At 67.8% G+C, this 115,343-nt stretch carries 103 protein-coding genes and 1 riboswitch (2 of these 104 only partly in view); of the genes, 54 read left to right on the top strand and 49 right to left on the bottom strand.

From position 1 onward, the window contains the following. Both CFB39_RS06650 and CFB39_RS06645 read left to right on the top strand, forming a co-directional pair. Positions 1–386: the end of a LysR substrate-binding domain-containing protein gene (locus tag CFB39_RS06650; RefSeq protein WP_085040476.1), read on the top strand. Its footprint begins 463 nt before the window's first position; only the last 386 of its 849 coding nucleotides appear in the window; its start codon lies beyond the left edge, outside the window; its stop codon occupies positions 384–386. 161 nt (positions 387–547) lie between these two features. Then, a complete protein-coding gene (locus CFB39_RS06645) occupies positions 548–832 on the top strand; it encodes a DUF4148 domain-containing protein (RefSeq protein WP_089472507.1) in 285 nt (94 codons plus the stop codon). Positions 833–866: 34 nt separating this feature from the next. Here CFB39_RS06645 and CFB39_RS06640 read toward each other — a convergent pair whose 3' ends face one another. Further along, positions 867–1,784: a 3-hydroxyacyl-CoA dehydrogenase NAD-binding domain-containing protein gene (locus tag CFB39_RS06640; protein ID WP_089472506.1), complete on the bottom strand. Its 918-nt coding sequence runs from the start codon at positions 1,782–1,784 to the stop codon at positions 867–869. Between the two features lie 247 nt (positions 1,785–2,031). Here CFB39_RS06640 and CFB39_RS06635 point away from each other — a divergent pair, with 247 nt between their 5' ends. After that, positions 2,032–2,472, top strand: a complete 441-nt coding sequence (locus tag CFB39_RS06635; protein WP_089430871.1) for an Hsp20/alpha crystallin family protein — start codon at positions 2,032–2,034, stop codon at positions 2,470–2,472. A 16-nt stretch (positions 2,473–2,488) separates the two neighbouring features. After that, a complete protein-coding gene (locus CFB39_RS06630; protein WP_089472505.1) occupies positions 2,489–2,899 on the top strand; it encodes an Hsp20/alpha crystallin family protein in 411 nt (136 codons plus the stop codon). 87 nt (positions 2,900–2,986) lie between these two features. On the opposite strand, the gene CFB39_RS06625 is transcribed toward CFB39_RS06630, so the two are convergent. After that, positions 2,987–3,322, bottom strand: coding sequence for a zf-TFIIB domain-containing protein (locus CFB39_RS06625; RefSeq protein WP_089472504.1), 336 nt, complete (start codon positions 3,320–3,322; stop codon positions 2,987–2,989). Positions 3,323–3,415: 93 nt separating this feature from the next. Next, entirely contained in the window at positions 3,416–4,171 is a 756-nt protein-coding gene (locus CFB39_RS06620; protein ID WP_089472503.1) for a TerC family protein, read from the bottom strand. A gap of 109 nt (positions 4,172–4,280) precedes the next feature. On the opposite strand from CFB39_RS06620, the gene CFB39_RS06615 reads away from it, so the two are divergent. Together CFB39_RS06615 and CFB39_RS06610 are read left to right on the top strand one after the other, a co-directional pair. Then, the gene (locus CFB39_RS06615; RefSeq protein WP_089472502.1) at positions 4,281–5,174 is read left to right on the top strand and encodes a LysR family transcriptional regulator; all 894 of its coding nucleotides are present in this window, start codon (positions 4,281–4,283) and stop codon (positions 5,172–5,174) included. A 115-nt stretch (positions 5,175–5,289) separates the two neighbouring features. Continuing rightward, complete coding sequence (locus CFB39_RS06610; RefSeq protein ID WP_089473234.1) at positions 5,290–6,402, top strand: DUF2242 domain-containing protein; 1,113 nt, start codon at positions 5,290–5,292, stop codon at positions 6,400–6,402. Between the two features lie 365 nt (positions 6,403–6,767). Here the strand turns inward: CFB39_RS06610 and CFB39_RS06605 are convergent, their stop codons facing one another. Further along, the gene (locus CFB39_RS06605) at positions 6,768–7,688 is read right to left on the bottom strand and encodes a pyridoxal-phosphate dependent enzyme (protein WP_089472501.1); all 921 of its coding nucleotides are present in this window, start codon (positions 7,686–7,688) and stop codon (positions 6,768–6,770) included. Positions 7,689–7,849: 161 nt separating this feature from the next. Here CFB39_RS06605 and CFB39_RS06600 point away from each other — a divergent pair, with 161 nt between their 5' ends. Beyond that, on the top strand, positions 7,850–8,770 hold the full coding sequence (locus CFB39_RS06600) for a LysR family transcriptional regulator (RefSeq protein ID WP_089472500.1): 921 nt from the start codon (positions 7,850–7,852) through the stop codon (positions 8,768–8,770). A gap of 740 nt (positions 8,771–9,510) precedes the next feature. After that, positions 9,511–10,716, top strand: coding sequence for an MFS transporter (locus tag CFB39_RS06595; RefSeq protein WP_089472499.1), 1,206 nt, complete (start codon positions 9,511–9,513; stop codon positions 10,714–10,716). A 121-nt stretch (positions 10,717–10,837) separates the two neighbouring features. Here the strand turns inward: CFB39_RS06595 and CFB39_RS39230 are convergent, their stop codons facing one another. Next, positions 10,838–11,188, bottom strand: a complete 351-nt coding sequence (locus CFB39_RS39230) for a hypothetical protein (protein WP_144030236.1) — start codon at positions 11,186–11,188, stop codon at positions 10,838–10,840. Positions 11,189–11,309: 121 nt separating this feature from the next. Here CFB39_RS39230 and CFB39_RS06590 point away from each other — a divergent pair, with 121 nt between their 5' ends. The 4 genes from CFB39_RS06590 (at position 11,310) to CFB39_RS06575 (ending at position 15,881) form a co-directional block, all read left to right on the top strand. Beyond that, a complete protein-coding gene (locus tag CFB39_RS06590; protein ID WP_373452675.1) occupies positions 11,310–11,795 on the top strand; it encodes a spore coat U domain-containing protein in 486 nt (161 codons plus the stop codon). A 15-nt stretch (positions 11,796–11,810) separates the two neighbouring features. Next, a complete protein-coding gene (locus tag CFB39_RS06585) occupies positions 11,811–12,530 on the top strand; it encodes a molecular chaperone (RefSeq protein ID WP_089472498.1) in 720 nt (239 codons plus the stop codon). A 109-nt stretch (positions 12,531–12,639) separates the two neighbouring features. Then, complete coding sequence (locus CFB39_RS06580; protein ID WP_373452720.1) at positions 12,640–14,922, top strand: fimbria/pilus outer membrane usher protein; 2,283 nt, start codon at positions 12,640–12,642, stop codon at positions 14,920–14,922. Continuing rightward, positions 14,919–15,881: a spore coat U domain-containing protein gene (locus CFB39_RS06575; protein WP_089472496.1), complete on the top strand. Its 963-nt coding sequence runs from the start codon at positions 14,919–14,921 to the stop codon at positions 15,879–15,881. Before CFB39_RS06580 ends, CFB39_RS06575 begins: the two co-directional genes overlap by 4 nt. Before the next feature lie 31 nt (positions 15,882–15,912). Here CFB39_RS06575 and CFB39_RS06570 read toward each other — a convergent pair whose 3' ends face one another. The 4 genes from CFB39_RS06570 to CFB39_RS06555 form a co-directional block, all read right to left on the bottom strand. Further along, a complete protein-coding gene (locus CFB39_RS06570) occupies positions 15,913–16,200 on the bottom strand; it encodes a hypothetical protein (RefSeq protein ID WP_089472495.1) in 288 nt (95 codons plus the stop codon). A gap of 104 nt (positions 16,201–16,304) precedes the next feature. Then, complete coding sequence (locus CFB39_RS06565; RefSeq protein ID WP_089445302.1) at positions 16,305–17,327, bottom strand: histone deacetylase family protein; 1,023 nt, start codon at positions 17,325–17,327, stop codon at positions 16,305–16,307. Positions 17,328–17,368: 41 nt separating this feature from the next. Continuing rightward, complete coding sequence (locus CFB39_RS06560; protein ID WP_089472494.1) at positions 17,369–18,640, bottom strand: Zn-dependent hydrolase; 1,272 nt, start codon at positions 18,638–18,640, stop codon at positions 17,369–17,371. 31 nt (positions 18,641–18,671) lie between these two features. Beyond that, complete coding sequence (locus CFB39_RS06555; RefSeq protein ID WP_089424965.1) at positions 18,672–19,982, bottom strand: MFS transporter; 1,311 nt, start codon at positions 19,980–19,982, stop codon at positions 18,672–18,674. 188 nt (positions 19,983–20,170) lie between these two features. Here CFB39_RS06555 and CFB39_RS06550 point away from each other — a divergent pair, with 188 nt between their 5' ends. Further along, complete coding sequence (locus tag CFB39_RS06550; RefSeq protein ID WP_069256256.1) at positions 20,171–21,127, top strand: LysR family transcriptional regulator; 957 nt, start codon at positions 20,171–20,173, stop codon at positions 21,125–21,127. 37 nt (positions 21,128–21,164) lie between these two features. On the opposite strand, the gene CFB39_RS06545 is transcribed toward CFB39_RS06550, so the two are convergent. Beyond that, complete coding sequence (locus CFB39_RS06545; protein WP_089472493.1) at positions 21,165–22,091, bottom strand: LysR family transcriptional regulator; 927 nt, start codon at positions 22,089–22,091, stop codon at positions 21,165–21,167. A gap of 95 nt (positions 22,092–22,186) precedes the next feature. Between CFB39_RS06545 and CFB39_RS06540 the strand changes: the two genes are divergently transcribed. From CFB39_RS06540 to CFB39_RS06530, 3 genes are all read left to right on the top strand, one after another. Further along, positions 22,187–23,653 (top strand): amidohydrolase, encoded by a 1,467-nt coding sequence (locus tag CFB39_RS06540; protein WP_256991362.1) that lies wholly within the window; start codon positions 22,187–22,189, stop codon positions 23,651–23,653. A 90-nt stretch (positions 23,654–23,743) separates the two neighbouring features. Then, complete coding sequence (locus CFB39_RS06535) at positions 23,744–25,159, top strand: cytosine permease (protein ID WP_089472491.1); 1,416 nt, start codon at positions 23,744–23,746, stop codon at positions 25,157–25,159. 64 nt (positions 25,160–25,223) lie between these two features. Then, entirely contained in the window at positions 25,224–26,366 is a 1,143-nt protein-coding gene (locus CFB39_RS06530; RefSeq protein WP_089472490.1) for a porin, read from the top strand. A gap of 76 nt (positions 26,367–26,442) precedes the next feature. Here CFB39_RS06530 and CFB39_RS06525 read toward each other — a convergent pair whose 3' ends face one another. The 4 genes from CFB39_RS06525 to speB form a co-directional block, all read right to left on the bottom strand. Further along, on the bottom strand, positions 26,443–27,513 hold the full coding sequence (locus tag CFB39_RS06525) for a porin (protein WP_089472489.1): 1,071 nt from the start codon (positions 27,511–27,513) through the stop codon (positions 26,443–26,445). A gap of 160 nt (positions 27,514–27,673) precedes the next feature. Continuing rightward, positions 27,674–29,104 carry a cytosine permease gene (locus tag CFB39_RS06520; RefSeq protein WP_089424963.1) on the bottom strand — a complete coding sequence of 477 codons (1,431 nt, stop codon included), beginning with the start codon at positions 29,102–29,104 and terminating at the stop codon, positions 27,674–27,676. A 303-nt stretch (positions 29,105–29,407) separates the two neighbouring features. Beyond that, positions 29,408–30,085: an SOS response-associated peptidase family protein gene (locus CFB39_RS06510; RefSeq protein ID WP_089472488.1), complete on the bottom strand. Its 678-nt coding sequence runs from the start codon at positions 30,083–30,085 to the stop codon at positions 29,408–29,410. Between the two features lie 94 nt (positions 30,086–30,179). Further along, positions 30,180–31,136, bottom strand: a complete 957-nt coding sequence (gene speB, locus CFB39_RS06505; protein ID WP_089472487.1) for an agmatinase — start codon at positions 31,134–31,136, stop codon at positions 30,180–30,182. Between the two features lie 127 nt (positions 31,137–31,263). Between speB and CFB39_RS06500 the strand changes: the two genes are divergently transcribed. Continuing rightward, positions 31,264–32,181 (top strand): LysR family transcriptional regulator, encoded by a 918-nt coding sequence (locus tag CFB39_RS06500; protein ID WP_089472486.1) that lies wholly within the window; start codon positions 31,264–31,266, stop codon positions 32,179–32,181. A 24-nt stretch (positions 32,182–32,205) separates the two neighbouring features. Here the strand turns inward: CFB39_RS06500 and CFB39_RS06495 are convergent, their stop codons facing one another. Together CFB39_RS06495 and CFB39_RS06490 are read right to left on the bottom strand one after the other, a co-directional pair. Further along, positions 32,206–32,835, bottom strand: a complete 630-nt coding sequence (locus tag CFB39_RS06495; RefSeq protein ID WP_089472485.1) for an NAD(P)H-binding protein — start codon at positions 32,833–32,835, stop codon at positions 32,206–32,208. A gap of 126 nt (positions 32,836–32,961) precedes the next feature. Continuing rightward, the gene (locus tag CFB39_RS06490; RefSeq protein ID WP_089472484.1) at positions 32,962–33,984 is read right to left on the bottom strand and encodes an AraC family transcriptional regulator; all 1,023 of its coding nucleotides are present in this window, start codon (positions 33,982–33,984) and stop codon (positions 32,962–32,964) included. Between the two features lie 246 nt (positions 33,985–34,230). Between CFB39_RS06490 and CFB39_RS06485 the strand changes: the two genes are divergently transcribed. Continuing rightward, positions 34,231–35,181 carry an alpha/beta fold hydrolase gene (locus CFB39_RS06485; RefSeq protein ID WP_089431378.1) on the top strand — a complete coding sequence of 317 codons (951 nt, stop codon included), beginning with the start codon at positions 34,231–34,233 and terminating at the stop codon, positions 35,179–35,181. Positions 35,182–35,199: 18 nt separating this feature from the next. On the opposite strand, the gene CFB39_RS06480 is transcribed toward CFB39_RS06485, so the two are convergent. The 4 genes from CFB39_RS06480 to CFB39_RS06465 all read right to left on the bottom strand — a co-directional run bounded on the left by CFB39_RS06480 (position 35,200) and on the right by CFB39_RS06465 (position 39,876). After that, complete coding sequence (locus CFB39_RS06480; protein WP_226273644.1) at positions 35,200–36,264, bottom strand: porin; 1,065 nt, start codon at positions 36,262–36,264, stop codon at positions 35,200–35,202. A 238-nt stretch (positions 36,265–36,502) separates the two neighbouring features. Then, on the bottom strand, positions 36,503–37,954 hold the full coding sequence (locus CFB39_RS06475) for an aldehyde dehydrogenase family protein (RefSeq protein WP_069353680.1): 1,452 nt from the start codon (positions 37,952–37,954) through the stop codon (positions 36,503–36,505). Between the two features lie 29 nt (positions 37,955–37,983). Continuing rightward, complete coding sequence (locus CFB39_RS06470; protein WP_089430853.1) at positions 37,984–38,778, bottom strand: class II aldolase/adducin family protein; 795 nt, start codon at positions 38,776–38,778, stop codon at positions 37,984–37,986. Positions 38,779–38,919: 141 nt separating this feature from the next. Continuing rightward, positions 38,920–39,876 carry a LysR family transcriptional regulator gene (locus CFB39_RS06465; RefSeq protein WP_241025879.1) on the bottom strand — a complete coding sequence of 319 codons (957 nt, stop codon included), beginning with the start codon at positions 39,874–39,876 and terminating at the stop codon, positions 38,920–38,922. Between the two features lie 211 nt (positions 39,877–40,087). On the opposite strand from CFB39_RS06465, the gene CFB39_RS06460 reads away from it, so the two are divergent. Beyond that, positions 40,088–41,758: a GMC family oxidoreductase gene (locus CFB39_RS06460; RefSeq protein WP_089424955.1), complete on the top strand. Its 1,671-nt coding sequence runs from the start codon at positions 40,088–40,090 to the stop codon at positions 41,756–41,758. Positions 41,759–41,825: 67 nt separating this feature from the next. Then, positions 41,826–42,773, top strand: a complete 948-nt coding sequence (locus CFB39_RS06455) for an MBL fold metallo-hydrolase (protein WP_089430852.1) — start codon at positions 41,826–41,828, stop codon at positions 42,771–42,773. Positions 42,774–42,819: 46 nt separating this feature from the next. On the opposite strand, the gene CFB39_RS06450 is transcribed toward CFB39_RS06455, so the two are convergent. The 8 genes from CFB39_RS06450 to CFB39_RS06415 all read right to left on the bottom strand — a co-directional run bounded on the left by CFB39_RS06450 (position 42,820) and on the right by CFB39_RS06415 (position 49,169). After that, entirely contained in the window at positions 42,820–43,383 is a 564-nt protein-coding gene (locus tag CFB39_RS06450) for a DUF924 family protein (protein WP_089424953.1), read from the bottom strand. Positions 43,384–43,466: 83 nt separating this feature from the next. After that, positions 43,467–43,736 carry a hypothetical protein gene (locus CFB39_RS06445; RefSeq protein WP_089430850.1) on the bottom strand — a complete coding sequence of 90 codons (270 nt, stop codon included), beginning with the start codon at positions 43,734–43,736 and terminating at the stop codon, positions 43,467–43,469. An 11-nt stretch (positions 43,737–43,747) separates the two neighbouring features. Further along, positions 43,748–45,124 carry an aldehyde dehydrogenase family protein gene (locus CFB39_RS06440; RefSeq protein ID WP_089472483.1) on the bottom strand — a complete coding sequence of 459 codons (1,377 nt, stop codon included), beginning with the start codon at positions 45,122–45,124 and terminating at the stop codon, positions 43,748–43,750. 60 nt (positions 45,125–45,184) lie between these two features. Next, complete coding sequence (locus CFB39_RS06435) at positions 45,185–45,502, bottom strand: nuclear transport factor 2 family protein (RefSeq protein WP_069353673.1); 318 nt, start codon at positions 45,500–45,502, stop codon at positions 45,185–45,187. 99 nt (positions 45,503–45,601) lie between these two features. Then, entirely contained in the window at positions 45,602–46,375 is a 774-nt protein-coding gene (locus tag CFB39_RS06430; protein ID WP_089425877.1) for an SDR family oxidoreductase, read from the bottom strand. Between the two features lie 94 nt (positions 46,376–46,469). Next, the gene (locus CFB39_RS06425) at positions 46,470–47,369 is read right to left on the bottom strand and encodes an SDR family oxidoreductase (protein ID WP_069353672.1); all 900 of its coding nucleotides are present in this window, start codon (positions 47,367–47,369) and stop codon (positions 46,470–46,472) included. Positions 47,370–47,421: 52 nt separating this feature from the next. After that, entirely contained in the window at positions 47,422–48,159 is a 738-nt protein-coding gene (locus CFB39_RS06420; RefSeq protein WP_089424951.1) for an SDR family oxidoreductase, read from the bottom strand. 158 nt (positions 48,160–48,317) lie between these two features. Further along, on the bottom strand, positions 48,318–49,169 hold the full coding sequence (locus CFB39_RS06415; protein ID WP_089472482.1) for an oxidoreductase: 852 nt from the start codon (positions 49,167–49,169) through the stop codon (positions 48,318–48,320). Between the two features lie 388 nt (positions 49,170–49,557). On the opposite strand from CFB39_RS06415, the gene CFB39_RS06410 reads away from it, so the two are divergent. Further along, positions 49,558–50,919 carry a helix-turn-helix domain-containing protein gene (locus CFB39_RS06410; RefSeq protein ID WP_089472481.1) on the top strand — a complete coding sequence of 454 codons (1,362 nt, stop codon included), beginning with the start codon at positions 49,558–49,560 and terminating at the stop codon, positions 50,917–50,919. 130 nt (positions 50,920–51,049) lie between these two features. Here the strand turns inward: CFB39_RS06410 and lpdA are convergent, their stop codons facing one another. The 5 genes from lpdA to CFB39_RS06385 all read right to left on the bottom strand — a co-directional run bounded on the left by lpdA (position 51,050) and on the right by CFB39_RS06385 (position 57,506). Continuing rightward, positions 51,050–52,441 (bottom strand): dihydrolipoyl dehydrogenase, encoded by a 1,392-nt coding sequence (gene lpdA / locus CFB39_RS06405; protein ID WP_089424949.1) that lies wholly within the window; start codon positions 52,439–52,441, stop codon positions 51,050–51,052. A 7-nt stretch (positions 52,442–52,448) separates the two neighbouring features. After that, positions 52,449–53,777, bottom strand: a complete 1,329-nt coding sequence (locus tag CFB39_RS06400; protein ID WP_089472480.1) for a dihydrolipoamide acetyltransferase family protein — start codon at positions 53,775–53,777, stop codon at positions 52,449–52,451. Between the two features lies 1 nt (position 53,778). Next, the gene (locus CFB39_RS06395) at positions 53,779–54,819 is read right to left on the bottom strand and encodes an alpha-ketoacid dehydrogenase subunit beta (RefSeq protein ID WP_089472479.1); all 1,041 of its coding nucleotides are present in this window, start codon (positions 54,817–54,819) and stop codon (positions 53,779–53,781) included. 2 nt (positions 54,820–54,821) lie between these two features. Beyond that, on the bottom strand, positions 54,822–56,054 hold the full coding sequence (locus tag CFB39_RS06390) for a 3-methyl-2-oxobutanoate dehydrogenase (2-methylpropanoyl-transferring) subunit alpha (protein ID WP_089472478.1): 1,233 nt from the start codon (positions 56,052–56,054) through the stop codon (positions 54,822–54,824). A gap of 483 nt (positions 56,055–56,537) precedes the next feature. After that, a complete protein-coding gene (locus tag CFB39_RS06385; RefSeq protein ID WP_256991360.1) occupies positions 56,538–57,506 on the bottom strand; it encodes an alcohol dehydrogenase catalytic domain-containing protein in 969 nt (322 codons plus the stop codon). Between the two features lie 147 nt (positions 57,507–57,653). Between CFB39_RS06385 and CFB39_RS06380 the strand changes: the two genes are divergently transcribed. After that, on the top strand, positions 57,654–58,628 hold the full coding sequence (locus tag CFB39_RS06380; protein ID WP_089472477.1) for a LysR family transcriptional regulator: 975 nt from the start codon (positions 57,654–57,656) through the stop codon (positions 58,626–58,628). After that, positions 58,625–58,840: a DinB family protein gene (locus tag CFB39_RS06375; protein WP_089472476.1), complete on the top strand. Its 216-nt coding sequence runs from the start codon at positions 58,625–58,627 to the stop codon at positions 58,838–58,840. Before CFB39_RS06380 ends, CFB39_RS06375 begins: the two co-directional genes overlap by 4 nt. 98 nt (positions 58,841–58,938) lie before the next feature. On the opposite strand, the gene CFB39_RS06370 is transcribed toward CFB39_RS06375, so the two are convergent. Next, complete coding sequence (locus CFB39_RS06370) at positions 58,939–59,649, bottom strand: response regulator (protein ID WP_197523792.1); 711 nt, start codon at positions 59,647–59,649, stop codon at positions 58,939–58,941. A gap of 372 nt (positions 59,650–60,021) precedes the next feature. Between CFB39_RS06370 and CFB39_RS06365 the strand changes: the two genes are divergently transcribed. From CFB39_RS06365 to CFB39_RS06335, 7 genes are read left to right on the top strand one after another with little or no spacing between them, the layout of a single operon-like run. Next, entirely contained in the window at positions 60,022–60,660 is a 639-nt protein-coding gene (locus tag CFB39_RS06365) for an energy transducer TonB (RefSeq protein ID WP_089472475.1), read from the top strand. Positions 60,661–60,716: 56 nt separating this feature from the next. Continuing rightward, complete coding sequence (locus CFB39_RS06360; RefSeq protein WP_089472474.1) at positions 60,717–61,505, top strand: MotA/TolQ/ExbB proton channel family protein; 789 nt, start codon at positions 60,717–60,719, stop codon at positions 61,503–61,505. 3 nt (positions 61,506–61,508) lie between these two features. After that, the gene (locus tag CFB39_RS06355) at positions 61,509–61,940 is read left to right on the top strand and encodes a biopolymer transporter ExbD (RefSeq protein WP_089472473.1); all 432 of its coding nucleotides are present in this window, start codon (positions 61,509–61,511) and stop codon (positions 61,938–61,940) included. Positions 61,941–61,968: 28 nt separating this feature from the next. After that, entirely contained in the window at positions 61,969–62,397 is a 429-nt protein-coding gene (locus tag CFB39_RS06350) for a biopolymer transporter ExbD (protein WP_089472472.1), read from the top strand. 24 nt (positions 62,398–62,421) lie between these two features. Beyond that, the gene (locus tag CFB39_RS06345) at positions 62,422–63,783 is read left to right on the top strand and encodes an MFS transporter (protein WP_089472471.1); all 1,362 of its coding nucleotides are present in this window, start codon (positions 62,422–62,424) and stop codon (positions 63,781–63,783) included. Next, positions 63,776–64,825, top strand: a complete 1,050-nt coding sequence (locus CFB39_RS06340; RefSeq protein ID WP_089472470.1) for a dipeptide epimerase — start codon at positions 63,776–63,778, stop codon at positions 64,823–64,825. Before CFB39_RS06345 ends, CFB39_RS06340 begins: the two co-directional genes overlap by 8 nt. A 36-nt stretch (positions 64,826–64,861) precedes the next feature. After that, positions 64,862–66,496 (top strand): serine hydrolase, encoded by a 1,635-nt coding sequence (locus CFB39_RS06335; RefSeq protein ID WP_179257646.1) that lies wholly within the window; start codon positions 64,862–64,864, stop codon positions 66,494–66,496. A 33-nt stretch (positions 66,497–66,529) separates the two neighbouring features. Here CFB39_RS06335 and CFB39_RS06330 read toward each other — a convergent pair whose 3' ends face one another. Together CFB39_RS06330 and CFB39_RS06325 are read right to left on the bottom strand one after the other, a co-directional pair. Continuing rightward, a complete protein-coding gene (locus tag CFB39_RS06330; RefSeq protein ID WP_089472468.1) occupies positions 66,530–67,996 on the bottom strand; it encodes a M81 family metallopeptidase in 1,467 nt (488 codons plus the stop codon). A 127-nt stretch (positions 67,997–68,123) separates the two neighbouring features. Next, a complete protein-coding gene (locus CFB39_RS06325; protein ID WP_089472467.1) occupies positions 68,124–69,116 on the bottom strand; it encodes an ATP-binding protein in 993 nt (330 codons plus the stop codon). Between the two features lie 243 nt (positions 69,117–69,359). Between CFB39_RS06325 and CFB39_RS06320 the strand changes: the two genes are divergently transcribed. From CFB39_RS06320 to CFB39_RS06270, 9 genes are all read left to right on the top strand, one after another. Next, a complete protein-coding gene (locus CFB39_RS06320; RefSeq protein ID WP_256991358.1) occupies positions 69,360–71,759 on the top strand; it encodes a TonB-dependent receptor in 2,400 nt (799 codons plus the stop codon). Positions 71,760–71,777: 18 nt separating this feature from the next. After that, positions 71,778–73,421, top strand: coding sequence for a serine hydrolase (locus CFB39_RS06315; protein ID WP_089472465.1), 1,644 nt, complete (start codon positions 71,778–71,780; stop codon positions 73,419–73,421). 771 nt (positions 73,422–74,192) lie between these two features. Beyond that, positions 74,193–75,218, top strand: a complete 1,026-nt coding sequence (locus CFB39_RS06300; RefSeq protein ID WP_089472463.1) for a substrate-binding domain-containing protein — start codon at positions 74,193–74,195, stop codon at positions 75,216–75,218. Positions 75,219–75,285: 67 nt separating this feature from the next. Beyond that, positions 75,286–76,314 (top strand): ABC transporter substrate-binding protein, encoded by a 1,029-nt coding sequence (locus tag CFB39_RS06295; protein WP_089472462.1) that lies wholly within the window; start codon positions 75,286–75,288, stop codon positions 76,312–76,314. 16 nt (positions 76,315–76,330) lie between these two features. Beyond that, the gene (locus CFB39_RS06290; protein ID WP_089424930.1) at positions 76,331–77,155 is read left to right on the top strand and encodes an ABC transporter permease; all 825 of its coding nucleotides are present in this window, start codon (positions 76,331–76,333) and stop codon (positions 77,153–77,155) included. 10 nt (positions 77,156–77,165) lie between these two features. After that, positions 77,166–78,074: an ABC transporter permease gene (locus tag CFB39_RS06285; protein ID WP_089472461.1), complete on the top strand. Its 909-nt coding sequence runs from the start codon at positions 77,166–77,168 to the stop codon at positions 78,072–78,074. A gap of 13 nt (positions 78,075–78,087) precedes the next feature. Next, positions 78,088–79,119 (top strand): ABC transporter ATP-binding protein, encoded by a 1,032-nt coding sequence (locus CFB39_RS06280; protein ID WP_089472460.1) that lies wholly within the window; start codon positions 78,088–78,090, stop codon positions 79,117–79,119. A gap of 84 nt (positions 79,120–79,203) precedes the next feature. Then, positions 79,204–80,028, top strand: a complete 825-nt coding sequence (locus tag CFB39_RS06275; protein ID WP_089472459.1) for a phosphodiesterase — start codon at positions 79,204–79,206, stop codon at positions 80,026–80,028. 192 nt (positions 80,029–80,220) lie between these two features. Beyond that, a complete protein-coding gene (locus CFB39_RS06270; protein ID WP_011351504.1) occupies positions 80,221–81,420 on the top strand; it encodes an MFS transporter in 1,200 nt (399 codons plus the stop codon). A 21-nt stretch (positions 81,421–81,441) separates the two neighbouring features. On the opposite strand, the gene CFB39_RS06265 is transcribed toward CFB39_RS06270, so the two are convergent. After that, the gene (locus CFB39_RS06265; RefSeq protein WP_089472458.1) at positions 81,442–82,650 is read right to left on the bottom strand and encodes an EamA family transporter; all 1,209 of its coding nucleotides are present in this window, start codon (positions 82,648–82,650) and stop codon (positions 81,442–81,444) included. Positions 82,651–83,164: 514 nt separating this feature from the next. Between CFB39_RS06265 and CFB39_RS06255 the strand changes: the two genes are divergently transcribed. After that, complete coding sequence (locus tag CFB39_RS06255) at positions 83,165–83,512, top strand: type II toxin-antitoxin system RelE/ParE family toxin (protein ID WP_089472457.1); 348 nt, start codon at positions 83,165–83,167, stop codon at positions 83,510–83,512. Continuing rightward, positions 83,509–83,790 (top strand): helix-turn-helix domain-containing protein, encoded by a 282-nt coding sequence (locus CFB39_RS06250; protein ID WP_089439637.1) that lies wholly within the window; start codon positions 83,509–83,511, stop codon positions 83,788–83,790. Before CFB39_RS06255 ends, CFB39_RS06250 begins: the two co-directional genes overlap by 4 nt. A 70-nt stretch (positions 83,791–83,860) precedes the next feature. On the opposite strand, the gene CFB39_RS06245 is transcribed toward CFB39_RS06250, so the two are convergent. The 3 genes from CFB39_RS06245 to CFB39_RS06235 form a co-directional block, all read right to left on the bottom strand. Then, a complete protein-coding gene (locus tag CFB39_RS06245; RefSeq protein WP_089472456.1) occupies positions 83,861–84,649 on the bottom strand; it encodes a molybdopterin-dependent oxidoreductase in 789 nt (262 codons plus the stop codon). Positions 84,650–84,678: 29 nt separating this feature from the next. Then, the gene (locus tag CFB39_RS06240; protein WP_089430823.1) at positions 84,679–85,311 is read right to left on the bottom strand and encodes a cytochrome b/b6 domain-containing protein; all 633 of its coding nucleotides are present in this window, start codon (positions 85,309–85,311) and stop codon (positions 84,679–84,681) included. Between the two features lie 88 nt (positions 85,312–85,399). Next, on the bottom strand, positions 85,400–85,675 hold the full coding sequence (locus CFB39_RS06235) for a pentapeptide MXKDX repeat protein (RefSeq protein ID WP_011351498.1): 276 nt from the start codon (positions 85,673–85,675) through the stop codon (positions 85,400–85,402). A gap of 272 nt (positions 85,676–85,947) precedes the next feature. Then, a riboswitch (TPP riboswitch) is annotated at positions 85,948–86,064 on the top strand. A 124-nt stretch (positions 86,065–86,188) separates the two neighbouring features. Here CFB39_RS06235 and thiC point away from each other — a divergent pair. The 5 genes from thiC (at position 86,189) to CFB39_RS06210 (ending at position 91,861) form a co-directional block, all read left to right on the top strand. Beyond that, positions 86,189–88,120: a phosphomethylpyrimidine synthase ThiC gene (gene thiC / locus CFB39_RS06230; protein WP_048024440.1), complete on the top strand. Its 1,932-nt coding sequence runs from the start codon at positions 86,189–86,191 to the stop codon at positions 88,118–88,120. Between the two features lie 239 nt (positions 88,121–88,359). Next, positions 88,360–88,572 carry a glycine zipper 2TM domain-containing protein gene (locus CFB39_RS06225; protein ID WP_069247576.1) on the top strand — a complete coding sequence of 71 codons (213 nt, stop codon included), beginning with the start codon at positions 88,360–88,362 and terminating at the stop codon, positions 88,570–88,572. A gap of 218 nt (positions 88,573–88,790) precedes the next feature. Continuing rightward, a complete protein-coding gene (locus tag CFB39_RS06220) occupies positions 88,791–89,045 on the top strand; it encodes a hypothetical protein (RefSeq protein ID WP_089439634.1) in 255 nt (84 codons plus the stop codon). A 152-nt stretch (positions 89,046–89,197) separates the two neighbouring features. Further along, the gene (locus tag CFB39_RS06215) at positions 89,198–90,124 is read left to right on the top strand and encodes a DMT family transporter (protein ID WP_089472455.1); all 927 of its coding nucleotides are present in this window, start codon (positions 89,198–89,200) and stop codon (positions 90,122–90,124) included. Between the two features lie 456 nt (positions 90,125–90,580). Beyond that, positions 90,581–91,861: an EAL domain-containing protein gene (locus tag CFB39_RS06210; protein ID WP_089473232.1), complete on the top strand. Its 1,281-nt coding sequence runs from the start codon at positions 90,581–90,583 to the stop codon at positions 91,859–91,861. Positions 91,862–91,919: 58 nt separating this feature from the next. On the opposite strand, the gene arfB is transcribed toward CFB39_RS06210, so the two are convergent. The 4 genes from arfB to recC are packed head-to-tail and all read right to left on the bottom strand — an operon-like array spanning position 91,920 to position 101,681. Beyond that, positions 91,920–92,324, bottom strand: coding sequence for an alternative ribosome rescue aminoacyl-tRNA hydrolase ArfB (gene arfB / locus CFB39_RS06205; protein WP_011351491.1), 405 nt, complete (start codon positions 92,322–92,324; stop codon positions 91,920–91,922). Then, positions 92,321–94,633, bottom strand: a complete 2,313-nt coding sequence (locus CFB39_RS06200) for an AAA family ATPase (protein ID WP_089473231.1) — start codon at positions 94,631–94,633, stop codon at positions 92,321–92,323. The genes arfB and CFB39_RS06200 overlap by 4 nt, the downstream gene beginning before the upstream one ends. Before the next feature lie 2 nt (positions 94,634–94,635). Beyond that, positions 94,636–98,346 (bottom strand): exodeoxyribonuclease V subunit beta, encoded by a 3,711-nt coding sequence (recB, locus tag CFB39_RS06195; protein ID WP_089472454.1) that lies wholly within the window; start codon positions 98,344–98,346, stop codon positions 94,636–94,638. Beyond that, positions 98,343–101,681 carry an exodeoxyribonuclease V subunit gamma gene (gene recC, locus CFB39_RS06190; RefSeq protein WP_089472453.1) on the bottom strand — a complete coding sequence of 1,113 codons (3,339 nt, stop codon included), beginning with the start codon at positions 101,679–101,681 and terminating at the stop codon, positions 98,343–98,345. Before recC ends, recB begins: the two co-directional genes overlap by 4 nt. A gap of 182 nt (positions 101,682–101,863) precedes the next feature. On the opposite strand from recC, the gene CFB39_RS06185 reads away from it, so the two are divergent. Further along, positions 101,864–104,155 carry an FUSC family membrane protein gene (locus CFB39_RS06185; RefSeq protein ID WP_089455901.1) on the top strand — a complete coding sequence of 764 codons (2,292 nt, stop codon included), beginning with the start codon at positions 101,864–101,866 and terminating at the stop codon, positions 104,153–104,155. Between the two features lie 290 nt (positions 104,156–104,445). After that, a complete protein-coding gene (locus tag CFB39_RS06180; protein WP_089472452.1) occupies positions 104,446–105,813 on the top strand; it encodes an amino acid permease in 1,368 nt (455 codons plus the stop codon). 148 nt (positions 105,814–105,961) lie between these two features. Here CFB39_RS06180 and CFB39_RS06175 read toward each other — a convergent pair whose 3' ends face one another. Further along, a complete protein-coding gene (locus tag CFB39_RS06175) occupies positions 105,962–106,123 on the bottom strand; it encodes a hypothetical protein (RefSeq protein WP_006476417.1) in 162 nt (53 codons plus the stop codon). Positions 106,124–106,365: 242 nt separating this feature from the next. Here CFB39_RS06175 and CFB39_RS06170 point away from each other — a divergent pair, with 242 nt between their 5' ends. Genes CFB39_RS06170 through CFB39_RS06160 form a run of 3 tightly spaced genes read left to right on the top strand, consistent with a single transcriptional unit; the run spans position 106,366 to position 109,853 of the window. Next, entirely contained in the window at positions 106,366–107,409 is a 1,044-nt protein-coding gene (locus CFB39_RS06170) for a Fe(3+) ABC transporter substrate-binding protein (protein ID WP_089424913.1), read from the top strand. Continuing rightward, positions 107,399–109,075, top strand: coding sequence for an iron ABC transporter permease (locus CFB39_RS06165; protein ID WP_089472451.1), 1,677 nt, complete (start codon positions 107,399–107,401; stop codon positions 109,073–109,075). Before CFB39_RS06170 ends, CFB39_RS06165 begins: the two co-directional genes overlap by 11 nt. A 4-nt stretch (positions 109,076–109,079) precedes the next feature. Further along, positions 109,080–109,853, top strand: coding sequence for an ABC transporter ATP-binding protein (locus CFB39_RS06160; RefSeq protein ID WP_089472450.1), 774 nt, complete (start codon positions 109,080–109,082; stop codon positions 109,851–109,853). A 68-nt stretch (positions 109,854–109,921) separates the two neighbouring features. Here CFB39_RS06160 and CFB39_RS06155 read toward each other — a convergent pair whose 3' ends face one another. The 4 genes from CFB39_RS06155 to CFB39_RS06140 form a co-directional block, all read right to left on the bottom strand. Continuing rightward, positions 109,922–110,392, bottom strand: coding sequence for an Lrp/AsnC family transcriptional regulator (locus CFB39_RS06155; RefSeq protein WP_011351482.1), 471 nt, complete (start codon positions 110,390–110,392; stop codon positions 109,922–109,924). A gap of 253 nt (positions 110,393–110,645) precedes the next feature. Further along, positions 110,646–111,287, bottom strand: a complete 642-nt coding sequence (locus CFB39_RS06150; protein WP_089472449.1) for an NAD(P)-dependent oxidoreductase — start codon at positions 111,285–111,287, stop codon at positions 110,646–110,648. A gap of 129 nt (positions 111,288–111,416) precedes the next feature. After that, positions 111,417–111,872 (bottom strand): Rrf2 family transcriptional regulator, encoded by a 456-nt coding sequence (locus CFB39_RS06145; protein WP_089472448.1) that lies wholly within the window; start codon positions 111,870–111,872, stop codon positions 111,417–111,419. A gap of 90 nt (positions 111,873–111,962) precedes the next feature. Beyond that, the gene (locus tag CFB39_RS06140) at positions 111,963–112,391 is read right to left on the bottom strand and encodes a hypothetical protein (protein ID WP_089472447.1); all 429 of its coding nucleotides are present in this window, start codon (positions 112,389–112,391) and stop codon (positions 111,963–111,965) included. Positions 112,392–112,584: 193 nt separating this feature from the next. Here CFB39_RS06140 and CFB39_RS06135 point away from each other — a divergent pair, with 193 nt between their 5' ends. From CFB39_RS06135 to CFB39_RS06125, 3 genes are all read left to right on the top strand, one after another. Next, positions 112,585–112,920: a hypothetical protein gene (locus CFB39_RS06135; RefSeq protein ID WP_046545298.1), complete on the top strand. Its 336-nt coding sequence runs from the start codon at positions 112,585–112,587 to the stop codon at positions 112,918–112,920. A 264-nt stretch (positions 112,921–113,184) separates the two neighbouring features. Then, the gene (locus CFB39_RS06130; protein ID WP_089472446.1) at positions 113,185–114,378 is read left to right on the top strand and encodes an ammonium transporter; all 1,194 of its coding nucleotides are present in this window, start codon (positions 113,185–113,187) and stop codon (positions 114,376–114,378) included. 190 nt (positions 114,379–114,568) lie between these two features. Next, positions 114,569–115,343: the beginning of a PhoX family phosphatase gene (locus CFB39_RS06125; protein ID WP_089472445.1), read on the top strand. The gene runs 1,190 nt beyond the window's last position; the window shows 775 of its 1,965 coding nt (coding positions 1–775); its start codon is at positions 114,569–114,571; its stop codon lies off the right edge, out of view.

Genomic DNA, 115,343 nt, shown 5'->3' with positions numbered 1-115,343 from the left:
GCGGCCGCGTGATCCGCAGCGAGCCGCTGTACTGGTGCACGGGCCCCGATTCGCGGATCACCGGCCATGAGGCCGTGCTGCCGCTTGCGATGCATCCGGAGCCGAGCGTGTCGCGCCGCCGCGTGCTCGAATCGCTCGAGGCCGTCGGGCGGCCGTACCGGATCGCGGTCGTGAGCAGCAGCGTCGCGGTGTTGCGCGCCGCCGCGAGCGCGGGGCTCGGCGTCAGCGCGTTCGCCGGCTACGTGATCCCGGCCGGGCTCGCACGGCTCGACGCCGGGCTGCCCGAACTCGGCGAACTCGAATACGTGATCGACCGGCCGACGGCCGCGTCGCGTTCGACGCTCGCACTCGAAGCGACGCTGATTACTGCCGCGTCGGAGTTGTAGCCGCGCCTGGCGCGACCCACACACGGGGATCCCGCACCTGACAGCTTTGCCCGGAACGCGTCATCGTCCGCGCAGCACCCGCTCGCGACAATGGGACCCATCGGAACGCACGGCCAGCCGCCGCGCGCGTCCGGTACCCGTCCCCTTGATCGGAGCCCGCCATGAACAACGTCGTGCGATTCGCCGTCGCGACCGCTGCAGCCGCCTTGCTCTCCCCCGCCTTTGCCCAGACCGACGCTTCGGCCCCGGCACAACAGGGCCTGACACGCGCGGAAGTCATCGACCAGCTCAAGCAGGCCTATCTCGACGGCGAACTGCCGACCAACGACGGCAACTACCCGCCGGACGCCGCGACACGTTCGCGCAACCGCGAACTCGTGCAGGCCGTGAGCCCGGCGTGGCTGGCCCACACGCCGCCCGCCAGCCAGGCGACGTCGCAGCAATGACCGGCGCCGCCGCGCCGGCGCAACGCAATCAGGATCACGGCAGGAAGCTGCGGCGCCGCGCGTCGATCAGTTCGACGAGCAGGCGGTCGCGTTCGGCCGCGAGTTCCTGCATCGAGTGCTCGCCCTGGATCGTGCGCAATGCGTCGTTCAGCTTGCGATCGACGTCCGGATCGAATGACGGCGTGCCGAGATCGTCCCACCAGCTCGTGATCGGCCCCGACAGGTGCTCGAGAAAGTGCGCGATCCCGCCCGCGCCGCCGCCGAGGTGATAGGTCAGGCATTGCCCCATCAACCCCCAGCGCAGGCCGGGCCCCCATGCGACGGCCTTGTCCGCATCGGCCACGCTCACGACGCCTTCGCCGACGAGGTGATACACCTCGCGGAACAGCGCGGCCGCGAGCCGGTTCGCGACGTGGCCGGTCATCTCCTTGTTGAGGACGATCGTCTGCTTGCCGAGCGCATCGTAGAAATCCTTCACGCGCGCGATCACGTCCTGGCTGGTGGCATCGCCGCCGACCAGCTCGACGAGCGGAATCAGGTGCGGCGGATTGAACGGATGCGCGATCAGGCAACGCTCCGGATGCTTGTCGCACGCGGTCTGGATGTCCGACATCTTCAGGCCCGACGAGCTCGACGCGATCGGCACGTGCGCGGGCAGCACGTCGTCCATCTGCCGGTACAGCTCGCGCTTCAGGTCAAGCCGCTCCGGCCCGTTCTCCTGCACGAAGTCGACGCCGTCGAGTGCACGCACGAGCTCGGCGTCGAACCACAGCCGCGCGGAAAGTTCGGCGGCCCGGTCGCCGAGAAACGCGGCCAGCGCGTCGCGCAATCGCGTGTCGGCGTGCGGCGCCGGATCGGTCGCGACGACGTCGAAGCCCTGCGTCAGATAGAAGGCGGCCCAGCTCGCGCCGATCACGCCGGCGCCGACGATCGCGATGCGTCGAATGTCCATGATTGTCCCGTGTCGTTGGTCTGCAAACAGATCGCGGCGATTGTCGCATCGAATCGCGCGGGCCTGCATTGACGCAGATTGCGGACTCCCTCTTGAAATGCGCTTCGGCTGCCACTAATTACACGTCGTCGGGCAGTGCAGCATGCAGCGCACCGCCCCCGTTTCGACCCAGTGGAGCTTCCACGACGCGCCCGCCGCAGGCGTCGCGCCGTCACGTCTCCCGCGTTCCCTGTTCAGGAGGACCAACATGAGCGGTATCCATTTCGGCAGCGACCTGTTCGACGAATTCGCCCGCGTGCAGCGGCAAGTGGCCAGCCTGCTCGGCGATCGTCCGGCCGGCATTCGCGCGGTACGGCCCGGCGCCTTTCCCGCGCTCAACGTCGGCGCCACCGACGGCGCGATCGAGATCGTCGCGTTCGCACCCGGCATGGCCGCGGCCGATTTCGACGTGTCGATCGACAAGGACCTGCTGACGATCAGCGGCGAGCGCAAGCCCGCACCGCGCGGCGAGGGCGACGATCTGCGCACCTATGCGCAGGAACGCTTTCACGGCGCATTCCGCCGTGTCGTCGAGCTGCCGCGGGACGCGGATCCCGACCAGGTCAGCGCCCGCTACGAAAACGGCTGCCTGCTGATTCGCGTCGGCCGGCGCGAGGCATCGAAGCCGCGTGCGATCACCATTCAATAATATTCAGGATACCGACATGAATGCGAACCCGACCCTGGCCGAGCGTCAGACCCAAACCGTCCACCCCGCTGCCGCCGAAGCGGCCCGCCGGCCCGCCATCACGCCGGCCGTCGACATCGTCGAGGATCATCTCGGCGTCACGCTGCGGGCCGACCTGCCCGGTGTGCCGCGCGAGAACCTCGACGTGAAGGTGCACGACAACACGCTGACGATCGAAGCCGACACGCGTCTCGACACGCCGGCCGACCTGCGCGTGCGCCACGCCGAAATCCGCGCGACGCGCTATGCGCGCAGCTTCGTGCTGAGCCCGGACCTCGACACGGCGAGGATCGACGCGAACCTGCGCGACGGCGTGCTGACGCTGACGATTCCGCGCCGCGAGGAAACGCGTCCGCGCCGCATCGACGTGACGGCCGGCAACGCGTAAGCATTGGTGCGTGCCGTGATCCCGCACGCATGAAGAAGCCCCGCCGGGTACGCGCCCGGCGGGGCTTTTTTGCGCCATGCGGCGTAATCAGTCGAAGTCGAACAGGTCGAACACCGATTTCTTGCGACGCTGGCCGTCGTGCTTGTAGCGATCGTCGTGCGAGCGGCCATCGTGTCGGTCACGGCTGTCGTGCGAGCGAGCGTCGCGCCCCCATCCGCCGTCGTGGCCGCGCGGTGCTTGCGCATCGTGCCGCACGGCGGCTTCATCGCGGCGCGCGGGCGCGTCGCCGGTTTCGCGCGCGATCAGCTTGTCGAGTTCGCCGCGGTCGAGCCACACGCCGCGGCAGGTCGGACAGTAGTCGATCTCGATCGACTGGCGCTCGGCCATCAGCAGGTCGGGCGTCTTGCAGACAGGGCATTTCATCGCGTTTCTCCTTTCCGTGCGAATTTCGTCTGGATTCCATATGACGCACGTGACGCCGGCCACCGCCGCGGCAGCCGGGTCACGCGCGCCGGCTCAGTGGCCATCCGTCGGTGCCGAGCGCTTCGCCTTCGCGCGCCGCGCCAGCATGTTCATGCCTTCGACGAAAGCCGAGAACGCCATTGCCGCGTAGATATAGCCCTTCGGCACGTGCGAGCCGAAACCTTCGGCGATCAGCGTCATGCCGATCACGACCAGGAACGACAGCGCGAGCATCACGATGGTCGGGTTGCGGTCGATGAAGCGTGCGAGCGGCTGTGCAGCGAACAGCATCACGGCGACGGCGACGATCACGGCGACGAACATGATCGGCACGTGCTCGGTCATGCCGATCGCGGTCACGATGCTGTCGATCGAGAACACGATGTCGAGCATCACGATCTGGCCGATCGCGGCCCACATCGTCAGGCCGACCGCCCCGCCCGAACCGCCCGCGCCTTCATCGTCGCGCGACACGTGGTGATGGATCTCGGTGGTCGCCTTCCACACGAGGAACAGGCCGCCCGACAGCAGGATCAGGTCGCGCCACGAGAACGCATGGTCGAACAGCGTGAACACGGGTTCGGTGAGGCTCGCGATCCATGCGACGCTGCCGAGCAGCGCGAGGCGCATCACCAGCGCGAGCGCGATGCCGAGGCGCTGCGTGCGGGCGCGCTGCGCCTCGGGCAGCTTGTTGCTGAGGATCGAGATGAAGATCAGGTTGTCGATGCCGAGCACGACTTCCATCACGACGAGCGTCAGGAGCGCCGCCCAGACGGCGGGGTCAACGGCAAGCGTCAGCAGGTAGTCCATGAGATGGGGCCGATACGAAAGTGGAAAGCCAGATCATAGGCCGCCCCGAACTTCGGAAAAATCAGAGAGAATCTGATTTTTGGTTCGGTTTTTCCGAAATTTCGCTCCGATGCTCAATTTCCGACATCTGTACTACTTCTGGGTCGTCGTGAAGGAAGGCGGCTTCGCGCGCGCGGCCGCGCGGCTCGACATGGCCGTGCAGACCATCAGCGCGCAGGTGCGCGAACTCGAAAAAGCGCTCGGGCACCAGTTATTGCGCCCGGCCGGGCGCGGCGTCACGATGACCGACGCCGGCCAGGCCGCGTTTGCGCGCGCGGAGGTGATCTTCGAGATGGGGCGGCTGATCCCCGACGAAGTGCGCGCGGCGGCCAGCCAGCCGACCGTGCGGCTCGCGGTCGGCCTCGCGGACGGCATCTCCAAGCTCGCCGCGCACGCGCTCCTTGCCCCCGTGCTGGATACGCCCACGCTGCGGCTGCTGTGCCACGAAGGCGAGCACGATGCGCTGCTCGCGGAGCTGGCGCTGCATCATCTCGACCTGGTGCTGGCCGGCCAGGGCGCGCCGTCCGGCTCGAACCTGCGGGTGACGAGCGAGCGGCTCGTCGCGTCGCCGGTCGACTGGTATGGCCCCGCGGCGCTCGTCACGCCGGCCGCGCGGCAGCACTTTCCACAGTGCCTCGCCGACCTGCCCGTGCTGTTGCCGACCGCGCATTCGGCGCTGCGCGCGCGCCTCGACCTGTGGCTGGAAGGTGAACGGATCGTGCCGCGCGTGGCCGGGGAATTCGAGGACAGCGCGCTGATGGCCGTGTTTGCCGCGCGCGGGCTCGGCGTGTTCCCGCTGAGCGAACTCGGCGCGAACGACGCGTCGCTGCTGCGCGGATTGCGGCGGCTCGGGCGTGCCGGCGACGTGACCGAGGAGATCCACGCGATCCGCTCGCGGCGCGGCGAACACCATCCGCTGACGTCGCGATTGCTGGCCGCGGCACGCGGCGCTTCGGCCGACTGAAGCGAGCGCGACATCAAACGAAACTATAATGACGCCCCGGCCTTACGAGATTGCCGCGCGCTTCATCCAGGCACCGCCGTTGCGCGGCCTCTCGCCAAGCCTTCTGAAAGACGCCATGCACAACCGATTTCGCCTGTTTTCCGTTTCGTGCGCGCTCGCGGCCGCGACCGTGCTGGCGGCGTGCTCGTCGCCGCCCAAGCCGATCTACCAGCAGGAACAGTTCGACGCGACCAGCAGCCCGTACGCGCACACGTTCCACTCGAAATCCGACGCAGCCTGCGAGGCCGCGCGGCGCGCGCTGCTGAGCCAGGGCTATGTGGTGTCGTCGTCGCGCAACGATGCGGTCGACGGCAGCAAGAATTTCCAGCCGAACAACGACATGCACGTCGTGATCGAGTTTCACGTCGTGTGCGCGGACGCGAACGCGGACGGCACGTCGAGCATCGCGTACGTGAACGCGGTGCAGGATCGCTATACGCTGAAGAAGTCGAATACGTCGGCCAGTGTCGGCTTGAGCGTGTTCGGCTCGCTGTCGCTGCCGATCGGGTCGAGCGACGACGCGCTCGTCAAGACCGCCAGCGAGACGATTCCCGCCGGCGTGTTCTATGAGCGCTTCTTCAATCTCGTCGAGCATTTCCTGAAGATCGACCCGGCCCGCCGCGACCGCGCGACCGTCAAGGCCGCCGAGAAGGAACCCGTCGCGCCGCTGCCCGAACCCGCGCCGACGCCGCAAGGCGAGCCGATGAAGATGACGACCCCGGTCGTGCCGACGCCGCCCGCGGCGCCGGTGCCGCTTTCGTTGCCGGCGGTCGCGCCCGAGTCGGGGGCGAACGCCGTGCCGGCCGCGGCGTCGGCCGTGGTCGCGCCGGCGGCAATGCGGGCTGCCGCGCCGGTGGCGGCGTCGGGTGCGGGGTCGGTATCGGCTTCGGGTGGAGCGCCTGCAGCGGCCGCGTCGTCGACGCCCGCTCCGGCGTCCGGATCGGCATCCGCGCCGGTTTCGGCTTCCGTGCCGGCTTCCGCGCCTGCATCCGCTTCCGGCCCGGCATCGGCGCCGGCCGCTTCGGCACCGGCCGCTGCAACACCAACACCGGTCGCACCGGCGCCGGCACCCACCGCTTCGGCCCCCGTATCGGCATCGGCACCGTCGAGCGCATCGCCCGCGCCTGCCGCCGCCAACCCCGTCGCCTCGTCCGCACCGTCCGGCGCGAGCGCACCGGCCGCACACTGACCGGCCGTCCGTATCGTCGCGCCGGGCCCTATCCGACGCCGCGCGACGATACGCACACTTCTCTCTCATTCATCACGGGAATCTCCGCGCCGCCGGCTGCATACCCGTTGCGTCACTGACGTTGCTTCGATGCTTCGCGACGGTGTATGCGCAGCCGATGCCGACGTTCGCCGGGATCGGCTGCCGTCCGGCCGTCATCCGACAGGCCAGCCAGCGCCGGCTGCCCCGCCTTCTGCATCGCCGCACGCAGCGTCTGCATCGGCTCGACGGTCGCCGTCACGTCACCGCAGACGATCGCAGAGAGATCCGTCGTCGACCACCATCCGGCCGTCCCACGACAAACCGGCTAGCGCCAGCCGCCCCGCCTACCGCAACGTCGCACGCAGCGTCTGCATCTGCTCGACGGTCGCCGTCACGCCGCCGCAGACGATCACGGCGATCTCCTTCGCCGACGCGAGCCCGGCCACTGGCCGCTCGAGCGCGGCCAGCGCGGCGCCGCACGCGGGCTCGACGACGATCCGGTGCTCGTCGAGGAAACGCAGCGAGGCGGCCACCGCCTCGGCATCGGACACGACAACCGGGTGAATCTCGTGTCGCGCGGCCCATTCGACCGCCGCGTCGCACGGCCGCTTCGCGCCGAGCGACGTCGCGATGCTCGTGATCGCCGGCAATTCGACCCCATGCCCCTGCGTGAGCGAGCGCGCATAGCAGTCGGCGCCCGCCGTTTCGGCCGCGACCACCGGCACGTCGTGCCAGCCGTTGCGCGCCAGCCCTTCGAGCACGCCGCACAGCAGCCCGCCGCCGCCGACCGCGAGCACGATCGCGTCGGGCTTCGGGCCGGCCGCCGCCATCTCGTCGATCATCGTCGCGTGGCCCTGCCACAGCACGCGATCGTCGAACGGATGCACGAACGCATCGTGCTCGCCGAGCGCCGACTGCGCGAACGCATTCGCCTCGGCCCAGCTCGCCCCGTGCACGACGAGCTCGGCGCCCTCGACGCGGATCAGCTCGCGCGCACGGGCCGACGCGCTTTCCGGTACGACGACGAGCACCGGCACGCCGAGCTCGCGGCCGCAATACGCGACCGCGATGCCCGCGTTGCCGCCCGACGACGACACGAAGCGCCGCGCGCCGGCCGCGTGCCGCGCTTCGCAGACGGCGCCGATGCCGCGCAGCTTGAACGAGCCCGACGGCTGCAGCGCATCGAGCTTCAGCCGGATGGTCCTGCCGAGCCGGCGGGATGCGATTGGCGAGCAAAGATAAGGGGTCGGGATATGAAGCGGCATGAGGGACCAATGGGAACGGAGGGAACGGGGGAACGCACGCGACGTGCGACGGCGAGCGGCAATGACGGCCATCGTACGGCACGCCTTCCATGCTTTCCAATACCATCGAATGGCGTTTGCTATGCTCCACAGGTATATCGATAAACCTGAAGGGATGCCGCATGCGCCAGATCGAATTGCGTCACCTGCGCTACTTCGTGGCCGTCGCGCAAGCCGGCAGCGTGATGGCCGGCGCCCGTGCGGCCGGCATCGTCCAGCCGGCGCTGTCGCGACAGATCCGCGAACTCGAGGACGCGGTCGGCACGCCGCTGCTGGTGCGCCGCGCAACGGGCGTCACGCTCACGGCGGCCGGCGCCAGCTTCCTGCGGGACGCGACCGGCCTGCTCGCGACGCTGCAGGACAGCCGTGAGCGCGCGCTGCGCAGCGCGGCCGGCCAGCTGGGCGAGTTGCGGCTCGGTGCGTTGCCGAACTGCCTGCCGCTGCCTGTCGTCGGCACCGTCCTCAAGGCGTTTCGCGACGCGTGCCCGGACGTGAAGCTGTCGATCGCGCCGATGCTGTCGGCCGAACAGGCGAATGCGCTGATGCGCGGCCAGCTCGACGGCGGGATCATGGCGTGGCGTCAGGACGAGGCGCCGCACCTGTCGGGCGTGCGGCTGCTGAGCGACCGCTTCGTGCTCGCGATGCCCGCGCCGCCGGGCGGACGCTTCACCGCGCCGCGCACGCTGGCCGACGTCGCGAACGAACCGTTCGTCTGGTTCGACGCGCAGCGCTCCGCCGCGCACCACCGGTTCCTGATGGCGCAGTGCCAGCAGGCCGGCTTCACGCCGCGCATCGCGCAGGTGGGCAGCGACATTCCGACGTTGATCGGCCTCGTCGCGGCCGGGATGGGCTGTGCATTCGTGCCGGAAAGCGCGTCGCCGACCTGCCCGCACACGGTCCGGCTCGTCGCGCTCGACGAACTCGCGCGCCGCTTCGACATCGAGTTCGTGTTCGACGGTGCGGCCGTGCCCCCGTCGCCCGTCGTCGCGCGGTTTCTCGAAGCCGTGCGTGATGCGACCGGCGAAGCGAGCGAAGCGGGCTGAGCGGGCTGAATGCGCAACAGGTGCGGCGAACTCACCCGGCACTTGAGCGACCCGATTCGCGATGCCGAATGACGGGCGCAATCCCCTCCCGCCCAACCGTCGCTTCGACTGCCGAAACACGCTAAACAACCGCATCTTTTTTGCGCAAATTCTTTCAAAACAATGACGCCGGACGCCGCAGCACCGGTGTTTTTAAATTGACACCAAAAACGGCCGTTTAACGTCGCTTCGAATTGTCATGGTCCGAAATATACTGCGCGCGCATCCAACCCTCGTGCCAAAGAGAGGATGCGTTTCCGCCCCGGTCACGGTCCCCCTGTGATCGGGGCTTTTTTTGGCCGCGGGCCTTGCCTGCAAAGGGTTTTCGGCGATGATGCGAGATTCGCCCGGCGTGATGCCGGGCGACTAAGCGGCCCATCCGATCCGCGCGGCCACCCATCACCGGGCAGTCGAAGGGCGGCTTCCCGCTCATCCGCGGGGGCGACCGTCAGCCCGCGTCGAAGCGACGATGGATCGTGATCTCCCGGCCTGAAGCCGCATGCCGCACTTTACAAATATCTTTCACAAAAACATCGCTTTCATCCGCTCCACCGCCGGGCTTCAGGCGTTCGCTGCATTGTTGACATGAAATCAAGATAATTTCGTCCGTACCCGGCTTTTTCCGCAAAAGTCATGCAGGCACACTTCACCCTGTCCTCAACGGCCCCTGCCGTTGTCCCTCGACTACAGGAGCCCATCGCGTGAAGACCACGACTTCCTCTCCTTCCCGCCCGGGCGGCAGCGCCGCGCTGCCGCTGCTGGCACTCGCCGCCGGTGCATTCGGCATCGGCACGACCGAGTTCTCGCCGATGGGCCTGCTGCCCGTGATCGCCGACGGCGTGCACGTGTCGATTCCGCAAGCCGGCATGCTGATCAGCGCCTATGCGATCGGCGTGATGGTCGGCGCGCCGCTGATGACGCTGCTGCTCGCGCGCTGGTCGCGCCGCTCGGCGCTGATCGCGCTGATGTCGATCTTCACGATCGGCAACCTGCTGTCGGCGTTCGCGCCGGACTACACGACGCTGCTGCTCGCCCGCCTCGTGACGAGCCTCAACCATGGCGCCTTCTTCGGACTGGGCTCGGTGGTCGCGGCCAGCCTCGTGCCGCGCGAGAAGCAGGCCAGCGCGGTCGCAACGATGTTCATGGGTCTCACGATCGCGAACGTCGGCGGCGTGCCGGCCGCGACCTGGCTCGGCCAGATCATCGGCTGGCGCATGTCGTTCGCGGCGACCGCGGGCCTCGGCCTGGTTGCGATCGCCGGGCTGTTCGCCGCGCTGCCGAAGGGCGAAGCCGGCAAGATGCCCGACCTGCGCGCCGAACTCTCGGTGCTGACGCGCCCCGTCGTGCTCGGCGCGCTCGGGACGACCGTGCTCGGCGCCGGCGCGATGTTCACGCTCTACACGTATGTCGCGCCGACGCTCGAACACCTGACCGGCGCGACGCCCGGCTTCGTGACCGCGATGCTGGTGCTGATCGGCGTCGGCTTCTCGATCGGCAACATCGCGGGCGGGCGCCTCGCCGACCGCTCGCTCGACGGCACGCTGATCGGGTTCCTGCTGTTGCTGATCGCGACGATGGCCGCGTTCCCGGTGCTCGCCCGCACGCATGCGGGCGCCGCCGTCACGCTGCTCGTGTGGGGAGTCGCGACGTTCGCGGTCGTGCCGCCGCTGCAGATGCGCGTGATGCGGGCAGCCCACGAAGCGCCGGGCCTCGCGTCGGCCGTCAACATCGGCGCGTTCAACCTCGGCAACGCGCTCGGCGCCGCGGCCGGCGGCGCGGTGCTCTCGGCGGGCTTCGGCTATGCGGCCGTGCCGCTCGTCGGCGGACTGATCGCCACGGCCGGGCTCGCCCTCGTCTTCGTGCAGATCGCGCAGCAGCGCCGCGCACCGGCCGCCGCGAATTCGTAATCGCGACACGTCGCGCCGGTCGTGCGCGACGGGCCGCCGCACGTGGGGCGAACACACTCACGGCCGCGCAATGCGGCTGTCTTCGTTTTCACTCGTCAATGCCGATTCACCGATTCGCCAATCAGAAAAATCGGGAAATTCGGCACATCTTGCATCGCTGCAAATCCGATTCATCACGGAAAACTGAAAACGATTCAATCCGCCCGAACGATTCAACGCCTGCCCATTTCGATTCACCGGGCATTTCAGTCAGCCATTCCGCATCGGCCGTTTCAATCCACTGCGTCAATCGGAAAAATCGATTCGCACCCCGCCACAACCGCGAAGCTATTGCCGCATCGCAGGAAAATCTTTCGCTCGCACCGCACGAGAGAAAATCGAAAACCGTAATGTTTTCCGGCTTTATTCCATCGCCCTCCGGCTTTACTGTAACAAAATGAAACAGCCCGGACATTGCGATTGAAAGACTCATCAATCCGTATCAGCATTCGCAATGCCGTGGCATGCGAAGCGCGGCATAAATCCAATGAAAAACCGCTCGATGAGGGATCCGTGTGAAAGTCGCCATCGCTTCCACGACATTGTCGCTCGCGCTGTCAATCGGCCTGTCGACACCTGCCGCCGACGCCGCCACTTATTCGAACGGCACTGCGACCGCCACCTTCAACGTCACGCTGACACTGCAGCCGAACTGCACGATCGCCGCGAACCCGCTGGCCTTCGGCACCAACGGGGTGCTGGCCACGGCAATCAACCAGCAGACGACCGTCAGCGTCACCTGTACCAACACGACGCCGTACAACGTCGGCCTCGACGCGGGCTCGGTCACGGGTTCGAGCGTCGCGAGCCGCCTGATGGCCGGCACGTCGACCGGCAACACGACGACGACCGTCGGCTTCCAGCTCTACCAGGACGCCGGGCGCACGACGATCTGGGGCAACACGCAAGGCACGAACACCGTGGCCGGCACCGGCACGGGCGCCGCGCAGGCGTTGACCGTCTACGGCCAGGTGCCCGCGCAGGCGACGCCGAAGCCGGACACCTATCAGACGACCGTCACCGCAACCGTCTACTTCTGACCGGCGCAGCAACGCATGACCGCATTACGTCGAACGCTCGCCGCGCTGCTGTGCGCGGCCGGCACCGCGCACGCCGCGTCGCTGCAGATTTCCCCCGTCACGATCGAATTCGGCGCCGACGACACGGCCACCGGCATCACGCTGCGCAATCCGGGCGAGCGCCCGGTGTACGGGCAGGTGCGCGTGTTCCGCTGGGACCAGGCCGACGGCCAGGACACGCTGACGCCCACCCAGGATCTGGTCGCGAGCCCGCCGCTGATCGAGGTCGGCATGCAGTCCGAGCAGCTGATCCGCGTCGTGCGCGCGTCGCGCACGCCTTCCGGCATCGAGCAGAGCTACCGGCTGCTGATCGACGAGCTGCCGCAGCCCGGCGAAGCGCCGACCAACGGCGTGTCGATCCGGCTGCGCTATTCGATTCCGGTGTTCGTCGAGCCCGCGGCCAACGGCGCGCCGCAGCTCGACTGGGCGCTGCTGCGCAGCAACGGCGGCTGGGTGCTGCGGGTGCGCAACGGCGGCGCGCGCCGCGCGCAGCTCGCGTCGGTCGAGCTCGTGACCGGCGACGGCCACGCGTACCCGCTCACGCGCGGATTGCTCGGCTATGCGCTCGCGGGCCGCACGGGCCAGTGGAGCGTGCCGCTGCCGGCCGGCGTCACGCTCGGCGGCAAGGTCACGGTGCGGGCGGCCGTCAATTCGCAGCCGGCCAGCGCGGTCGTCTCGGTGGAGCCGCCGGGCTAGACCGCCGGTGCGCCGCCCGGCCTCGCCCCCTTCGCCACGCGCCGGCAGGTTCCCCGCCAACGGACGCGAAACGCCGCGCCGCTCGCCGCGCGCCGCGCTTGCGGCCATCGTGGCCGGCAGCCTGCTCGTGATCGGCTCGGCCCGCGCGGACGAACCCGCGGCACTCGTGATGACCGACAGCACGCACGACGTGGTCCTCGAAGTCAGTGTCAACGGCGAAAGCACGGCGCTGCTCGCGCACTTCCGCGAGCGCGACGGCCATCTGTCGGCGAGCGGCGCCGACCTGCGCACGATCGGCTTCGCGACCGACCGGCTCGGCATCGCCGATGCGGCGACCGTCGATCTCGACACGATTCCCGGCCTGCGCTACCGCTACGACGCGGCACGCCAGAGCGTCGACCTGCAGCTGCCCGACACGCTGCGCCGCCCGTACGCGGTCGACAGCCGCGCGTTGCCGGCCACGCAGGAGGCCAGCGCATCGCGCGGCCTCGCGATCAACTACGAGGCGTACGCGCAGACGATCGGCGACCGGCAGTTCTCGCTCTATACCGGCGTGCGCTACTTCGACCCGAACGGCGTGTTCAACACGACGGGCACCGCGTATTTCTACAACGGCCAGCGGCGCTATACGCGCTTCGATACGTCGTGGAGCCGCTCGGACCCGGCACGGCCGAGCACGACGCAGATCGGCGACGCGATCTCGGGATCGCTCGCGTGGACGCGCTCGGTGCGCCTCGGCGGCTTCCAGTGGCGCAGCAACTTCGCGCTGCGGCCCGACCTCGTGACGTTCCCGATCCCGTCGCTCGCGGGCTCCGCCGCCGTGCCGTCGGCGGTCGACCTGTACATCAACAACGTGCGCCAGTACACCGGCAACGTGCCGAGCGGCCCGTTCATCATCCACGACGTGCCGGGCATCACCGGCGCCGGCCAGGCGACCGTCATCACGCGCGACGCGCTCGGGCGCACCGTCGCGACGTCGGTGCCGCTCTACGTCGATACGCGCATGCTGTCCGCCGGGCTGTCGAGCTATTCGTTCGAAGCCGGCTTCCTGCGCCGCAACTACGGGCTGCAGTCGTTCGACTACGACGCGCGGCCGGCCGTCAGCGGCTCGATGCGGCGCGGCGTGACCGATGCGCTGACCATCGAGGGGCATGCGGAAGCAACCGGCGGCATGGTCAACGCCGGCGTCGGCGCACTGATGCGGCTCGGCTACGCGGGCGTCGTGAGCGGCGCGGTCGCGGGCAGCGCCGGACGCTATCCGGGCACGCAGGTGAGCATCGGCTACCAGGTGATCGAACCGCGCTTCTCGATCAACGCGCAGACGATTCGCGCGTTCGGCCGCTACGGCGACCTCGCGTCGCGCGACGGCTCGCCGGTACCGTCGGCGACCGACCAGGCCACGCTCGCGCTGCCGTTCATGCATCGCCAGACGCTGTCGCTCAGCTATATCGGCTTCCGGTTGCCGCAAGGCCCGAGCGCGCGAATCGGCACGGTGTCGTACACGCTGAGCTTCGGCGATCTCGCGTCGGTGAGCGTGAGTGCGTATCGCGACTTCGCGCAGCAGGGTGCGAACGGCGCGTTCGTCTCGCTGAACATCGGGCTCGGCCGCAACACGTCGATCAATACGACCGTCGGGCGGCAGCGCGGCCAGTCGAACTACACCGTCGACGCGAGCCGCCCGCCCGACTACGACGGCGGCTGGGGCTGGGGCGTGCAGACCGGCGGCACGGGCGCGGTGCCGTACCGGCAAGCGCAACTGCGTTATCTGGGCCACGCGGGCGAAGTCATCGCGGCCGCGCAGAACATCGACCGCCAGACCGGCGCGTCGCTCGACGTCAGCGGCGCGCTCGTGTTCATGGACCGCAGCCTGCAGGTGTCACGCCGCATCGACGACGGCTTCGCGCTCGTGTCGACCGACGGCGTCGCGGGCATTCCGGTGCTGCACGAGAACCGCGTGATCGGCACGACGGATCGCGCGGGACACCTGCTCGTGCCCGACCTGAACGCGTACCAGAACAACCAGATCGCGATCGACTCGATGAAGCTGCCCGCCGATGCGCGGATCGCCCGGACCTCGATGACGGTCGTGCCGCAGGCGCAATCGGGCGTCGTCGCGCATTTCGGCGTGTCGCGCTATCGCGCGGCGTCGGTCATCCTGCACGACGCGGCCGGCCGCCCGCTGCCGGCCGGCGCGCACGTGCATCACGCGGAAAGCGGCGCGGACACGATCGTCGGCTACGACGGGCTCACGTTCATCGACGGACTGAAGGAGGACAACCATCTCGTGATCGATTACGGCACGCAGCGCTGCGTCACGACATTCGCGTTCACGGCGCCCGGCAACGGCACGCTGCCGACCCTCGGCCCGCTCACCTGCCGGCCCGCGCCATGAAGTTCGCACTGCTCCTCTTCGTCGCGTTCGCCATGTGGTGCGGCGTGCCGCACGATGCGCAGGCCGAGACGTGCACGGCCACCGCGTCGACGGTGAGCTTCGGCTCGGTCAGCCCGATCTCGCGCGCGTCGGTCGCCGCGACCGGCACCGTCAGCATCACCTGCACGTGGTCGGCCGTCACGCTGACGCCGAACGTGCTCGTGTGCCTGAGTCTCGGCGGCACGAGCCCGCGCAGCCTCGTCAACGGCACCAACGCGATGCAGTACGACCTCTATCTCGATGCCGGGCATTCGGTCGCCTGGGGCTCCATTTATTCCGGCACGACGCCGGCATCGGTGACGCTCGTCAAACCCGCGCTCGGCACGAGCGCGAGCGCCACGGTCACGATCTACGGCCAGATCACCTCGAACCAGCCGACCGTGCCGACGACCGGCAACAGCACGACCCCCTACTCGCAGACGTTCGGCGGCAACACGACATCGATCAACGCGGGGTTCTACCTGCTCGGAGCGCCCACTTGCGCGTCGCTGACGGCGTCGAACGGCACCTTCCCGTTCAGCGCGACCGCCAACGTCATCAACAACTGCAACATCAGCGCGACCAACGTCAGCTTCGGCACCGCGAGCGTGCTGTCAGGCGCGCTCACCGCGACCGGTTCGATCACCGCGCAGTGCACCAACGGCGACGCGTGGAAGATCGCGCTGAGCGGCGGCAGCAGCGGCAACGTGACGGCGCGCCAGATGCAGCGCAGCGGCGGAGGCGGCACGATCGGCTACGGGCTTTACACCGATGCCGCGCGTTCGATCGCGTGGGGCGACGGCACGGGCGGCAGCTCGACGGTCACGGGCGTCGGCACGGGCACCTCGCAGGCCGTGACCGTGTACGGTGCGGTGCCGGCGCAGACGACGCCCGCGCCCGGCAACTACAGCGACACGATCACCGCGACGATCAGTTTCTAGCGCTCAGTGGCATGGGCGAGCGCGCGCCCGCTCAGAACGTGACGGTCCAGGTGGGGAGCACGCCCGCGCCGATGCTGCGCGGCGCCGATCGCACGTCGGGCGGCGGCGCGTGACTGAGCACGAACGGCGTACCGTGCGCGCAACTGACGCTCGGCATGTCGGCATCGACGGCCTGCGGCACGCCGGGGCCGATCGTGCAGATTTCGGGAATGGTGAGACTGACGCGCAGCGGGATCGACGGATCGGCCGCGCTGGCGAGCGACCCTGCGCCCAGCGCCGCGAGCGCGATCGCACCGCGTCTGATTTGGCCGGCTGTCATCGTTCGGCCCTCCTTCGTGCATCCATCCAGCATATGCGCGAATTATCGGCAGGCGTGCGGAAATCTTGAGTCCGCACGCCTGCGATCGGGCCCCGCGATGACGGTCAGCGCGCGGCGGCGAATCCGCCGAAAAATGCACGCGCGTTCGCGTCGAGGCTGTCGAGGTGATAGCCGCCTTCCTGCACGATCACCGTCGGCAACCCGAGCGCGCCGATCGCGCCGCCGAGCCGGCCGAAACCGTCGGTCGTGACGGCCACCTGCGATTGCGGATCGTCCTTGTAGATATCGAAGCCGAGCGCGAGCACGAGTGCATCGGGCTGGAACCGTGCGAGCGCGCGCAGCGCGTCGTCGAGCCGCTCGAAGAACGCCGACTCCGGCGCACCGTGCGGCATCGGCAGGTTGAGGTTGAAGCCGTCGCCGGCCCCGGTCCCCGTCTCTTCCTCATAGCCCGCGACGACCGGGTAGAAATTGGTCGGGTCGCCGTGGATCGACACATACAGCACGTCGTCACGGCCGTAGAAGATCTCCTGCACGCCCTGCCCGTGATGCATGTCGGTGTCGAGGATCGCGACCCGGCGATGGCGGCCGAGCAGCGACTGCGCGGCGATCGCCGCATTGTTCAGGTAGCAGAAGCCGCCGGCCGCGTCGCGACGTGCGTGATGGCCGGGCGGCCGGCACAGCGCGTAGGCCTCGCGCGCGCCGTCGTTGACGTCGGCCGCGGCCGCCAGCGCGCCCTGCGCGGACCAGTACGCGGCGCGCCACGTGTTCGCGCCGACCGGGCAGCTGCCGTCGGCGAGGTAGCGCGCGGCTTTCGCGAGCACGCCGCGCAGCGGGTTCGGGTCGCGCACGAACACGTTCGACATCACTTCGTCGCCCCAGTCGTCGGGCATCTGCTTCCAGTCGCGATGCGCTTCTTCCAGGAAGCGCAGGTAGTTCATGTCGTGCACGGCCGCGATCGGCGCGGTGCCGCGGTCGGCCGGCTCGCGCACGTCGAAGTCGAGCGACCGGACGGCCGCGACGAGCCGCGCCGCGCGCTCGGGTACTTCCTGCGGCTCACGCATCTGGCCGCGCGACAGGTAGCTGCGCGGATGGTGCAGCAACTGCTCGGGATGGAAATAGGTTTTCATCGTTCGCCCTCGTCGGTTTTTCGAATTGTCGGTTCGCTGCGTCATGCATCCTGCATGGCGACCGTCACGGCAACGCCCGCCGCGACGCCGGCGCGCGCGAGCACCGCATGAAGCAGCACGTTCGTGCCGCGCGTCACGTCATCCGGCAGCGCATCCTCGGCTTCGTTGTGCGACAGGCCGTCGACGCACGGGATGAACACCATCGCGGTCGGCACGCAACGCGCGAGCAGGATCGCGTCGTGCCCGGCGCCGCTGACGATCCGCTCGTTCGTATAGCCGAACGCGGCGGCCGCCTGCGCGACCTGTTCGACGCAGTCGCGATCGAACGGCGTCGCCGGGCTGCGCCAGCAGGTCTCAATCGCGACCTGCACGCCGCGCGCGGCGGCGACACGCGTGCATGCCTCGCGCAAGTCGCGCTCCATCGCATCGACTTGCGCATCGTCGTGATGGCGGAGGTCGACCGTAAATGTCACGTCGCCCGCAATGGTGTTGCGCGACGCATTGCGGATGCCGACCTGGCCGATCGTCGCAAGCCCGCGCGGTGCATGACCAGCGACGATCCGTTCGAGTTCGAGCGCCATCTGCGCGCTCGCGAAATACGCGTCCTTGCGATATGGCATCGGCGTCGTGCCCGCATGCGCGGCCACGCCCGTCACCGTCACGTCGAGCCAGCGGATCGCCTGTCCGCCCGTGACGATGCCGATCGTCGTGCCGTTCGCCTCGAGCACGGGGCCCTGTTCGATATGCGCTTCGAAGTACGCATCGACCGCACCGCCCGTCGCACGCGTGCCGCGATAGCCGCATGCGTCGAGCGCCGCGCCGAGCGTGACGCCGTCGGCGTCCTGCTTCGCGAGCGCTTCGTCGAGCGGCAATGCGCCCGTGAACACGGCCGAGCCGAGCATCGCCGGCGCGAAGCGCGCGCCCTCCTCGTTGGTCCAGGACACGATCTCCAGCGGCCTGTCGGTCGCGATGCCGGCGTCGTTCAGCGTGCGCACGAGTTCGAGCGCGGCGAGCACGCCATAGACGCCATCGAAGCGGCCGCCTTCGGGCTGCGTGTCGAGATGGCTGCCGATCAGCACAGGCGCTGCCTGCGCATCGGTGCCGTCGCGCCGCGCGAACAGGTTGCCGACGGCGTCGACGCTCACCGTCATTCCCGCGTCGCGGCACCACTGCGCGAACAGGTCGCGCCCGCGGCGGTCATCATCGGTGAGCGCGAGGCGCCGCACGCCGCCGCGCGGCGTCGCGCCGACACGCGCCATGTCCGCCAGGCTCTGCCACAAACGGGCGCCGTCGATTTCCAGCAGGTCTTTCATGTGCACTCCGGATGAATTCGTTCGTTGAGGGTCACTGCGAGCCGAGCGCTTCGGCGGCGGCCGGCCGTGCCGCGCGGCGTGCGTCGAGCGCGACGATGCACAGCAGCGAGATGCCGGCGAGACACGTGTAGAACACCGCGAGCGGCCACCACTGGCCCGCGAAGCGATGGGCGAGCCACGTGCCGACCAGCGGCGTCAGCCCGCCCGCGATCGCACCGCAGACCTGGTAGGCGAGCGAGATCGCCGAATAGCGCACGTGTGCGGGGAACACGTCGCTGACGAAGCCCGCGATCACCGAATAGAAGCCGGCCATGCAGACGACTGCGAGCGCGATGCCCGCGATCAGCGACGCGGACGTGCCGCCCTGCACGAGCATGAACATCGGATACGGCGACAGCATCGCGAGCAGCGCCGCGAGCTTCAGGAAGCGCGCGCCGCCGATGCGCTCGGCGATCCACGCGGCGATCGGCTGCGCGACGAACTGGATGATCGCGACCGCGAACAGGCTGTCGAGGATCAGCGAGCGCGACACGCCGACGTACTGCGTCGTGTACGCGATCATGAACGTGTTCGTGAAATAGACGCCCGCGATGCCGATCGTGTTCGCGCCGATGCAGAGCGCCACGAGCCCCGACGCGGAGCGGAACACCTCCGCGACCGGCAGCTTCACCGTGCGGTGGGCTTCCTTCACACGCGCGAATTCCGGCGACTCGTTCACGCCGAGCCGGATCAGGATGCCGACCACGAGCAGCACCGAACTCGCGAGAAACGGCAGACGCCAGCCCCACGCGAGGAAGTCGGCCTTGTCCATCGACGTGACCGCGCGGAACGCGATCAGCGACAGAATCAGCCCGGCCGGGCTGCCGAGCTGCGCGAACGACGCGAAGAACGTGCGGCGCCCCTGCGGCGCATGCTCGCCCGCCATCAGCACCGCACCGCCCCATTCGCCGCCGACCGCGATCCCCTGCACCACGCGCAGCGCGACGAGCAGCACCGGCGCGAGCATGCCGACCTTCGAATAGTCGGGCAGCAACCCGACGCAGACGGTCGCGACGCCCATCATCATCAGCGTCGTCATCAACGCCTTCTTGCGACCGATGCGGTCTCCAAGATGGCCGAAGATCACGCCGCCGAGCGGCCGCGCGAAGAAGCCGACCGCGAACGTCGCGAACGACGCCATCGTGCTGACAAAGCGGTCATGCGACGGGAAATAGAGTTCGCCGAACACGAGCGCGGCGGCGGTCGCGTAGATGTAGAAGTCGTACCACTCGATCATCGTGCCGATGAATGCGGCCGTCGCGGCGCGCGCCGGCTGGCGGGCGGAAGAAAGGGACTGGGTCATGCGGGCTCCTGATGCGCGCCGCTGCGGGCGACGCACAATTCGTGTGACGGCCGTCTGTCGCGGCCTTGCGCCGCACGCTGCGGCACCCCTCCTTTATCGGCGACCGCAAATCATTAGTCAAATTTCAAGTTATTATTCGCCGTATAAATTCAGCTAATACCCACCTTGACGGCTCGCCCGGAGACCCGATGCGCCCCGACCTCGCCCCGTTCCTGAACGACCGCCTCGACTGGAACCTGTTGCGCACCTATCTCGTGATCATCCAGGAGCGCAGTGTGAGCCGCGCGGCCGCGCGCCTGCACGTCACGCAACCTGCGGTGAGCCAGGCGTTGCGGCGGCTCGAGGACACGCTCGAACGCAAGCTGATCGAGCGGCGCGGCACGCACTTCGCGCCGACGCCTGCCGGCGAAGCCGTCTACCGGATCGCGAGCGACATCTACGGCGGCATCTCGCGCCTCGAAACCGAGATCGACGACAGCACCGCCGACCTGACCGGATCGATCCGGCTGCTGACGGTGAGCCGCATCGAGTCGCCCGTCTACGACGAATTCCTCGCGGACTTCCATCGTGCGTACCCGCGCATCGATCTGCAGATCGAAGTGATGCGCTCGTCGGACATTCTGTCTTCGCTCCTGCAGAAAACGGCCACGGCCGGGCTCGGCCTGTGCCGCACGCCGCACGACAAGCTGGAGATGCGCTGCTTCCTGCGCCAGCGCTATGCGATCTACTGCGGCCGCCATCACCGGCTGTTCGGGCAGACGCAACTGCGGATGGACGATCTGCTCGCCGAGAATTTCGTGTCGTTCACGAGCGACCAGATCGGCGACAGCCTGTCGCCGCTCACCGTGTTTCGCGACCAGCGGGGCTTCACGGGGCGCATCGTCGCGTCGTCGCCGAGCCTCGAGGAAGTGCGGCGGCTGATCTTCGCCGGCTACGGGATCGGCTGCCTGCCCGAGCACATCGTGCGCGACGACATCGCCCAGCAGCGACTGTGGCGGCTGCCGCCCGACGACGGGCTCGTCGACGTCGACGTGTTCCTGCTGTGGCATCGCGATCGCAAGATGAACGCGGCCGAGCACGCGTTTCTCGACGCGATGGAGCGCTGCATGCAGCGCTATTCGCTGGCGGAGCGGTTGGGGAAGTAGCCGGCACGGCGCCGCCGGTTGCCCGTCGGCCGGTCGTTCATCGCTGCGCCGCCCCGAGCGCCATCGCCGCGTAGTCCGCGAAGACCGATTCGGCCAGCGCCTTCGCGCGCATCGCGGCCGGTGACAGCGTCCGCGCGGCCAGCGTCACGAGCCCCAGCCGCGCTTCGCGGCGAAACGGCGGATCGAGCGGCAGCTCGACCAGCGTCCCGCGCCGCAGCGCATCGCGAAACGCCGCCGCATTGCCGAACACGACCATCCCGCCCATCGACGCCGCGGCCTCCACGTCGCGAAAGTCGTCGCTGCGGAACGAGATCGACGCATCGAACGCGCACTCGAAGTACTCGCACAGATCGGACAGCGCCCACGGCGACAGCTCGATCGAGCCGAGCCGGTGCTGCAGCAGCGCGTCGCGCGTCACCGCGCCCCGGCGTGCGAGCGGATGGTCGGGCGCACAGAAGAAGCCGCTGGGCCAGCGCGGCAACCGGGTCAGTTGCAGGTCGGCGTGGTCCTCGAGTTGCGCGATGTCGCCGATGAAAAGGTCGACGTGCTCCTCGAGCAGCCGTCGCAGCAGCGTATCGCGACGGCCGCGCTTGAAGCTCACGCGCACCTGCGGCGCCTCGCGCAGGAAATGGTCCATCAGCGGCCCCGTCAACAGGATCGCGGGCGTCGCGCCGAGCCCGATCGCCAGCTCGCCAAATTCGCCATGCTGCATCAGCGCCAGGTCGCGCTGCAATTCCGTCGCTTCCATCACGATGCGCCGCGCGCGTTCGGCGAATACCTTGCCGTAAGGCGTCAGCGACACGCCGTTCGGATGGCGGTCGAACAGCGCGACGCCGAGTTCGGCTTCGATCGACTGGATGCTGCGGGACAGCGCGGGCTGGCTGAGATTGACGTCGACGCTCGCGCGGCTGAACGTCAGGTGCTGGGCGAGGCCCAGCGCATGGCGAAGTTTCCGGATGTTCACGACGGTCCTCGGACGGATGACGGCAACGGTTCGACCTGCCGTCGAACGGACTGCGGCGGAGGGTGAGCCCGACGACGGACGTGCATCGAAGGCCGATGCACCGCTTCACCGAAGCCGGGGGCAGTCGGCTTGTATATACCACCATCCCCGCGGGCGAGACATCCGCATTGACCGCAGGCAGCGGCCCGCCGGGCCCATGCAAGGTCTGCATCGCCCGTCTGGTTATTCGCATTGGCCGACGCGAAATTCTCCACTTAGCATCGGTTTCAACGGAACCCCGTTTCCCGCCCCCGAAGCAGCAACGTGCTTCGCTACCCATTTTGCAGAGGCGACACCCGATCATGCCCATTTCCCCACCGATCCAGGCGCTGGCCGCCGACATGCGCGACTGGCGCCGGCTCATTCACAGCAAACCGGAAATCGCCTTCCAGGAACGCGGCACGGCCGACTTCATCGCGACGCGGCTGCGCGAATTCGGCATCGACGTTCATACCGGTGTCGGACAAACCGGCGTGGTCGGCATCGTCGACGGCACGCTCGGCGCCGGCCGCACCGTCGCGTTGCGCGCCGACATGGATGCGCTGCCGATGCGGGAGCTGGGCCGCCCGGTCTACCGGTCGGTGTTCGAAGGCATCTTTCACGGCTGCGGTCACGACGGCCACGTCGCGATCCTGCTCGGCACCGCACGCCATCTCGCCGAGCATCGCCACTTCCGCGGCCGCGTCGTGCTGATCTTCCAGCCGGCCGAGGAAATCGTCTGCGGCAGCCGCGCGATGCTCGACGACGGCTTGCTCGAGCGATTCCCGTTCGACGAAATCTACAGCCTCCACAACGACCCGATGCTGCCGCCGTCGAGGATCGGCGTGCGCGCCGGCGCGCAACAGGCCTCGTCCGACCGGTTCCAGATCCGGATTCACGGCGTCGGCACCCACGCCGGCATGCCGCACCTCGGCGTCGACCCGGTCGCGATCGGCGCGCACCTGGTGGCGATGCTGCAAACCATCGCAAGCCGGTCGGTGGATCCGCTGGAAAGCGTCGTGATCTCGATCGCGCGCTTTCACGCCGGCGATGCGTTCAACGTGATTCCGCACGAAGCCGTGCTCGGCGGCACCGTGCGCGCGCTGTCGAACGACACGCGTGCCTTCGCGCTCGAGCGGATGCGGGCGATCTGCGACGGCGTCGCGCTTGCCCATCGCACGCGCATCGAACTCGAACTGCTCGACGGCACGCCGGCGATCGTCAATCACGCCGACGCGGTGCAGTGCGTGATGGACGCCGCGCGCGAGGTCGTCGGCGCGGAAAACGTGATCGGCGACGTCACGCCGCTGATGGCCGGCGACGACGTCGCGAACTTCCTCGACGCACGCCCCGGCTGCCACTTTCTGCTCGGCCAGGGCGGCCACATGTGCCATCACCCCGAATACGACTTCAACGACGACGTCGCGCCGATCGGCGTCGCGATGTTCGCATCGATCCTGCGCGCGCGGCTGGGCGCCGGCGCCGAACCGATCCACGCCGGCCGCGACGAACGCAGTGCGCCGGCGGCAGCCGCGACGCGCTGACGAGCGCCGCCCGACCCCCGCATCGCCCCATCCGGCGTTCCACGCCGCACATAACGACACGACGGATCATCCGTCCACGGAGACAGCGTCATGAGCACCACCGCGTCCGACAAGGACACCCTGATCGAGCACCGCTCGATCGAACCCGTTCCCGACAGCGAGCGCCACGGCGGCCTGTTGAGCCAGTTCACGCTGTGGGTCAGCGCCAACCTGACCGTCGTCTGCGCGGTCACCGGCGCGCTGACCGTCGTGCTCGGCGGCGACGTCTTCTGGTCGATCGTCGGGCTGTTCGTCGGCCAGATCGCGGGCGGCACGATCATGGCGCTGCATGGCGCGCAAGGGCCGCAAACCGGACTGCCGCAGATGATCCTCAGCCGCGTGCAGTTCGGCATCTACGGCGCGATCATTCCGCTCGCGCTCGTCTGCGTGATGTACATCGGCTTCCTGACGAGCGGCACGGTGCTGATGAGCCAGGCGCTCGGCCAGCTGATGCACGTGAGCCCCGCCCAGGCCATCGTGATGCTCGGGGTGGTCGTGACCTTGCTCGCGCTGTTCGGTTATCGCGCCATTCACGCGGTCGGGCGCGTCTACAGCGTGGTCGGCGGGCTGATGTTCGTCTACCTGCTGTTCAGCCTGACGCGCGGCCACAACGCGGCGCTGCTGCTCGCCAACCGGCATTTCACGTGGCCGACCTTCCTGTTCGCGGTATCGCTGTCGGCTTCGTGGCAGATCACGTACGGCCCGTACGTCGCCGATTACTCGCGCTACCTGCCGCGCGCGACGTCGCCGCTGCGCACCTTCCTCACGATCGGCGCCGGCTCAGTGCTCGGCTCCCAGCTCGCGATGACGTTCGGCGTGTTCGCCGCGGCGCTGGCCGGCAAACAGTTCGCCGGGCACGAAGTCGCCTACATGGTCGGCATCGGTTCGGGCGGTATCGCGCTGGTTGCAACGACGCTGTACCTGACGATCATGTTCGGCAAGCTGATCGCGTCGACGCTGTGCGTGTACGGCGGCTTCATGTCGGTCGCCACGATCTCCGCCGCGCTGCGCGGCAAGAAGTCGATCGGACTGGGCGCGCGGATCGTGCTGACCCTCGCCGTCGTCGCGACCTACACGATCCTCGCGCTCGTCGCCGATCACGCGTTCCTGCGCACCTTCACCCACTTCATCCTGTTCCTGCTCGCGTTCTTCACGCCGTGGAGCGCGATCAATCTCGTCGACTACTACTGGGTGTCGCACGAGCCGATCGACGTAGCGGCGCTGTCGGACGTCAACGGCCGCTACGGCAAGTGGAATGCGACCGGCATCGCGTGCTACGTGGTCGGCGTGCTGGCGCAGATTCCGTTCATGTCGACCGAACTCTATACGGGCCCGCTGTTTCACCTGCTCGGCGGCATCGACGTGTCGTGGATCGTCGGCATGGCCCTGCCCGGCGCGCTCTACTACGCGCTAGCCCGCCACCGCATGCCGCGCGCGTCGCGGCACGCGCAGATCGACCGCGCATGACGTGATGGAAGCGGCTTCGATCGCATTCCACTCCTCACGCAATACAATCAGGATTCCGATTCATATGAAAAAGCAAATCGTCCTGTCGTGCGCACTCGCGCTTGGTACGCTGAGTGCGCACGCGCAGAGCAGCGTCACGCTCTACGGCGTGATCGACAGCGGGCTGTTCTATTCGACCAACCAGGGCGGCAAGCACGCGGTGCAGCTCCTTTCGTCGCCGACCGAAACCAGCGTCTGGGGCTTGCGCGGCGCGGAAGATCTCGGCGGCGGCAACAAGGTCGTCTTCAAGCTCGGCTCCGCCTTCTCGATCGCCAACGGCACGGCCTGGCCGAGCGGCCGCATCTTCGGCGACTATGCATGGATCGGCCTGAGCAGCGCGAGCGCGGGCACGATCAAGCTCGGACGCATGCTCGACAGCGTGGGCGACTACCTCGGCGAATTCGCCGCCACCGGCAGCTGGGGCGGCGCGCTCCATGCGCATCCGTACGACAACGACAATCTGTGGGCGACCTACATGGTCAACAACGCCGTCAAATACCAGAGCATCGAACTGGCGGGCGTCACGTTCGGCGGCATGTACGCGTTCAGCAACAAGGCGGGCGCCACCTCGGGCCACGGCGCCGGTTTCGCCGACAACCGGCTGTGGGCCGCCGGCCTCGCCTACGAAACCGGCCGCCTGAAGCTTGCCGCCGTCTACGAGCAGCTCGACCATCCCGGCGACGATGCACCCGGCTCGCTGGGCGCCGTGGACGTGCTCGATGCGAATTTCACCGCCGCGCGCCAGCGCATCTTCGGGCTGGGCGCGCACTACGCATTCGACCGGTTCGAGATCGGCTCGAACGTGACGCGCACGATCCTGGCGATGCCGACGGGCGAGTGGCAGAACCCTGCCTTCACCGGTGCGAGCGGGCTGAGCTTCAACAACTACGAACTGAATGCGACGTTCCACGCAACGGCCGCGGTCGACGTGAGAGGCGCGTACACCTATACGACAGCCAGCGTGGACGGCAAGCATCCGCACTGGAACCAGTTCGGCCTGCTCGCCGAGTACGCGCTGTCCAAGCGCACGCAGGTGTATCTGGACGCCGTCTACCAGCGCGTGCACGGCGACGACACGCCGTTTTCGCAAGCGCAGATCAATACGCTTTCGCCTGCGTCAGGCAACACGCAGGCCTTGGTCGGCATGGGTATCCGGCATCGATTCTGAACGTCACCGTGGCGACACGCGCGCGCCGCGCTCACGCCGTCCGCTGACCCGGCGTGAGCGCGGCGCGACGCATCCTTCAGAACCGGTGAACGATCCCCAGCTGCACACCCCGTGCATTCGCCCCCGGATACGCGAGCGGCAGGCCGGGGTTCGCCGCACCGGCGAGCGTATAGCCGGCCTGCTTGCGGTTGCGCAGGTACGACAGCGCACCGTAGAAGCTCGTGCGCTTCGACAGGTCGTACTCGTACATCAGCCCGACCTGGTCCGCATGGTTGCCCTGCGACGACTGGTCGTGCAGATATGCGTAGCCGAGCGCCACGTAGTTCGCCGGATTGAACCGGTATTTGACCGACAGCCCATACACGCGCGAATCGATGCCGAGATCGGCCCACTTCACCGCGGAGAAGCCGCCGTACACGGTTGCCTTGCCGATCTCGTACGACGCGCCGGCCATGATCGTGCGATCGGTGGTGGTCGCCGTCGCGTTCTTCAGCCACTGGCCCGCGACGAACGCGCCGAACGGCCCGTGTTCGTAGGTCAGGTCGAACTGCTGGCTCGAGCCTGCCGAGCGCACGCCGCCCGCATCGCCGAACCCGAAGTACAGCCCGCCCTGGAAGCCGGCAATCTCCGGGCTCTGGTACGACAGCGTATTGCTGGTGCGGAACGCGAACACGGTCAGGTTGTCCATGCCGGACGCCTGCGTGACGCCGCCGAACGCATCCTGTCCGCCCTGGTCGTTGAACAGCGGCGAATTCTGGCGGCCCGCGCGCACCTTGCCCCACTGCCCCGCGATGCCGACCCACGCCTGCCGGTTGAACAGGCTGCCCGCACTCGCGAGCGAACCGTCGTTCGGATTGAAGCCGTTCTCCAGCGCGAACTCGATCTTCTGCCCGCCGCCGAGATCCTCGCCGCCCTTCAGCCCGAACCGGCTGCCCCACTGGCCGCCCGAATTGATCGCCGCCGTGTAGCCGTTGCCCGTATTCACGTACTGCGCGAATTCGTCGATCACGCCGTACAGCGTGACGCCGTCCTGCGCGAACGCGGCGCCCGGTCCGGCGACGCACGCCACCGCGACCGTCATGCGAAGACCGGCGTGCACCACCCGCGGCCGGGAATCGCTTCCGCGGGCTATCGTTTGTTTAGTCATACTATTCAATGGTCAGAGAATGAAACGACACCGGGCGCGGCAGTCGCGCCGCACCGGCATCGCGGGAAAGAAAACGTGGGGAAGAACCGGGCGCAGGCGGCGCCCGGCTCGAGCGGCACTCAGGCCGGCAGCCGGCCGGCCCGAGGCGCGTGACGTGTCGTCAGTGGTGAACTTCGCCGCGTTCGAGCGGCAGGATCAGGCGCTCGGGAATGCTGCGGCGCGATGCGCGTGCGCCGATGTAGTACAGCACGGCCGGCACGACCAGGCCGAGGATCCACGAGATGTCGGTGCCGCCGAGCGCGTCGACGAGCGGCCCCGTGTAGATGTGCGTCGACATGAACGGCAACTGCACGAGGATGCCGACCACGTAGATCGTGATCGCCATCACGTTCCAGCGGCCGTAGCGGCCGTCCGGATCGGACAGCGCCGGCACGTCGTAGCGCGAGCGCGTGAAGCAATAGTAGTCGACCAGGTTGATCGCGCTCCACGGCGTGAAGAACGCGAGCAGGAACAGGATGAACGCGGTGAATTCCTTCAGGAACGAATGGCGGCCCGCGAGCGCGATGAGCGTGGAGACGCAGATCATCCCGAAGATGTACACGAGGCGGCTGCGCGACGACACGGCGTGCTTGCCGCGAAAGCCGCTGACGATCGTCGCCATCGACATGAAGCTGCCGTACGCGTTGAGCGCCGTCACCGTCACCTTGCCGAACGCGATGCTGAAGTACAGCAGCGCGGCCACGGCGCCCGTCGAGCCGAGACCGACGATATACGCGACCTCATGGTGCGCGAACTGCCCGCCGGCCAGCGCGGCCGCAAACACGCCGAACACCATCGCCGCCTGCGCGCCGATCACCGAGCCGAGGCCGACCGCCACGAACGTCGCGACCGACGACGTCGAGCGCGGCAGGTAGCGCGAATAGTCGGCGACGTACGGGCCGAACGCGATCTGCCACGACGCGGACAGCGACATCGACAGCAGGAAGCTCGCGAGCGAGAAATGCTTGTTCGCGAGCAGCGCGCCGATGTCGTGGTTCGCGAACAGCTGCGTGAACATGTAGACGAACGCGGCGATGCCGACCACGCTCGCGATCCGGCCGACGGCGTGGATCGCGCGATAGCCGAACACGGTCAGCACGACGATCACGGCCGCGAACAGCAGGATGCCGGCCGCGTCGTCGATGTGCAGCAACTGCGCGACGGCCTGCCCGGCCAGCACCGAGCCGCTGGCGGAAAAGCCGATGTACATCAGGCACACGAGCACGATCGGGATCATCGCACCGTAGACGCCGAACTGCACGCGGCTCGAGATCATCTGCGGCAGCCCGAGCTGCGGCCCCTGCGCGCCATGCAGCGCCATCACCGCGCCGCCGATGAACTGGCCGAGCAGCAACGCGACCAGCGACCAGAACACGTCGCCGCCGAGCACGACCGCGAGTGCGCCCGTGACGATGGCCGTGATCTGCATGTTCGCCGACAGCCACAGCGTGAACTGGCTCAGCAAGCCGCCGTGGCGCTCGGCGTCGGGAATGAAGTCGATCGAACGGACTTCGATCAGGCCGCCGGCTTTTCCACTGGGATTCGTTGACACGGGGAAATCTCCAAAATACTCAGGATCACAAATGGTTTGAACGAGACGGGAAGCTGCGAGCCGCCCTTTCGGCTCGGCGGGTGCGGGGCGCCGTGGATCGCCGGCATGCGCCACGCACGCATGGTCTGCGCACTGGCGCGCAAGCGGCACGATGTGTGCCGACATTGCCAGCGGATGATCTTGTATATACAACTTGCGAGGTATCGGTGATTACCCGGAATCCGCCGTTTTTCGAAAATGTCCGAATGATCGGGCCACGTTCGGCCTGTCCAGTCGAAAGATGAATGTCGGAATAATGAAAGCTCAGGCGCGTGCGGGCGATGCCTGATCGGGCTCGGCCGTCATGTCGGCGGCGGGAAGGAGGTTCAGCATGCGCCGGGCGGCCTCGATGTCGCGCACGTGCAGCCATTCGTCGTAGTCGTCGCGGCGCAGCATCACGACGCCCCGCTTCTCTTCGCCGGGCCGATGCATCCGCGCGAACAGCGGGTGCGTGTCCGCATTGACCGTGAGCATCGCCATGCCCACGCGCTCGCGGCCGTCGTCACCTTCGTAGCGCCGCCAGATGCCGGCGACGCAGTACGGCTGCCAGCCGTCGACGCCGATCCGCTGCCACACGTTGCGGCCGGTTTCGTAGCAGGGTTCGAAGATCCAGCGCACCGGAATCAGGCAGCGCTGGCCGTTGCGCCACGCGTTGCCGTAGAGCCGTGACGAGCCGACCGTTTCCGCGCGCGCGTTCACCGTGTCGAGCTTCTTCTTTTTACGGCCGTTCTCGTCGAGCCGCTCCGGCTGCATGAATTTCGGCCAGAAGCCGAACACGGCCGCGACGACTTCGAGGCCGTCGCCGGCGGCGCGCGCGATCGGCGCCGCGTAGTCGGGATACACGTCGGGGGCCCACGGGTCGCGGCGATACAGATCGCCGATGCCGATCTTCAGTTCGCTGATGCCCGGGTCTTCGTCGGGGGCGCGGTAGTGAGTGCACACGGCTCGGCGGACGATGGATGCAATGTTTCCATCGTAGGTCAGTGCAGGGCCGCGGTCGCGCTATTGTTTGGTATGACGAAACAGTTTTACGAATCTATTTCCCCATGGCTCGCCGCCGGCGCGATGCGTACAGGCAGATCAGCTCCAGCGCGATCGTCGCGCCGGCCAGCGACGTGATTTCCGCATGATCGTACGGCGGCGACACTTCGACCACATCCATGCCGACCAGGTTGATGCCGTCCAGATGCCGCAGGATCTCGAGCGCCTGATGGCTCGACAACCCGCCCGAGACCGGCGTCCCCGTGCCCGGCGCGAACGCCGGATCGAGGCAGTCGATGTCGAACGTCAGGTACACGGGATGGTCGCCGACCCGCTCGCGAATGCGCGCGGCGACCGCGGCGGGCGTCGACGCATGCACCCGGCGCGCATCCTGGATGTCGAAGCCCATCGGCTCGTCGTTGGTCGTCCGGATCCCGATCTGCGCCGACCGTTCGGGCACGACCCACCCTTCCCGCGCCGCGTGATAGAACATCGTGCCGTGATCGATGCGCTTCACGTCGCGGTCGGGCCACGTGTCGGTATGCGCATCGAAGTGCACGAGCGACAGCGGCCCGTGCACCTTCGCATGCGCCTTCAGCAGCGGATACGTGATGAAGTGATCGCCGCCGAGCGTCAGCATCGCGCAGCCGCGCGCGAGGATCGCGTCCGCATGCCGCTCGATCGCGCCCGGCACCGATTCGGGCTGCCCGAGATCGAATGCGCAATCGCCGTAGTCGACCGCGGCCAGCACGTCGAACGGATCGAACGACCACGGCCACGGGCGCGCCCACGCGATACCCGTCGACGCAATCCGCAACCCGCGCGGGCCGAAGCGCGTGCCGGGCCGGTGCGACGCGGCGGAGTCGAACGGCACGCCGGTGATCGCGAGGTCGACGCCGCCGAGATCGCGGCTGAAACGCCGGCGCATGAAGCTCGTCGCGCCCGCGAAGGTCGGTTCGGCCTGCGTGCCGTAGAGGCTGTCGCGCGTGAACGCGAAATCGTTCTGGCTCATCGTCGGATTCCTGTCTGGTGGGAAACGGCCGCGCGGCTGGCGACCTCGTGCCCGATTCTGCCGTCACGGCATCCGACGAAAAATATGAACTAACATAAGCCGACTTCACGAAACGCGACGTATCGCCATGCTGACCCGATTGAGAGACATGGATTTGCAGTTGCTGCGGCTCTTTCTGACGATCGTCGAAAGCGGCGGCTTCAGCGCCGCGCAGGGCACGCTCGGCATGGCGCCTTCGACGATCAGCACGCAGATGGCCAAGCTCGAGACGCGCCTCGGGTTCCGGCTGTGCGATCGCGGCAAGAGCGGCTTCCGGCTGACGCCGAAGGGCGAGCGCGTGCTGCAGTCGACGCGGCGACTCCTGCACGCGATGGACGTGTTCACGCGCGATACGCAGCACGTGTCGGGCACGTTGCTCGGCGAACTGCGCATCGGGCTGTCCGAGCGGCTCGCACCGGACGTCGTCGAATCGATCGCGGCGAGCGTCGGCCGCTTCCGCGAACGGGCGCCCGATGTGCTGATCGAGATGATCGCGGTGCCGCCCGATGAACTGGAGCGCAGGTTGCTGAAGGGCGAACTGCAGCTCGCGATCGGCTACTTTTCCGGCCACCAGGCCGGCCTGCACTACGCACCGCTGTTCGTCGAACACCAGTCGCTGCACTGCGGCGCGCGGCATCCGCTGTTCGCGAAGAAGACCGTGTCGGTCAACGACATTGCGAACGCGAGCAACGTCGCGCGGCTCTACAAGACGACTACGTCGGGTGCGGCGCCGCGCAACGCGCAACCGACCGCGTTCTCCGAAAACGTCGACGCCGACGTGATCTTCATCCTGTCCGGCGCGCATGTCGGCTTCCTGCCCGACCACGTCGCGGCGCCGTGGGTCGCCGCAGGCAAGATGCGCCGGCTGCTCGCGAGCAAGCTGAGCCATACGGTCGAATTCCAGCTCGCGACGCCGAGGAACTGCGACGGCAGCGAAGCGCTGGCGGCGTTCACGGCGGCGCTTGCCGAACAGTTCGGCGGGCTCGACGGCTTCGCGGATCAGTGACCGGCGCGCGCCGCCCGCTTTGCGTCAGACGAGTTGGTCCGACGCAATGACCTGCACGCCCGGCCGCGCGTCGATTGCCGCGTCGAGCATCGCGCGGGCGATCCGCGACGCGGGATTCACGCGCCACTTCGCCGGCAAAACAGGCCGGGCCACGTTCAACACGGACACCAGCAGCCGCTCGCCGAGCCTGAATTCGTCGCGGCTGCCGCCGATCAGGCCGGGCCGCACGTAAGTGAGCGACGCGAACCCGACGCCGACGAGCGCCTGCTCGACCTCGCCCTTCGCGCGGTTGTAGAAGATGCGCGACGCCGGATCCGCGCCGAGTGCGGAATTCAGCACGTAAGCCGGTGTGCCGTGGCGGTGTGCGAGCCGCGCGATCGCGAGCGGATAGTCGTGGTCGACGCGCCGGAATGCCGCCTGGGAGCCTGCGGCCCGCATCGTCGTGCCGAGCGTGCAGATCACTGCATCGGCGTGCCACCAGTCGGCCGTGTCGGGCAGATGATCGAAATCGACCTCGAGCGCGCGCATCTTCGGGTGCGGCGACAACGGGCGGCGCGCGACGACGATCACCTGATCGACCCGCGCATCGGCGAGCGCGACTTCGAGGACGTGACGCCCGACGAGTCCGGTCGCGCCGACGAGCAGCAATTTCATGTCCGATCCTTCCGAGTAGAGCCTGCGTTGGCGAGCCGGGAACGGCCCGGCTTACGGCTTCCCCCATGATCGTCGGCCGACTCGGCGCCGACAACCCTCCAACATCTCCAAAAGTTACAGGGTGCGCTACAAACCCGCCGCCTGTCGCGACACGCTCGGCGCGACACCCGTCCAGCGCTTGTACGCCTGCGAGAACGACGACATGTCGCTGAATCCCAGTTCCTGCGCGATTTCCTTGATCGACAGCCGCCCTTCCGCGATCAGCGCCTGCGCGCGGGTCTTGCGCACCGCGCTCGAAATGTCCCGGAAGCATGCGCCCTCTTCCTGGAGCCGGCGCTTCAACGTGCGCTCGCTGGTGTTGAGCAACGTCGCGATGTCCTTCAGCTGCGGCGGCCGGTCGAACGGGCGCGTGGCCAGGTACTCGTTCAGGAACGATACGAGGTCGACGCGCGTCCGCCTGCGCGTGATCAGCTCGGCACACATGCGCTCGCACATCGCCGCGGTCGCGGCATTCGCCTGCGGCAACGGTCGCTCGAGATGCGCATGCTCGAACGTGAGCGTGCTGGCGGGCTGGCCGTGCCGGATCGTCGCGCCGAGCACCGGCTGCTGCGCGCCAGCGCCGGGGCCGGCACCATACGCAAGATCGAACGTCGCGAGTTCGAACGCGCTGCCGATCACGTCGCGCAGCACGCGGCACGTCGCGCCCATCGCGCGTTCGACGAAGAAGCGCTGCACGTTCGCGGCGAGCTCCGGCGACGCGTCGAACTGAATCACGTCGCGCGGCCCGGCCCGGCGGAACGTCATCCCGACGAAGGTATAGGTCAGCGCCAGGTAGCGGCCCGCGAGCGCGACCGCGTCCATGCCGGTCGCGCTGCTCAGCAGCCCGTAGCCGAGCAGCCCGTATGCCGAAAGCTGGTACGACAGGCCGACCTCGAGGCCGACGCCGGCCTCCCCGGCGGTCAGGTCGAGCAGGTTCGACGCAACGGCCAGCTCCTGCGCGGCCAGCACCGTGAAGTCCGGGTCGGCAAGCTGCTTCAGCGTGAGCTGCGACCCCTTGAGCAACGCCTGCGGCGCGATCTTGCGGTCGCGGCCGAAATCGATCATCAGCAGGACGGAAGCCGGGCTGCGGGCAAAGTTCCAGACATTCATCAGACGCCTCGCGACGTGGGTTGGCCTAGATTCTAAAGCGGTTGGCCCGCCCCAGCATGGATCGCGCGAGCCCGCGCGCCGATGATGAACGCCATCGCAACCCGCACGGCGTCGATCACCATGAAGCGTCCGTCGCTCTTTCGTGCTGCCCGCGCGCTGCTGCTGGCCGCCGGCCTGTCGAGCGCACCGCTCGTACCGGCACTGGCCCACGCCGCCGTTTCGCCCCATCCACCGGAGTCCGCCACCATGCCCAAGACCTACGCCGACCAGCCCGTCTGGCGCGACATGCAGACATTCCTTCCGACCGACTTCCAGTGGAAGGACGGCCGGCAACCGACGGAGGAATGGTGGTCCTGGCACGGCCATCGCATGCATCTCGACACGTACCGCAACCGCCAGGCGCGGGTGAAGGTGATCCTGTTCCATGGCGTGGGCACCAACGGCCGGCAGATGTCGATGATCCTCGGCGAGCAGCTCGCGCGCCGCGGCTACGAAGCGATCGCGGTCGACATGCCCGAGTACGGGATGACCGAAGTCGCCACGGGCAAACGGGTCCGCTATGACGACTGGGTGCGCGCGGGCAGCGACCTGATCGACGCGGAGCGCGCGAAGGACGGCCGGCCGATCGTGCTCTACGGACTCAGCGCCGGCGGCATGCTCACGTATCACGTGGCTGCGCTGAACGGCAAGGTCAAGGGCATCGTCGGGATGACCTTCCTCGACCAGCGCCTTCAGCAGGTGCGCGACGAAACCGCGCGCAACGTGTTAATGAGCCGCGTCGGCGGCCCGTTGATGCATCTCACCGCGATGACGCCGCTGAAATCGATGCGGGTGCCGATGACGCTCGCCAGCAAGATGTCCGCGCTCGTCAACGATCGGGATGCGCTGAAAGTATGGCTGTCTGATCGCACCTCCGCCGGCAACGCGATGACGATCGCGTTTCTCGATTCCTACATGTCGTACCGGCCGGCGGTCGAGCCGGAGGATTTCGCCGTGTGCCCGATCCTGCTCACGCAACCGGCCGCGGACCGCTGGACGCCGTTGCACCTGAGCGAACCGTTCCTGCAGCGCGTGCGGAAAGTGCCGGTGAAGGTCGTCATGCTGGACAATGCGGGCCACTATCCGCTCGAACAGCCGGGGCTGTCGCAGATGGTCGAGGCGATCGATGCGTTCTATCGGGAGGTGACGGCAAAGTGAATGCCGGGCGCGGATCGCCTAGAACACCGTTCGAACGCCGACCCGCAACACGCCCTGCCGCGCGCCCGACGATGCGGTGAACGTACCGCACACCGATGCGATCACGTCCTCGCCGCCGCTCGCCTGTTGATACACGGCACTCATGTAGACGTCGGTCTTCTTCGACAACAGGTAATCGAGCGTGATGCCGGCCTGGTTCGAATGATTGCCGGTCAGTTGCCGGTTGCCCTTCGCGTACAGGTAGTTCGCATACGCGAAGAAATCCGGCGCGAACCGGTACAGCCCGCCGATCTCGTAGGTGTCGACGTGCGCGCCCGTCAGCGTGTTGCGCGTATTCACGTACAGCGCGTCGAGCGCGAAGTCGCCGAATGTATAGCGTCCGCCCGCGCCGGCATTGCGGATGCCGAGGTGCCCGTTGTCGATTCCCTCTTCTTTCGAATACGTGTACGCCGCATCCAGCCGCAACGGCCCGTTGTCGTAGGACACGCCGAAGCTCGACAGGCTGTTGCTGCCGGTCTGCCCGGCGATGTTGCTGAAGCCATACAACGCGCCGAACCGGAACCCGCCGTAATACGCGGACGTGAACTTGATCGCGTTCGGTGTTGCGCCCCCGCCCGCCGTACGCGTGTAGTCGAAGGTGCCGAGCGCCGCGCCCAGTTTCGAGAACGGGCCGCCCGGCAGCTGGTACAGGCTGACATACGAAATCTCGTGCCCCCAGCGATGCAGCGACAGGTTGTCGAACATGTAGTCGAACTGCCTGCCAAGCGTCACGGTGCCGTACGGCGTGACGATGCCGACATAGGACTCGCGTCCGGACAGTGCGCCGCCGCGCACCGTGCCGCTGTTGATATCGGGCTGCGACGCCATGAAGACGAGCGCCTGGAACCCGCCGCCGAGATCCTCGACCGTGCGGATCCCGATCAGGTTGGGCGCCTGGATGCCGGACATCGCCTGAACCAGCGCCTTGCCGCCCGAATTGCTCACGTACGAAATGCCGTTGTCGACCAGACCGAACAGCGTGACCGAACTCTGCGCGTGCACGTGGCACGACACCATCGCCAGCGCGACGGCCATTGTCTTCATTCTCACGGATGCTGTCTCCAAACCGTCAGTGTCCGACGCACCGTTCGCATACGAGCGAACCGCACGTCGGACTGTCATTTTTATTAGTAAAACTATCTAATTGGCGCGTGCGGGATATGTGTTCCCCGCTCGATGCGCCGCCGTGGGCCGGGTTACCCGGCGTCGACTGATGGATCGCGCGCGCCGTCGCCGGCCGAACCCGTCGATGACGGGAACGACCGGCGGCGAGTCGCGCGTGTTACAGCATCACGTTGATGACCTTCTTCTCGACATAGCTATACATTTCCTCGATCCCCTCTTCCCGGTCGACGCCGCTGTTCTTGAAGCCGCCCCATGGCACGCCGAGGAAGTGCGTGTTGCTGCCGTTGACGAACACGCTGCCCGCACGGATGCGACGCGCGGTGTTGAGCGCCTGCCGGATGTCGTTGGTCCAGATCGCGGCCGAGAGCCCGTATTCCGTGTCGTTGGCCATCGCGACCACTTCGTCGACATCACGCCATCGTGCGACCGACAGAATCGGGCCGAAGACTTCCTCGCGCCACAGCCGCATCTCGGGCGTGACATCGGCATAGACGGTCGGCTCGACCCAGAAGCCTTTTTCGAAAGCGTGCCCGGGCGGGCGGCGGCCGCCCGTCATCAGCCGCGCGCCATGCGTCTGCGCCGGGTCGAGAAAGCTCATCACGTGTTCGTAGCTCTTGCGCGAATTGATCGGGCCCATGCCCGTGTCGGGCAACATCGGATCGCCGACGCGGATCGCGGCCACGCGCTCGACGACACGCGCGAGCACGTCGTCGTAAATGTCGTCGTGCACCAGCAGCCGCGAATTGGATCCGCACGACTGGCCTTGCCATGAGAAATTCATCCCGCGCACCGCGCTCTCGGCGGCCGCGTCCGGATCCGCGTCCGGAAACACGATCATCGGATTCTTGCCGCCCAGCTCGAGCGTCACGTGCTTGACGCCCACCTCCGCCGCACTGCGCTGGATCGCCTGCCCGGTCGGCACGGACCCGATCAGCGCAAGACGCTTCACGTCCGGATGGCGCACCAACGCATCGCCGACTTCCGCGCCCGTGCCGTTGACGATGTTGAACACGCCGGCCGGCAATGTCTCGCGCGCGACCTCACCGAGCACGAGCACGGACAACGGCGACGTTTCGGGCGGCTTCACCACCACCGTGTTGCCGGTCACGAGCGCAGATGCGGTACGCGCCGCGGAGAACATCGCCGGATGATTGAACGCGGCGATCCGGCCGACGACGCCATACGGCTCGTACACGGTCATGTGCAGATGGCGGCCGGTGGCCGGGATCGTCTCGCCGTGCAGCCCGTGCACGAGCCCCGCGTAATAGCGCAGGCTGCGCACCGTCTCGTGCATGCTCGCAAGCGTCGGCACGTAGGTGTTGCCTGAATCGAGCACCTCGATGCGTGACAACGCCTCCGCGCGTTCGAGCAAGCGCTCGCCAAACCCGCGCAACAGTTCGCCGCGCTCCTCGCCGGTGCGTTCGGCCCACGCGGGCCACGCGCGCTGGGCCGCATCCACGGCCCGCGCGACGTCCTTGCGCGAACCGGCTGGCGCGCGGCCGATCACTTCCTCGGTAGCCGGGTTGATCGACGCCGCCCACTCGCCGGTCTCGCTTTCCACCAGTTCGCCGTCGATCAGCAAACGGCCGGTTATCCACTGCTCGTCCATACTCGTCTCCTCGATGATTCGATCGCCGGTCAACGCGCGCCCGTGTGTTGCTCGTGCTGCACGCGCCGCTTCCACAGCGCCCACGGGCGCTCGACCTGCGTTTCGATGTTCGCGCACGCGGTCGCGGCTTCCTGCTCGCTCAGATAAACCACATCACCCAGTTGCAGCGCCTCGATCTGCATCCGCGCGTTCACTTCCGCGTAGACCGCGCGATACACGGCCTGCTTGAGCGTCGGCGCGACCACGGTCGAACCGTGACCGCGCATCAGTACGAACGCCGCACTGCCGAGCCGCTGCGCCAGCGCCGCGCCGAGCGCGTTGTCGCGCACGAGCAGGTCCGTCGCATCGCCGGCGGTATCGCGAATCTCGAACACCGGCGTACCCGCGCCGAGAAATCCGCTCATGTGGCACACCGGCCGCAGCGGCGTGCGTTGCGTCACGCTGAACGGCAGCACGGTCGGCGAATGGCTGTGGACGATCGCCTGCACGTCCGGACGCGCTTTATAGATCTCGCCGTGGATGAAACGCTCCAGATAGACGGCGCGCCCGCCGGCATTGACCGGCACGCCGTCCAGCGTGAATTCGACGATGTCGTCGATGCCGACGGTGCCCGGCGCCATGTTGCGCGCCAGCAGGAAGCGCTGCGGATCCTTGTCGTGACGGACGCTGACGTGACCGAAGGCATCGACGATGCCCTGGTCGAACAGGATGCGGTTCGCGCAGACGAGATCCTCGACGAGCGCGGGATCCGGCGCATCGGCGGGACGCCCGGCATCGTCCGCATACGCGGCTGCGCCGCCGGATTGAAGATGAAGAGTACACATGGGTCGGCCTGTTTTCGGGTTGACTGGCAGTGCGCACGCCCGCTTCGCGTCGCGAGGCGGACCGTCAAGCACCCGGCCAGCTTAGGACCGCGCCGACCATAGGTCTATTAGCTATTGATCGCCAAACAGATAGCCCGATGACTATGAATTCGGGACGCCCGCTGCCGCGCCCGGCGACGCGGAATCGACGATGAACTGCACGAGTTCGGCCTGGAACGCCGAGAAGCGCTTGTCGTCGCGATGCACGAGATAGATCGGCACCTTCATCGACAGCTCCGGGCGATCGAGCACGACCAGCTCGCCGCGCTCGACCTCCGCACGCACCGCCGACGCGAACATGAAGCTCACGCCGAGGTTCTCGCGCACCACGTGTTTCATCGCCTCCGGATGCCCGAGTTCCATCACGACCTTGCGCTGTTCGAGGCCGCGCTCGCGCAGCAGCGCCTCTTCGAGCTCGCGGCGCGGCTGGTTGCGCGGCGTGCTCACGAACGGCACGCGGCGCAGGTCGAGATCGCCGGCCGGCTGCGCGGCCCACGGGCTCGACGCGCCGCACACGAGCAGCAGTTCGTCCTCCCACACGGGAATGGTCGCCAACCCTTCGAGATCCTGATTGGCCGCGATCAGGATGACCGCGAAATCGCAACCGCCGACACGGGTCGCATCGACGGCCGCCTGCGGCGTCAGGATCTGCACGGTCACGAGCCCGTCGGGCTGCCGCCGGTGGAACTCGGCGAACAGCGGCGGCAACGCGTACGAGCCGATCGACATCGACGTCGCCACCACCGCGGTGCCCATTTCGCCCTGTTCGAGACCGGCGAGTTCGCGCTCGACCTCGCGAGTGCGCGTGATCACCTCGGTCGCCCAGCGATAGATGCGCTCGCCGGCTTCCGTGAGTGCGATGTTGCGGCCGGCGCGCTTCACGAGCGCGTAGCCGAGCCGCTTCTCCATGCTGCGCACGTGCGCAGTCACGACCGGCTGCGCGATGCACAGGCGGTCGGCCGCGCGCGTGACGCTGCCGAGCTCGACCACCGTGCAGAACACCTCGAGCTTCTGAAAAGTGAGATACGAATCGAATCCGCGCACAGTCCCCTCGCCCATAGCCATCCGGGTATCGGATGGCACCGTAATACGTATTGGAAGATATGTTTCAGGTTACGCACAATCGAATGAACCCACAACCGAGAGGCCTGCGTTCAGGCCCACCTGGAGACATCATGGTTCGTTCGACGTCTGTTCCGGCCGGTCGCCGCGCCCCGCGTTCGCGGGTCGCGCCGGCCTGCCCTGCCGCCCGGCACCGCGAGGTGCGTCGATGAAAACCGATACGTACGACTACGTGATCGTCGGCGCCGGCTCGGCCGGTTGCGCACTCGCCTACCGGCTCGGCGAGGACCCGAACGTCCGCATCCTCGTGATCGAGGCCGGCGAGCAGGATCGCTCGCCGTACATCAAGGTGCCGCTGACGTGGGGCCAGATCCTGAAGAACCGGCTGTTCGACTGGGGCTATTTCACCGAGCCGGAAGCCGGCATGGACGGCCGCCGGATCGAATGCGCGCGCGGCAAGGTAGTGGGCGGCTCGTCGTCGATCAACGGCATGGCCTACGCACGCGGCGCGCGGGAAGACTACGAAGGCTGGGCCGACGAATTCGGCCTGACCGACTGGTCCTACGACGCGGTGCTGCCGTACTTCAAGCGCTCCGAATCGTGGGAGCGCGGCGAATCGGCGCTGCGCGGCGGCCGCGGCCCGCTCACCGTGATCCGGCTCGACTATCGCGACCCGTTGGTGGGTGGCTTCCTCGACGCGACACGTGCCTGCGGCTATCCCGAGAACGACGACTACAACGGCGCATCCGTCGAAGGCTTCGGGCCGATGCAGGCCACGATCCGCAACGGCCTGCGCTGCAGCGCCGCGGTCGCCTACCTGCGCCCGGCGCTCGCGCGCGGCAACGTCACGCTGGTGACGGGCGCCCTCGCGAAGCGCATCGTGCTCGATACCGACCGGGGCGCGCCGCGCGCCATCGCGATCGAGTATCGCCGGGGCGAATCCGACTACCGCGCCGATGCGCGCCGCGAAGTCATCCTCTGCGGCGGCGTGATCAATTCGCCGCAACTGCTGATGCTCTCCGGCATCGGCGCGGCCGACAGCCTGCGCACGCACGGCATCGCGTCGACGGTCGAATTGCCCGGCGTGGGCACGAACCTTCACGATCACATCGTGTTCGACCTGCGCTGGAGCCGCAAGGAACCCGGCCCGCTGCACCGGATGATGCGTGCCGATCGCATCGCGTTCGACGTCGTGCGCACGTTTGCCGGCGGCAACGGCTTCTCGAGCACGATCCCCGCCGCCGCGCTTGGCCTGGTCAGGAGCCAGCCTCACCTGCCGCTGCCGGACGTGCAGCTGATCCTCGCGGCCGGCGCGATGAACGCCGCGCCGTATTTCGAGCCGTTCAAGCATGCGTATGCCGATTCGTTCGCGATCAAGGGCATTTTCCTCACGCCCGAAAGTCGCGGACGCGTGTCGCTGAAGTCGGCCGATCCGGCCGAGCATGCGCGGATCGAACAAAACTTCCTCGCCACCGAGAATGATCGCATCGCTGCGCGGGAGATGTTCCGGCGCATGCGGGAAATCGGCGCGCAGGCCGGACTGCGCCCGTTCATCGACGCAGAGATCGCACCGGGCCCGCAAGTCCAGAGCGATGCAGATGTCGACGCGTTCATTCGTCGCATCGCGATCACCCTTCATCACCCGGTCGGCACGTGCCGCATGGGCCGCGACGACGATCCGGCGGCCGTGGTGGATACGCAGATGCGCGTGCGCGGCGTGGCCGGCTTGCGGGTGGTCGACGGCTCCGCGATCCCGCGCATCATCCGCGGGCCGACCAACGCGCTGATCATGATGATGGCCGAACGCGCGGCGGATTTCATGACCGGGAAAGCCGTGCCGGTGCCGCAGGCGCAGGCACGCGCCACGGCACGGATATAGACAGTCGCGCGCGGGGCAGCGCACCACGCCCCGCTTCGATTCATTCCAATTCATTCAGGAGACACCGATGACCCATTCCTGCGGGCATGCGCATTGCCATGCGCACATCACGAATGCCGAACCGCATGCTTTTTCCCTCGCGCTCGGCAACGTCGAAATCATCCGGCTGTACGACACGACGCTGCTCGGCGAAACCGCGCAGAGCTGGCTGCCGGACTTCGACCGCGCACGCGTGGCGGAACACGAGCACTGGCTCGCGCCGACACACTACGATCCCGAAAGCGGCCGCATCCCGATGCCCGTGCACAGCTGGATCGTGCGGACCGGCCGGCATACGGTGCTGATCGACAGTTGTATCGGCAACCACAAGGAGCGGCCGGGGCTGCCGGAAATGCACCGGCTGTCGACGCGCTATCTCGACCGGATGCGCGCACTCGGCATCCAGCCCGAGGAGATCGACTACGTGATGTGCAGCCACCTTCACGCCGATCACGTCGGCTGGAACACGCAGCTCGTCAATGGTGTGTGGGTGCCGACCTTCCCGAACGCGCGCTACGTGATCTCGCAGGTCGAGCACGATCACCTGGTCCGCGCGATCCGGGGCGAAGGCCCCGCCGGCCCCGCGTGGTTCAGCCCGATGTACAACGACAGCGTGCTGCCCGTGATCGAGGCCGGCCAGGCCACGATGTTCGACGACACCTACGAGCTCGACGACACGTTCCTGATCCGCCACGCGCCGGGCCATTCTCCGGGTCACGTGCGCATCGAGCTGACGTCGCAAGGCTCGCGCGGCGTGTTCAGCGGCGACATGCTGCACTCGCCGATCCAGATCCCGTTCTGGCAATGGAGCAGCAAGGTCTGCGACGATCGCACGCTCGCCGCGAAGAGCCGCTTCGAGCTGCTCGCGCATTGCGTCGAGCACGGCGCACTGCTGCTGCCCGGTCATTTCGAGGCACCGCACGCGGGGCATATCGTCGATACGGCCGGCACGTTCGGCATCGAGTTCCTGCGCTGACGCACGCATGGCCGCCACGGCGGCCATGCCGCGCGAACCGGTGGGCTCATCCGGCGAAGCCGCCGGATGCGAGAAAGCGCGCCTCGTCGCGCGTCGTCTCGCGGCCGAGCAGCGCGTTGCGATGCGGGAAGCGGCCGAAGCGCGCGACGATCTCCCGGTGCCCGATCGCATGCGACAGCCACGGCTGGCCGAGCCTGCCGTTCAGTTCGACGGAAATCCGCTGGTCGTCGAGGTCTTCGGAATGGGCGAACGGCAAACAGAAGAACAGGCGCAGCGGCCGCTCGACCTGCGCCATCTGATCGTGCTCGTACGCGTGCATCGCGAACTGCCGTGCGAGCGCGTCGGTCGCATACATGCGCGCGGTGCCGCGAAACGCATTGCGCGGAAACTGGTCGGTGAGCAACAGCAGCGCGAGCGTCCCGTATGGCGTCGACAACCAGCCGTCCAGCTCGCGCCTTGCAGCGGCCAGGTGCGTATCGAGAAAGCGCTCGCGAAAGCGGCGATCGAAATCGGGATGTTTTGCGAACCATTGCGCGGGCCCGGCATCGATCCAGAACGTGATGACGGCCTGCGCCGGCGGCGCGGCAAACAATGGCATATCGATCTTCATGGCGAAGAGATGAACGACGGGTGAATGGAAGCGGCACGTCGACGACGGCCGTGCCCGCACCCGGCCCGTCGTCCTCCTGCCATTCAGGTGCGTTGGAACAGCAGCGTGGCAGCCACCGCAACCACGGCCGGCACGCCGAATACGATCGCGAGGATAGGCAGCTCCTCGCGTACGCCGTAGCCGGCCCGATGCACGCCAACCCACAGGTTGGCCAGCGAGACAACGAGCCAGACCGGCACGAACGCCTGGGCGGCAAACGCCAGCGATGCCGCGTGCGTGCCCCACAATTGCCCGAACAACAGGAACACGGTCAGCAACAGCACGCCGGCGACGATCGTCCAAAGTGTATGCATCGTGCCCCCGGTTACGCGAAGACGCCGAGCATCTTGCCGATGTCCTTTCCCGCATACGGCGGGAACACGTCGAGCACCGCGTCGGGATTGCCGATCAGCATCGCTTTGGTATTGCTCAACGCGTCGAAGCCGGCCTTGCCGTAGTACTTCCCCATCCCGCTGTTGCCGACGCCGCCGAACGGCAAACTGTCGATCCAGCAATGCAGGTTGGTCTGGTTCACGCATCCGCCGCCGAACGACAGGCTGTTGAGCACGCAGTCGATGCTCGCCTGCCGCTTGCTGAACACGTAGCACGCGAGCGGCTTCGGCTTGCGCTTCATGATGCCGACGATCTCGCGCAGTTCGCGGTACGGCAGCACGGGCAGCACCGGGCCGAACACTTCCTGTTGCATCGCCGGATCGTCCCAGGTCGACGGGTACAGCACGGTCGGCTCGACATAGCGTGCCGCGATGTCGTGACGGCCGCCGTGCACGACCTTGTCGGCGACGATGTAAGACGCGACGCGTTCGGCATCGTGTTCGCTGATCATTCGCGCGAAATCGGGGCTTTGTTGCGGATCGTCGCCGTACATCGCGGTGATCGACGCCTTGAGCTTCGCGATGAAGGCCTCGGCCACCGATTCATGCACGTACACATAGCCGGGCGCGATGCACCATTGTCCCGAGATCGCGTTGTGCCCCCACGCGACACGGTCGGCCGCGATGTCGAGATTCGCGGTTTCGTCGACGATGCATGGGTTCTGCCCGCCGAGTTCCAGCAAGACCGGTGTCAAATGCTCGGCGGCGGCGCGCATCACGACCTTGCCGACCGCCGAGCTGCCGGTGAAGAAGATGAAGTCGAACGGCAACTCCAGCAATGCGCCGATTTCCTGGCGACCGCCCGTGACGACGGCGACGTCCTCCGGTGAGAAGTACTGCGGCACGAGCCGGCTCAGCAGCGCGGCCGTCGCGGGCGTGGTGTTCGCCGGCTTCAGCACCACCGTATTGCCGGCTGCCAATGCCGCGATCGCCGGATCCAGCAGCAACAGAATCGGCGCGTTGAACGGGCCGATCACGAGCGTCACGCCGTACGGCTCCTTGTAGATCATGCCGGCGTTGCCGGCCGCCTCCAGCGCCGGCGGAATCGCCACTGTCTGCGGCGCCATCAGTTCGTGCAGATGCTCGCGGTAGTAGCGGATGACACCGGTCGGCACGGAGATTTCGAACAGTTGCTCGAACGGCGGCTTGCCGAAATCCTCGTACAGCGCCGCGCACAGCGCGTCCTGGTGATCGTGCAGCATCCGCTCCATCCGGTCGAGCTGCGCGATGCGCCATGCAAGGGTTTTCGTGACGTCCGAGTCGAAACGCGCACGTTGCGCGTCGAGCACGGACTGGTAGGGGTTCGACATGGTCGCGTTCTCCTTGGGGAAGCCGCCGGCCGGAGCGGCAACGGGCGGCATGCGGACGGCTCAGGCCTGCCCGATGTCGAGCCGGGTAATCCGGCCATCGGCGTCGACCCGGAACTTGAAGTACGTACGGAACGTGCCCCAGCGATCCGAATGAAACCGGCCGTGGATCTCGAGCCCGTCGTTGTCGACGCGATCGATCGTCGTGAAGCGCTCGGTCCCGATCGCGTCCCGGTTGAATGCGTGCAGGTCTCGTGGCCGGCCGTCGTCGTACAGCGTCGCATCGGGCGCGAACAGCGCGGCCCATGCCGCGCCATCGCCTTGCTGGAGCGCGTCGATCGCGCGCCGCACGACCGGATGGTGGAGTATGTCGGTGTTCACGATGCCGATCCTCGATGAAAGACGGCCGCCCGTCGTCCTGCCCCGACGCGTGACGGGCAGGCAACGCGTGCCGGGCAAAACACGGGCAGCCGAGGTGTGTTACTTGGTCGTATAGCCGCCGTTGATCAGGATCGTCTGGCCGGTGATCCACCAGCCGTCGCTGACCAGGTGACGAATGAACGGCACGACGTCCTCGATGTCGGTCAGCCCCGTCTTCGAATACTTCGACAGCGCGGCGGCCGTCTTGTGATACGCGACCGCGTCCGCCCCCTCCTCCGGATAGAAGAACGGCGTGTCCATCGGGCCGGGCCCCACTGCCGTCACCGAAATGCCGCGCTCACCGAACTCCTTCGCCGCCGCGCGCGTGTAGTGCTCGACGGGCGCCTTCGTACCCGCATACGCGGCGTAATAAGGCGTGAATGCGCCGAGCAGCGCCGTAACCAGCGAGACGATCTTGCCGTTGTCGTTCACGTGCCGCCCCGCTTCGCGCAGGAAAAAGAACGCCGACTTCGCGTTCACCGCGCTCATCTGGTCGTATTCCGCTTCGCTGATTTCGGTGAACGGCTTTTTCAGCACCTTGCCGACCGTGTTGATCGCGATGTCCGGGCGGCCGACCGCCGCAACCGCATCGGCGAACAGCTTCTCGACGGCCGCCGCGCTCGTCAGGTCCGCCTGGAATGCGACCGCCTCGGCGCCGGCCGCCTTGATCGCCGCGACCGTCGTCTCCGCGTCCGCCTTCGAGCCTGCGCTGTTGTAGTGAATCGCGACGGCCTTCGCGCCATGCGCGGCCAGATCGCGTGCGATCAGGCCACCCAGGTTCTTCGCGCCGCCGGCGATCAGTACGGTCTTGCCCTTGATTTCATGATTTGCCATTTCGCTCTCCTGATTCATTTCCTGTTCGATCCACGTCCGGGATGACGTTCCGGATCAGTGGCCACGCGCCGGCTGCGGCCGGCCGCCCGGCGCGTCACGCATTCGCTTTCGGCTGCAGCAGGTCGGACAGGCCGACGCGATGCAGCATCTCCGCACGCACGCGGTCGAGCACCGCGAAGCCGACAGCCGCGCCGTCCTGCGTCGGATCGATGTGCACGCGGAACGGACGCTTGCCGAACGGCATGCCCACGATGTCGACGATCGCACGTGCCACCTCGCTTGCATCGGCGTCGGCCGGCACGATGTCCGCAAACGCCTTCAGCACCTGCTCGCCGAAGCCCGCATACGGCCCCGCATCGTATTCGGCCGCACGCGACGCGTCGGCCGGCGCGCCCGCATGCGCGAAATGGTTGGTGCCGCCGGTAAATGCGCCCGGCACGACGATCGACGTCTCGATGCCCCAGCGCGACAGCTCGCGCGCATACTGCACCGCGATCGCATCCATTGCGGCCTTCGCCGCGAAATACGGCGCCAGGTACGGCGGCGTGCCGCCCGCCGAGCTGCTGCTGGAGACCCAGAGCAGCAGGCCTCGGGCGCTTTTCCGCATATGCGGCAACACCGCGCGGTTCACGCGCTGCGTGCTCAGCACGTTCACGTCGTACAGGTGCGCATACTGCTCCGGCGTAAACGCTTCGGCGGGACCGAACACCATGTGCCCCGCGTTGTGCACCAGCACGTCGATGCGGCCGGCCTCGGCGATCACGCTGGCGACGCCGGCGTCGACGGAATCCTGCGACTGCACGTCGATCTCGACGGTGCGCAGATCGATGCCCTGCGCTTTCGACTGCGCGGCCATCTGCGCGACGACCGGCGCATTGCGTCCGGCCGTATCGCGCATCGACGCGAACACGGTGTGGCCGGCCGCCGCCAGCGCTTCGGCCGTCAGGCGGCCGAAGCCGCTCGACGCACCGGTAATGAGAATGGTTTTGCCCATGACGATGCTCCTTGATTGACGACTGCGATCCTTCGATACGAACCGTGCGGACTCAAACCATCCCGCCGTTGCTGCGCAGCACCTGCCCGTTGATCCAGCCGCCGTCCGGACCAACGAGGAACGCGACCGCGTTCGCGATATCGGCCGGTGTACCGAGACGCTCCAGCGGATTCATCTTCGACAGGCGCTCGATCAGCTCCGCCGACTTGCCGTTCAGGAACAGGTCGGTCGCGGTCGGCCCCGGCGCGACGGCGTTGACGGTGATCGAGCGACCGCGCAGTTCCTTGGACAGGATGCCCGTCATCGCTTCGACCGCTGCCTTGGTGGCCGTATAGACGCCGTACGTCTCGGGCCTCAGTCCGACCACGCTGCTCGACAGGTTGACGATGCGCCCGCCGTTGCGCAGCCGGCGCGCCGCCGCGCGCAGCGTGTTGAACGTCCCCTTCAGGTTGATGGCGATCTGCGTGTCGAACAGCGCGTCGTCGCTATCGACCAGTGGCGCCAGCTTCATGATTCCGGCGTTGTTCACCAGCACGTCGACGCCGCCGAACTTCGCTTCGGCCACATCGAACAGCCGCGCCACGGCAGCCGGATCGCTGACGTCCGCCTGGACCGCGACCGCCCGCCCGCCCTCGCCCGCGAGATCGCTCGCCAGTTCCTCGGCCTCGCTCGCCTTGCCTGCGTAATTGATGACGACGGCCAGCCCGTCGTCCACCAGGCGCCGCGCGATTGCCGCGCCGATACCTCGCGATGCGCCGGTCACGATCGCCACGCTTGTTCGATTGTTCATGTCTGCTTCTCCACGGTTTCGCGTCCAGCGCATCCGGACGCATGCCTGGCCCGCGCGATATCGATCGCGACGAGGGCCGATTCACGACGATTCCTTCCCGTTACTTAGCACACCGATACTATTGATCCGGACCTTACCCGAACGAACCGGATACCCGCTCAGTCGCGCTGAGTCGATCGCGACACGGTTTCCCATGCGCGGATATCACGCTCGATCGATTCGGCTCGGCCGAGCATCGTTCCCACCGCATCGGCACCGAGCGCGAGATGGACCGGCGGCTTCTCCGCCTTGAGGATATCGACGATCGCCTGTGCGCCCTTTTCCGGCACATTGGGCTGCTTGCCTTGCAGTTGGCCGATGAATCCGCGGAACCGGCCGGCCGGCGTGTCCGCGTAGTCGTCGATCCGGTTCGACGTATACGCCAGCGAACGTCCGGCGAACTGGGTTTCGAAAATGCCGATCGTCAGCACCGTCACATGAATGCCGAGCGGTGCGAGCTCGCCGGCCAACGCCTCGCCGAGCACGCCGGTCGCGGCCTTGGCCGCGGCGTACACGCCCAGCCCCGGGTAGCCCGCGAACCCGGCGATCGACGAGAACTGCACGATGTGCCCCGAGCGCTGGCGGCGCATGGTGGGCAAGACCGCATGGATCAGGCGCAACCCGCCGAAAAAATTCACGTCGAAGATCTGCTGCGCATCGGCTTCGGTCGTCTCTTCGACCGCGCCGACCGTGCCGACGCCAGCATTGTTGGCGAGCACGTCGATCCGGCCGAACTGCTCGATCACACGCTGCACGCCCGCCGCTACCGTGTCGGGCTGCGTGATGTCCATCAGGACACCGAGCGCACGCCCGGGCGCAAGCCGTTCGAATTCGGCGACCTGCTCCGCGCCGCGTACGGTGCCCGCGACCCGCGCACCTTCTGCGAGCAGCCGTTGCGCCAGTTCGCGACCGAGACCGGACGAGACGCCAGTGATCAATACGACCTTGTCTGCCATCGATGCTGTGTTCATTCGAAAACTCCGGATCACTGAGAGTATTGGGATGGATCGAGTGTAGTCGAGCCGATGGCGCGAATGAACGGGGCGCGTCGAGATGCACTATCCACGATTGACTAACAATCGGTTCAACCATATTAGCGTTCCGACCGTGCCGGTTCTTTCAAGAATGCGTACCGGAAAAATGAAAATCCGGAAGCCGGCCGAGCGGACACATCGACGTTGCCGCGCGGTGTTTCATCAGACAACACGGGCCTTCCGCGTGCAGCCGCCCGTTTGACAATTCTTGACGCACGGTGCGCCGGCAAGGTGCAATAGTGGGCACGCACGCCGGTTGCGTGCGTCCCGTCACACCGCCGCCGGCATCGAGTCGCGCCGGCATCCGTTCGGAGTGGAAACCAGCATGAGCGACCCGCTTCACAGGACGCACCGGTTTCGCAGCGACGACCCCGACGAAGTGTCCGATTTCATCGGCACGATCTATGCCGACAACCAGTTCACGGCGCAGCACGCGGTTCGTCGGAATGTCAGCATGACGGGACATGAATGGAACGGCATCGGCGTCTACGACGTCGACTACCTGATGCCTTTTCACTTCCGCTCGAACGATGCGCGTCCGAACTACCTGTTCCTGTCCTGCCGTCGTGGCCACGCTCGTTACGAAAGCAACGGTGACGATGCGGCCTGCACGACGGGTGACGTCATGCCGATTTCGTCGACTGGCCACTCGTTCTGCACGACGGGTGGCGACGGATTCGGCCATCTGTCGGTCATCATCGATGCGGACCGGGTCAACCGCTTTCTCGCACAATGGATTGGCCGGCCGGGGCTCGAGCCGGTCGAGTTCGGGCTGACACCGGTCTCGCCCGAGCTGCGGATGCAATGGAATGCCGCGGCCGGTTGCCTGCGCCGGATGATCAGGATGTCGCCCATTCCCGGCGTCGCCGTCGACGCGTTGCTCGAACACATGCTGAAGATCATGGTGGCCGGCCACGCGAACAACCACGGCGCACTGTTCGACCGCGACCATTGCACGCCCGAACACCAGACTCGCATGGCAATCCACATGCTCGAGGACGCGCCGCTGCGGTGGAAAACGCTCGGCGCGATCGCGCACGTGCTCGGCTGCGCGACCGAGGCGCTGGAGCACGGCATCCGCCGCCTGACAGGCCGGTCATCGACCGAGCTGCGCAACGAAGCGCGCTTTCGCCACGTGAACCGCGCGCTCGCGCGAGGCGACGGGCCGGATTTCGATGCGACGTTGCATGCGCATGGATTCTCGATCACGGCGCGCTTCATTCGGGAGTACTACCGTCGCTTCGGCGAACCGCCCGGCGCCACCTACCGGCGAAACCCGCACGCCGCCGATCAGCCGTTGACAGCCGACGCCGCCAGCGCGCCGCTGTGCGCACAGACGATCAACCGGTTCATCGATGCGTCGCTGGAAAGCCGTATCGACACGGCCGACCTCTGCCGACTGGTTGGCATGAGCGAGCGCGCGACGATCGACGCATTCAGGATGCAGTTTTCCCGCACGCCGGCGCAATACATCATCGAGCGGCGGCTGGAACGCGCACGCCTGCTGCTCGAACATACGTCGGACAGCATCCTGTCGATCGCACTGGACTGCGGATTCGGCACGCAAAGCTACCTGTCGACCGCGATTCGGCGGCACTTCGGCGTAACGCCGCGGGAATTGAGGATGCGGGCGGCATCCGCCGGCCGCAGCAGGACGGACGACGGTCAATACGATCCGGAGGACTAGGCGAAACCCGGAGCACCGGCATCGCAGCGTGCCGGATATCGAATGAACGTGTCTGCCGTCTACCTGTCGTAAATATCGCCGCGGATACGCGCGTTGCGCATCCGCGGCGCTTTTTCAGGAGGCTCGCCCGTCACACATGCACCGCGTGCCCAAGCGCACGCAGCGCGGCCTCCTGCAGCGCTTCGCCGAGCGTCGGGTGCGCATGGATCGTGCCGCCGATATCCTCCAGCCGCGCGCCCATCTCCAGCGACTGCGAGAACGCGGCAGCCAGCTCCGACACGCCGCGCCCGACCGCCTGCCAACCGACGATCAGGTGGTTGTCGCGCCGCGCGACGACACGCACGAAGCCGTCGGTCGCCTGCAGCGTCATCGCGCGCCCGTTCGCCGCGAACGGGAACGACGCGCTCACGCAGTCGACATCGGCCGCCCGCGCGTCGTCCGGCGACCAGCCGGCCGTGACGATCTCCGGATCGGTGAAGCACACGGCCGGGATCGATGCGGGCACGAACTTGCGGCGCTTGCCGGCGATCAGCTCGGCCACCATCTCGCCCTGCGCCATCGCGCGATGCGCGAGCATCGGCTCGCCGGCGACGTCGCCGATCGCCCAGACGTTGCGCATCGACGTCCGGCACTCGTCGTCGATCCACAGCGCGCGGCCGTTGCGATCGAGCGGCAGCGACTCGAGCCCGAAGCCGTCGACGCGCGGCCGGCGGCCCACCGCCACCAGCACGCGGTCGGCCTGCAGCGTCTGCTCCGCGCCATCGGCGGCCTGCACGCGCACCGCGCCGTGCTCCGCGAGCCCGAGCACCTTGTGGCCGAGCAACAGCCGCACGCCCAGCCGCGCGAGCGAATCGGCAACCGGCCGCGCGAGTTCGGCATCGTACGCGGGCAACACGCGCTCCGCCGCTTCGACCACGCTCACGTCGACGCCGAGCTTGCGATAGACGATCCCGAGTTCGAGCCCGATATACCCGGCGCCGACGACGACCAGCCGCTTCGGCAACGTCTCGGGCGACAGCGCCTCGGTGGACGACACGACATGCCCGCCGAACGGCATCGACGGCAGCGCGACCGGCTCGGAGCCGGTCGCGAGCAACAGGTGCTCGCAGCTGATGCGCGTCGTATGGCCGCCGCCGACGACGTCGACGGTCTTGCCGTCGACCACCTGCGCATCGCCGTGCAGCACGCGCACGCCGTTCTTCTTGAGCAGCGCGCCGACCCCGCGCGTCAGCCGGTCGACGATGCCGTCCTTCCAGGCGACGCTTTTCGCGATGTCGATCTCGGGCGTGCGCACGCGGATCCCGAGTGCGCCCTCGCCCGCGTGGCCGCGGGCCTGTTCGAATGCATCGGCCACGTGGATCAGCGCCTTCGACGGAATACAGCCGATGTTCAGGCACGTGCCGCCGAGCCGGTCGCGCTCGACGAGCACGGTCGGAATGCCGAGCTGGCCGGCGCGAATCGCGGCGACGTAGCCGCCCGGGCCGCCGCCGATCACGAGCAGCGTGGTGTGTTCGTTCTTCATTGCGTGATCACTCCACGAACAGCAGTGCCGGGCGCTCGAGCACCGCGCGCACGGCCTGGATGAATTCGGCCGCATCCGCGCCATCGACGACGCGATGGTCGAACGACGACGACAGGTTCATCATCTTGCGCGCGACGACCGCGCCGTCGCGGATCATCGGCCGCTCGACGATGCGGTTCACGCCGACGATGCCCACTTCGGGATGATTGATGACCGGTGTCGACACGATGCCGCCGAGCGCGCCGAGGCTCGAGATCGTGATCGTCGAGCCGCTCAGCTCGTCGCGCTGCGCGCGGTTCGCGCGCACTGCGTCGGCAAGCCGCGCGATCTCGGCGGAAATCGACCACACGTCGCGCGCTTCCGCATGACGCAGCACGGGCACCGTGAGGCCGCCGTCCGTCTGTGTCGCGACGCCCATGTGCACCGCGCCGTAGCGCGTGACGACACCCGCTTCGTCGTCGAAACGCGCGTTGATCTGCGGGAAGTCGCGCAACGCGATCACCATCGCGCGGATCAGCAGCGGCAGCGGCGTGAGCTTGCCGCGCGTGTCGCCGTGGCGGCGATTCAGTTCCGTGCGCAACGATTCGAGCTCGGTGACGTCGATCTCCTCGACGTAGCTGAAGTGCGGAATGCGGCGCTTCGCTTCCTGCATCTTGCGCGCGATCGCGCGCCGCAGGCCGATCACCGGCACGTCGGTTTCGTCGTTGCGTTCGGCGTAGCCCTGCGCGTGCGAACCACGCGCCGCACCGCTGCCGGTGCCCGCATACGCATCGAGGTCCGCGTGCAGGATACGCCCTGCTTCACCGGTGCCGCGCACATAGCGCAGCTCGATGCCCATGTCCCATGCGCGCTGGCGCACGGCCGGCGACGCGAGCGGCCGTTCGCCCGGCGCGAGCGCCGCGCGCGGCGGCTCCGCTTTCTCCGCGTGCCCAGCATGCTTCGCACGACGCGGCTCCGCCGGTGCGTGCTTCGCCGCCGGCTTGGCGGACGATTCGGCCGGCGCCTCGACCACCGACTTCGACGGCGCCGAAGCGACCGGTGCGGTTGCTACCTTTGATTCCCGCACCGGTGCGCCGGCCTTCAGGTTGCCGTCGCCTTCGACCTCGAGGCGAATCAGCTCGCTGCCGACCGCCATCATCTCGCCGATCCGGCCGCCGAGCTCGATCACCTTGCCCGTCACCGGCGACGGAATCTCGACCGCCGCCTTGTCGGTCATCACATCGGCGAGCGGCTGGTCTTCCTTGATCGTCTGCCCGACTTCCACGTGCCAGGCCACCAGCTCGACCTCGGCAATCCCTTCGCCGATATCCGGCATCTTGATGACATGAATCCCCATCTCACGCCTCCATCACGCGTCGCAACGCTTCACCGACCCGGGCCGGGCCCGGAAAGTACGCCCACTCCTGCGCATGCGGATACGGCGTATCCCAGCCCGTCGTGCGCTCGACCGGTGCCTCGAGGTGGTAGAAGCAATGTTCCTGGACCAGCGACACCAGTTCCGCACCGTAACCGCAGGTGCGCGTCGCCTCGTGCACCACGACGCAGCGCCCGGTCTTGCGCACCGACGCGACGATCGTGTCGAGGTCGAGCGGCCACAGCGTGCGCAGGTCGATCACCTCCGCGTCGATGCCCGTCTCCTCGGCCGCGGCGAGCGACACGTGCACCGTCGTGCCGTAGGTCAGCACCGTCACGTCGTTGCCTGGCCGCACCACGGCGGCCGTATCGAGCGGCACCGTGTAGTAGCCTTCGGGCACCGCGCTGGCCGGATGCTTGAGCCACGACGTGACCGGCCGGTCGTGATGGCCGTCGAACGGCCCGTTGTACAGCCGTTTCGGCTCGAGGAAGATCACCGGATCGTCGTTCTCGATCGAGGCGATCAGCAGCCCCTTCGCGTCGTACGGATTCGACGGCATCACCGTGCGCAGCCCGCACACCTGCGTGAACATCGCCTCCGGGCTCTGGCTGTGCGTCTGGCCGCCGTAGATGCCGCCGCCGCAGGGCATGCGGATCGTCATCGGCGCGATGAACTGGCCGGCCGAGCGATAGCGCAGCCGCGCACCTTCCGACACGATCTGGTCGGACGCCGGGTAGAAATAGTCGGCGAACTGGATCTCGCACACCGGGCGCAGCCCGTATGCGCCCATCCCCACCGCCGCGCCGACGATCCCGCTTTCGGAGATCGGCGCGTCGAACACGCGCGACTTGCCGTATTTGTTCTGCAGTCCTTCGGTACAGCGGAACACGCCGCCGAAATAACCGACGTCCTGCCCGAACACGACCACGTTGCTGTCGCGCCCGAGCATCACGTCCATCGCCGAGCGCAGCGCCTGGATCATCGTCATCGGCTGCGTTGCCGTGCCTGTCTCGTGTTGCGCCATGATCACGCTCCCAGTTCCTGGCGCTGACGGCGCAGGTGCGCGGGCAGCTCCTTGTACACGTCGTCGAACATCGACGCCGGCGACGGAATCCGGTCGTCGGCCAGCGTGCCGAATTTCTCCGCTTCCTTCTGCGCGGCGATCACCTCGGCCTCGAGCTCGGCCGTCAACGCTTCGTGCGCGCTGTCGGACCAGATGCCCTTGACGATCAGGTGGCGCTTGAAGCGTTCGATCGGATCGCCGAGCGGGAAATGGGACCAGTCGTCGCTCGGCCGGTACTTGGTCGGGTCGTCGGACGTCGAATGCGCGCCCGCACGGTAGGTCACCCACTCGATCAGCGTCGGGCCGAGATTGCGGCGCGCGCGTTCGGCCGCCCAGCTCGACGCCGCGTAGATCGCGAGGAAGTCGTTGCCGTCGACGCGCAGCGACGCGATCCCGCAGCCGACGCCGCGCCCGGCGAAGGTCGTGCCTTCGCCGCCCGCGATCGCCTGGAACGTCGAGATCGCCCACTGGTTGTTGACGACGTTCAGCACGACCGGCGCGCGGTACACGTGCGCGAACGTGAGCGCGGTATGGAAGTCGGATTCGGCCGTCGCGCCGTCACCGATCCACGCGGACGCGATCTTCGTGTCGCCCTTGATCGCCGACGCCATCGCCCAGCCGACCGCCTGGATGAACTGCGTCGCGAGGTTGCCGGAGATGGAGAAGAAGCCCGCGTCGCGATCCGAGTACATCACGGGGAGCTGGCGGCCTTTCAGCGGGTCGCCTTCGTTCGACATCAGCTGGCAGATCATCCGTTCGAGCGGGACGTCGCGCGTGATCAGGATGCTCTGCTGCCGGTAGGTCGGGAAGCACATGTCGCCGTCGCGCAGCGCCATCGTGTGCGCGGTGCCGATCGCCTCTTCGCCGAGGCTCAACATGTAGAAGGAGATTTTCTTCTGACGCTGCGCGATCATCATGCGCGCGTCGAAAATGCGGGTCTTGAGCATCGCGCGCAGGCCGGCGACCAGCCGCGCATCGTCGAGATCCGGTGCCCACGGGCCGACGGCCTTGCCGCTGTCGTCGAGCACGCGCACGAGGCTGCGGGCGAGATCGGCGGTGTCCGCCGCGGCAACGTCGATCGGCGGCCGGCGAACGGCGCCGGCCGGCGATAGATGCAGATAGGAAAAGTCCGTCTTGCAGCCCGGGCGCCCGGTGGGCTCCGGCACATGCAGACGCAATGGCTCTGACAGGCTCATCGTGTCGTCTCCACGCTCGATTGTGTCTCACGCTGATTGGGAACGCGCGACCGGTTGCCGGCCTGCGCGCGAGCTGGCGTGCGGATAGGCACGTCAACCTTGGAAATCTATGCCTTGCGGCGGCGGACGTCGATGCCCAAGCCGCTCGATTGCGGTGAGCAGATTTGCCATGTCGGGTGCGGGAGGGCCGCCGGGCGGGCATGGGCCGGTGGGCCGGCGTCGCCGTGCCGGCGCAAAGCAGGGCCTGACGGGAAATCGCGGATGTCGCTACGACCGATGCCGGGCGAGGACCGGATGCGCCGGACAACATCGCCACGCCGCGCCCGATCGGGCGGCAGTCGATGTCAGGGGAACGGCGATCGCGGACGAACGCCGCCGATCGGTGTGGCCAATTCGATCACTGCGCGAATGCGAAGCGCGGCGAGCCAGCCCCGCTCGCGTGCCGGGAGATACGTCCCCCGCATCCCCCGGCACGCTCGAGCGTCAGTGGTTTTGCGCGGGCGTGAACACGCCGCGAAAGCGCATCTTCCCGGACGCGAGGCGGTCATAGGCGTCGGTCGCCTGGTCCAGCGAGAACGTCTCGACGATCGGCTTGACCTTGCCTTTGGCGGCGAGGTCCAGCACCTCGCTCAGGTAGCGCAAGCCGCCATGCGTGGAGCCGATGACCTGCTGGCGCATCATGTGAAACGGCTTGCGCTGCGACGCGATCGAGAACGGCTTGCTGAAGTCGAGCCCGCACAGGATCACCCGGCCGTCGACCCGCACGCCAGTCATCGCTTCCTCTGCAGTACTGAACTCGTTGGTCGTGACCAGCAGGACATCCGCGCCGCCCAGATCGCGCAGTTCCGCACCGTTCGCGACGACCCGGTCCGCGCCCAGCCCGATCGCGAGATCGCGCTTGTCGGCCGAATGCGTGATCGCGATGGTCTCGAAGCCGCACGCGCGGGACAGCTGCAGCGCCACGTGCCCCAGCCCGCCGATGCCGAGCACGGCCACCTTCTCGTGCGGTTGCGGGGCCGCATCGCGCAAGCCGCTCCACGTCGTGTAGCCCGCGCACATCATCGGCGCGGCATCGACATAGGCCAGCCCGTCGGGCAACAGCACCGTGCCCTCGGCCGCGACGGCGATGTACTCCGCATGGCCGCCCTGCGATGCGAACCCGGTGGTCCGCGGCGCATCGCAGTTCACGGCCGTCTGGCCGGAAAGCGGGCGATGTTCGCGGCAGTACGGGCAGCGCCCGCACGCGGACTGCACCCACGTCGTGCCGATCCGGTCGCCCACCCGGCGCGCCTGCACGCCCGCGCCCACGTCGACGATTTCGCCGACCACCTCGTGGCCCGGTGTCTGCGGATAGATGTCGCCACCGTAGCCCTGCGTGGCCCACACGTCGGTGTAGCACATCCCGGACGCATGCACCTTCACCAGCACCTGCCCCGGCCCGGCTACCGGCATCGGCACTTCCTGCACTTCCCAGGGCCGGTTGGCCCCCGTCATCACGATCGCCTTCATCTTCATTGCCTGCTCCTTGTTCAACCGAACGCAGGACCTAGTCTAGAAAAGGCGCATTATCATGACAATCTCGCCAATCTTTACGCCACGATGAAACCAGCTCACCAATTGAAAAGCGGCGATCTCTTCTCGCTCAATGTGTTCCTCGCGGCGGCCACGCACCTCAGCTTCCGCACGGCATCGGTCGAGCTCGACGTCACGCCGTCGGCGATCAGTCATTCGATCAAGAGCCTCGAGCAGCGCCTGGGCGTTCGCCTGTTCAATCGCACCACGCGCAGCGTGTCGCTGACGGACGCCGGCGAGCGGCTCGCCGACAAGCTCCGCCCGGCGATTTCTTCGGTCGCGGAGGCGATGCTCGCAGTCGACGGGATGCGCGACACGCCCAGCGGCACCGTACGCATCAACGCCAGCGAAGGGGCGATCCGCCTCGTGCTCAAGCCGGTGCTCGCGCGCTTCCTGCGCGACTACCCGCAGGTCCACCTCGACATCGTGACCGACGGCAAGCTCGGCGACATCGTCGCCGGCGGCTTCGACGCGGGGATCCGGCTGGCCGAAGCCGTGCCGCAGGACATGATCGCGGTGCGTGTATCCGATCCAGTGCGGTTCGCCGCCGTCGCGTCGCCGGCCTATTTCGCCGCGCGCGGCCGCCCCGACGTGCCGCAGGATCTGGACCGGCACGACTGCATCCGCTTTCGCTTCGATAGCGGTGCGCTCTACCGCTGGGAGTTCGAGCGCCGCGGTGTCGTCGAAACGGTGAACGTCAGCGGCCCGCTCACGCTGACCGACCAGCCGTTGATGGTCGACGCCGCGATCGACGGGATCGGGATCGCCTTCGTGCCCGACCATCTCGTTCACGATGCGCTGGCCGATGGGCGTCTCGAACGCGTGCTGGCAGACTGGTGCCCAGTCATGCCGGGGCTGTGCCTGTATTACCCCGGTCATCGCCATGTTTCGGGCGGGCTGCGGGCGTTGATCGACAGGTTGCGGATTCAATCGCCCGATACCAGTCGAGCGCCTTCGCAACCGGCACGACGCCGTAAAGGCAGGAAACCCGCGAGCGACTGACCGATTGGGTCGACGGGCAGGATGCCGCGAGCCTTGCCGAAACGGTGTCGTTCGAATTCGTTTCCGGTCGCGCAGCGCAGATGGCGCGTGGCGCGATGCTCCTGCATCTGTACAACCACAAGACGTACCACCGTGGCTGGGTATGCCAGATGCTGTTCGAACTGGGTGTGACGCCACCGGAGACCGACCTGCCGGTCTACTTGAGTCGATGATGACGGCGGCGGCGCATGAGAACAGCCCGGCGCGCCGCGCCATGCCGCCCCGCTCGCATCGCATGCCGACGAACGGCTGCAATCAGCCGCACGCATACCTAACGATGACCGACATCCAGCATGTACCCTTCCCCGCGAATCGTGCGAATCAGGCGCGGCTCCTTGATGTCCTCGCGCAACTTCTGACGCAAGCGTGATATCTGCACGTCGATGCTGCGGTCGAACGTGTCGATCGACTTGCCGCGCGCGGTATCCATCAGGTATTCGCGGCTGAGTACGCGCCCCGGCGCGGCGAGAAACGCATTGAGCAGGCGAAATTCCGCGTTCGACAACGGAATGACCGTGTTGTCGGCCGCAATCAGGTGGCGGCCGATCTGGTGAAGCCGCCATCCGGCGAAGCGGCTTTCCTCCTGCGCCCGCGTCCGGCCCTGCGTTTGCGCACGCACGCGGCGCAGGATCGTCTGGATGCGCGCGACCAGTTCGCGCGGCTCGAACGGCTTGACGATATAGTCGTCGGCGCCCAGTTCCAGCCCGACGATCCGGTCGGTCATCTCGCCGCGCGCGGTCAGGATGATCAACGGGATTTCCGACGTCGCACGAATCTCGCGGCAGAGATTGAGGCCGTCGTCGTCCGGCAGCATCAGGTCGAGCACCACGAGATCGAAGCCGCCCTCCCCGAGCGCGTGATGCATTTCCGCGCCGCTGCCGGCTTGCGCGGTCGTCATGCCGAAGTCTGCCAGGCAGTCGCACAACAGGCTGCGAATCTGCGAGTCGTCGTCGACGACGAGAATACGAATCGCTTTGTTCACGGCGTCTTGTCTCCGATGTTGCGGCGGTGAGATGTGCCTCACTCATTATTGCCCGTCAATATAAGGGCTTTTTGCACGAATTGTTGCAGCGTTGAAATAATTGCTCCCGCACCTTGCCCCACAAGGTCATCCGGAAAAATCGGGACGCCTGACGAGCGTTCACGTCATGGATAACCCGCCCGGTATTTTCCCGAAGAGACGCCGCTCGGCATCGTCCGACTTCGCCGCTCCGTCTGGCTTCTCGACTCCCGCCGCGACTTGGCTCATCCGGAAAGACTTTGTGTCAGCGCCGATACAAAGCCGATATGAACCAGAAATGCCCGGGTTTTAACGTGGCTCCCAAGTCATATCGACGCAGGAGACACGCGGGACATGAACTACGCACAACCCAAGCCACCTGTCCGGCGCATTGGCGGCATCGCCTTCGTGGTCGGATTGCATGCGGTGATCGTCTACGCACTGCTCACCGGTCTCGCGACGAAAGTCGTGGACGTGATTCGTCAGCCGATCGAGACGCGCATCATCGAAGAGATCAAGCCGCCGCCCCCTCCACCCCCACCGCCGAAGCACATCGCACCGCCGCCGCCGAAGCACGTCGCGCCCCCGCCGCCGTTCGTGCCGCCCCCGGAAGTGCGCGTCGCGGCACCGCCGTCGCCGAACGCGATCGCCGCGCAGTCGACCACGCCCGCGCCGTCGGCCCCCGTCGCGCCGCCCGCGCCGCCCGCCGCTGCGGCGCCGGTGTCGACGAGCGTCGGCGTGGTGTGTCCCAACTCGACGCAGGTCCGCGCCGCCATTCGCTATCCGCGTGAAGCGCTCAAGGACAACCTGACCGGCGACGTCGTCGTGTCGTTCGTGGTCGGCACCGACGGCAACGTCAAGGACCTGAGCGTGACCCGGTCGGCCGCGCCCGTTCTCGACCGGGCCGCGGAAAACGCCGTGCGGCAGTTCCACTGCGTCGCACAGGGCGAGGAAGTCCGCGTGCAGGTGCCCTTCTCTTTCAAGCTCGATTGAGGCTGCCCTCGACAGCCGTTCCCTTTCCACTTGGCAACGCATTTCAGGAGACATTCATGCTCAACCGAACCCGCAAGGCCGCCCTCGCGACGGCACTGTTCCTCGCGGCCAGCGCCGCCCACGCCGCCACCGACACGGTGACGAATCCCTACGGTCTCGATGCGCTCTGGAAAGGCGGGGATTTCATTGCACGAGGCACGCTGCTCATCCTGGTCGTCATGTCCATGGGCAGCTGGTACATCATCGTCGCGAAACTGCTCGAGCAAACGCGCGTGCTGCGCCGCGCGAAGGCGGCGGAGGCGGGATTCTGGAAAGCAGGCAGTCTCGGCGAAGGCACGAAAAAACTGGACGCCGGCAGCCCGTTCCGCTTCATCGCCGAAACAGGTCTCGCGGCGTTCGACCATCACGAAGGCGCGCTGGTCGAACAGGTCGACCTCAACCAGTGGGTCGCGGCCGCCATCGAGCGGGCGACCACATCCGTCTCGAGCCGCCTGCAGGACGGCCTCGCGTTTCTCGGCACCGTCGGTTCGACCGCGCCGTTCATTGGCCTGTTCGGCACGGTGTGGGGCATCTATCACGCGCTGACGGCGATCGGCATCGCGGGCCAGGCCTCCATCGACAAGGTCGCGGGGCCGGTCGGCGAGGCGCTGATCATGACGGCCATCGGCCTGGCCGTCGCGGTGCCCGCCGTGCTCGGCTACAACTGGCTCGTGCGCCGCAACAAGGCGGTGATGGAGCGCGTGCGCGGGTTTTCGACGGAACTGCACATCGTCATCCTGACCGGCACGACCACGGCCGGGGCCGCCGCCGCGACCAAGGCCGCCGCCCTCACTCGCGTGGGGTGAGCCATGGCCATGACCACAGGCCCCCGCGACGGCGCCGAGCACGACGAGACCATGTCGTCCATCAACACGACGCCGCTGGTCGACGTGATGCTGGTGCTGCTGATCATCTTCCTCATCACGATTCCGGTGGTCTCGCACACCGTGCCGGTCACGCTGCCCAAGGAGGCCGTGCAGCCGCTGCACACGACGCCGCAGAACGTGATTCTCGCCGTGACGAAAGAAGGCGACGTGTTCTGGGACGAACGGCGCGTGCCCGATGCCGCCACGCTCGTCGAGAAACTCAAGGCGGTTGCCGTGCAGTCGCCGCAACCCGAAGTCCACATCCGCGGCGACCTCGATGCACGCTACGCCGCCATCGGCCGGGTCGTGTCTGCCTGCCAGCGGGCGGGCATCGTCAAGGTCGACTTCATCACCGAACCGCCGCCGCGCCAATGATCCCTTCATACCGACCAGGAGACCCGACATGGCCATGACGATGCCCACCGGCAACGCCGACGAAGCCGACGTGATGATCGAGATCAACACCACGCCGCTCATCGACGTGATGCTGGTCCTGCTCATCATGCTGATCCTCACCATTCCGATCCAGACGAACGCGGTCAAGCTGGACATGCCGACCGGCGCGCCGCCGTCGCAACCGCGGCCACCGCCGGTGGTGCAGATCGATATCGCGGCCGACGGCGTCATCGCATGGAACGGCGAGACGCTGCGTTCGCGCGAGCAACTGGAAACGCGCTTGCACGACGTCGCCGTCGACCCCGCGCCGACCGAACTGCATTTGCGGCCCGACAAGGCGGCGCCTTACCGCGCCGTCGCCATGGTCATGGCGTCCGCGCAGCGGCTCGGCGCGAACCGCATCGGGCTCGTGGGCAACGAGCAGTTCATGCAGTAACCGCCTTCTCATCACGGAGCCCTCATGTTCGACTCCAACCCCGATGTGCTCGCCCCCGTGGCGGCCTCGAGCCCGCCATCGGATTCACCGGCCGGGCCACGCGCCTGGTTCGGTCTCGCGATTCTCGTGGTCGTGGCGTTCTTCGCGTTCGTCGACCGTCAGATGCTGATCCTGCTGACGGAACCCATCCGCCACGATTTCGGGCTGACCGACACGCAAATCGGCCTGATGCAAGGCGCAGGCATCGCCCTGTTCGCCGGCGTGGCGTCGTTGCCGATCGGCTGGGTCGCCGACCGCGTGGACCGCCGTGTCGTGCTGGTTGCGTGCGTCCTCGTCTGGAGCGCCGCCACCGCGATTTGCGGCATGACCACCCACTTCTGGCAGTTGTTCATCGCCACCGTCGGGCTGGGGATCGGCGAAGCCGGACTGGTGCCGGTGATCTACGGCCTGATTCCCGATCTGTTCCCTGCGCGCCAGCGCGTGCTCGCCAATGCGATCTTCGCGCTCGCCAACCTGTTGGGATCAGGGGCGGGGATGGCGCTCGGCGGCGCACTGATGCACGGCATCGCGGCGGCGCACGGCGTGTTGCCGGCGGGACTCGCCGATCTCGAACCGTGGCGGCTCGCGTTCTTTGCCGTTGCGTTGCCCGCCCCCGTGCTGGCCGTGCTGATTCTGCTGATTCGCCCCGGCAAGCACGGCGATACGGAAGCAGCCACCGCGCGTCACCGGACTTCCGCGCCGCTGCCGTCCGCACCGGTCTACTTCCGGCGCGAAGCCCTCATGATGCTCAAGTTCTTCGGCGCCATCGGGCTGGTCAACCTGTCGTTCGGCGGTGTCGCGACATGGATGCCGGTCGTGGCGGTGCGAACCTTCGGCGCGACACCGGCTGAAGCCGGCGGCGGCATGGGCGTGGCGGCAATGGCCGGCGGCATCGCGGGTTGCGTGCTCAGCGGACTCGTTGCCGGCCGCATGCGAGCGCGCTTCGGCGTGCTCGCGCCATTGCGTGTGTGTGAATGTGGCGCGCTGGTCGCCGGCGGCCTATCCTTCCTCTATCTGGCCGTGGGTTCGCTGACGCCGGTCTACGCCCTCTTCGGCGCACAGCTCGCCTGCATGGTCGCGGGCATGGTGCTGTTTCCCACCCTCATGCAGAACATCTGCCCTGCCCACCTGCGCTCGCGCGTGGCGGCGATCGGCGCCCTGACGTCGATCGTCGTGCAGTCCGGCAGCCCCGTGTTCATCGGGTTCATGTCGGATCGTCTGCAAGCGTTCAGCCAGGGCTTGCTGTGGTCGATCGTCTGCGTGGCGGCGTTCGGCTTCTTTGCCGCCTGCCTGTTGATGCGCACGGCGGGCCGCGGTGTGCGCGACGCAATCGAACGCTATGCGTGATTCCCTTCCTCCTTCCGCTCCCATGTCACCCCGCCCGCTCTCACTCTCGCTGCGTATCGAACGTTGGCCGTTGGCTGCTCCGTTCCATATCGCCGGCCACGTCATCGACGCCGCTCGCCTCGTGAGCGTGACCGTCGACGACGGGCACCACGCCGGCAACGGCGAAGCCTCCGGGGTCTTTTACCTCGGTGAAACGCCGGAATCCATCGCCGCGCAAATCGAGCGCGTCCGACCATCGATAGAAGCGGGCATCACGCGCGCGCAGTTGCTCGACGTATTGCCGCCCGGCGGCGCACGCAATGCGGTCGACGCGGCATTGTGGGCGCTCGAATCGCAACGGCAAGCGATGCCTGCCTGGCGCATCGCGGGCCTCTCCGAGCCGCGCCCGTTGCGAACCACGATGACGATCGGCGTGGATACGCCGAGTGCCATGGCCGGTGCCGCGCGGAGATTGCGCCACGCGCGGGCGCTGAAGGTCAAGCTGGACGGCAGCGCCGCCGACGCCGCGCGCCTCTTCGCCATCCGTGACGTGCGCCCGGAAATACCGCTCGCCGTAGACGCGAATCAGGGCTGGTCGCGCGCGCACTTCGACACGATGCTCCCCGTGCTGCAACAGCTTGATGTCGGCATGCTCGAACAGCCGTTTGCGATCGGTGCGGACGCCTGTCTCGAAGCAATCGATTGTCCGGTCCCGCTCGCGGCCGACGAATCGTTTCAGGATCTCGGCGACCTGTCCGCCGTCGCGCGCCGCTACGACATCGTCAACCTCAAGCTGGACAAATGCGGTGGCCTGACGCGCGCGTTCGATCTCGCCGTGCATGTACGCGAAGCGGGCTTGTCCGTGATGGTCGGTTGCATGGCAGGCACCTCGCTGGCGATCGCCCCCGCGTTTCTGCTCGGGCAACTGTGCGATCACGTCGATCTCGACGGACCGATCTTCCTCGCACGCGATCGCGAGCCGGGTGTCGCGTACATCGACGGCCTGCTGCACTGCCCGTCCAACGTCTGGGGCCACGCTGGCCCCCCTGCCTCCTCTCGCTGAGCCATCGACATGACATCCGACTCATCCACCACGACGATGCAGCTCGACACGCTGTTCGCGCGTTATCACCGCGCCGACGCACCCGGATTGATCGCCGGCATCGTGCATCGCGACCAACTGCTGTATCGGCGTGCGTTCGGCCTGGCCAGCCTCGAACACGGCATCGCCAACACGCCGGCCACCCGCATGCGCATCGGCTCGGTCAGCAAGCATGTCACTTGCCTCGCCGTGCTGCTCCTGTGCGAGCGCGGCGCGCTCGACGCCGATGCCCCCATCGGCACATATCTGCCGGAACTACCGCCTGCCGCGGGCCGACCGACGCTGCGGCAATTGATGTCGCATCGCGGCGGGCAGCGATGCGCACTGGACCTGGCGCTCCTGACGCAGGGTCTCGCGATGTCGCCGCCTGGCGCGTTCCTCGCATCGCAGCAACGTCAACACGACGAAAATTTTCCGCCGGGAGAACGCATGATGTATTCGAACGGCGGCTATCACCTGCTTTCGCTTGCCGTCGAACGTGCGAGCGGGATGCCGTTCGACGCGTTCCTCGCGACCCATATTTTCGCGCCCTTGCTCATGCATGACACCGCGTGCGTGCCCAACGACATGACGATCGAGCACGGCATCGCGACGATGCATGTGCCTGACAGCATGGGCGGATTCCGGCGCGGCATCTTTCCGACGTGGGAACTGCTCGGCGAAGGCTCGATCGTCTCGACCGTCGACGACATGCTGCGATGGACCGCGCACCTGCGATGCAGCGAGAAGATCGTCGGCAACGCCGACACCTGGCGCCAGATGCTGGCGTTGCCCGTATTCTCCAGCGGTCTGCGTAGTCAATACTCACTCGGTCTCACGCAGAGCACCTATCGCGGTGTCGAGCTGATACAGCATTCCGGTGGCGTCGTAGGTGGAACTTGCCAGATGCTGGTATCGGTGGCACATGGGCTCGACGTCGTATTGCTCAGCAACGGCGCGCTCGACGCACCGCTCGAACTGTCGAAGCGTGTGGTCGATATCGTGCTGGCGGACGAGCTGGATGGCGATGGCCCGCCTGTCGCGGCGCGCGCCGCAGATCACGCAGCACGCCTTGGCCGCTACCGGTCGGCCCGCAGCGGCGCCGTGTATGCACTGGAGGATCATGAAGGCGCGCTGGTATTGGCGGGCCCCCTTTGCCCCAGACGCCCGATGACGCTCTACGACAGCGCCGATGAACTGAACGACGTCCAGGTCGAAGCGAGCGGCGACGGCCTGCTGGCGCTGCGATGGGGATCGTCCTGCATACCGAACGATCTCTCCAGCCTGCGCATCGTGCATTGCGGTCACGTCGACACGTTCGCACGCGTCGGCGAACCGCCCGCGATGACGCCGGATCTCGTCGCCGCGATGTCCGGCGTATTCACAAGCCACGACGCCGATGCCCACGCGATCATTCGGCTCGACAACGAAGCCCTCATTCTTCGCCTGCACGGCGCGGTGGGCCGTTGCGACTACCGCCTCACGCCATTGGCCCACGATGCTTTCGAACTGGTGCCGATCGATCCAGTGAACCTCACGACCGGAATGCTTACGTTGACGCGCGACGCAACGCGCGGCGACATGACCGGCTTTCGCGTCGATACGCCGCGCACCCGGCATCTGGCCTTCACACGGGTACACGCCGACGCCTGACGCTGGCCGGCGTCGGTTGACGCCGGCACGTATTCACTTCACCGACGCAAACGGATTCGACACGCGCGGCCAGTAGTTGAGGTCGCGAAGCCGATAGTCCAGTTCGGCGAAGTTCATCGAGAGCGCCCCTGGTGCGGCGATATGAAAGACGGCCTTCGAACGCGGCGCGAAGTCGGTCTGGAAATGCTGCGTCGATTTCACGACCACCAGCTTCTTGCCGGCGAAGTCGATGCCCAGGCCGGTGAATGCGTCCACGCCGAGCACCTGGGTGCGAACCGATATCAGCGCGATGTCGAGCCCGTTGTCCGCTTCCACCCACACCGCCCGGCCGAGCGGTTGCTCGAGGCCCATGATGCTTTGCGTATGCCGCTCGACCACGTTGCGGACGGTGACGCGCAGGTCCACCGGATCTCCGGAGTACACACTGCATTTGCCGCCGATGCGCAGATTCAGCGTGGCCCCGACACCCGCGTCCTTGCAGATCTGGATGGCGCCGAGATCCCAGAAACACCCGATCGCAACGTTGGCAATCCGTCGCTCGACCACGCGACGCAGAATGAACGTGCTGTCGCACGGGGCGCCGCCGCCGGGATTGTCCGCGACATCCGCCAGCACGACCGGGCCGCCCTCGACCGCCAGCGCGCGATCCAGCCCGGCATCGATATCGAGCCAAGCGGGGCGTGTCGCGTCGCGCAACGCCCAGAACTCGCGCGCCAGTTGCGCCGCCAGCGCGTCGGCCTTGACGAGATCGTCGTCCGTCACCACCCAGAGTTTCGCGCCGGCTTCCGGCACGTCGCCCCACGGGAACCCATGGCCGAGCGACACCGACAGCACGCCGTCGCGCCCTTCGAACGACTGCATGCGCCGGACGAACCCCGCCATCGGTTCGCGGGTGGTGTGCCAGGCGCCGACCATCCGGCAGTCGAACACGCCGATCGTCGGACGGATGCGTCCGGCAGCCATATCGAGCGTGAGCCGATAGGCGTCGCGCGCCCGATCGACGGCGTCGATATGCGGATACTCCTTGTAAGCGATCAGGACATCGGCCGACGCCTTCATCAATTGCGTGAAATGACAATGCGGGTCGAGCGTGACCGAGATCGGAACGTCGGGGCCAACAATGGCGCGCACGCCGGCGAGCAGGTCGCCTTCGCAATCGTCGTAGCCCTCCGCCACCATCGCGCCGTGCAGCAGCAGAATTACGGCATCCAGCGGCAAGGCGGCCTTTACGCCATCGAGAATGTCGTCCCTCAGGGACTCGTAGACCGCGCGAATCGTGCGGCCTGACGGCTGGGCTTCGGCACACAGGCCTTCGACGATGTCGTGACCGTCGGCCTGCGCGAGGCGCCGCACTTCCGCGAGCACGTGCCCCACGCCGTCGGGCTCCCGCACACTCGCATCGCCATGAAAGATCGCGTTCTCTTCGAAGCCGCCCCATCCGGTCGGGCACGGAGCAAAGGTATTGGTTTCCGTCGAAAGCTGAGCCGTGAATATCTTCATGACGAGGTCTGCCGAATGGGAGTGAAGGACGTGAATCGACTATAAGCACCCGCTATTTCCGCTTTGTGAGCAGTCTGTATCAAGCGTGAAACAGAGCAGTACCAACGGTCGCTCCGGGCCCTTCTCCCTATCGACGCGGCAACGTGACCTGTGCGACCAGCCCGCCTTCCGGACCGTTGCGCAACACCAGTTCCCCGCCGTGACGCTTCACGACGTCGTTCGCGATGGCGAGGCCCAGCCCCGTCCCGCCCGTGTTCCGGTTGCGCGAACTTTCCACCCGGTAGAACGGCTCCAGTGCGCGCTCCAGTTGCGACTCCGGGATGCCCGGGCCGTGATCGACGATCTGGATCCGCACGCACGACGGTGCGTCGATCAGGCGGATGTGCGCGTCTTCACCGTATCGAATCGCGTTGGCGACCAGATTCGTCAGGCAGCGCTTGAGGCCCAGCGGCTGCGCCGAGATCGGCGGCACCTCACCACTGATCGTCACTTTTTGACCGTGTTCGGCCGCATCTTCCGCGATGGCATCCACCAGTGCATTGATATCGACCGGACTGAATTCCTCGACCACCTCTTCATTGCGCAGGAACGACAGGGTGGCTTCCAGAAGCTGCGTCATCTCGTCGATGTCGTCCCTGATCCGTTCGCTCAATTCGGCATCCTGAGCGGAGCGAAGACGCAGCTTCATGCGCGTCAGCGGCGTGCGCAAATCGTGTGATACAGCGGCGAGGAAGCGGTTGCGCTCACTCATTTGCCGCCGCAGCGAGGCCTGCATCGTGTTGAACACGCTGGCGGCCTGACGTGCCTCGACAGGACCGATTTCCCGGATGGGCGGCGCATCGATATTCCTCGACAGCTCGGCGGCTCCGACGGCCAGCGTTCGGAACGGGGCGGCCAGCATGCGCGCGCCGATCCACGACGAGATCAGCGCGGGCATCACCTGGATCATCACCGCGGCGCCCCACTGCAACGCCGCGCTCATCCCGGGCGGCGGCTTGAAGGGCGCGGTGCTGTAGAGCTTGAAGAGCAGCAGGCCGGCACTGATCTGCATCACGAGGATGATCGAGATCATCACGAAGAACAGGCGATAGAAAGCCGAATCGAAGCGGGGTTTGTGCATGGTCCTGGCCGACGGCGAGCGATGGCGTCGATTATCGCCCGTGAATGTAGGGGCCATGTGAGCCCTTTATTGCAAACCTGAAACAAGTCTTCGTCCCGGTTTTGCGCCGCGTCGGCCGGCGTGGCGGCCCCGCTCCGTCACCAATCGTTTGTATCAGCACCGATACAAACGCCACATGAACCAGAAATAACCGGCACTTACCGTTCACCCTGAGTTGCGCTACACGGCATCGCGTTCAGTCGATTGCAAAACCAGGAGGAGACAATGGTGAGGATGAAAAACCGGACGAAGCACACGGCGGTTTCGGTAACGCTACCGCTACGGCACGGCAGACGTTACGCGCCGCTCTTCGTCGGCCCCGTATTCGGATTGGCATCGTTGGGCGTGCACGCACAGGAACAGGCGCGAACGCCCGCGACGACGCAGCAGGTCGCCGCGCCTGATGCGGCGTCCACCGCGACGCCTGCCGCCGCGCCCGGCGCCGCGGCGCCGAATACCCCTCCGGCCGAGGTGACGAAGGTGCAAGGCAACGGTGGCGCGACGCTCAATACCGTCGTGGTGACCGCGACACGCCGACGCGAACCGGCTCGCGAAGTCCCCATGCAGGTCAATGTATTGTCGGCCGACGAGCTGCAGAAGAGCGGCGCGAAAACGATGTCCGACTTCCTGTCCTCGGAGCCGGGCGTCGACTTGAACGCCAGCGGCGGCAGCGGGTCGGGGCAGGTCAGTATTCGCGGCGTGACGACCGGTGTTCAGACGGGGCCGACCGTCGGCATGTATGTCGACGACGTCGCGTTCGGCGGCAGCACGCTGTTCTCCCAAAGCGCGACGTTCTCGCTCGACATGAGCCTGCTCGACCTCAACCACGTCGAAATCCTGCGAGGTCCGCAGGGCACGTTGTATGGCGCGGGTGCGATGGGCGGCTTGCTGAAATACGTGACCAACGAACCGGACCCGAGTCAGTTTTCCGGGCAAGTCGGCACCGGCGTAGCGGGAACGGCGCATGGCGGGGTGAGCGGGACGGCCAACGCCGCGTTGAATATCCCGCTGAAGACCGACGTTGCCGCGCTGCGCGTCTCCGTGTTCGGGCAGCACGATGGCGGGTATGTCGACGCAGTGGGCCCCAAGGCGGACACCCACATCGATCGCGGCGACACCTACGGTGCTCGCGCGTCGCTGCTGCTGACGCCGACCCGGGATCTGACGGTCCGGCTGACCGCGCTCTCGCAGAACATCAATCGCAACGATCCGAACTACGTTGAATATGGCGCCGACGGCAAGCCGGTCTGGGGGGACCTGACCACGCGACAGTTCGCCCCGCAGCCCTTTCATCAAAACATCCAGCTCTATTCGGCCGGGATCGAATACGAGCTCGGCTGGGCGCGCCTGAACTCGATCACGTCGTATCAAAGGATCAACACGAGTGCGCCGCAGGACCTGACCGGCGTCTACGGGCCGCTATTTGCCGCCCAAGGGCTGAACCTGGGTTCGGTGGTCGCCAAGGATGTGGCCACCACGAACAAGGTGACCCAGGAGTTTCGCCTGACTTCGCCGGGCAACCAGCGACTCGAATGGCTGGCCGGCCTCTTCTATACGCACGAGCGCAGCCATTCGAGCGAAGGCTTTCTGACGACCTTGCCCGATGGCTCGCCCGGCCCGGACCTGTCGGAGCTCCAGGCGCCCAGCACGTACAACGAGTACGCGGCATACGGCGACCTGACTTATCACCTGACGCCGCGCCTTTCGCTGACCGGCGGCGTCCGGATCGCCCACAATACCCAGACCTACGAACAGACGACCTACGGCACGCTCGCCGGCCCGACCCAGACCATCTCGGCACCGTCGTCGGACACCAGCAAGACCTACATGTTCACCGCGCGCTATGCGCTGACCGCCAACAGCAATGCGTATGTCCGCATCGCCAGCGGATACCGGCCCGGTGGCCCGAATGCGCTGCTGATCGATCCGCTCACCGGCATGCGCGCAGCGGGTAGCCCGACCTTCGCACCCGACACGCTGTGGAGCTACGAGGCGGGCTACAAGGCCGACCTGCTCGACAAGCGGCTGTCGCTGGAAACGTCGGTCTACGACATCGAGTGGAAGAACATCCAGCAGCTCGGCACGGTCGATGGCGTCAATCAGGTCATCAACGCCGGCAACGCGCGCATCAAGGGCCTGGAGTTCTCCGGCACGTTCCGCCCCACCCCGCACTGGAACTTCAGTGCGAACCTGTCGCTCATCGACGCCAGCCTGACGAGCGGCAACGCTAACGCGGGGACGACGGCGGGCGCGCCATTGCCGAACTCGGCCAAGGTCGCCGCCACGCTCTCGGGCACCTATCTGTTCAGCGCGCAAGGGTATCCGTCGTATGCGGGTGTGACCCAACGCTTTGTCGGCCGACGTCATAGCGGGTTCGACGCCAGCTCGGGCCGGCCGGATTATCCGTTGCCGGGCTACGCGATCACGGATCTGCAAGCAGGCGTGGATTTCAGGAAATTCAGCCTGGCGTTCTATGTTCGCAACCTGTTCGACCGTCGCGCGTTGATCGCGGCCGGCACGTCGCTGATACCGATGGGCGGCCCGGCGCTCGTCAGCGTGATTCAGCCCCGCACGATCGGCGCGGCGCTGACCGTTCCGTTCTAAATCATAGGGATACCTAAAATGACTCAAGCATCGCACGACATCGCCGAGCAACTGGACACCCTTTTCGAACGCTTCAACAAGAGCGACGAACCCGGCCTCGTCGTGGCCGTCGCGCATCGAGGCGAAGTGCTCTACCGGCGAGGCTTCGGCATGGCAAGCCTGGAACACGGTGTCGCCAATACGCCGGCCACGCGCTTGCGCATCGGCTCGACGAGCAAACACTTCACCTGCCTTGCCGCCCTCCTGCTCGCCGAAGACGGCAAGCTCGACGTCGACGCCGGGATCCGCACGTACCTGCCTGAACTGCCGCTGCTCGCAGGCGACCCCAGCTTGCGCCAGCTGATGACGCATACGGGCGGCTACCGCTGCTATCTCGATCTCACGCTGCTCGCGCAAGGCGTCGCGACGTTGCCGCGCGGTGGCGTGCTGGCGGCGCAAGTCCGGCAACGCGACGTCAATTTTCCGCCGGGCGAGCGGATGATCTACTGCAACGGCGGATATCACCTGCTGTCGCTCGCGATCGAGCGGGTCAGCGGCATTCCCTTCGAGACCTTTCTGAAGGCGCGCATCTTCGACGTGATCGGCATGGTCGACACGGAATCGGTCGCCGACGACATGCGCATTCGCCCGCGCATGGCGACCCAGCATGTGCCGGATGGAAAAGGCGGATTCATGCGCGGCCTCTTTCCGACGTGGGAAGTGCTCGGCGAAGGCGGGATCGTGTCGACGGTCGACGACATGCTGCGCTGGCTCGCGCATCTGCGCGGCCCCAAGCGGGTCGGCAGCGAAGCAAGCTGGCGCCAGATGCTGACCCGACCGCACTATTCGAGCGGCGCGGAAGGCGTCTACGCGCTCGGGCTGATGCTCACACCCCATCGCGACGTGGAGGTGCTGCACCATGCCGGCGGGGTGTTCGGTGGGTCTTGTCAGATGTTGACGGTGGCCGAGCACGCACTGGACGTCATCATTCTCACGAACGGCGCGGCAGTCAATCCGGTTGAAGTGGCCACGCAGATAGTCGATATCGTTCTGGGCGACGTCGTCCTTGGCGCGAAGCCCGCCGCGCCGTTGCCGACGGCAGGGCACGAAACCTTGCTCGGCAGGTACCACTCGCGTACGTCCGGGACGTATTGCGTGATCGGCGATCACGACGGGCAGCTCAACGCGAGCTTTCAGAACGTCCAGCAGATGCCCCAGGCGCTCATCGAGACGGAGGCCGGATTGCGGGTAGACGACGGGACAGGCAGAGCGCTGCTGATCAAACCTCGAGCGTCGACGGCGGCGGCTCGCGTGACGGCGATCGAGCTGGTGGACTGCGGTCACGCGGAGACGCTCGAGCGCTTGCCCGATCACGCGCCCTCGCTCTCCGATGCGTCGGCGGGCCTGGCGGGCGCGTATCACAGTCACGATGCCGCGGCACGTGCGACGATCGCCGTGACGAACGGTGAACTCACCCTCACCATGACCGGCGCCGCCGGCAGCGCCGGCTACCGGCTGGAACCGGTGGCCGACGACATTTTCACGTTCGACCCTGCTGGTCAGATGGCCGTCATGCACGGCGTCTTGACGGTGGAACGCTCGGGTCACGAGGTGACGCGCTTTCGCATCGACACGTCGCGCACGCGCAACCTGGACTTCGTGCGCGAGGGGCGTGATTCGTAGGGATCGCGCCGCTGATGGCGGTGGCGTCGCCGTTCGGTCGTCGATAACCCCACCCGATGCCACGCCACAAAAACAAAAAACCCGCGAGCGCATGGCTTCTCGCGGGCTTTCGTCCCTTCATCGAATCGCGCTGAAAGCGATCGTGGTGCCGGGGACCGGACTCGAACCGGCAAGCCAGTTAAGGCGGCGGATTTTCGTCACACTGCTTCTTTCAAAGCCGGCGTCGCGTGCGCGATGCCGTTCGTGCGCTGGACTATGCCTTCGCCGTCGCGCGCGGGCTTTACCTGCTGCCCATGCGCCTTAGGCGCCCCCCGTCTAGTCTCTACACCTTCCTCGCGGATGCCGCGAGGCTTGGCTCGGCGTTGCCTCGATGCGCGCATCAGGGGTTTCGCCGAATTTGAAGGGTTCTGCACCGACCGTTTCCGACCGGGCACTCAATCGTTTAAGTCCGCTATGTTTACCAATTTCATCACCCCGGCAAGAGGGCGGACGCGATTCTACCATTGCTTGCCCTTGCGTTCCCTTATTCCGCGGCGCCGCATCACGACACCCACGGATTCATCCTTTGTCGTCGATGCCGCAACACCGCCGCCAACGATTTCCTCCCGCGCCGCAGCATCCCCGATACAATCGAGTCCGCGTCGTCCGACGGACCTATCCGTCAGACGTTTGTGTCGTGCTTTTCGCGAAACAAGCGTCGCCTAAGTCATCGCGAAGTCACAAACGTTTTCGATAATTTTCCGGCCGAAAACGTTTACATCGCAAGCTTTCATGACCTCGACCATCAAGGACGTCGCTGCCCTCGCGGGCTTCTCGATCGCCACCGTCTCGCGTGCGATCAACGCCCCGCATACCGTCAGCCCCGCCACGCTGCAAACGATCCGCACCGCGATCGATACGCTGCAGTTCCGCCCGAGCCCGCTCGGCCGGCAACTGCGCGGCGAGCGCACGCGGCTCGTCGGCGTCGTCGTGCCGACGTTGTCGAACCCCGTGTTCGCCGACTGCCTGCAAGGCATCGACGAACTCGCGACCGCGGCCGGCTTCAAGCTGATCCTGATGACGACCGAATACGACGCGGCGCGCGAGCGCCACGCGATCGAGACGCTGCGCGAGCAGCGCGTCGAAGGGCTGATCCTCACCGTCGCCGATGCGGATACCCACCCGCTGCTCGACATGCTCGACCACGACGGCCCGCACTACGTGCTGATGCACAACGACACGCAGCGTCGCCCGTCAGTGTCGGCCGACAACCGCCGTGCCGCGTATGACGGCGTGCGGCTGCTGACCGCGCGCGGCCACCGCCGCGTGCTGATGCTGGCCGGCTCGCTCGCCGCGTCGGATCGCGCACGCCAGCGTCATCTCGGCTATGCGCAGGCCCTCGACGAAATCGGCGTCGCCACGCTGCCGCCGGTCGAAGTCGACTTCAACGCGCCCGAGCTGCCCGACGCGGTGCTCGCGCATCTCACCGCGCACGCGACGCGCCCGACCGCGCTCTTCTGCAGCAACGACCTGCTCGCGATGGTCGTGATGCGCGGCCTGCGCCGCGCGGGCTTCTCGATTCCCGACGACCTGTCGGTGCTCGGCTTCGACGGGATCGCGCTCGGCGAACTGCTCGCGCCGCCGCTCGCGAGCGTCGCGACGCCGAACCGCGACATCGGCCGCCACGCATGGCAGCGTCTCGTCGAATGCATCGGCGGCGCAGCGATCGAACGCACATCGCTGATCCTGCCGCACGTAGTGCGCGACGGCGCAACCGTGGCGCCGCCGGCCACCGACCTGCAATTGCGCAAGGCCTGAACCCGCGCCGCACACCCTGCACACCACCACCCCACCCCAGCGCCTCACCCTCGCCCGGAGACCTACCGTGTCCTTTCGCCTGACCTCGCTGCTGCGCGCGCTTGCAGCGCCCGTCGCCTGCGCCGCGCTCCTCGCCGGCGCGCCCGCCGCCCACGCCGACGAAACGGCGATCTGCTACAACTGCCCGCCCGAATGGGCCGACTGGGCCGCGCAGATCGCGGCGATCAAGCAGAAGACCGGCATCCGCGTGCCGTTCGACAACAAGAACTCGGGCCAGTCGATCGCGCAGCTGATCGCCGAGCAGAAGAGCCCGGTCGCCGACGTGGTCTACCTCGGCGTGTCGTCGGCGTTCCAGGCGAAGGACAAGGGCGTGATCGCGCCGTACAAGCCCGCGCACTGGAACGACATCCCCGCGAACCTGAAGGACCCGCAAGGCTACTGGTTCGCGATCCATTCGGGCACGCTCGGCTTCTTCGTGAACAAGGACGCGCTCGACGGCAAGCCGGTGCCGCGCTCGTGGGCCGATCTGCTGAAGCCGGAATACAAGGGCATGGTCGGCTATCTCGACCCGTCGAGTGCGTTCGTCGGGTATGCGGGCGCGGTGGCCGTGAACCAGGCGCTCGGCGGCAGCCTCGACAACTTCAAGCCGGCGCTCGACTGGTTCAGGAAGCTGAAGACGAACGCACCGATCGTGCCGAAGCAGACCGCGTATGCGCGCGTGCTGTCGGGTGAAATTCCGATCCTGCTCGACTACGACTTCGACGCGTATCGCGCGAAGTACAAGGACAGCGCGAACGTCGAGTTCGTGATTCCGAAGGAAGGCACGATCGCCGTGCCGTACGTGATGAGTCTCGTGAAGGGCGCCCCGCACGACGCGAACGGCAAGAAGGTGCTCGACTTCGTGTTGTCCGACGAAGGCCAGAAGCTGTGGGCCAACGCGTACCTGCGCCCGGTGCGCGCGCAAGCGCTCGGTGCCGACATCGCATCGAAGTTCCTGCCGGCGAGCGAATACGCGCGTGCGAAACCGGTCGACTTCGGCAAGATGGCAGCCGGCCAGCAGGCATTCGGCCAGCAATACCTGCAAGTCATGCAGTAAGCGGCGGACCTCATCGATGCTTGACCTGACTTTCCCGCTGCGCTGGCGCGTCGCGCTCGTCGCGCCGGCGCTCGCGGTGTTCGCCGCGTTCTGGCTGCTGCCGATGGCGGCACTCGTGCAGGTGTCCGCCGACGGCGCGTTCTTCCCGCACTACGCGGCGCTGCTCGGCAATGCGCGCTACATGAAGAGCCTCGGCGAGACCATCGCGCTGTCCGCGGGCGTCACGCTCGCGACGCTCGTGCTGTCGACGATCTCGGGCCTCCTGCTCGCACGCCGCGAATTCGCGGGCAAGCGCGTGCTGCTCGCGCTGCTCACGTTTCCGCTCGCGTTCCCGGGCGTCGTCGTCGGCTTCATGGTGATCATGCTCGCCGGCCGGCAGGGGCTGATCGGCATGCTGTCCGCGAAGCTCACCGGCGACAAGTGGGTCTTCGCGTACTCGGTCGCCGGGCTGTTCATCGGCTACCTGTACTTCTCGATTCCGCGCGTGATCGTCACCGTGATCGCGGCCGCGTCGAAGCTCGACGCGTCGCTCGAGGAAGCCGCGCGTTCGCTCGGCGCATCGCCGTGGCGCATCTTCGTCGACATCGTGCTGCCCGCGCTCGCGCCCGGGCTGATCGCGGCCGGCGCGATCTGCTTCGCGACCGCGATGGGCGCGTTCGGCACCGCGTTCACGCTCGCCACCGACCTGAACGTGCTGCCGATGACGATCTATACCGAGTTCACGCTGAACGCGAACATCGCGACGGCGGCCGGCCTGTCGATCGTGCTCGGCATCGTCACCTGGGCCGTGCTCGCACTCGCACGCCGCTTCACCGGCCACACCGCCGCCGCCGCGGCCTGAGGATTCCTGCATGCAATCGCTTTCCGGCTCTTCCGCGCCGTCGCCGGCTCCCGCTCCCGCTCCCGCTCCCGTGCAGGCGAACGGCGTCGCCCGCCGCGCGCCGCGCGTCACCGGCGCGCGCGCGATCGCCGTGCTGCAATGGGGCGTCACGCTGCTGCTGTGTGCGTTCCTGATCGTGCCCGTCGTGATGTCGGTGCTCGCGGGCCTCACCGTCAACTATTTCCGCGGCCTGTCGAGCGGCCTCACGCTGCGCTGGCTCGAACAGGTGTGGCAGCAGTATCACGGCTCGGTCGCGCTGTCGCTTTACGTCGCGTTCGCGACGCTCGCGATCGTGCTCGCGGTCGGCGTGCCGGCCGGCTATGCGCTCGCGCGCAGCAAGAGCCGCGCCGCGCGCGCGATCGAGGAGGCGCTCGTGCTGCCGGTCGCGCTGCCCGGCCTTGCATCGGCGCTCGCGCTGCTGGTCGTGTACGGCGGCTTCACCGCGTTCCGGATGAGCCTGTGGTTCATCGTCGTCGGCCACGTCGTGTTCACGCTGCCGTTCATGGTGCGCGCGGTGGCGGCCGTCGCGGCCGGCGCCGACCTGCGCACGCTCGAGGAAGGCGCGGCCAGCCTGGGTGCGTCGTTTGTCACGCGCTTCGTCACGATCGTGCTGCCGAACCTGCGCCCCGGCATCGTCGCGGGTGCGCTCGCGGTGCTCACGCTGTCGATCGGCGAATTCAACCTCACGTGGATGCTGCATACGCCCGACACCAAGACGCTGCCGGTCGGGCTCGCCGATACGTATGCGTCGCTGCGCCTCGAAGTCGGCAGCGCGTACACGATCCTGTTCCTGCTGATGACGCTGCCGCTGCTCGTCGCGATGCAGTGGCTCGGCGTCGATCCGTCCGGCACGCGGGCACTCAAGAAGCGCCCGCGCTGAATTTCTCGCAGACATGAAACTCGATTCCACTCCCATCACCCTGACCCGCTGCGCGAAGACGTTCCGCGGCACGCGCGTGCTCGAACCGCTCGACCTGTCGATCGGCGCGGGCGAAACGCTCGTGCTGCTCGGGCCGTCCGGCTGCGGCAAGACCACGACGCTGCGCCTGATCGCGGGCCTCGACACGCCGGACGCCGGCGGCACGATCGCATTCGGCCATGACGACGTGACCGCGCTGCCGATCGAGCGCCGGCAGGTCGGCATGGTGTTCCAGAACTACGCGCTGTTTCCGAACCTGACGGTGCGCGGCAACGTCGGCTACGGGCTGAAGATCCGCAAGACCGAGCCGCGCGCGCTGCGCGAGCGCGTCGACGAGCTGCTCGCGATGATGCGGCTCGACGCGCATGCGGACAAGCCGATCGACCAGCTGTCGGGCGGCCAGCGCCAGCGCGTCGCACTGGCCCGCGCACTGGCGGTGCGGCCGCGCGTGCTGCTGCTCGACGAGCCGCTGACCGCGCTCGACGCGAAGCTGCGCGACACGCTGCGTCGCGAGATGAATGCGCTGCTGCGCGAACTCGGCGTGACGACGGTCTACGTGACGCACGACCAGGCCGAAGCGATGGAACTCGGCGACCGGATCGTCGTGATGGGCGCGGGCCGCATCGAGCAGATCGGCACGCCGCGCGACATCTACTACCACCCGGCCAACCGCACGGTCGCGCAGTTCATCGGCACGCTGAACCGGCTCGCCGGGCAATGGCGCGACGGCACGCTGGTGACCACGGGCGGCGCGATCGCGACGCCGCACGCCGCCGACGAGTGGTTCTTCCGCCCCGAGGATGCGCAACTGGCCGATCCCGCGCATGCGCCGCTGCGCGGTGCCGTGAGCGCATGCGCGTTCCTCGGCGAGCGCACGCGGCTCACCATCGAGCAGGTGGCCCCCGACGCGCTCGTGATCGACGTGCCGGGCCGCATCGCACTCGCACGCGGCACGGCGGTCGGCCTCACGGTCGCGCCCGAAGGCCTGATCGCGCTCGGCGCCTGATCCGTCCTTCCGGCATCATTCATGCAGCACCCCACCGCGGCGCACGACGCCGCGACAACAATCAGACAATTCCGAGGAACGACGATGCTGCTTGCTCAAATCAGCGATCTCCACATCAAGCGTCCGGGACAGCTCGCGTACCGGCGCGTCGACACCGCGGCCGCGCTCGCGCGCTGCATCGAAAAACTGAACGCACTCGTGCCGCGCCCGGATGCGGTGCTCGTCACCGGCGACCTGACCGATTTCGGCCACGACGAGGAGTACGGCAACCTGCGCGGGCTGCTCGCCGCGCTCGAGATTCCGTACTACCTGATGATCGGCAATCACGACGACCGCGCCGGGCTGCGCCGCGCGTTCGCCGATCGCGCCGAGCTGCAGGCGGGCGAATTCGTGCAATACACGCTCGACGTCGGCGCGGTGCGCGTACTGGCGCTCGATTCGCAGGTGCCGGGCGCAAGCTACGGCGACCTGTGTGACGCACGGCTCGCCTGGCTCGCCGCGCAGCTCGACGCGGCGCGCGACCGTCCGGTGATCGTCGCGCTGCATCACCCGCCGTTCGCGTCGGGCATCGGCCACATGGACAAGCTGCGCCTCGCGCCGGCCGCCTCCGCGAAACTCGACGCGCTGCTGCGCGGCCATCCGAACGTCGAGCGCGTGCTGTGCGGCCACGTGCATCGCACGATGTTCACGCGCTTCGGCGGCACGCTCGCCGCCGCGGTGCCGTCGCCCGCGCATCAGGTCGCATTCGACCTGCGGCCCGACGGGCCTTCCGCGTTCCGGCTCGAACCGCCGGCGTTCGCGGTCCATCACTATGTGCCCGATGCGGGGATGACGTCGCATCACGTGTATGTCGATGAAGGGGCCGGGCCCTATCCGTTCTATGAACCGACGGGTGAACTGGTCGACTGACGGGTTGACGCACGCACGATGACGGGCGGCGGCCGGCCGGTTACACAGATTTGGCCGGTTTGGCCGATCTGCCCCCGGCCGGCAGGATTCCCGTCGCTCCGGTATGATCGGCAGCCTCGACGGCGCCCTGCCCGCCTGCGCACCCGACGCGTGCGCCGCGCGCTGCGCCGCCCCACTTCCGTTCGCGCAGCCATGTCCACCGCCTCCACCGACCGTCCGACCGACGCCGCCTCGCCCCACTATTCGCGCAGCTTGCTGTTGCTGCTCGCGACGATCGCGGGGGTGTCCGTCGCGAACATCTATTACAACCAGCCGCTGCTCGACAGCTTCCGCTCGGCGTTTCCCGACGGCGCCTCGTGGATCGGCGCGGTGCCGACCGCGACGCAGCTCGGCTATGCGGCCGGCATGTTCCTGCTCGCGCCGCTCGGCGACCGCTTCGACCGCCGCGGGCTGATCCTGATGCAGATCGCCGGCCTGTCGGTCGCGCTGATCGTCGCGGCCACCGCGCCGTCGCTGGCCGTGCTCGCCGTCGCGAGCCTGGCGATCGGCGTACTCGCGACGATCGCGCAACAGGCCGTGCCGTTCGCCGCCGAGATCGCGCCGCCCGCCGAACGCGGGCATGCGGTCGGCACCGTGATGAGCGGCCTGCTGCTCGGCATCCTGCTCGCGCGAACGGCCGCCGGCTTCGTCGCCGAGTATTTCGGCTGGCGCGCGGTATTCGCCGCGTCGGTCGCGGCGCTCGTCGCGCTCGCCGCCGTGATCGTGCTGCGGCTGCCGCGCAGCTCGCCGACGTCGACGCTGTCATACGGCAAGCTGCTCGGCTCGATGTGGCATCTGGCGGTCGAATTGCGCGGGCTGCGCGAGGCGTCGCTGACGGGTGCCGCGCTGTTCGCGGCATTCAGCGCGTTCTGGCCCGTGCTGACGCTGCTGCTCGCCGGCGCGCCGTTCCATCTCGGCCCGCAGGCCGCCGGCCTGTTCGGGATCGTCGGCGCGGCGGGTGCGCTCGCGGCACCGTACGCGGGCCGCTTCGCGGACAAGCGCGGCCCGCGCGCGATCATCTCGCTCGCGATCGCGCTGCTCGCGCTGTCGTTCGTGATCTTCGCGCTGTCGGGCTCGAGCCTCGTCGGGCTCGTGATCGGCGTGATCGTGCTGGACGTCGGCGTGCAGGCCGCGCAGATCTCGAACCAGTCGCGCATCTATGCGCTGAAGCCCGAGGCGCGCAGCCGCGTCAACACGGTGTACATGGTGTGCTATTTCATCGGCGGCGCACTCGGCTCGTCGGCCGGCGTCGCCGCATGGCACGCGTTCGGCTGGATCGGCATGTGTGCAACCGGGCTGGTGTTCACCGCGCTCGGGGGCTGGTTCCACCATCGCGGCGGCCGGCGCGACTGAGCGCGACCGGCCACGGCCGCGTCACGCGTCGGCGCGGGGTGCGGCCGGTTCGGCGGCGGGTGATGGAGCGAACGCCGGTGCCGGTTCGGCGATGGGCGGCGTGGCGAACGCCGGTGCCGGTTCAATGACCGCGGCAGGATCCATCACGGCAGCCGGCGTCGGCACGGCCAGCGGAACGGCGGAAGGTGCCAGGATCGGCGCCGCATCCGGCACCGCGATCTGTTCGGGCGCCGCTGCCGCCTCCACCGTCGACGCGGCTGCCGCGGCCGCCGAGCTGGCAGCCGCCGCGCGCGCCGCGGGCCGGCGCGCCGGATCGAATACGAACGACAGCCCGACGCTGCCGAGGATCGCGACGGTCGCGACCACCGTCGCCATCGTCACCGGCTCGCCAAGCAGCAGCGCACCGAGCGCGACCGCGACGATCGGGTTCACGTACATGCAGCTGCTCGCGATGATCGGGCTCGTGTGGCGGATCAGGTAGCCGTACGCGACGTACGCGGCCATCGTGCAGAACACCATCAGATACAGGAACGCGAACACCGGCCCCACCATCAGGTGCTCGACGCGTTCGCCGACCAGCCACGCGACCAGCGTCGAGATCATGCCGCCGAGGCCGATCTGCAGCGACGTGGACAGAAACAGGTCGGACGGCAGCTTGAGCCGCGTCGCGAGATGCGCGCCCCCCGCCCAGAACAGGGCGCCGGCCAGCACGCAGATCGTGCCGAGCGCCGAATTCTGCGCGGCCGCGCCGCCCGAGTTCAGCACGACGATGCCGACCATCCCGAGGGCCACGGCCGACCACTCGCCTTTCGTGACCGGCCGCCCGGCAACTGCGGCGATCACGGTCGCGAACAGCGGCACCGTGGCCACCATCACCGCGGCCGAGCCGCTGCTGACCAGACTGATCCCGAGCGCGATCGTGCCGGACGACAGCGCGACGAGCATCGTGCCGACGATCCCCGCGTTGCGGATTTCGAGCAGCGTCGGCCATTCGGGCTTGCGCCGCAGCGCGAAGATGAACAGGCCGATCCCGCCGAGCAGGTTGCGCAGCCCCGACAGCAGCAGCGGCGGGAACGACTGCAGCGCGAAATGCAGGCCGCTGTAGGTCGAACCCCACACGAAATAGATGAAGACGAGCGCCAGCGCGACGCGGCCGCCGCGGCTTTGCGGCAGGCGGATCCGGAACGAGAAGCGGGCGAAGAAATCGAGGAGGCGGTCGAGCGGCGTCATCGAGCAGCCTGCCCGCACGTCACGCCGCGTGCTCCGCTGAAAGGCGCCGGCGATGCCGGCAAACGGCCCTGGCGGGACCGGGAAGGCAGAGCGAACGTGCGGAACGACATGGCAGTGCGAACGGCGACGAAAGAGAACCGGCAAGCGGCGGCAGAGGGACAAAAAAAACGCGCGCAACCGTTTCGGCTGCGCACGCTCGGCATTATGGCATCAAGGATTCGAAAGCATCGTCGGACCAGTCTGAAAGGATCGCGAATGATGTTTCCGCGCGACATTTCCCGGCCGGCGGGCGGGTGAAATCGGGGGCCGGATACGCGACATGCGTGCGTTGCCACGGTGTCGATCCGACCCGCCATTCACGCCATTCACGCGATCCGTCGCGATCGAGTCAGCCATCGGCCGAACGGCCAGTCCTGCGCGCCAGCCAGCACTTCCCCCTTATCGTGACGGTCGGCTCACGCGCCGCATGCGCTGAACGACCTTCCTTCGACACCTGCACCGTCCATACAAAATTTTGTATAATTCGACCATTCTCCCGCCGAAGCCTGTTGTTTTCGTCGGCAGCGCGCTCGCAGATCTGCGCGGCTTTCCGCTGCCTGCGCGACGCGAAGCCGGCCACCAGATCGACCAGGTACAACGCGGGTTCGCGCCCGACGACTGGAAGCCGATGCGCACCGTCGGCGTGCGGGAAATTCGCCTGCGCGATGCGAGCGGCGCGTTCCGGATCATTTACGTCGCGACATTCGCCGACGCCGTCTACGTGCTGCACTGCTTCCGCAAGCAAGCGACGCGCACCACCCGAGCCGATATCGAACTGGCCGCCCGGCGCTATCGCGCGCTGACGATGGAGAGGAAACGATGACAACCGACCGTTATTCAAGCGTCTGGGACGCAATCGAGGGCCAGCCGGCCGAAGCCGAGAACATGAAGCTGCGATCCGAGCTGATGATCGCGCTCAAGCAGCGCATCGCGCAGCTCGAGCTCAGTCAGGCCCAGGCTGCGGAACGACTGGGCGTCACGCAGCCGCGCGTCTCCGACCTGATGCGCGGCAAGATCAACCTGTTCGGGCTCGACGCGCTCGTGAACATGGCGGCGGCCGTCGGCCTGCGCGTCGACCTCCAGGTACGCGAATCCGCGTGACGCGTGACGTGCGATGCCGCGCTGCCCGGCGCATCGCGGGCATGCGCCGCCACCGCGCGCCACGCACCGCTCACGATCCGCCGAACCAGTTGTACCCCTGGTCGACCCAGTAGCCGCCCGGAAACGTATCGGTCACGAAGATTTCCATGATGTGCTTCGGATTCTTGTAGCCGAGCTTGGTCGGCATCCGCAGCTTCATCGGGAAGCCGAATTCCGGCGGCAGCCGATGGCCGTCGTAGTCGAACGCGAGCAGCGTCTGCGGATGCAGCGCGGTCGGCATGTCGATACTTTCGTAGTAATCGTCCGCGCACTTGAAGCCGACGTACTTCGCCCGCGTGTCGGCGCCGGCGCGGGCGAGAAACGCGCCGAACGGAGTACCGCCCCAGCGGCCGATCGCGCTCCACCCTTCCACGCAGATATGCCGCGTGATCTGTTCCGCGTGCGGCAGCGCATACAGTTCGTCGAGCGTCCACACGCGCTTGCCCGTCACGCGGCCGGACAGCACGAGCCGATACGTCGACGCGTCGACGTGCGGCACGTCGTCGATCCCGTAGTACGCGTTGAACGGGAACGGTCGCGTGATGTCGGCTTCGGTGTAGGTCGGCGCGAGCCGCTCGCCGCTGAACAGCCAGGCCTGCACGCGGTCGTTCATGCGCGACACCGTCTCGAGGAACGTGTTGACCGACGCGTCGTCCTTCAGCGTGCAGCCGGTCAGCATCGTCAGCCCGCCGAGCGTCAGCACGCGCCGGTTGAACAGCCGCCGCGACGGCATCTCGAGCTCGCGGCGCACGTCGAGTTCGAGCGACTTCCGGTCGAGCGTCCAGCGCGAACCGTCGCGCTTGGTTTCGGATTCCGACATGATGATTTCCTTCACCCGAGGTTGACGGGTCAGCGCCCGCGCAGCATCGCGAGCAGCGAGCGCGGCACCAGCAGCGCCATCGCGACGTGAACGGCAATGAATGCGACGAGCAGCGACATCGCCCAGAAGTGCACGACTCGCGCGTTGTCGTAGCCGCCGAACAATTCGCGCAGCAGCGGGAATTGCACGGATTTCCAGATCGTGAGCCCCGACAGCACCAGCACGACGAGATCGACGATCGCGGTCAGGTAGGCGGCGCGCTGCACCGCGTTGTAGACGCTCAGGTCGGCGTGCGACAGCCGCCCGCCCAGCGCGGCACGGATGTCGCGCCAGATCGACGCCGGCGTGACGGGCAGCATCTTGCGCGCGAGGCGCCCCGTCGCGATCGACATCGTCAGGTAGAACAGCCCGTTGAAGACGAGCAGCCACATCGCCGCGAAATGCCATTGCAGCGCGCCGCCGAGCCAGCCGCCGATCGTGATCCCGTGCGGGAACGTGAACGGCGGATAGATCGGCGACGCGTCGTAGATGCGCCAGCCGGACAGCACCATCAGGATCGCCGCGAGCGCGTTGAGCCAGTGGCTCGCGCGCACCCACAGCGGATGGATCGGGCGCGCGGGCGGCGTGGCGGCCGCGCGGCCGGTGGCGGGAACGGTTTGCATGATGAAGACTCCCGGAATGAGTCAACGGGACGCGATGCGGGCGGCCGCCGTGCGACGCACGCGCCGGCCGCGCCGCGTCCGCCTTTCGTCAGTTCGACGGCGCCATCTTGTCGCCCGACGGCTTGCCCATCTCGTCGTGCGACATCGCGTCCTTCTTCATCGCGTCTTTCTTCATCGCATGCTTCTTCATGCCGTCCTTCTTCATCGCGTCATGGCCCATTGCATCCTTGGCCATCGCGTCGTGGCCCATCGCGTCCTTCGACATCGACGAACCCGGCTGCGACATCGCATCGTTCTGCGCATACGCGCCCGTGGCGATCGTGGCGAAAGCGGCGACGCAAGCGGCAATCAGTACTTTTTTCATGACATCTCTCCAAAACAACATGGGTTTAAGGAGCCGAATAGACGGACGACGTCGCGGGAAATGACAGCCGCTGCGAAAATTTTTTTTGAAGTTGCGCGAAAGCGCGTCATGCTGCACCGCTTTGCCGCGGCCGGCCCAGCCGGGAGGCCATGCGGCAGCGACGCGCGCTGCCATTTCGACGGGCCACCGTACCGCCCGCCATGCTGCGGCCGCACCGGGGCAGCCGATCCTCTCCCGGTTGAAACCGCCGCCAAGCCAGTGTATCGTGTGCCCTGCTAACGCGGGGGTCCTGCAATGCGCCCGGTCAAACAACCGGCATTGCGGGTGAGAAATACCCTTTGAACCTGATCTGGATAATGCCAGCGCAGGGAAGCGTACGGATTTCGCCGCCATCCTTCTGACGAAATCCGCCGCCTCACCAAGCCTCGTCTCCTGCTTAGCTCGAGCCCCACATACGTCAAGGGCTCCGGGCAAGCGCCGAAGCGCCTGTCCGGCGCTCACACAGGAGATTGCATGAACGCCAATCCGAAGTTTCTGTCCGCCGACGCTCATGTCGATGCCGCGGCCGTCGCCCCGCTGCCGAATTCCCGCAAGGTCTATGTCACCGGCTCCCAGCCCGACATCCGCGTGCCGATGCGCGAAATCACGCAGGCCGACACGCCGACCGGCTTCGGCGGCGAAAAGAATCCGCCGATCTACGTGTACGACACATCGGGCCCCTACACCGATCCGGACGCGAAGATCGACATCCGCGCGGGCCTGGCCGCGCTGCGTCAGGGCTGGATCGAGGCACGCGGCGACACCGAAGTGCTCGGCGGCCTGTCGAGCCAGTACGGCCTCGAGCGCGCGGCCGACCCGGCCACCGCCGACCTGCGCTTCCCGGGCCTGCACCGCAACCCGCGCCGCGCCCAGGCCGGCAAGAACGTCACGCAGATGCACTACGCGCGCCAGGGCATCATCACGCCGGAAATGGAATACATCGCGATCCGCGAGAACCAGCGCCGCGCCGAGTACCTCGAGAGCCTGAAGGCCAGCGGCCCGAACGGTGCGAAGCTCGCCGCGATGATGGGCCGCCAGCACCCGGGCCAGGCGTTCGGCGCAGCGGCCTTCGGCGCGAATGCGCCGGCCGAGATCACGCCGGAATTCGTGCGCTCGGAAGTGGCGTGCGGCCGCGCGATCATCCCCGCGAACATCAACCATCCGGAATCCGAGCCGATGATCATCGGCCGCAACTTCCTCGTGAAGATCAACGCGAACATCGGCAACTCGGCCGTCACGTCGTCGATCGGCGAGGAAGTCGACAAGATGACGTGGGCGATCCGCTGGGGCGGCGACACGGTGATGGACCTGTCGACCGGCAAGCACATCCATGAAACGCGCGAGTGGATCATCCGCAACAGCCCGGTGCCGATCGGCACGGTGCCGATCTACCAGGCGCTGGAAAAGGTCAACGGCAAGGCCGAGGACCTCACCTGGGAAATCTTCCGCGACACGCTGATCGAACAGGCCGAGCAAGGCGTCGACTACTTCACGATCCATGCGGGCGTGCGCCTGCAGTACGTGCCGCTCACCGCGAACCGGATGACGGGCATCGTGTCGCGCGGCGGCTCGATCATGGCGAAGTGGTGCCTCGCGCATCACAAGGAAAGCTTCCTGTACGAACACTTCGAAGAGATCTGCGAGATCATGAAGGCGTACGACGTGAGCTTCTCGCTCGGCGACGGCCTGCGCCCCGGCTCGATCTACGACGCGAACGACGAAGCGCAGCTCGGCGAACTGAAGACGCTCGGCGAACTCACGCAGATCGCGTGGAAGCACGACGTGCAGGTGATGATCGAAGGCCCCGGCCACGTGCCGATGCAGCTGATCAAGGAGAACATGGATCTCCAGCTCGACTGGTGCAAGGAAGCGCCGTTCTACACGCTCGGGCCGCTGACCACCGACATCGCACCGGGCTACGACCACATCACGTCCGGCATCGGCGCCGCGATGATCGGCTGGTTCGGCACCGCGATGCTCTGCTACGTGACGCCGAAGGAGCACCTGGGCCTGCCGAACAAGGACGACGTGAAGGAAGGCATCATCACGTACAAGCTCGCCGCGCACGCCGCCGACCTCGCGAAGGGCCACCCGGGCGCGCAGGTGCGCGACAACGCGCTGTCGAAGGCGCGCTTCGAGTTCCGCTGGGAAGACCAGTTCAACATCGGCCTCGATCCGGACAAGGCGCGCGAATTCCACGACGAAACGCTGCCGAAGGATTCGGCGAAGGTCGCGCACTTCTGCTCGATGTGCGGCCCGCACTTCTGCTCGATGAAGATCACGCAGGACGTGCGCGAGTTCGCGGCGCAGCAGGGTGTGTCGGAAACCGAAGCGCTGAAAAAGGGGATGGAAGTGAAGGCGGTCGAGTTCGTCAAGACGGGCGCCGAAATCTATCACCGTCAGTAAGCGAATGCACGGTCCGGCGCTCGCCGCCGGATCGCCTCGCCAGGCACGAAGCCCGCTTTCGAGCGGGCTTTTTTGCGCATGCGGTGTGCCTGCCGGCCCATGCGAAACAATTGATTACGAAACCGCGCGAGCCTTAACAAGTCCTTACAGCAGCAGCGCGGGACGGCGCGTAGATTGGGGACATGCGCGGCCGCCAGCCGGTCGCGCGCCTTCCGTTCACTACCACAAGGACAACGATCATGAATTCGATTCGGCGTTTTGGGGTATACGCTCTCCTCGTCGCGACAGTGGCCAGCCTGTCGGCCTGCGATTCGATGTCGCGACGCCAGCGTGATACGGCAATCGGTGCGGGCGTCGGCGGCGTTGCCGGCGCGGCGATCGGCGGCAACGCGCTGTCGACGCTGGGCGGCGCGGCGGCCGGCGGCATCATCGGTAACCAGGTCGGCAAGTAAGCAGTCCGACATCGGCCGGCCGGGCGTCGTCGCCCAGCGGCGGGCCGGGCGGTTCAACGGCGTTTCCGCGGGGCGGAAGCGCCGTTTTCGTCTGTCGCACCGCAACAGGCGCGGCCGCTCCCCCGGAAATGATCGGTTACCGTTTCTCATACCGTGTCATCGGGACTCGGCCTAAGCTTCAAGCATCTGCCGATCGCCGGCTCCGCCGGAGACACATCATGAACAGGATCCTCGTCGCCGCGGCGCTTGCCTGCACGACGCTTGCCGGCTGCTACTACCCGTACGGCTATTATCCGGGCGGCTATTACACGGCGGCGCCGGTGCCGGTACAGCCCGCGCCCGTGTACGTCGATCCGGCCCCCGCCTACTACTATCCGGCGCCGGCCTATGCGCCCGCATGGGGCGGTTATTGGGGCCCGGCGCTGTCGCTCAATTTCGGCTTCGGCGGACGCGGCGGCTGGCGTCATCACTGACCTGACCGGCCGCGCCGCATGTGGCGGCGCAGCCGCCGCCCGGCGGCAAACCGGCGGAATGGCCGTTTCTTGTCGTTTCATCCGATCGTGAAACGACGGGGCGGTAACGCGGTGTAAGATTCCTCGCATCCCGTCCCCGCCCTCGCCGATCGATGTCACCCAAGAACGCTTTCCTGCTGACCGTGCTCGCCGCCCTGTGGGGCGCGTCCTTCCTGTTCATCCGAGTCGGCGTGGTCGATTTCGGCGTCGCGCCGCTGATGGCGTTGCGGGTGGGCATCGGCGCGCTGTTTCTCGCCGGCTTCGCGCTCACGCGCTTCAAACCCGCCGATCTCGGCGCCCGGCTGCGCCGTCATGCATGGCCATTGTTCGTCGTCGGCGCACTGAACTCGGGCATTCCGTTCTGCCTGTTCGCGTTCGCCGAACTGACGCTGTCGGCCGGCGTGACGTCGGTGATCAACGCGACGACGCCGCTGTGGGGCGCGCTCGTGGCCTACCTGTGGCTGAAGGACAAGCTGTCGCTGCCGCGCGCGCTCGGCCTCGTGATCGGTTTCGCCGGCGTGCTCACGCTCGTGTGGAACCAGATCGCGAATGCGCACGGCGAAACGGGCGCCGCCGCGACCGCGCTCGCCGCCGCCGCGGCGCTCGGTGCGACGCTGCTGTACGGCATCGCGGCCAACTACACGAAGCGCAAGTTGACCGGCGTCGATCCGCTCGTCAACGCGACCGGCAGCATGATCGGCTCGACCCTCCTGCTGCTGCCGTTCGCGATCGCCACCTGGCCGGCCGCGCCGGTCAGCGCGCACGCTTGGGGCTCGGTGCTCGCGCTGGGCGTCGCCTGCACCGGCATCGCGTATTTCATCTTCTTCCACCTGATCGCGCACATCGGCCCCGCGCGGGCGATTACCGTGACGTTCGTGATTCCCGTGTTCGGCCTGCTGTGGGGCGCGCTGTTCCTCGGCGAACACGTGTCGGCCGTGATGATCGAAGGCTGCGCGATCGTGCTCGTCGGCACCGCGCTCGCGACCGGCGCGATCAAGCGGATTCCCGGGATCCGGCCGCGCAGCGGCGAAGCGACCTGACGATACATTCGGGTGCACGCGCCGCCATCGTTCCGGCCGTGATGCGTGACGACCGGGCGCGGGCTGTTGATCGCCGCGCCCGCGAATGGTGCGGCGGCGCGACGGCATTCGTCTGACGGCGACCGCCGCTCACTACTTCCCGCCTCGCCTCGCCTCGCCTCGCATGGCATGGCATGGCATGGCATGCTGCCGGATTGTCATGTGCGGCGGCGACGCTCGACGCTGCGCGGCGGTCATGCGCGGCGCGCATGCGAGCGGCGCCGGCCGCAGTTCCGTTCCCGCGTGTGTCTGGAGTTTCCCTGATACGCGAGCCGCCGCATTCCCGTTACACTCCGGACACTTACCCGCAGAAGGCGGCCTCGATGTTCCATGTCCTTTCGCGTCCGCCGGCGCGTGCGACTGCTTCAGCGTGGCGGCGCGCCGTCGTTCTGCCGCTTGGCCCCGGGCACCGTTGACATGAAGCCCGCCCGCGACCTCTCGCTCGACTCCCTGCTCGAACGCCTCACGCCGACGCCCGGCGGCTGGGTCGCCACCTATCGCACCACGACATTGCGCAGCGTGTTCCAGCCCGTGCTGTCGATCACGCACAAGCGGGTCGTCGGCTACGAAGCGCTGCTGCGCGTCGTCGATCCGAACGGCGCACTGATCTCGCCCGCCGCACTGTTCGACAAGACGCGCGCGGACGCCGACGCGCTGCTGCTCGACCGGCTCGCGCGCTGCCTGCACACGGCCAACTTCGTCGCGCAGGGCATCGGCGACGGCTGGCTGTTCCTGAACGTCAACCCGCGCGTGCTCGACTCGGGCCTCGTGCAGCGCGAATTCGTCGAGGCGCTGTGCCGGCATTTCGCGCTGCCGCCGAACCGCATCGTGCTGGAAGTCGTCGAACAGCCGTCGCGCGACGAAGCCGCGCTCGCCCGCACGATCGACATGATCCAGCATCGCGACTTCCTGATCGCGATCGACGACTTCGGCACGGGATTCTCGAATTTCGACCGCGTGTGGCGCGCGCGCCCCGACATCGTCAAGCTCGATCGCTCGCTCGTCGTCCGCTCGACCGGTTCGGCCGACGATCGCCGCATCATGCATCACCTCGTGTCGATGCTGCATCAGGCCGGTGCGATGGTGCTCGCCGAGGGCGTCGAGAGCGACGACTCGCTGCAGGCGCTGATGGAAGCCGACATCGATTTCGTGCAGGGTTTCCAGTTCGGCCAGCCCGATGCATCGATCGCCCATGCCAGCGCGGCGGCACCCGCGATGCTCGACGCCGCGTGGCAGCGCTTCATCGCGCGCCGGCACACCCCGGTCGTCGCCGAGCAGCCTGGCTTCGACGCGATCGAGCGGCTCGTGCTGTCCGGCGCGGCGGCGTTTTCCGCAAGCGGCAACCTGCAGGACGCCGCGCAGCGCGTGTTCGCGGTGCCGGCCGCGCGCCGCGTGTTCGTCACCGACGAAACCGGCGAGCAGTTCCTGCCGTCGATCGGCGCGCGCGCCGACGACGGCCAGGCGGGCTTCACCCGCCTCTCGCCGCTCTTCCCGGAAACCCACAGCAACTGGTCGCGGCGCCCGTATTTCCAGCGCGCGATCGCCGCGCCCGGACGCGTCGCGCTGATGGGCCCGCACTTCTCGCTGACGGAAGGCCGCGACTGCTATACGGCCGCCGTCGCGATCCGCGCGCAGAGCCGGCTGGTCGTGTTCTGCGTCGACTTCGTGCTCGACAGCGCCGGGACCGTGATGCGCTAGCCGGCACGACGGCGGACGACCGGCTACCGCACCCGTCGTTCGTCCGCTCATCCATTCGTCAGTCGGTCACCTTCCCTCTTCCCGACTTCACCACGCTGCGGCGCGACTTGTGCTCGAGCCGCCGCTCCTTCGACGCACGCGTCGGCCGCGTGGCGACCCGCGCACGCGGCGTGAATGCAACGCCGCTGATCAACGCATCGAGTCGCGCCAGCGCGGCTTCGCGGTTCTTTTCCTGGGTGCGATATTCCTGCGACTTGATCACGACGATGCCATCACGCGTGATGCGCTGGTCGGACAATGCAAGGAGCCGCTCCTTGATGACGGGCGGCAACGACGACGCGCGGATATCGAAGCGCAGGTGGATCGCGCTCGACACCTTGTTCACGTTCTGGCCGCCCGCGCCCTGCGCGCGCACGGCCGTCCATTCGACTTCGGCCGGATCGAGCGTATAGCGGATCATCATCGCGCAGCCTCCCTGCGGCGCCGTGCCAGCGCTTCGTCGACGCGTGCCGCGAGCCCCGAATCACGCTGCGTACGCGTCGCGACCGCCTGCGCCAGCACGCGCCGCGGCCCGATCACCTGCACACGTGTGCGGGCACGCGTGACGGCCGTATAGACGAGCTCACGCGTGAGCACGCGGCCGAACGATGCCGGCAGCACGAGCGCTGCTTCGTCGAATTCCGAGCCCTGCGACTTGTGGACCGTCAGCGCGAACGCGGTTTCGTGCGGCGGCAGCGCGGCCGGCGACACCGCGCGCGCGGTGCCGTCCGCGCGCCTGAACCACACGCGCAGCACGCCGTGCGCGTCGGGCAGCGCAATGCCGATATCGCCGTTGAACAGCCCGAGCGCATAGTCGTTGCGCGTCACCATGATCGGCCGCCCCGTGAACCAGTGCGCGCCGACCGCCAGCGGCACCCGCGCCGCGTGGCGCACGTGCGCGGCCACGAGCGCATTGACGTGCTCCGCGCCGCGCAAGCCGCTGCGGGTCGCGCACAGGATCCGGAACCGGTTGAGCGCGTCGAACAGCGGCAGCGGATCGGGCACCGGCGCGGCCAGCGTGTCGCGCAACGCGTCGAGGTAAGCGCCGAAGCGCCGCGCGAGCCGCTCGACCGTCGACGACGCGAGCGACTCGCCCGCATCGTCGTGGAATGATGCGGCAGCCGAGTCGTCGGCGGGCAGCGCGTCGAGCGCGGCCTGCACGTCGCCGCTGCGGATCGCGAGCGACAGCCGCCCGATCGGTGAATCGAGACCGAAGCGGTAATTGCGTTCGAGCCAGACCACGCAGTCGGCGAGCGGTGCGGGTGCGGCCGACGCGGTGGCGGTTTCGTCCGGCAATATCGAAGTGATCGACGCAAGCGCCGCGTCGCCCGCGTCGAACGGCGGCAGCTCGACGGTGTCGAGCCACGCAAGTTCGTCGACCTCGATCCACGCGGGGGCTTCGCCTGCTGCGCCAGCCTCACCAGGCTCACCAGCCTCACCAGGCTCACCGGTTTCGGTCAGCGCCGGACCCGCGGCCGGCGGCGGCGCGACGGTGGTCGTCGAAACTGCGTCATCCTGCGGTTCGTCGTCGAAAAGCGATGCCTGTCGCACGTCGACTTTCCGTCGCGACGCTGGTTTGCGCGCAGCGGCCGCGGCAGGCGCCGGCGCCCGGGCCGCGGCGGAAACCGGATCTGCAGCCGGAATCGCCGCGGTCGCGGCGTCGTCCCGCACCGGCAGCGCCGCGACGAATGCCGCCTCGTCGATGCCGAGCGCCTGCGCGATGCGCGTGCGCGCCGCGGCGGTAAACGCCGGCCGCGCGCTCAACTCTGCAAACACGGCGCCCGCCTCGACCGCGGCCAGTTGGTCCTTGTCGCCGAGCAGCACGAGCCGCGCACCCGGCGCGAGCGCATCGAGCAGATGCGCGGCGAGCGCGACGTCGATCATCGACGCCTCGTCGACGACGATCAGATCGTACGGCAGCGGATTGTCGCGATGATGCCGGAACCCGGCCGCCCCGCCGCCGCCCAGCAGCCGGTGCAGCGTGTATGACGTATCCGGCAGGCGCGCCGCGAGTTCGGGCGGCAGGTCGCCGGCCCGTGCATGCAGCGCTTCCTGCATCCGCTGCGCGGCCTTGCCGGTCGGCGCGGCCAGCGCGACGCGCAGCCCCGGATGCGCGTCGAGCAGACAGGCCAGCACGCCGACGACGGTCGTCGTCTTGCCCGTGCCCGGGCCGCCGCTGACGATCGTCACGCGGCCCGTCAGCGCGACGATCGCCGCGACGCGCTGCCAGTCGACTTCGCCGGTTGCCGGCCCGAAGTAACGCGCGAGGCTGTCGCGCAACCGGTCGGGTGCGAGACCGTCGTCCGGTGCGGCCACACCGGCCTGCGCGACGAGCGCATCGGCAAGCCGCCGCTCATAGTCGAAATAGCGCGACAGGTACAGGTGATCGTGGCGGTCGACGATCAGCGGCCGCTCGTCGCCGCGTGCGAGCGTGCCGAACGCGACCACGCCGCTCGCGGCAAGCGCCGCGCGGACTTCGTCGAGCGGGGCTTCGTAGCGCTGCGCGAGCGCGCCGAGCGCGACGCACACGTGGCCGCCCGCGGTCGCACGACTCGTCGCGAACGCGGCGCGCGCCGCCCAGCGCGCGGCCGCGGCCGGCGCACCGGCGCGACGAGCCAGATCGCCGATGCGGCGCGCAAACCCTTCCGCGAGCGCGATGCCGAAATCGGCCGGTTCGGGCAGCCGCGCGACGAGGCCGCCAGTAAATTCGAGCGTGTCGTCCTGCGCGTTCACGTTCATGCGCGACCCCCTTCCATCATCCGGTCGAGCGCGTCGACGAGCGCGCGCTCGGGCCGCCGCGCATGCACGCCGGCCGGTTCGCCGCCGCTGCGCCAGTCGGGCCGTACACCGCGCACGAACAGGTACAGGTAGCCCGCGATATGCGTGTCGTAGTCATAGTCGGGCAGCCGGCCGCGTAGGTAGCGGTGCAGTGCGACCGTATAGAGCAGCGCCTGCAGGTGATACGCGTGATCGGCCATCGCGACGTCGAGCGCGCGCGGGCCATAGGCGTCCGGCGTCGTGCCGAGATGGTTCGACTTCCAGTCGACGATCCAGAAGCGGCCGTCGTGTTCGACGATCATGTCGATGAAACCCTTGATGAAACCGGCGAGCATGCCCGCCTCCAGTGCAACGTCCGGGTAGCCGTGCGCGACCAGCAGCCGGCGCAGCGCCATCAGGTCGAGCGCGGGCGCCGGGAACAGGAAACCCATTTCGTCGAGCCGCTTCGCGGGATCGAGATCGGCGAGCCGCATGCCCGGCACCAGCTCGGTGTGCACGACATCGTCGACCAGCTGCACCATCATCGCCGGCAGGCGCGCGGCCAGCTCGGGCACGGCCTCGACCGGCCGGTCGTGCAGCGCGCCGAGCGCGGCCCTGGGCCACGACTCGGGCTCGGTGAAGCGGCTGAGTTCGAACAGGCGGTGCAGGCACTCGCCGGCCGCCGCGCCGCGCGGGAACACGAGGATATCGTCGTCCGGCGGCTCGGGCGCAACCGGATCGGCCAAGAGCCATTCGCCATCCGGCGCCACCGCGGCCAGTGCGTCGTGATCGGGCCGCAGCTCGTCATCGGGCACGGCCGCGACGCCCGCCTCCTCGCGCGCCATCGACGCGGTCAGCGAACTGAAGCTGGCCATCCGCCACGCATCGCGCAGCACGCGCGTCGCATGGCGCGCCGCGAGCGTCTGCGATGCGTCGTGCCCCGCCGCGAGGCGCTCGGGTCGCACGGGCGCCGGTAGCGGCGCGACGCTCACGGGGCCACCCGCGAGCGCCTGCCACGCCGCATCGAGCGCGGCCTCGTCGGGCGGCTCGTCGAGCCACGCATCGAATGACTGGCCGGCACCCGCGACGAGCCAGTTGAGCACGCTGCGCCGCGATTCACGCGTCGAGCGCGACGACAGGTACGGCCCGGCGACGACGTAGCAGCGATAGACCGCGCGCGTGAGCGCCACGTAGACGAGCCGCGCGCGTTCCGCCGCCTGCTCGCGCAGCGCCTGCCGCGCCGCATGCTCGGCTGCCTCGTCGTCGCAGCCGTAATGCAGCACCGCGTCGCCCGCCTCGTCGTGATACTCGCGCGCATCGGGCAATGCGGACGCGGGCGGCTCGCGCAACCCGCCGTCGTTCAGGAACGGACAGAACACGATCGCGTATTCGAGGCCTTTCGACTTGTGCACGGTGACGATCTGCACGAGGTTGCGATCGGATTCGAGCCGCAGTTGCGCTTCCTCGCCGCCGCCGTCGAGCCGTTGCGCGGCGAGCCAGCGCAGCGTCGGCGCGATGCCCGGCTGCGCGGACGCGCGTGCCTGCGTCAATTCGGCCAGATGGTTGATGTCGGTCACGCGGCGCTCGCCGTCCGTGCCGGCCATCAGGCGCTCGGCAATCCGCAGCTCCCGCGTGAACGTGCGCCACATCACCGCGAAGCCGCGTTCGCGCCACAACAGCCGATACCGCGAGAAGCGCTCGACCCAGCTCATCGCGTCGGCGCTGTCCGCCGCAGAGGCTTCCTGTTGCGCGTCGCCGTCGCCCTGCTCCATCCGCCACAGCGCACCGGCATCGAGGCCGAACCAGTCGGATGCGAGCGCCGCGCGCAAGCGCCGCAGGTCGCCCGGTGCATCGATCGCCGCCAGCACGCGCTCGAGCTGCTCGGCGTCGCCGGTCGAGAACACCGAAGCCTGCGCCAGTTCGACGCTGCCGATGCCCCACGTGGCCAGCACGCGCTTCACGAGACTGCCCTGCCGGTGCGTCTGCACGAGTACCGCGATGTCGCCCGGCGACAGCGGTGTCTCGCCGAGCCGCACGCGCCCTTCGCGCGCGCCGCGCATCAGCCGTGCGATCTCGGCGGCGCAGGCCTGCGCGGCCTGTGCCTGTGCATCACGCTTGAGCAACGTGCCTTCGCCGCCCGGCAACGCCCACACCCGGAAGTCGCCTGCCGGGCCCGGATCGGTTGCGTCGACGAACGGCGCGCGCACGCGCGTGCCGGCGCGCACCGCGTAGTAGTCGAGCCCGTCGAGCACGAACGCGCGCGGATTCGACATGAAAAAGCGGTTGCATGCATCGACGATCGCGGGCGTCGACCGCTGGTTGACCGCGAGCGTGTAGCACGCGCTCGCCCGTGCGCGCGCGGCGAGATAGGTATGCAGATCGGCCGCGCGGAAGCTGTAGATCGCCTGCTTCGGATCGCCGACCAGGAACAGCGGGCCGCCCGGCGCGAAGATCCGGTCGAAGATCGCGAACTGCAGCGGGTCGGTATCCTGGAACTCGTCGATCAGCGCGGCCGGATAGCGCGCGCGCAGTGTCTCGGCGAGCCACGGATGCGCATGCAGCGCGTGGTACAGGTTCGCGAGCAGATCGTCGAACGAGACGACGCGCCGCGTGCGCTTGCGCTCGGCCAGCTCGCCCGGCGCCATGTCGAGCCATTCGGCGATCAGCGCGAGCCAGCGCGCGCGCTGCGCGGCCTCGGCCGCCGCCACGGCCGCTTCGAGCGCGTCGGCCACGTCGAAGAACGCGTGTTCGGGCGTCGCGCCGCCTTTTTTCGTCGCCTTCACGAGCGCGGTGCGCGTGAGCTTCAGCGCGGCCTTCGGCAGCGCAGCCGTCGCGTCGCCCTGCGCGAAATGCGCGGTCCATGCGGCCAGCGCATCGGCCACGGCCTCGGGTTTGTGCGAGCGCTGGTTGAGCGCGGGTTGCGCGGTGCGCAGTAACGTATCGATTGCTTCGCGTTCAGCCGCCCACATCCGCTCGGCCTCGGCGAAGCATTCGGCGGCCGCCGCCTCGGCCGATTCGTCCGGCTCGGTCACGCCGTCCCACCGCAGCGCGGCAAGCGGCTTCTTCAGCCGGCGCGCGAGCTGCGCATCGAGCGCGGCCGGGCCGGCGCCCGATTCGACGAGCCAGATCGCGAAGCCCGGCCAGCGCGCGGCTGCCGGCTCGACGCGCGTGCGCCAGAAGTCCGCTGCGAGCTCGAAGCGCAGCGACGCATCGTCGGCCTCCATGTCGAACGCGAACGGCATCGCCGCCGCGAACGGCGCTTCCTGCAGCGCACGCTGGCAGAACGCATGGATCGTATGGATCGCGGCCTGGTCGAACGCGCGCAGCGCACGCCGGATCCGCTTCGCGGCCGTTTCGGGATCGAGCGCGCCGTCTTCGCCGAGCGTGGTTTCCAGCAGACGCTCGATGAACGGATCGCCGCCGTCGTCACCCGTGTCGAGCGCGTGCGCGAGCTGCGCGAGGCGACCGCGAATCCGTTCGTGCAGCTCGGCGGTCGCCGCTTTCGTGAAGGTCACGACGAGGATTTCATCCGCACCGAGATCCTTCTCCAGCAGCAGGCGCACATACAGTGCGCAGATGTTCCAGGTCTTGCCGGTGCCGGCCGACGCCTCGATCTGGTTGACACCGTCGAGCGGGCACGCGAAAACGTCGAGTTCGAGCGCCTGCTGCGGCTGCGACACGGCGCTCATGCGACCTCCTTCAGATGTGCGACGAGCGGATCGAACACGAGCCGCGCGAGCGTGCCGAACGGCTCGTCGAGCGATGCATGTGCGCCGCGCCACGCGATCGCGATGGCAGGATCGTCGGCTTCGCTCACGACCCGTTCGTTGATCCAGACGCTCGCGGCCTTCGCCTCGCCGTCGGACACCCTCGCCCACGCGCTGCGCGGGAAAAACCGCAGCGGCATGCGCCGCCCCGCGCGAAACAGCGCGGCCAGCGGCGCGAGCTGCTCGAGCGGCGCCGCGACGGGTGTCAGCTCGAATGCACCGCCGCTGCCGAACCACAGCGTGCGGCGCGGGCCACCGGGCTCCACAGCGCAGTAGACGAGATGCGCGAGCCACGCGGACAGGTAGTCGCGCGCACTCGGCCGTGCATAGCGATAGATGATCTGCCCGGCCGGCGTGAGCCGGTTCAGCGTGCCGTGCAGGTCGAGCGGCGCGCTCACCGCGTCGCCCGACAGCTGCGCGTCGTCGGCGCCGAACAGCGCCTGTTCGGTGTCCGGCCAGGCCGGCACGACGGTGAGCGTGAACGGCCGCCGCTCCATCCCGTCGGCCAGCGCGCGGCGCACGTTCGACGCAAGTTGCGTCATCGAGCCGAGCGCCTGGTCGCGCCACACGGCGCCGGTCGCGCCGCCCGGCAGTTCGGGGCTCGCGTCCGCAATGCGCAGCGCGTGATCGTGCACGCCGCCCTCGTCCGACTCGATCAGCAACGGCAGCACGCGCTCGGCGAGTGCATCGCTGCCGGCGAAGTCGAGCGCGAACGGCTCGGTGTCGAGCAGTTCGGCCTGCGCGTCGGCGAGCACGATGCCGAGCCGCGCGCGCAGCAGCGCACGCGCGGGATGGCGCCAGAAGCGTTCGAATTCGCTGAATGCGACAGGCTCGACCGGTTCGGCCGGCAGCGGCTGCGCGAAGAACGGTAGCTCGCGCGGCCCGTCGCGCGACGCCTCGGCGGCCAGCAGCGACGCGAGCGTCGCACGCTCGGCGTCGAAGGAAACGAGTTCGCTGCCGGGCTGGAAATAGGCGGCCGCGAACGGTTGCAGCGGATGCTCGACGACGAATGCACGCCGCGCGGCATCGACCGCGTCCGGCGCCGCGTCGGGCCCGGCCGTGACGAGCGCGAGATGGTCGAGCAGTTCGTCGACGAGTGCCGCGGGCGGCAACGGCGCGTTGTCGCGAATGCTGCGGCCCGTGTAGGCAATCATCAGCCGGTCGCGCGCGGCAAGCAGCAGGTCGAGAAACAGGTTGCGCTCGTCGTCGCGGCGCTGGCGGTCGCCCAGCTTCGGCAACACGGCCATCAGGTCGAATTCGTCGGCGCGCGCGAGGCTCGGCAGCACGCCATCGTCCATCCCGAGCAGGCAGACGACGCGATACGGCAGGCCGCGCAGGCTCGTCAGCGACGAGAACGTGACGCCGCCCCACGGCACGCCGCCGCGCGCCGGATCGTCGAGCGCGGCGGCCAGCCCCGCCCGGACGACGGCCGCCGGCAACGCTTCGTCGGGCGCGCCCTCCGTCATCGCGGCCAGCATCGCGTCGAGCGCGTCGCGCACGCCCGCGAGCGCGTCCGCATACGCGGCGCCCGAATCGAAGAACCGCGCGAGCGTATCGGCGAACAGCTCGCTCCAGCCTTGCGGCGTATGCGATTCGGCCAGCCGCCGCGAGAAGCCGTCGAGATCGTCGGTGAAGCGTGCGAGCCGGCCAAGCAGTTCGGCCTCGCTGCCGGTGGCCGCCTCGATCGGCAGCCACGCGCCGACCGGCGCCGCGCCTTCCGGCATCGCATAACCGAGAAAGAGCCGCGCGAGCGCATCGGAGAACGTATGGCGCGGCGACGGCACGGCTGCATCGTCGCTCGCGAGCGGCGACAGCCCGCGCCGCGCGCCGGCGGCCGCGAGCCAGGTCTGCACCGTCTCCAGCGCCGCCGCATCGATGCCGTAGCGCGCCGCGACCGCGTCGACGCGCAGCCATTCGACCAGCTCGGGCGCGCCGACCTGCCGCTCCGGCAACGCGAGCCAGTCGAGCAACACGCGCGCGACCGGGTTCGCCTGCGACGGCGGCAGGCCGGTGATCCGGTAAGGCACACGGGAGCCGCCGGCGCCGGCCGTGCCGAACACGGCGTCGATCAGCGGCCCGGCCGCGGCGAGATCGGCCACCGCGACGAGCACGTCGGACGGCTGCAGGCTCGCGTCGGCGTCGAACCACGCGAGCAGCCGGTCGTGCAGCACCTCGAGCTGGCGCGCGAGACTGTGGCACACGTGCACCTCGATCCCGCGCTCGGCCGGCGTGTCGCCGATTTCGGCCTCCGGCTGCAGTTCGAGGATCGCGTTCTGCACGCGCGCGAGCCACGTCGGCGCGGGATTCTCGACGAAACGCGACGCGTCGCCCGACGCGGCGCTTTCAGTCAGTTCGTGCAGCATGTGCAGCTGCGCCTGGGTCTGCCTGCCCCATTCGGCGAGCAGCGGATGGCCGACTTCCTGGTAATCGAGCCGCCCGGCCGCATCGAGCGCCTCGGCATGCGCGGCGGTCACGATGTCGAACCAGAATTCGCGGCACGGGTTCAGCGCATAGACGCGCACGTCGATCCAGCGCGACAGCTCGCGCAGCAACGCGACGTGCAGCGGCGGCATCGTCGGCAGCGCGAACACGCTGACCGATTCCGGCCAGTCCGCGCGCGCGATGGCTTGCGGATCGAGATGGCGCGCCTCGACGAGGAAACGGTGCGCCGGCGGCGTGCCGCTGTCGCTCAGCTCGGCGAGCAGCGCGCGCCACAGCGCGGCCTGCCAGCGTTCGTCGTCACGCGCGGCGTCGCTGATCCCGCGCGGCGCGCCGTCGCCCGCGAGCACGGACTCGCCGGCCTGCCATGCGGCCAGCCATTCGGGGCGATAGGTCAGGTAATGATCGAGCACGGCCGCGACGCGGTGTGCCAGCTCGTAGCGCATCGCATCGTCGGACGCGGACAGATACGCGGCCAGCCGCGGCGACGCAAGCCACGGCGCGCCGTCGGCCGCCTGCGCGAACAGCCGGTAGCAGCGCCACACGAGGCGATCGGGTGCGAACGGCGAACGCGCGGGCACCGTCAGCACGCGGCCAATCTGCGCCCACAGCCATTGCGCGAGATACGTGAACTCGACGTTCGCGCACACGCCGTTGCGCGCGGCGATGTCGAGCTCGAGACGGCGGCGCAGCGCCGCGCTCGGCACGATGACCTGTTGCGGCGCCCACGGGCCATTGCGGGCCGGGAACGCGGCCAGATCCTCGAGCAGCGCATCGGCCAGCGTTTCGTGACGGTTCGAATAGAAGAGATGGAGCATGAAGCAGGCGTCGGAACCTCGCGCCGGCCGGGCCGGGCGAACAGGATCACCAAGGATAGCAAATGGGCCGCCGTCGCGAACCTCGTCCGGAAGGCCAGGTTTTACGGATCGCGAAATACGATAGACTCGTCGCCAGTCAAGATGCCGCCCCCGGGCGTCTTCGTCTGCTATTCAGCCCATCGATGCGCTATTCGGTCGAAATCAGAAAGTTTTTCTACAGCCAGTACTTTTTCGGCGGCCTGCGGATCGCGGTCGGCGTTTCGCTGCCGGCCGTGCTGTGCCTGATCGTGTTTCACAACCGGGAGCTCGGCTTCACGATCTCGACGGGCGCGCTCGGCGCCTGCGTCGTCGACATGCCCGGCCCGCTCAAGTACAAGCACAACGAAATGCTCGCTTGCAGCGTGATCGGTTTTCTGGCCGCGCTCGCCACCGGCCTCGCGACACCGAACATCTTCGTGCTGTGGCTCACCATCGTGCCGCTCACCTTCGTGCTGTCGCTGATCGTCGTCTACGGCAACCGCTGGCCGCAGATCAGCTTCGCGACGCTGTTCATGATGGTGATGACGCTCGAGGAGAAGTTCACGCCGCTGCAGGCGTTCATCAACGCCGGCTGGATTCTCGCGGGCGGGCTCTGGTACACGTACTGGGCCACGCTCGTGTCGCAATGGCAGGCGCGCCGGATCGAGCAGCAGGCGCTTGCCGAGAGCCTGTTCGCGTGCGCCGACTACCTGCTCGCACGCGCGCAGTTCTACGATCTCGATGCCGATCTCGACGAGTGCTACCGCAATCTCGTCGCCAAGCAGATCACGGCGGTCGAAACGCAGGAAACCGCGCGCGACATCGTGCTGCGCAACCTGCCGAAGCTGCGGCGCGGCAAGCTTGACCCCGGCCGCACGACGATGTACAACCTGTTCATCAACAGCGTCGACCTGCACGAGCTGTTCGTCGGCGCCCACACCGATTACCCGCTGGTGCGCAATACGTTCGGCGGCTCCGACCTGATCATTTTCTACCGCGACCTGATCCGCAAGGCAGCCGCCGATCTCGAGGAAATCGGCCTCGCGGTGCTCGAGAACCGCGCACCGCATTCGCGGATCAGCGTGAAGGCCGAGCTGCGCGCGATCGAGTACGAGATCGAGCTGATGCGCAAGAAGAACTTCCCGGCCACCAATGCGGAAGCGTATGCGGCCGTGCTGGCCACGTTCCGGCGCATCTGGAGCGCGACGCGCCTGATCGACCGGATGCGCCGCAACCTGTCGGGCCACGCCGATCCGCAGCAAACCGAACTGAAGATCGACAAGGCGCTCACGCGCTTCCTGCAGCGCCGCCGGATGTCGCCGCTCCTGATCTTCTCGAACCTGAACATGCGCTCGCCAAGCTTCCGCCACGCGCTGCGCGTGACGATCGCGGTGGCGGTCGGGTTCTGGCTCGGCCGGCTGCTGCCGCTCACGAACGCGTACTGGATCGTGATGACGACCATCATCATCCTGAAGCCCGGCTACTCGCTCACCAAGCAGCGCAACGCGGCGCGTATCGTCGGTACGCTGATCGGCTGCGCGGCGAGCGTCGCGCTGATCTACACGGTCAAGGATACGCACCTGCTGATCGCGATCATGTTCGGGTCGATGGTGATGAGCTACAGCCTGCTGCTGTTCAACTATGCGGCGAGCGTCGTGTTCACGTCGTCGTACGTGCTGCTGATGTTCCACCTGCTCGCGCCGGGCAGCATGCGGATCATCGGCGAGCGCGCGATCGACACGGTGGTCGGCTGCATGATCGCGATCGCCGCGAGCCGGCTGTTCCCGTACTGGGAATACCGGCTGATGGGCAAGCAGGTCGCCGACATGCTCACCGCCACCCGCAAGTATTTCGAAGCCGTGTGGCGCGCCGGGCGCGGCATGTCGCCGCCGCCGGTGCCGGCCGCCGACGGCGCGGCCGTCGTGCCGGTCGTCGCCGCGGCCATCGAGACGCCAACCACGGCCCTCGACGACGACTACCGCTACCGCCTCGCGCGCAAGGACGTGCACATCGCGTTCGCGAATCTCGGGCAGGCGTTCCAGCGGATGATGATCGAGCCGAAGGCGCACCAGCGCTTCGTGCCCGAACTGAACGACCTGCTCGTGCAGACGCACGTGCTCGGCGCGCAGATCACGGCCGCCGCGCCGCTGATCCGCGCAGCCTGCGCGGCCGACGGCAGCATCCTCCACGACGACGCGCTGCATCGCGGCCTCGCTGCCGTGCTCGACAATCTCGAGAAAGCCGAGGCGGGCGAGCCGCCGCCCGCCGACCAGCTCGACGCGTCGAAGCAGATCACGCGCGACCTCGACGCGATGGTCGTGTCCGCGGAGCAATCCGATGCGGTGGGGGCCGAGCTCACGCACGACCTGAAGGTGCTCGCGCACCAGTGCAAGCAGATGCTCGCGTCCTCGCTGCTGATCCGCAAGGATGCGAGCGTGATCCGCCTGCCCGCCTGACCCAGGCTTGACCCCGCCGGTGGCCGGCCCGCGCATGCCGCGGCTCGGCCCCGGCGCTCTCCGATTCAGCGATCCCCGAAGCATGACCCGCCCGTTCCACGCGGCCTGCGCGCTCGAAGCGCGACCGCCCAGCCCCCCATTGCGCCCGTCGCGCCAGTCAGGGAATACCCGATTCCGGTCACCCGGCCCGGCTTGTTATCATTCGTTCACATTTAAGTTGTCTATACAACTTGAGCCAATCGGACCGGCCCCGCTCGCCCGGTCCGTCGCATAACGATATCGGAGACACGATGAAAAACTTGCAGCGCCACCTGAGCGCGCGGCACATCCGCTTTCTCGCGCTGGGTTCGGCGATCGGCACAGGCCTGTTCTACGGTTCGGCGTCCGCGATCCAGCTCGCGGGCCCGGCCGTGATCCTGGCGTACATCCTGGGCGGCGCGGCCGTCTACATGGTGATGCGCGCGCTCGGCGAGATGGCCGTGCGCGAACCCGTCGCCGGCTCGTTCGGCCACTACGCGACCGAGAACCTCGGCCCGTTCGCCGGTTTCGTCACCGGCTGGACCTACACGCTCGAAATGGTGATCGTCGCGATCGCCGACATCACCGCGTTCGGCATCTACATGGGCTTCTGGTTTCCGGATGTCCCGCAATGGATCTGGGTGCTCGGCGTGGTCGCGATCATCTGCGGGCTGAACCTGTGCCACGTGAAGGTGTTCGGCGAGCTCGAGTTCTGGCTGTCGATCATCAAGGTCGGCGCGATCGTCGCGATGATCGGCGGCGGCGTCGCGATCCTGCTGACCGGCATGCACTTCGGCCATTCGGCCGACGTGCCGACGTTCGCGAACCTGTGGAACCATGGCGGCTTCCTGCCGAACGGCGTCGGCGGGCTGATCGCGTCGCTGTCGGTCGTGATCTTCGCGTACGGCGGGATCGAGGTGATCGGCATGAGCGCCGGCGAGGCGAAGGATCCGGAGCGCGTGATTCCGCGCGCGATCAACGCGGTGCCCGCGCGCATCCTGCTGTTCTACGTGCTGACGATGGTCGTGCTGATGTCGATCAGCCCGTGGACGGGTGTCGGCAACGACGGCAGCCCGTTCGTGCAGATCTTCTCGGCGCTCGGCGTGAAGTCGGCCGCAACCATCCTCAACCTGGTGGTGATCAGCGCGGCGATCTCCGCGATCAACAGCGACATCTTCGGCGCGGGCCGGATGATGTTCGGGATGGCGCGCCAGGGCCAGGCGCCGGCCGTGCTGATGACCACGTCGCGGCACGGTGTGCCGTGGGTCACGGTGCTCGTGATGGCGGTCGCGCTGCTCGTCGGCGTGCTGCTCAACTACCTGATGCCGAAGGATGTGTTCTTGATGGTCGCCGCGATCGCGACGTTCGCCACCGTGTGGGTGTGGCTGATGATCCTGCTGTCGCAGGTCGCGATGCGCCGCCGGCTGTCGAGCGCCGAAGTCGCGGCGCTGAAGTTCAAGGTGCCGTTGTGGCCGGTCGCGCCGGCACTGACGATCGCGTTCATGGGCTTCGTGATCGTGATGCTCGGCTGGTTCGAGGACACGCGCGTCGCGCTGTATGTCGGCGCGGCCTGGCTCGCGCTGCTCGCGGCCGTGTTCTACGCACGGATCCGCCCGAAGTTCGCCCCTGCGTCACGTTGACGCACGACTGATCTGCCTACGCGGCGCGCCGGTTCCGGCGCACGCTTCTCTCCCGGCTCCGCGCAGCGTCCAGCGCGTCAAGAGCCGGGGACTCATCCCCCCCGCATGCACCCTATGTGCGCGGCCCGCCGGGCCGCGCATCGGCACGTCAGTGCGACGCCGCGCTCGCGGCCTCGGCCGGATGGGCCTCGTCGTACGCGTGCTTCTGCGAAATCGCGTTGTACAGGATCGTCCCGATCACGAGCAGCACGGCCACGACGATCAGGATGCTCACGTTGCGGACAGGGTTCTTCTTGCGCTGATCGTTCATGGTCGGGGCGATTCCGTCAAATTCATCGAAGCGGGCATTCTACGCGCTTGCGCGCCCGCTGCGACGCGCCGTTTCCGATCCCCTTCCCCGTCCTCCGGCCGCCCACCGCAAGCTTTCATTTGATAACCATTCCCATTTCGATCTAGAATCTCAAGTCTTTCATTTTGTAATGTTTCGGGTCGCTCGGGCGGCAGGCGCGCCCCGGAACGCTCCCATCTCCACCTGCCCCTTCCGGAGTCTTCATGTCGAATCCGCGCACCCGCCTGCTGCCGCTTGCCGGCGCCCTCGCCCTTGCCGCCGCCGCATTCGCGCCGCTGGCCCACGCGGCCGAGGAAGTGAGCCTGTACACCACCCGCGAACCGAAGCTGATCCAGCCGCTCATCGACGCGTTCACGAAGCAGAGCGGCGTCAAGGTCAACACGGTGTTCGTGAAGGACGGCCTGCTCGAGCGCGTGAAGGCGGAAGGCGCGCAGTCGCCGGCCGACGTGCTGATGACGGTCGACGTCGGCAACCTGCTCGACCTCGTCGACGGCGGGCTCACGCAGCCGGTGCGCTCGAAGGCGCTCGACGACGCGATTCCCGCGAACCTGCGCGGCGCGAACGGCGACTGGTACGCGCTGTCGCTGCGCGACCGCGTGCTGTACGTCGAGAAGGACCTGAAGGTCGATGCATTCCGCTACGAGGATCTCGCCGATCCGAAATGGAAGGGCAAGGTCTGCATCCGCTCGGGCCAGCACCCGTACAACACGGCGCTCGTCGCGGCGATGATCGCGCACGACGGCGAAGCGGCGACCGAAAAGTGGTTGCGCGGCGTGAAGGCGAACCTCGCGCGCAAGGCGACGGGCGGCGACCGCGACGTCGCGCGCGACATCCTCGGCGGCATCTGCGACGTCGGCCTCGCGAACGCTTACTACGTCGGTCACATGAAGAATGCGGAGCCCGGCAGCGACGCGCGCAAGTGGGGCGACGCGATCAAGGTCGTGCGGCCGACGTTCGCGAACGCGAAGAGCGGCGGCACGCACGTGAACATCAGCGGCGCGACGGTCGCGAAGCACGCGCCGCACAAGGCCAACGCGGTGAAACTGCTCGAGTACCTCGTGTCGCCGGAAGCGCAGGCGCTGTATGCGCAGGCGAACTACGAATACCCGGTGCGCGCGAACGTGAAGCTCGACCCGGTGATCGCCAGCTTCGGCACGCTGAAGATCGACCCGCTGCCGTTGGCGGACATCGCGAAGCATCGCAAGCAGGCGAGCCAGTTGGTCGACAAGGTCGGTTTTGACAACTGACGCAACCACCGGCGGCACGCGCCGGCCGAGCGTGCTGCCGCGCGCGGGCAGCCTGTGGCTGCTCGCGGCGCTGGCGATCGCCGCGGCGGTCGCGGCGCCGCTCGCGGTGCTCGTGGCCGCCGCGTTCGACGCCGATCTCGCGCACTGGCGCCATCTCGCCGAATTCGTGCTGCCGCAGGCACTCGTCAATACGCTGCTGCTGCTCGCGGGCGTCGGCGCGATCGTGTCGATCGTCGGCACCGGCTGCGCGTGGCTCGTCACCGCATACGACTTTCCCGGCCGCCGGATGCTGACGTGGGCGCTGCTGCTGCCGCTCGCGGTTCCCACCTACATCGTCGCGTTTGCGTATCTCGACCTGCTGCACCCGATCGGCCCGGTGCAGGGTGCGATCCGCTGGCTGCTCGGCTTCGACAGCCCGCGCCAGTTCCGCCTGCCCGACCTGCGCTCGCTGCCCGGCGCGATCTTCGTGCTCGGCTTCGTGCTGTATCCGTATGTTTACCTGAGCACGCGCGCGATGTTCGTCACGCAGTCCGCGAGCCTGCTCGAAGCCGCGCGCACGCTCGGCGCGGGACGCATCGCGACGTTCTGGCGCGTCGTCGTGCCGCTCGCGCGGCCCGCGATCGCGGTGGGCGTGAGCCTCGCGCTGCTCGAAACGCTGAACGATATCGGCGCGTCGGAATTCCTCGGTGTGCAAACGCTGACCGTGTCCGTCTACACGACGTGGATCACGCGCTCCGACCTCGCCGGCGCCGCGCAGATCGCACTCGCGATGCTCGCGATCGTCGTCGGCATGATCGTGCTCGAACGCTACGGGCGCCGCCGCCAGCGCTATGCGCATGGCCGGCGCATGCGGCCGATCGCGCCGCGCCGCCTGACGGGCACGGCCGCGCTGGGCGCCGCCGTGCTCGGCTGGCTGCCCGTGCTGCTCGGCTTCGGCGCACCGGCCGCGTACCTCGCGGTCGAGACGGCCAAGCGGCTGCATCTGGTCGGCGGCGTATCCGAGCAACTGATGACGGGGCTCGCGAACACGCTGACGATCGCCACCGCCGCCACCGTCGCGACGCTCTTGTGCGGGCTTGTCGTCGCATGGGCCGCGCGCGCGCAACGCGACAGCGCCCGCGCGGGCCCGGCCCGCTTTGGTGCGAGAATCGCCAGCCTCGGCTATGCGGTGCCCGGCACCGTGCTCGCGATCGGCCTGCTGATCCCGTTCGCGGCGGCCGACCGGCTGTTCGGCGCGGCGCTGGGCCGCGACGGGCTGCTGCTGATGGGCTCGTCGGCCGCGCTCGTGATCGCCTATACCGTGCGCTTTCTCGCGATCCCGGCCGGCAGCATCGAGGCCGGCCTCGCGCGCATTCCGCCGTCGCTCGAACAGGCGGCGCGCTCGCTCGGCGAGACGGCCGGCGGCACGCTGCGCCGCGTGCACCTGCCGCTGCTGCGGCCCGCGCTCACGACGAGCGCGCTGCTGGTGTTCGTCGACGCGATGAAGGAATTGCCGGCGACGCTGCTGCTGCGTCCGCTGAACTTCGACACGCTCGCGACCTGGCTGTATGCGGAAGCCGCGCGCGGCACCTACGAGGAAGGCGCGGTCGCCGCGCTCGCGATCGTGCTGGCCGGGCTCGTGCCCGTGATCCTGCTCGCCCGCACCCGCCACAAGATCGGAGCCTGACACCGTGAACCTGCTCGAACTCGATGACCTCTGCCTCGCCTACGACACGCCGCACGGCCGCCGCACCGTAGTCGACGGGCTGAGCCTCGCGCTGCCGCGCGGCGACATCGGCTGCCTGCTCGGCGCGTCCGGCTGCGGCAAGACCACCGTGCTGCGCGCGATCGCCGGCTTCGAGCCGGTGCGCATGGGGCGCATCATGCTGGACGGCGTGCCCGTCGCGGCGCCATCGCTCGACGTGCCGCCCGAGCGGCGGCGCATCGGCATGATGTTCCAGGATTACGCGCTGTTCCCGCACCTGAGCGCGGCGGACAACGTCGCGTTCGGCCTGCGGCGCATGCCGAAGGCCGAACGGCGCGTGCGTGTCGCGGAAATGCTGGAACTCGTCGGCCTTGCCGATTCCGGCGGCGCGTATCCGCACGAGCTGTCGGGCGGCCAGCAGCAGCGCGTCGCACTCGCGCGTGCGCTCGCACCGTCGCCGGAGCTACTGCTGCTCGACGAGCCGTTCTCGAATCTCGATGTCGATACGCGCGAGCGGCTTGCGTTCGAGCTGCGCGACATCCTGAAACGCACGGGCCACACCGCGATCCTCGTCACGCACAACCAGGCCGAAGCGTTCGCGATCGCCGACCGGATCGGCGTGATGAAGGATGGACAGCTCGCACAATGGGATACGCCGTACGCGCTGCATCACCATCCGGCCAGCCCGTTCGTCGCGGATTTCGTGCGCCGCGACGCGCTGGCCGACGAACGCGCGCGCGCACTGGCGCGCGGCCGCTGAACCCGCGGGCGCGATGCGCGCCCGGGTCGGTTCATCGCCGCGTTTCGTTGCCACGCTTCATTGCCGTGTCAGGCCGGCTCGGCAAGATCGCGCACGGGCAGCGCGGTCGAATACTTGATCTGCTCCATCGCGAACGACGAGCTGACGTCGAACAGCGGCACCGCGCGAATCAGCTGCTTGTAGACGCGGTCGTAATCGTCGATGCCGGCCACCACGACGCGCAGCAGGTAATCGGTCTCGCCGCTCATCCGGTACACCTCGACCACTTCCGGCATGTCGCGCACGGCCTGCGTGAAACGCTGCGCCCATTCCTCGGTGTGCTGGTTCGTGCGGATCGCGACGAACACGGTCGTGCCCACCCCGAGCTTGCGCGGATCGCACAGCGCAACCTGCGCGCGAATCGCGCCGGTTTCCTTGAGCCGCTGCACGCGCTTCCAGCACGGCGTCTGCGACAGGTTCACGCGCTGCGCCAGTTCCGCGATCGGCAGCGTGGCATCGGCCTGCAACAGCTCCAGCAGCTTGCGATCGATGGCGTCCATTTCTCCAGTCCCTCGTAGATAGAAATTTATTCTATTCATCCTGCACAACGGGGAACAATATGAAAACGGCTTCGCCGCGTCGACCGGTATAAATACCGATCCGGCACGCGCGCGCAGCGAGCGAATCCGCCGCCACACCGCACGCGCCAAATGAAACAGGCGACTCCGCCCGTGAAGGTGGAATCGCCTGGCGTTCCTGCTCGTCGCGGCTGGCCCGGCGCTCACGCGCCACGGGCCGGCGTCAGCGCACTGCTCAATACGCGACCGTCGCGATCTCGTGCACGAAGCTGCCTTGCTCGAGCGCGTCGACGAACGCGACCGCGTAGTCTTCCGCCGAGATCTTGCTGTTGCCTTGTGCGTCCACGATCAGCTTGCCGACGCCCGTGCGGAACGTACCCGTGCGCTCGCCCGGGGCGATCAGCGCGGCCGGCGCGAAGAACGTCCAGTCGAGATCGCCGACCGTCTTCAGGTAGTCGAGTGCGTCGCGGTGCGCGAGCGCGACCGCCTTGTACGCTTCCGGGAAACCTTCGCTGTCGACCAGCTGCTTGCCCGGCGCAACTTCGAGCGAACCGGCGCCGCCCACCACGACGAGCCGCTTCAGCCCCGCCTGGCGCGTGCCGGCAACCAGCGCCTTCGCAGCCGCGACGACCTTCGCCGCATCATCCTGCTTCGGGCCGTACGCGCTCGCGACGACGTCATGGCCCGGCAGTGCGGCCGCAATGCTGGCGGCGTCGAACAGATCGGCCGCCTTGGCGGTGATGCCGTCGCCGGCTGCGCCCGGATGGCGCGACAGCGCGGTCACGCGATGGCCGCGTCGTGCCGCTTCCGCGGCGATGCGCGAGCCGATCGTGCCGGTGGCGCCGAACAGCGCGATATTCAAGGTACGTTGCGTCATATCGATTCTCCAGTAAGAAAAATATGTAACGTAGTTAATTACATATAAGACCGAAAAAAACGGGGCAAAGCCCCCGTTGCGCCGGTCGCCACGCCTCTCGCGCCGTCCGGCCTCCTGCCTTGCCGCCAGTCACCCGCCGGCGCGTGCCGCCTGCTGCGTGCGCTGCTCCAGATCCAGCACGTCGGCCGTCACGTCGGCCAGCGTGCGCGTGCCAAGCGATGCTTCCATCGCCCGCTGCGCGTCGCCGATGTAATCGATCAGCGCGCCCTGGATGTGCCGCCCGACGAGACACGCGGGATTCGGCGCCTCACGGTGCAGCGCGAACAGTTGCGCATCGTCGACCGCGCGATACACGTCGAGCAGCGTGATCGCGCCGGGCTCGCGCGCCAGCAGCGCACCGCCGCCCGCGCCCAGTTGCGACGTGGTCAGCCCCGCGGCCGCCAGCATCGACAGCAACCGGCGGATCAGCGCCGGATTCGTGTTCACGCTGCCCGCGATGATGTCGGACGACAACGGCACGCCCTCCTGCATCGACAGCAAGGCAAGCACGTGGACGGCAAACGCGAACCGGCTGCTGGTATTCATTCCTGACTCACTTGACGACGCCGGCCCATCCCGCAGCCGGCGACATGTGTAACTACTATAATTACATTTAGCGGATCATGCAAGCCCGCGTCACTCTCCGCTCGCGGGCTTGGCGCCCGGCGCATTCTGCTGGCTCCATTGCTGGAGCTTCTTGCCGGCTTCGGCGATCTTCGCGCCGGCTTCGGAAGCCGCATGCGCGACGACCGCGGACGCGGCCGCGTCGATCTGGGCCTGCGCGGCGGAGGCGAGGCCGCTCGCGGACAGCGGCGGCACGGCCGACGCCGCGGACGCGATGCCGGCCTTCGCGGCGTTGAGCTGCTGGTTGACGGTGCTCGCCACCTGGTCGAGCGCCTTGGCCGCATTGTTCGCGGCATCGGCGGCCGCGCTCGCGGCCGTATCGGGTTGCGTGACCGGCGCGCCGGACTTCTCGCAGCCCGCGAGCAACAGCAGCGCACCGGCGGTCACGGCCGCCAGTACGAACCCGGGCACGCGACGCGCCCGCGATGTCTTCATGTTCATCAGCAATCTCCGGCCGCGCGTCGCGCGGCCTCGTGGTTGGACCGACGTCGATGATACCGCCTGTGGAACAGGGCCAATCACGCACCGTGATTAAAAATGGCTTTCAATTTCGGACTCGTCTGATTCAATCGCACACGCGAGGTCACTAAAGTGGACACGCTTCAATCCGCTTTGGACGCGCCCCCTTTTTCTCATGGATTTCCTCGTCGACTGGTTCATCGCCCTGGCCGCCGTGCTCGCCGCCACCCTGTTCCTGTGCCTGCGCCCGCCGTCGGCGCGCCGCCTGGCCGAATCCGGGCGCCCGCGCCGCGTCGCGTCCGCGCGCCTGCTCACACAGGCCGTGATCGGCTTCTGGACGGCCGCGCTGATCGTCGCGGAAGGCATCCTCGGCCCCACCGCCGACGGCCAGTCGCTGGCGGGCTTCGCGGCACTCGCGTTTGCCGCCCTCGGGCTGACGACCGTCGCCGCCTACTGGTCGGCGTGTGCACTGCGGCTGCGCCGGCCGCCGCTGCTGTTCCCGCGCCACTGACGCGCCGCAACGGTGCGCGGCCACGCACCATCACGCACCACGTCGCGCCAATCGGCCCATCACACGCACCAGTTCCGCACACTTCGCACCACACGCGTGCAATCGGCATCCCGTCGCACCCGCACCGGCCACGCCCCCTTCCCGTGCACGATTCACCGGATTGCCGCACCGCACGGTGTTGAAGCACCAACTCCACGCAGCCGTTCACCAAGTTGGCTCGATACTTGCATTCCTCGCCCGTTTTTTGCGCAAGGAAGCCACGGCATGGATGGTCTGAAATCCGGCGTCGACACACTGTTCCTGTTGATCGGCGCCGTCATGGTGCTCGCGATGCACGCGGGCTTCGCATTTCTCGAACTCGGCACGGTCCGCAAGAAGAACCAGGTCAACGCGCTCGTGAAGATCCTGGTCGACTTCTCGGTGTCGACGCTCGCGTATTTCTTCATCGGCTACACGATCGCGTACGGCGTCGAGTTCTTCGACGACATCGGCACGCTGTCGCAGCACAACGGCTATGCGCTCGTGCGCTTCTTCTTCCTGCTGACCTTCGCGGCGGCGATCCCCGCGATCGTGTCCGGCGGCATCGCCGAACGCGCGAAGTTCAATCCGCAGCTCGTCGCGACGCTGATCATCGTCGGATTCATCTATCCGTTCTTCGAAGGGATCGCCTGGAATGAGCGCTTGGGTGTGCAGGCCTGGCTCACGCACGCGTTCGGTGCGCCGTTCCATGATTTCGCGGGCTCCGTCGTCGTGCACGCGTTCGGCGGCTGGGTCGCGCTGCCCGCCGTGCTGCTGCTCGGCGCGCGCCACGGCCGCTATGCGAAGGACGGCCGGATCGCCGCGCACCCGCCGTCGAACATCCCGTTCCTCGCGCTCGGCGCGTGGGTGCTCGCGGTCGGCTGGTTCGGCTTCAACGTGATGAGCGCGCAGACGCTCGACAAGATCAGCGGCCTCGTCGCCGTGAACTCGCTGATGGCGATGGTCGGCGGCACGCTCGCCGCGTGGATGGCCGGCCGCAACGACCCGGGCTTCACGTACAACGGGCCGCTCGCGGGCCTCGTCGCGGTGTGCGCGGGCTCCGACGTGATGCACCCGATCGGCGCGCTCGTCACCGGCGCCGCGGCCGGTGCGCTGTTCGTCGCGATGTTCACCTGCGTGCAGAACAAGTGGCGCATCGACGACGTGCTCGGCGTGTGGCCGCTGCACGGCATGTGCGGCGCGCTCGGCGGCCTCGCGGCCGGCGTGTTCGGCCTGCCCGCGCTCGGCGGTCTCGGCGGCGTGTCGTTCATGTCGCAGCTCGTCGGCACGCTCGGCGGCATCGCGATCGCGACCGCGGGCGGCACGCTCGTCTACGGCGCGCTGAAAGCGACCGTCGGGCTGCGCCTCGACCGCGAAGCCGAATTCGACGGCGCGGACCTGTCGATCCACCGCATCTCGGCGACACCCGAACGCGATTGAGCGCAAACGCTTGCGACCGGCGGCCGTCCGTTCACCTGACGGCCGCCCGACACATCATTACGTTTTCAATTCAAAAAACTTTCATCTAGCGTCCCTACACTTCCGTCCAGTTTTCAATTTGCCTTCGCCGAGCTTGCCGACCGCCTGCTTCGCGAAGGCCATTCTTCCAACAACTGAAACTGGACTCCACATGCCCGCGTTGCCCAATGCTGCCCGTCGTCAGGCCCTGAAGATCCTCGCCGGCGCGCCGATGCTTCCCCTTTCCGGCCTCGCGCTGCCGGCCCTGCTGACGGGTTGCGGCGGCGACGACAATCCCGCGTCGACGCCGGCCCCGGTCGCCGCTGCATACACGTCGGCGACGTTCTCGGCGATGGCCGCCCCGACGCTCGACAACGCGGCCGCGATGGCCACGACGACGGTCGGCTCGACGCTGTCGGTGTCGTTCTCGGACGGCTCGGCGCGCAACTTCAAGCTCGCGTACCGGCCGTTCTTCGTGACGGGCGACCTGGTGCCGGACGGCAAGGGCGGCACGACGCTCGCGGGCGGCTACTACGACATCAACAACCAGCCGATCATCGATCGCTCGGTGGCCGGCAAGGAGCGCCAGTTCTATTCCGACTGCCCGGACGGCAGCTCGCTGCTGACGCTGAAGAACGCGAACGTGCCCGGCGTGAAGGGCAACACGGTGTTCGCCGTCGTGCAGTTCGAATACACGACGCGCGACCAGGCGAGCGCGTCGCAATACGGCCAGTTGCCGTCGCCGATCGCGGTGATCACGCTCGATCAGGATCCGGCCAACGGCGCGCTGAAGGTCGTCAAGTACCACAACGTCGACACGTCGAAGGCGCACGGCCTGTGGATCACGTGCGGCGCGAGCCTGTCGCCGTGGGGCACGCACCTGTCGAGCGAGGAGTACGAGCCGGACGCGACGAAGGTCGCGACCGACGCGCAGTTCAAGGCGTTCA

The sequence above is a fragment of the Burkholderia sp. AU6039 genome (assembly GCF_002223365.1).
GTDB lineage: Bacteria > Pseudomonadota > Gammaproteobacteria > Burkholderiales > Burkholderiaceae > Burkholderia.
Note: the sequence above shows the minus strand (reverse complement) of the source record. Positions and strands in the feature narration are given on the sequence as shown.

Coding starts and splice junctions, on each gene's coding strand:
- recB (WP_089472454.1), bottom strand. CDS start 98,346: ATGAGCGCCGTGTCGCAGCCGCAGCAGGCGCTCGAACTCGACGTTTTC.
- CFB39_RS06550 (WP_069256256.1), top strand. CDS start 20,171: ATGCGCCCCGACCTCGCCCCGTTCCTGAACGACCGCCTCGACTGGAAC.
- arfB (WP_011351491.1), bottom strand. CDS start 92,324: ATGATGATCCGCTATACGCTCGATCCGGCCGAAGTCGAATGGACGGCC.
- CFB39_RS06560 (WP_089472494.1), bottom strand. CDS start 18,640: ATGAAAGACCTGCTGGAAATCGACGGCGCCCGTTTGTGGCAGAGCCTG.
- CFB39_RS06220 (WP_089439634.1), top strand. CDS start 88,791: ATGAACAGGATCCTCGTCGCCGCGGCGCTTGCCTGCACGACGCTTGCC.
- CFB39_RS06355 (WP_089472473.1), top strand. CDS start 61,509: ATGGCCATGACCACAGGCCCCCGCGACGGCGCCGAGCACGACGAGACC.
- CFB39_RS06615 (WP_089472502.1), top strand. CDS start 4,281: ATGCTCAATTTCCGACATCTGTACTACTTCTGGGTCGTCGTGAAGGAA.
- CFB39_RS06465 (WP_241025879.1), bottom strand. CDS start 39,876: ATGGGCGAGGGGACTGTGCGCGGATTCGATTCGTATCTCACTTTTCAG.
- CFB39_RS06270 (WP_011351504.1), top strand. CDS start 80,221: ATGTCCACCGCCTCCACCGACCGTCCGACCGACGCCGCCTCGCCCCAC.
- CFB39_RS06640 (WP_089472506.1), bottom strand. CDS start 1,784: ATGGACATTCGACGCATCGCGATCGTCGGCGCCGGCGTGATCGGCGCG.
- CFB39_RS06380 (WP_089472477.1), top strand. CDS start 57,654: ATGAAACCAGCTCACCAATTGAAAAGCGGCGATCTCTTCTCGCTCAAT.
- CFB39_RS06275 (WP_089472459.1), top strand. CDS start 79,204: ATGCTGCTTGCTCAAATCAGCGATCTCCACATCAAGCGTCCGGGACAG.
- speB (WP_089472487.1), bottom strand. CDS start 31,136: ATGAGCCAGAACGATTTCGCGTTCACGCGCGACAGCCTCTACGGCACG.
- CFB39_RS06225 (WP_069247576.1), top strand. CDS start 88,360: ATGAATTCGATTCGGCGTTTTGGGGTATACGCTCTCCTCGTCGCGACA.
- CFB39_RS06455 (WP_089430852.1), top strand. CDS start 41,826: ATGACCCATTCCTGCGGGCATGCGCATTGCCATGCGCACATCACGAAT.
- recC (WP_089472453.1), bottom strand. CDS start 101,681: ATGCTCCATCTCTTCTATTCGAACCGTCACGAAACGCTGGCCGATGCG.
- CFB39_RS06175 (WP_006476417.1), bottom strand. CDS start 106,123: ATGAACGATCAGCGCAAGAAGAACCCTGTCCGCAACGTGAGCATCCTG.
- CFB39_RS06450 (WP_089424953.1), bottom strand. CDS start 43,383: ATGAAGATCGATATGCCATTGTTTGCCGCGCCGCCGGCGCAGGCCGTC.
- thiC (WP_048024440.1), top strand. CDS start 86,189: ATGAACGCCAATCCGAAGTTTCTGTCCGCCGACGCTCATGTCGATGCC.
- CFB39_RS06540 (WP_256991362.1), top strand. CDS start 22,187: ATGCACCGCTTCACCGAAGCCGGGGGCAGTCGGCTTGTATATACCACC.
- CFB39_RS06250 (WP_089439637.1), top strand. CDS start 83,509: ATGACAACCGACCGTTATTCAAGCGTCTGGGACGCAATCGAGGGCCAG.
- CFB39_RS06425 (WP_069353672.1), bottom strand. CDS start 47,369: ATGGGCAAAACCATTCTCATTACCGGTGCGTCGAGCGGCTTCGGCCGC.
- CFB39_RS06610 (WP_089473234.1), top strand. CDS start 5,290: ATGCACAACCGATTTCGCCTGTTTTCCGTTTCGTGCGCGCTCGCGGCC.
- CFB39_RS06460 (WP_089424955.1), top strand. CDS start 40,088: ATGAAAACCGATACGTACGACTACGTGATCGTCGGCGCCGGCTCGGCC.
- CFB39_RS06525 (WP_089472489.1), bottom strand. CDS start 27,513: ATGACTAAACAAACGATAGCCCGCGGAAGCGATTCCCGGCCGCGGGTG.
- CFB39_RS06170 (WP_089424913.1), top strand. CDS start 106,366: ATGTCGAATCCGCGCACCCGCCTGCTGCCGCTTGCCGGCGCCCTCGCC.
- CFB39_RS06410 (WP_089472481.1), top strand. CDS start 49,558: ATGAGCGACCCGCTTCACAGGACGCACCGGTTTCGCAGCGACGACCCC.
- CFB39_RS06605 (WP_089472501.1), bottom strand. CDS start 7,688: ATGCCGCTTCATATCCCGACCCCTTATCTTTGCTCGCCAATCGCATCC.
- CFB39_RS06630 (WP_089472505.1), top strand. CDS start 2,489: ATGAATGCGAACCCGACCCTGGCCGAGCGTCAGACCCAAACCGTCCAC.
- CFB39_RS06315 (WP_089472465.1), top strand. CDS start 71,778: ATGACTCAAGCATCGCACGACATCGCCGAGCAACTGGACACCCTTTTC.
- CFB39_RS06135 (WP_046545298.1), top strand. CDS start 112,585: ATGGATTTCCTCGTCGACTGGTTCATCGCCCTGGCCGCCGTGCTCGCC.
- CFB39_RS06150 (WP_089472449.1), bottom strand. CDS start 111,287: ATGACGCAACGTACCTTGAATATCGCGCTGTTCGGCGCCACCGGCACG.
- CFB39_RS06600 (WP_089472500.1), top strand. CDS start 7,850: ATGCGCCAGATCGAATTGCGTCACCTGCGCTACTTCGTGGCCGTCGCG.
- CFB39_RS06555 (WP_089424965.1), bottom strand. CDS start 19,982: ATGACCCAGTCCCTTTCTTCCGCCCGCCAGCCGGCGCGCGCCGCGACG.
- CFB39_RS06285 (WP_089472461.1), top strand. CDS start 77,166: ATGCAATCGCTTTCCGGCTCTTCCGCGCCGTCGCCGGCTCCCGCTCCC.
- CFB39_RS06185 (WP_089455901.1), top strand. CDS start 101,864: ATGCGCTATTCGGTCGAAATCAGAAAGTTTTTCTACAGCCAGTACTTT.
- CFB39_RS06240 (WP_089430823.1), bottom strand. CDS start 85,311: ATGCAAACCGTTCCCGCCACCGGCCGCGCGGCCGCCACGCCGCCCGCG.
- CFB39_RS06335 (WP_179257646.1), top strand. CDS start 64,862: ATGCAGCTCGACACGCTGTTCGCGCGTTATCACCGCGCCGACGCACCC.
- CFB39_RS06570 (WP_089472495.1), bottom strand. CDS start 16,200: ATGACAGCCGGCCAAATCAGACGCGGTGCGATCGCGCTCGCGGCGCTG.
- CFB39_RS06210 (WP_089473232.1), top strand. CDS start 90,581: ATGAAGCCCGCCCGCGACCTCTCGCTCGACTCCCTGCTCGAACGCCTC.
- CFB39_RS06130 (WP_089472446.1), top strand. CDS start 113,185: ATGGATGGTCTGAAATCCGGCGTCGACACACTGTTCCTGTTGATCGGC.
- CFB39_RS06565 (WP_089445302.1), bottom strand. CDS start 17,327: ATGAAAACCTATTTCCATCCCGAGCAGTTGCTGCACCATCCGCGCAGC.
- CFB39_RS06485 (WP_089431378.1), top strand. CDS start 34,231: ATGCCCAAGACCTACGCCGACCAGCCCGTCTGGCGCGACATGCAGACA.
- CFB39_RS06245 (WP_089472456.1), bottom strand. CDS start 84,649: ATGTCGGAATCCGAAACCAAGCGCGACGGTTCGCGCTGGACGCTCGAC.
- CFB39_RS06325 (WP_089472467.1), bottom strand. CDS start 69,116: ATGCACAAACCCCGCTTCGATTCGGCTTTCTATCGCCTGTTCTTCGTG.
- CFB39_RS06385 (WP_256991360.1), bottom strand. CDS start 57,506: ATGCCGGTAGCCGGGCCGGGGCAGGTGCTGGTGAAGGTGCATGCGTCC.
- CFB39_RS06430 (WP_089425877.1), bottom strand. CDS start 46,375: ATGGCAAATCATGAAATCAAGGGCAAGACCGTACTGATCGCCGGCGGC.
- CFB39_RS06360 (WP_089472474.1), top strand. CDS start 60,717: ATGCTCAACCGAACCCGCAAGGCCGCCCTCGCGACGGCACTGTTCCTC.
- CFB39_RS06235 (WP_011351498.1), bottom strand. CDS start 85,675: ATGAAAAAAGTACTGATTGCCGCTTGCGTCGCCGCTTTCGCCACGATC.
- CFB39_RS06420 (WP_089424951.1), bottom strand. CDS start 48,159: ATGAACAATCGAACAAGCGTGGCGATCGTGACCGGCGCATCGCGAGGT.
- CFB39_RS06280 (WP_089472460.1), top strand. CDS start 78,088: ATGAAACTCGATTCCACTCCCATCACCCTGACCCGCTGCGCGAAGACG.
- CFB39_RS06395 (WP_089472479.1), bottom strand. CDS start 54,819: ATGGCGCAACACGAGACAGGCACGGCAACGCAGCCGATGACGATGATC.
- CFB39_RS06490 (WP_089472484.1), bottom strand. CDS start 33,984: ATGAATGTCTGGAACTTTGCCCGCAGCCCGGCTTCCGTCCTGCTGATG.
- CFB39_RS06625 (WP_089472504.1), bottom strand. CDS start 3,322: ATGAAATGCCCTGTCTGCAAGACGCCCGACCTGCTGATGGCCGAGCGC.
- CFB39_RS06415 (WP_089472482.1), bottom strand. CDS start 49,169: ATGAACACAGCATCGATGGCAGACAAGGTCGTATTGATCACTGGCGTC.
- CFB39_RS06300 (WP_089472463.1), top strand. CDS start 74,193: ATGACCTCGACCATCAAGGACGTCGCTGCCCTCGCGGGCTTCTCGATC.
- CFB39_RS06585 (WP_089472498.1), top strand. CDS start 11,811: ATGACCGCATTACGTCGAACGCTCGCCGCGCTGCTGTGCGCGGCCGGC.
- CFB39_RS06400 (WP_089472480.1), bottom strand. CDS start 53,777: ATGGGGATTCATGTCATCAAGATGCCGGATATCGGCGAAGGGATTGCC.
- CFB39_RS06470 (WP_089430853.1), bottom strand. CDS start 38,778: ATGTGTACTCTTCATCTTCAATCCGGCGGCGCAGCCGCGTATGCGGAC.
- CFB39_RS06145 (WP_089472448.1), bottom strand. CDS start 111,872: ATGAATACCAGCAGCCGGTTCGCGTTTGCCGTCCACGTGCTTGCCTTG.
- CFB39_RS06345 (WP_089472471.1), top strand. CDS start 62,422: ATGTTCGACTCCAACCCCGATGTGCTCGCCCCCGTGGCGGCCTCGAGC.
- CFB39_RS06480 (WP_226273644.1), bottom strand. CDS start 36,264: ATGAAGACAATGGCCGTCGCGCTGGCGATGGTGTCGTGCCACGTGCAC.
- CFB39_RS06440 (WP_089472483.1), bottom strand. CDS start 45,124: ATGTCGAACCCCTACCAGTCCGTGCTCGACGCGCAACGTGCGCGTTTC.
- CFB39_RS06330 (WP_089472468.1), bottom strand. CDS start 67,996: ATGAAGATATTCACGGCTCAGCTTTCGACGGAAACCAATACCTTTGCT.
- CFB39_RS06445 (WP_089430850.1), bottom strand. CDS start 43,736: ATGCATACACTTTGGACGATCGTCGCCGGCGTGCTGTTGCTGACCGTG.
- CFB39_RS06155 (WP_011351482.1), bottom strand. CDS start 110,392: ATGGACGCCATCGATCGCAAGCTGCTGGAGCTGTTGCAGGCCGATGCC.
- CFB39_RS06530 (WP_089472490.1), top strand. CDS start 25,224: ATGAAAAAGCAAATCGTCCTGTCGTGCGCACTCGCGCTTGGTACGCTG.
- CFB39_RS06350 (WP_089472472.1), top strand. CDS start 61,969: ATGGCCATGACGATGCCCACCGGCAACGCCGACGAAGCCGACGTGATG.
- CFB39_RS06140 (WP_089472447.1), bottom strand. CDS start 112,391: ATGAACATGAAGACATCGCGGGCGCGTCGCGTGCCCGGGTTCGTACTG.
- CFB39_RS06390 (WP_089472478.1), bottom strand. CDS start 56,054: ATGAGCCTGTCAGAGCCATTGCGTCTGCATGTGCCGGAGCCCACCGGG.
- CFB39_RS06575 (WP_089472496.1), top strand. CDS start 14,919: ATGAAGTTCGCACTGCTCCTCTTCGTCGCGTTCGCCATGTGGTGCGGC.
- CFB39_RS06635 (WP_089430871.1), top strand. CDS start 2,032: ATGAGCGGTATCCATTTCGGCAGCGACCTGTTCGACGAATTCGCCCGC.
- CFB39_RS06340 (WP_089472470.1), top strand. CDS start 63,776: ATGCGTGATTCCCTTCCTCCTTCCGCTCCCATGTCACCCCGCCCGCTC.
- CFB39_RS06215 (WP_089472455.1), top strand. CDS start 89,198: ATGTCACCCAAGAACGCTTTCCTGCTGACCGTGCTCGCCGCCCTGTGG.
- CFB39_RS06265 (WP_089472458.1), bottom strand. CDS start 82,650: ATGACGCCGCTCGACCGCCTCCTCGATTTCTTCGCCCGCTTCTCGTTC.
- CFB39_RS06495 (WP_089472485.1), bottom strand. CDS start 32,835: ATGAAATTGCTGCTCGTCGGCGCGACCGGACTCGTCGGGCGTCACGTC.
- CFB39_RS06500 (WP_089472486.1), top strand. CDS start 31,264: ATGCTGACCCGATTGAGAGACATGGATTTGCAGTTGCTGCGGCTCTTT.
- CFB39_RS06645 (WP_089472507.1), top strand. CDS start 548: ATGAACAACGTCGTGCGATTCGCCGTCGCGACCGCTGCAGCCGCCTTG.
- CFB39_RS39230 (WP_144030236.1), bottom strand. CDS start 11,188: ATGAGTCTTTCAATCGCAATGTCCGGGCTGTTTCATTTTGTTACAGTA.
- CFB39_RS06620 (WP_089472503.1), bottom strand. CDS start 4,171: ATGGACTACCTGCTGACGCTTGCCGTTGACCCCGCCGTCTGGGCGGCG.
- CFB39_RS06475 (WP_069353680.1), bottom strand. CDS start 37,954: ATGGACGAGCAGTGGATAACCGGCCGTTTGCTGATCGACGGCGAACTG.
- lpdA (WP_089424949.1), bottom strand. CDS start 52,441: ATGAAGAACGAACACACCACGCTGCTCGTGATCGGCGGCGGCCCGGGC.
- CFB39_RS06365 (WP_089472475.1), top strand. CDS start 60,022: ATGAACTACGCACAACCCAAGCCACCTGTCCGGCGCATTGGCGGCATC.
- CFB39_RS06180 (WP_089472452.1), top strand. CDS start 104,446: ATGAAAAACTTGCAGCGCCACCTGAGCGCGCGGCACATCCGCTTTCTC.
- CFB39_RS06290 (WP_089424930.1), top strand. CDS start 76,331: ATGCTTGACCTGACTTTCCCGCTGCGCTGGCGCGTCGCGCTCGTCGCG.
- CFB39_RS06535 (WP_089472491.1), top strand. CDS start 23,744: ATGAGCACCACCGCGTCCGACAAGGACACCCTGATCGAGCACCGCTCG.